We start from the raw sequence: 112104 nt of genomic DNA on the forward strand, positions 1-112104 counted from the left end.
CCATCCGCCCCTCTTCCACGGCGCGATCCGCCGCCCGACCCCGCGCATCGCGAGATCGGCGCGGCCGCCGGCAGCGCCACATGGCGCACGCTCCGCGCGAGACTGCCGCCGAGCGGATACGCGGCGTCGATCCGCTCGACCGTCGCCGCCCGCAGCCCGGCCGTCCTGCCCGGCGCCGGCAACCGGTCGCGACGCGTGGCGGCGCCGCGCGCTCGCCCTGCCCGATGCCTGCTTCGGGCCGGCGAATGGACCGATGCACGATTTCAGTCGTGTCCCAATTCGGTCATTCAATTTCGTAGATGTCTGATCGACGGCACTTTGGCCGCTCGGTATAGTCGCTCGCTCACACCCGGGTTGTCCGATTGAGACATGTCGCTCGCGGGTGCGGCACCGGGTCCGGCCCCTGTCGACGAAACCGCGCACGCGCCACTCGGACACGTCGCGCACGAGATCAATTAATCAGGACTACGACAAATATGACGATCCCATTCGCCGGTCGACCCGGCATTCCGTGTGCGCATTCACGCGCATCGGCGCAACAGCGACGCACGCACGCCACCCGCCTCTCGGCGCTTGCCTTCGCCATCGCGGCGCTCGCACCCTGCTACGGTCACGCCGATCTGGTCCAGGACAACGTGATCATCAAGGACGGCAGCGGCGGCAAGCCGTCCGCCACCGGCTTCGGATCGATCGCCATCGGGGCCGGCGCGAATGCAGCCGGCGTCTCCCACGGCGATTACTCGGCAATCGCGATCGGCGCCCGATCCGTGGCCGACGGTCAAGCGGTCGTGGCCGTCGGTGAGAATGCGAAGGTCCACGGCGACCGCTCGGGCGCGTTCGGCGTGTCGTCGAGCGTCAATGCGAACCGCGGCCTCGCGCTCGGCGCGGACACGAACGTCACGGCGCACGGCGCGGTCGCGCTCGGCCATGGCAGCGTCGCCGACCGCGCGAACACGGTGTCGATCGGCGACACGGGCGCCGAGCGCCAGCTGGTCAACGTGCGCGCCGGCTCGCGCGACACCGACGCACTCAACCTGTCGCAACTCAAGCCCGTCGTCGACGCGCTCGGCGGCAACGCCGCCGTCGGTGCGGACGGCACCGTCAGCGCGCCGAGCTACGAGATCGGCGACCATACCTTCGGCGACGTCGGCAGCGCGCTGACGAATCTCGACAGCCGGGTCGTCGCGAACGGCAAGGGACTCGACGACGCGAATGCGTCGCTCACCGTGCTCGACGAGCGTGTCACGACGATCGACGGCCGCGTCACGACGGTCGAGACCAACGTGACGTCGATCCGCGCCGATGTCGACGATCTCGGCACACGGATCGACAACGGCACGACCGGGCTTGTCCGGCAGGATCCGGACAGCCTCGCGATTTCGATCGGCGCGGACAAGGGCGGCACATCGGTCAGCGTCGCCGGCTCGAGCGGCACGCGTGTGCTGACGGGGTTGTCCAACGGCGTCGACGACACCGATGCCGTGACGATCGCGCAACTCAAGGCCACCGGCCTCGTCGACCCGTCCGGAAAGCCGCTCGGCGCAGTCGTCTACGACGACCTGACGCTTGCCCGCGCGACCCTCGGCGGCATCGGCGGCACCGTGCTCGACAACGTCGCGGCGGGCGCGATCGCCGAAGGCAGCCTGCAGGCCGTCAACGGCTCGCAACTGTTTTCAATGCAGCAGCAGTTCCAGAGCGGCATCGACGCGCTCGATTCGCGCCTGTCGAACGTCGAGCAGAGCGGCCCCGGCGGCAATCCGTCCGGCGAGACCGGCAACAAGCTGGAGCAGATCGGCGACGGCAGCGGCGCGACCGGGTCGAACACGATGGCGCTCGGACAAGGGTCGAGCGCCTCCGGCGACAGCAGCGTCTCGATCGGGACGAACGCCAATGCGTCGGGCCAGAACTCGGTCGCGCTCGGCGCGAATTCCGTTGCCGACCGCGACAACACGGTCTCCGTCGGCGCCCCCGGACAGGAACGGCAGATCACGAACGTCGCGGCCGGCACCGCACCGACCGACGCGGTCAACGTGCAGCAATTGAACAGCCAGATCGGCAGCGTTCGCGCCGACATCGATCACTACCGGCGCGACGCGAGCGGCGGCATTGCATCCGCGGTCGCCATCGCGAACCTGCCGCAGGCGTCGCTGGCCGGCGAAAGCATGGTTGCGGTTGCCGGCGGCACGTACGGCGGCCAGTCGGCTGTCGCATTCGGCCTGTCGACCGCCACGCGCAACGGACGCTGGGTGGTCAAGGCATCCGGCTCGACCAATACGCGCGGCACGGTCGCGGTCGGCGCCGGTGCGGGCTATCGCTGGTAAGCGTCCGGACGCGACGAGTCGTCGGCCGAACGGCGTCACGTCGCAACGAGGACCGGCAGTGAAGCGCTCCCGCAAGCCAGTGGGCGCACGCAAGCGCAATAAGCCGAGGGCCGGATTCCGCATCGTGCGGAATCCGGCCCTTTCACCTGCCTGAGCGATACGGACGGCGTGCGTTCACGCCCGCCCCTTCCACGGCACGATCCGCCGCTCGACCCAGCGCATCGCGAGATCGAACAGCCATGCGATCGCGCCGATGATCAGGATCCCCATCACGACGATGTCCGTGCGCAGGAAGCTCGATGCGTTGAGCACCATCTGCCCGAGCCCGGCCGTCGCGGCGACCATCTCGGCCGCGACGAGCGTCGTCCAGCCGAACCCGATCGCGATCCGCAGCCCGGTCAGGATCTCCGGCAGCGCGGCCGGCAGCACCACGTGGCGCACGATCTGCGCGAAACTGCCGCCGAGCGAATACGCGGCGTTGATCTGCTCGACCGTCGCCGCGCGCACGCCGGCGCGTGCCGCCATCGCGATCGGCGCGAAGCAGGCGAGGAAGATCACGACGAGCTTGGCCGTTTCGTCGATGCCGAACCAGATCACGACGAGCGGCAGGTACGCGAGCGGCGGCAGCGGCCGATAGAATTCCAGCAGCGGATCGAGCACGCCGCGCGCGATGCGGCTCACGCCCATCAGGATGCCGGCCGGCACGCCGAACGCGGTGGCCAGCAGGAACGCGCCGAACACGCGCGCCGCGCTCCACAGCAGATGCTCGGACAACGGCAGGCCGCCCTGGATGCGGCCGTGCCATGCATCGACGAAGGCCGCCCACACGGCTTCCGGCGCGGGCAGGAACAGCGGCGGCAGCCACTGGCGATGCGTGGCGACCCACCACAGCACGGCCAGCGCCGCGACCGTCGCCGCGCTCAGCCCTGCCGTCCTGCCCTGCCCCGGCAACCGGTAGCGGCGCGACGGCGACGATCGATGCGCGTGGCGTGCGGCGCGCGGCGGTGCCGCGCGATCGCCCTGCCCGGCACCCGCGGCCGTTCCGTCGGCCGTCCACGATTCCTGCGTGCTCATGCTGTCCCGCCTGTGCAAAGTACTGATCCGACCGCGCCCGACAGACGCGCCCTGTCGCGCGAGTGCGCGCGTCACGCCGCCGCCTCGGTCGCCTCGTCGCGATGCAGGTACGCGATCAGCCGTTCGCGCCATGCGATGAAATCCGGCGAAGACTTCACCGCGCGCGCATCGCGCGATTCGACGTAGCGACGCGCGAACGGCAATTCGAAGGTTTCCGCGATCCGGCCGGGGCCCGGCGTCATGACGACGAGACGCGTCGCCAGGAACAGCGCCTCCTCGACGTCGTGCGTGATGAAGAACACCGTCTTGCCGGTGCGCGCCCAGACGTCGAGCACGAGCGCCTGCATCGTGCCGCGCGTCATCGCATCGAGCGCGCCCATCGGCTCGTCCATCAGCAGCACGCGCGGGTCGCTCGCGAGCGCGCGCGCGATGCCTACCCGCTGCTGCATCCCGCCCGACAGCTCGTACACGCGCGCATGCGCATGCCGTTCGAGCCCGACGAGCGCGAGCATCTCCCGCGCGCGCGCTTCGCGCTCGGCCTTCGACACGCGGGCGAACCGCAGCCCGAGCGCGACGTTGTCGAGCACGTCGAGCCACGGCAGCAGCGCGTATTTCTGGAACACGACGCCGCGATCGGCGCCGGGGCCCGTGACCGGCACGCCGTCGACGCGCACGTCGCCGGTCGTCGGCGCAACGAAGCCGGCCATGCAGTTCAGGAGCGTCGTCTTTCCGCACCCGGACGCGCCGAGCGCGACGACGAACTCGCCGGCATCGATGCGCAGATCGACGCGCGCGAGCGCCTGCGTCGTCGGCCGGCCGCGCTCGCCCGGATAGTCGACCGATACCTGACGAACTTCCAGCGTGCTCATGGTCGGGCCTCCGCTACGATCGCCGCGCTCAGCGCGCGGCCTTCTGCACGAACTGCGGATCGACGCCGGCCGAATAGTCGGACAGCACCGTCTGGATCGTGCCCTGCGACTTGAGGAACGTCGCGGTGGCCGCGAGCGACTTCGCGGCACCCGATTGCGCGCCGCCGCCGAGCCACGTCGGCGACGCCTGCTCGGCCGGCGTCGGGAACGCGTAGAGCGCGAGGCTGGCCGGCACGTCCTGCGCGTTCGCCCCCGATTCCTTCGCGACCGCCGCGACCTGCGGCGAACCGACCTTCCAGGCGGCGGTATGCGCGCGATAGTCGGCATCCGCGGCCGCGAGCACCTTCACGAAGCGCGTGACGAACTCCGGATTCTCGCGCGCGAACTTGCGGCTCACGACGAAGCCGTCGAAGGTCGCCTTGCCGCTTTCCTTCGCGACCTGGCCCGACGTCGTCAGCACGGTGCCCGACTGCTTGACCTTCGCGAGCACCGGATCCCAGATGTAGGTCGCGTCGATGTCGCCGCGCGCCCAGGCGGCCGCGACCTCGGGCGGACGCAGGTTGACGATCTTCACGTCGTTCGGGTTCACGCCCGCGGCCTGCAGCGCGACGAGCGTGTGGAAATGCGACGTCGACACGAACGGCACGCCGATCTTCTTGCCCTTCAGCGCCGCGACGCTGGTCACGCCCGAGCCGTTGCGCGCGACGAGCGCTTCCGCGTCGTTGATGTTGTCGAGCACCCAGAACAGCGAGATGTCGAGCCCTTGCGACAGGCCGGCGGCGATCGGGCTCGACCCGGCTTCGCCGAGCTGCACGGAGCCCGACGCGAGCGCGCGGATCACGTCCGCGCCGCTGTCGAGCTTGCGGAACGTGACCTTGTAGCCGGTCGCCTTTTCGACTTCACCGCTCGCCTGCGCGTAGCGCCACGGCACCACCATGTCCTGGTACGCGATCACGACCTCGCGCGATTCGGCGTGCGCCGCGCCGAGCGCGGCAAAGGCGGTCAGCGCGACGACGGCGCGGCGGATGAAGCTGAAACGGGACATGCGGCTCTCCTTCGGAATGCGGGCATTGCTGCGGGAGAGCCGACTATAGGAGCTTTGCGTACGGCGGGAGCCAACTTATCCTGCGAAGCTATCGATGCCGTTTCAGCTTTGCTTTCCACGTTCGATTGAATGGCGGCGACGATGGAGCGGCAATCAGCATACGAAAACATGCCGTCACCGATCGCCCCTGACCGCCGACGGAAATCTCGCGCGCTCCGCCACGCATGCAAGCTTTCATACGAGTCCCATATCCATTCGTCGAAGCGAACGTTAGTTTTTCATCTCGAACCCGGAGGGCCGGCCCGTCAATTCCTGTCTGACAGAATTCCATGAAAACCCGATACGGCTTGCTGGAAATGAGGGATGTGTGGATCGACGCCTATATGAACGGCGACATCGATCAGCTGAAATTCGTAGAGAGCCCGCATTTCTTCGTCAAGCGGGGAGACCGTATCCTGACCAGGCTCCAGCAGATATCCGCCATGCAGCGGCATCTGTCCGAAAAGACCTGGCGTGGCTTTTCCCTGCAGGTTCGCGACGAGATCACGGCAATCGAGGAAAGCCCGCTCTGGGCATCGATTTCCGGCACCGGCTCGATGCAACGCGGCGAAGGAATACTTACCCGGTTCGATTTTCTGGAGCTATGGCTGGTCAACGACGATCGGTGGCAGATTGCCGCGCTTTGTTACGAAGAGAAAGAATATCAAGGCGGGGGGACGACAGATCATCCGTAGACCGGATACGCGTGGGGGAACGCCTGCTTCGATCGCCCGACTCGAAAACCGTTGCTTCGCCGGATCCATGGACGAAAAAAAGCCCGCATCGCTGCGGGCTCTTTCGACTGCACGGGGCTGCTGCCGCGCGAACGCGGCGCTCAGACCACCCCGGCCCCATGGGCCTGCAGATCGGCGTGATAGCTCGAGCGCACCATCGCGCCGACGGCCGCGTGCGTGAAGCCCATCTTGTACGCCTCGTCCTCGTACATCCTGAACGTATCCGGATGCACGTACGCCCGCACCGGCAGGTGGTGCTCCGACGGCTGCAGGTACTGGCCGATCGTCAGCATGTCGACGTCGTGCGCGCGCAGGTCGCGCATCACCTGCAGGATCTCCTCTTCCGTCTCGCCGAGGCCGACCATCAGGCCCGACTTCGTCGCGACGTCCGGATGCAGCGCCTTGAAATCCTTCAGCAGCTTCAGCGAGTGCGCGTAGTCCGAACCCGGGCGCGCTTCCTTGTACAGGCGCGGCACCGTTTCGAGGTTGTGGTTCATCACGTCCGGCGGCGCGGCGTTCAGGATCGAGATCGCGCGATCGAGACGGCCGCGGAAGTCCGGCGTCAGGATTTCGATGCGCGTTTCCGGCGACTGTTCGCGCACTTCGCGAATGCACTCGACGAAGTGGGCGGCGCCGCCGTCGCGCAGGTCGTCGCGGTCGACGCTCGTGATCACCACGTACTTGAGCTTCAGTGCGGCGATCGTGCGCGCGAGGTTCTTCGGTTCGTCGGCGTCGAGCGGATCCGGGCGGCCGTGGCCGACGTCGCAGAACGGGCAGCGGCGCGTGCACTTGTCGCCCATGATCATGAACGTCGCCGTGCCCTTGCCGAAGCATTCGCCGATGTTCGGGCAGCTCGCTTCCTCGCACACCGTATGCAGGTTGTGCTCGCGCAGGATCGTCTTGATCTCGTTGAAGCGCGAACTGCCGGTGGCCGCCTTCACGCGGATCCACTCGGGTTTCTTCAGCTTCTCGATCGGAATGACCTTGATCGGGATGCGTGCCGTCTTCGCCTGCGCCTTCTGCTTGGCGGTCGGATCGTAGGCAGCGGTCGCGGCCGAATCGGCCGGTGCGGGGGAAGCGGTAACGTCAGTCATTCGAATGTGGTTCCAGTGCCTGCGGCTTGTCGGCGGCCGCGGATACGCCGCCGAGGTTGGCGATCAGACGGCGCACCAGCGTGCGGGCGACGTCGTTCCAGTCGGCGGCAACCTCGAGGCTCGCCATGTCGACGGTTTCCAGTCCGGCGTAGCCGCACGGGTTGATCGCGAGAAACGGGCGCAAATCCATCTTCACGTTCAGGCTCAGCCCGTGATAGCTGCAGCCGTTGCGGATCTTCAGGCCGAGGGCCGCGATTTTCGCGCCTTCGTGCGCGCCTGATGCCACGTAGATCCCGGGTGCGCCGGCCTTGCGGACCGATGCGAGATTATACGCCGCGAGGGTTTCGATCACGGCCTCCTCGATCTTCGTCACGAGCGCGCGCACCATCAGCTTGCGCCGCCGCAAGTCGAGCAGCAGGTAGACGACGATCTGGCCGGGGCCGTGATAGGTGATTTGCCCGCCGCGGTCGACCTTCACGAGCGGCACGCCGCTGTCGGCCACCAGCAGGTGGGCCGGGTCGCCCGCCTGGCCGAGCGTGTAGACGGGCGGGTGCTCGACCACCCAGATTTCGTCGCCGGTGTCGGCCGTGCGCGCGTCGGTGAACGCGCGCATCGCGTCGAAGCTCGCCGCGTAGGCCTCGACGCCCCGCCACTGCACGGTGACCGGCGGGGCCGGCAGTTCGGCGGACGATGCGGAAACGGCGACAGGCGTGGACACGATGGAAACCGGCGAAACGGACATGGGCGGTAGTTTACCGAAAACCCGTGGGTCTCGCCGGCCTGGGCGCGGGGACGGATCGCCGGTATCCGTCGGAGGAAATAATGGTCAGACGGTGCGCCAGCCGTCATGGAGCAGCGCGGCCACGCGTTCGCGCAGCCGTGCCAGCCCGCTTAGCGCGACTTCCTGCGGCGGCCTCGCCACCGAGAACGCGACGCGCGCGCCTTCCCGGCTTTCCGCGCTGAGCCACAGCCGCTCGCCGCGGCGCAGCTTCAGCGTCTCGCCGTCGACCAGGAAGTAATCGTCGACGTCGTTGCTGCGCGTGGCCCACACCGGACCGCACTGGACCGTCAGCCTCGTGCTGCGCTGTACCTTCAGCGGCACCGTTTCGCCCACCGGGATTTCGAATGTGACGCTTGAAGAAATTTCTTGCATGATCGACTCCGCCAATAAATGCTTCGATGGCTACAATCGTAGTCATTTCAAGGCACCCGACCAAACGACCAATTTTCACGTCGATGTGAGGAAAATTAGCAAATGGACCTCCGCCAGCTGCCTGCGCTGAACGCGATTCGCGCGTTCGAAGCCGCCGCCCGTCACGAGAATTTCTCGCGCGCCGCTGACGAGCTGTACGTCACGCACGGCGCGGTAAGCCACCAGGTGCGCGCGCTCGAGGAGGAACTCGGTGTGCAGCTGTTCACCCGCAACGGCAAGCGGCTGTGCCTGACCGACGCCGGCATGCGCTACGCGCAGCAGATCCGCACCGCGCTGATGGTGATCGCCGACGCGACGCGCGACGTGCGCGCGAGCGACCGCGACCGGCGGCTCGTGGTGTCGATGCTGTCATCGTTCGCCGCGCGCTTCATCACGCCGCGCATCGGGACGTTCATCGAGCGGCATCCGGAAATCGACGTCGAGCTGCAGTCGACCAACTCGCTCACCGATTTCTCGCGCGACGACGTCGATCTCGCGATCCGCTTCGGCCACGGCAGCTACCCGGGGCTGCACGTCGAGCCGCTGTTCGACGAGGTGTTCTTTCCGGCGTGCTCGCCGACGCTGAACGGCGGCAAGCTGCCGCAGACGCCCGCCGATCTCGCGCGCTACAACCTGCTGCGTTCGGACGACGAGCTGTGGCGGCCGTGGTTCGACGCGGCCGGGCTCGATACGCTGACCGAGCCGAAACGGGGGATTCTGTATCAGGATTCGTCGAACCTGCTGCTGGCCGCGATCGACGGCCAGGGCATCGCGCTCGTGCGGCGCTCGCTCGCGGTGCACGACCTGCTGGACGGGCGCCTCGTGCGCCTGTTCGACATCGACGGGCCGAGCCCGTGGCACTATTTTTTCGTGTGTCCGCCGCCGCTCCTGAACACGCCGCGCGTGCAGGCGTTCAGGACCTGGCTGCTTCAGGAAGTCGCCGAATACAGGCGGCTGTGCGACGAACTGGACGCGCGGCGCGCGGCGGGGAAGACCCCCGCCGAGTGCGCGCAGGAAGGCGGATGGAGGGCGCTCAGAGTACGACCTTGACCATCGGATGGCCGGTCAGCGCGCGGTAGATGTTGTCGAGCTGCTCCTGGCTCGTCGCGCGCACGGTGATCGTGAGCCCCGTGTAATTGCCGCCGCTCGACGCACGCTCCTCGATCTTCTCGACGTCGATCTCGTTGTCGTGAACCGCCACGACCTTGAAGATCGTGTCCTTGAACTCGGGGTGCGCCTTGCCCATGATCTTGATCGGGAAATCGCACGGAAACTCCAGCAGCGACTCCTTCCGGGTATCGATCGCGCCGGTCACCTCGATGGTTTTGGTCGGTTCGCTCATCATTTTCTCCGGGTTAGGTCAAACTGTTCAAACTCGCGCGCCTTCGCGCGCTGGTACGCGTCGTACAACGCCGCGAACACGGGGCCCGGCTTGCCGCCCTGTACGGGCAGACCGTCGAGCAACGTGACGGGCAGCACTTCCTTCGTGGCCGAGGTGATCATGATCTCGTCGGCCGCGCGCAACTCCACTTCGCTGATCTCGCGCGCGACGAACGGAATCCCGCACTCGTCGGCCAGTTCCTCGATCAGCCCGTAGCGGATCCCCTCGAGGATCTTGTTGCTGCGCGGCGGCGCGAGCAGCTCGCCGTTCTTCACGATCCACACGTTCGACGACGAGCCTTCGGTCAGGTTGCCGTCGCGCAACTGCAGCGTCTCGAACGCATCGTGCTCCGCCGCATGTTGCGCCATCAGCACGTTGCCGAGCAGCGAGATCGACTTGATGTCGCAATGCAGCCAGCGGCGATCCTCCGCCGTCACGCAGCGAATGCCGTTCGCGCGCTCCTGCTCCGGCGGCAGGCGCAGCGGGCTCGCCATCGCGAACACCGTCGGCACCGCGTCCGCCGGGAACGCATGGCCGCGCTTCGCGACGCCGCGCGTCACCTGCAGGTAGACGAGCGCGTCGCCCGCGCCGAGGCCTTCCGCATTCGCCGCGACGATGCGCTCGATCAGCGCGCGCCAGCCGGCCTCGTCGTGCGGATTGTCGATGCCGATCTTCTTCAGGCTGCGCGCGAGCCGCTCCAGATGCTGCCCGATCCGGAACGGCACGTGCGCGCCGTCGTGCGCATAGACGGGGACGACTTCATACACGCCGTCGCCGAAGATGAACCCGCGGTCGAGCACCGGGACGCGGGCTTCGGACAGCGGTACCAGTTCCTCCCGCGACGAGACGCTGAGGTAGACGATCGGTTCGAATTCGGCTTGGCTCATGGCTATGACAGATGGGGATGAAGTCGTGAAAACAAAGGCCCGTTGCGATGCGCTTACTTCTTCTTGCTGAACATCAGCAGGATCGAGTCCCAGATACGCCCGAAGATACCGGCTTCCGGCACCGCCTGCAGCGCGACGACCGGGAATTCCGACAGCGTCTTGCCGTCGGCGACGATCTTCACGGTGCCGACCTGCTGCCCTTCGGCGAGCGGCGCGATCAGCGGCGCATTGACGTCGACTTCCGTCTTGACCTTGTCGCCGAGGCCGCGCGGCACGGTCGCCCACTGGTCGCCCTTCACGCCGACCTGCACGGTGTTTGTCTTGCCCTTGTAGATGCGCGGCGTCGAGATCGCCTGGCCGCCCTTGAACAGGCGCACCGAATCGAACGCGCTGTAGCCGTAGTTCAGCATCTTCATGCTGTCCTGCGTGCGCTCGCCTTCCTTCTGCTCGCCCATCATCACCGACACCAGGCGACGCTGGCCGTCCACGCCCGGGATCGCCCGCTTCGCCGATGCGATCAGGCAGTAGCCGGCCGCCTGCGTATGGCCCGTCTTCAGGCCGTCGACCGTCGGGTCGAGCCACAGCAGACGGTTGCGGTTGCCCTGGCGGATGTTGTTGTACTTGAATTCCTTCTCCGAGAAGATGCTGTAGTACTGCGGAAAATCGCGGATCAGGTGGGCGGACAGCTTCGCGAGGTCGCCGGCCGTCGTGTAGTGGTTCGGGTCGGGCATGCCGTTCACGTCGGCGAAGTGCGTGCCCTTCATGCCGAGGCGCTGCACCTCGTCGTTCATCATCGTGACGAACTGCCCTTCGCTGCCGCCGACGAGTTCGGCCAGCGCGATCGCGGCATCGTTGCCCGACTGGATGATCATCCCGTACACGAGGTCGTGCACGGACACCGGCTTGTTCGCCTCGATGAACATGCGCGACTCGTCGCGGCCGACGCGGCGCACCGCTTCGCTCGGCGTGACGATCTGCTCCATCGAGATCTTCTTCTTGTCGAGCGCCTCGAACACGAGGTAGGCCGTCATCAGCTTGGTCAGCGATGCGGGCTCGACACGCTCGTCCGCATTGCCCGACGCGAGCACCGTGTTGCTGGTCGCATCGACGAGCACCCACGAGCGCGCGTTCACGCCCGGCGGCGGCACCGCGCCCGGCATGTAGGTCGCGGGCGCGCCGGTGAACTGCTCGGCGGCGGCCGGCGCGGCATGCGCGGCCTTGGCCTTGGCGGCCGGCTTCGCCTCGGCGACGACGATCGTCGACGCAAGCGCGACGGGCAGCATCACGCCGAGCGCGACGTTGCGCGCGGCGGTGCCGAAGGCGATGGAGGAAGCGAGGGACTTGAGGCCTTGGGGAGACAGACGCATGATCGATTCAGGCTGATGGCAGAAAGTGCGGTGCGAAACGCGCAGGGTTGAACGGCAAGGCGGCGGGCGTTTCGGGCACTCGCCCGACATCGTCGGACGACGCGAAACGCGCCGGTTGGACTCGTGCGGACGCGTTCGGTTCGCGGCCGTCGCGAGCGGGCGGACAGGCGGGCGAATCGAGCGCCGCATGGGCCCAGCCGGGCCGCGGGCGACGCGGAATGCGGCCATTATACGTGCCCGCGCAGGGCGTTTTCGCTAACCGGGCGCCCGACGGCCGCTCACCGGCGCCGGGCGCACGGTGACGGCGTGTCGCGCGGGGTCGCGCGCGACGGTGTGCGACAGGCGCGCGCGGGACGACAGAAAGCCGGAAGGTGCCGCGCGCCGTGGCGCGATATCGCGCGCAGGATCGTGCGACCGTCGCAGGCCGCCGCCCGGGTGCGCCCGGGTGCGTCAGGTGGCGCGGGCCGCGGGCGCCGGGGCCCGCCCGTGCCGGCATCGTGCCGGCGAGAGGCCCGCCGCGGCTAGCGCCACGCGTCGACGATGATGCGCTTCAGCACATGCAGCTTGCGATGCAGGAAATGCTCGGCGCCCGGGATCACGACGACCGGCAGCTCCTGCGGCCGCGCCCAGTCGTACACCGAGGCGATCGGCACGGTGTCGTCGGTTTCGCCGTGGATCACGAGCGTGTTCTCGGGCACGTCGGCAACCTGCCAGCGGCTCGCGGCCGTGCCGACGAACACCATCCGCTCGATCGTCTCGCCCGCGTCGCGCAGCCGCTTCGCGACGTGCGACAGCACGAAGGTGCCGAACGAGAAGCCGGCCAGCACGAGCGGCAGGTCGGCGTACGCGGGCTGCGCGCGCATGTGCGCGAGCACCGCGAGCAGGTCGTCGGCCTCGCCGGTGCCGTTGTCGTGCACGCCCTCGGTCGCGCCGACGCCGCGGAAGTTCGACCGGAACACGACGTAGTTCAGCTGCACCAGCGTACGCGCCAGCGTTTGCGCGACCTTGTTGTCCATCGTGCCGCCGAACAGCGGATGCGGATGCGCGACGAGCGCGATGCCGCGCGGCGCGGCGCCGCTTTCGCGCACGGCGTCGGGAAGATCGACCGCGATTTCGATCTGCCCCACCGGGCCGGCGATCAGCGACTTCTGCGTATGAACGTTCATTCGGCCGGCCCGCTCAGATCTTCAGGCGCTCGACGACCTGGCCGTCGCGCAGGTGCGACTCGACGATCTCGTCGATGTCGGCCTGGTCGACGTACGTGTACCACGTGCCCTCCGGGTACACGACCATCACGGGCCCTTCCTCGCAGCGGTCGAGGCAGCCGGCCTTGTTGATGCGAACCTTGCCTGGCCCTGCCAGGCCGAGCTCCTTCACGCGCTTTTTCGCGTATTCCTGCATGGTCTGCGCGTCGCATTGCGCGCAGCTCGGGCGTTCGGCGCCCGGTTCGCGCTGGTTCAGGCAGAAGAAGACGTGGTGCTGGTAGTAGGAATCCATGATGGTGGCGAGCGGCCCGGCGCGAGGCCGTGCGGAAAGAGGGGGCGATTGCCGTTGCACGCGGCAACGGATGGTGCGGAAGATTATAGCGACCGGCGCGCGCGGCTGCCCGCGATACGGCGGCAGCCGCACGGCCTGCCCGGCCCCGCGCCGCCGTGTCAGCGCCGCTGCGCGGCCGGCAGCCACGCATGCTCGACGCGCTGGCCGAGCCAGATCAGCGCCGCGTAGGGCCAGATCCACGCGAGCCAGCGCGCGAGGCTGTTGAAGTGTACGTAGCGGCCTTGCCGCCAGCCCGACAGCGTGAAATCGAAGAACGGATTGACGGGCAGCAGGTTCACGAGCGTCACGCCGGCCAGCAGCGCGAGGCCCGCGAGCGTCGCGCGCCATGTCGGCGGCACGCGCAGCGCGACGAGCGCGGCCGCGAAACCGAGCTCGATCCCGAGCCGCGCGCCGGGCGTCGCCCACACGACCACGAGGCCGGTGGCCGACTGCATGAACGTCGCGGCCGCCTTCAGCACGAGCGTCGCGGCGACGAGCGCGATCAGCAGCCGGACGCGCGGCGCGCCCGGCCGCATCGCGAGCGACGCGATCGTCAGCGCGGCGAACAGCATCAACCCGCCGAGCACGGCCTCCCATCCCGAGTCGGACAGCCAGCCGTCGACGCGCTCGGGCCATTCGCCCACGCGCCACGCGGCCGGCAGCCACGCGAGCAGCGCGTCCTGCATCGACGCGTCGGCACGCTCCCACAGCACGGCCGGCCAGTCGCCGATGCCGAACAGGAACGGCGACGGAAACAGGATCGCGAACGGCCACAGCCCGGCAAGCAGCAGCGGCGTCGCGCCGTCGGCCTCGAACCACGCGAAGCGCAGCCGGCGCAGCGCACCGCGGTCGAGCAGCGCACCGGTGGCCGGTGCGGCGAGCGCCGCGCCCAGCAGCGCGCCGAGCGCGTTGGCCGCGAGATCGAGATTCGACGCGACGCGCGTCGGCAGGTAGGTTTGCAGCGCTTCCATCGAGCCCGACAGCAGCACGCCGAGCCCGCCCGCGATCAGCGTCGCGGCCACGCCGCGCCAGCGCGGGTGCAGCGCGAGCACGCCGAGCGCGCCGAACGGCAGGTAGCCGAGCACGTTCGTGACCACGTCGAACGCGGTCACGTAGCGCTGCATCGGCGCGAACAGGTAGTCGAACGGCCCGATGCCGAGCGACGTCCAGCCTTCGAACGGATACAGCGACGCGTAGACGATCAGCGCCGTGTAAGCGGCAAAGGCCTGCCGCGCGAGCGGCGATGCGCGAGCCGCGCCGGTCTCGCTCATCGCGGCTGCGCGGCCCGCGTCACGGCGTCCCCGCGTACGCCTGCATGCCGGCCCACGCGGCGATCTGCGACACGAGCTCGTCGCTCGCCGCCGCGAGCGCGCGCGCGCCGCCCGCCGCGTCGGGCGTGCTCGACGGCGCACGGGCGACGAACGTGCGCTGGGCGAGCACCTTGCCGTCCAGCGTCAGCGTCGCCCGCGCGGCGACGGCGCCGTGGCTCTGCGACTGGCCGTCGAACACCTGCTCGAATTCGTTCAGGTCGACCTTGAGGGTCGGCGCGCGCACGCCGTCGGACCCTTCGAGCACCGTGCCGCGCGACGACAGCGCGCCGCGCAGCCGCTGCGTGAGCAGTTGCGCGGGCGGCGCGGTCCAGCGGCTGTCGCGATAGACGGCCACCTGCTGCACATCCGCATACGCGAGGCGGTACGCGAACTTGTCCGAGTCGAGCGCGTCGGGCGCGGCGACGTCGAGCACCTTCAGCGCGGGGCCCGGGCCGGCCGTCGCGACCGGCGCGGCCGGCCCGAGGTCGTAGCGGAGGTTCGACAACGCCGCGCCGTTGCCGGCGCAGCCGGCCGCCAGCGAGAGGGTCAGCGCGGCGAGCGCGGCAGCGGCCGGGCGCAGCGCGCGGTCAAGGATTCGTGGCATGGCGTGTTCCTGCATCAGATTTCCGGTTTCGATGAACGTCGCGGTCCGGCCGTTTCCGGCCGGACGATCGACGGGCGGCCGCCGCGCTTCACTTTCCGGCCGTCGCCCCCGGCCAGACGAAGCCCGGCTCGCCGGGGCCCGGCGCCGCGCCGGGCGAGCCGAACAACAGACTGCTCGGGTTGCGGCCGAGTTCGCCGGCCACGTCCTTCAATTGCCGCGACGCGTCGCCGACGCTGCCGGCCAGCGCGTTGAAACGCGGCAGCGTGTCGTACTGCACGCGCGCGTTGAGATCGTTCAGCGCGACGCCGATCTGCTGCGCCGCCGTGCCGGCCTTGTTCAGGTTCGACACGAGCGGCCCGTTCGGCTGCAGCAGCGTGTTCGCCGACGACATGGTGCGCGTCACCTCGTGCATCGCCCCCGGCAGCGCGGTGACCGTCGGGCCGAGCTGCTTCGACAGCGTCGTCACGCCGTCGGCCGCGTGCTGCAGGCTTTCGGCGGTCGCGAGCAACTGTTCGCGCATCTCGGGCGACATCAGCGCGTTCGCGCTTTTCGCGGCCAGTTCGAGCTGCCGCAGCAGCACGTCGCCGCGCTCCTGGATCTGGTCGAACAGGCTCGGGCGCATCGGGATCTGCGCGATCACCTTCGGCGACGACGGCAGCGGCGCCAGGTCGCGGCCGGTATCCTCGAGCTGCACGAACGCGATGCCCGTCACGCCCTGGAAGCCGAGGCTGCCGTAGGTCGACTGCGTGATCGGCGCGTCCTGGTCGACGAGGATCCGGATCCGGATCTGGCCCGGGTGCGAGCGATCGAAACCGATCGACTGCACCTTGCCGACGTCGAGACCGCGAAAGCGCACGGCCGCATCGGGGAACAGCCCCGTCACGTTGGTGCGCGCCAGCAGGTCGTACGGCACGCGCACGGTGCGGTCGACGTTGAACCAGAACACGGTGCCGGCGATCGCGAGCGTCAGCGCGATCGTGAACAGGCCGGCCCAGAACGCATGTGATTTGTTTTCCATTCGCGGATTCCTTCGTTCCTACAGCTCGACGCTCGACAGCGCCGGTTCGAGGGCCGCCTTCGGCAGCTTCGCGCGCCGCTCGGGCGGCAGCGCCTGCAACGCGCGGCGCCCGCGCAGCCCCAGGAAATATTCGTGGATGAACGGATGATCGACGTTCGCGGCCTCCTCGACCGGCGCGGCGACCAGCACCTTGCGGTCGGCCAGCACCGCGACGCGCGTCGACAGCGCGACCATCGTGTCGAGATCGTGCGTCACCATCACGACGGTCAGGCCGAGCGTGCGGTGGAGCGTCGCGATCAGCTCGACGAATTCGTCCGATGCCTGCGGGTCGAGCCCGGCCGTCGGCTCGTCGAGGAACAGCAGCTCGGGTTCGAGCGCGATCGCGCGCGCGATGCCGACCCGCTTCACCATCCCGCCCGACAGCGCCGCCGGCATCTTCGACGCGTGCTTGCACGGCAGCCCGACCATCTCCAGCTTCAGCATCACGATGTCGTGGAGCAGATCCGGCGGCACGCGGCCGAGCTCGCGCAGCGGCTGCGCGACGTTGTCGAACACCGTCATCGACGAGAACAGCGCGCCCTGCTGGAACAGCATGCCCGAGCGCGTGCGCATCATCCGCGCGCTCGCGTCGTCGATCGTCGCCGTATCCTCGCCGAACACCTTGATCGTGCCCGACGTCGGCCGCTCGAGACCGAGAATCTGCCGCACCAGCGTGGTCTTGCCGGAGCCCGAGCCGCCGACGATCGACACGATCTCGCCGCGCCGCACGTCGAAGTCGAGCTTCTGGTGAACGATGTTGCGCCCGTAGCGCTTGGTCAGGTTGCGCACCTCGATCACGAGCTCGCCGGGCTGCACCGCCGCCGCCGGCGGCGTGCCGGCAGCGGCGGCGCCGGTTGCCGCGACGCTGGCGGCCGTTTCGTTCGATGCGTTCATCCGAGCCCCACGTTCTGGAACAGGATCGCGAACACGGCGTCGGCGAGGATCACGACCGTGATCGACGTGACGACCGAGGTCGTCGTGCCTTCGCCGAGGCTCTGCGAGTTCGCCTTGATCCGGAAGCCGAAATGGCACGCCACCAGCGCGATCAGCATGCCGAACACGATGCCCTTGCCGACGCCGATGTACAGGTTCGCGATCGGCACGACGCCCGGCAGCGAGCGCACGAAATAGTTGACGTCGATCCCGAGCACGAACTTCGCGGCGAGCGCGCCGCCGGTCAACGCGATGATGTTGGTCCACATCACGAGCAGCGGCATCGCGACGCCGAGCGCGAGCACCCGCGGCAGGATCAGCCGCAGCCCGTGCGGGATGCCCATCACGCGCATCGCGTCGAGTTCCTCGGTCACGCGCATCACGCCGATCTGCGCGGTGATCGCCGAGCCCGAGCGGCCGGCGACGAGGATGGCCGACAGCACGGGGCCGAGCTCGCGGATCACCGACAGCCCGAGGATGTTCACGATGTAGCGGTTCGCGCCGAACATCTGCAACTGCTGCGCGGACAGGTAGCTGAGCACGATGCCGATCAGGAACGCGACGAGCGCCGTGATCGGCAGCGCCTGCGCGCCCGCGCTGTAGATGTTCGCCGAGGTTTCCTTCCACGGCATCGTCTGCGGCCGGCGCAGCACCGACAGCGCGTCGAGGATCACGAGGCCGAACATCGCGATGCCGCCCTGCAGGTGCTCGCCGAATCTGAAGATCGCCTGGCCGAGCCGCGTGACGGGATCGACGCGCACGACGCGCTCCGGTGCCTCGCGCTCGCTGTCGAGCCGCTCGATGCGCTCGAAGATCGTGCGCTGCGTGACGCTGAGCGCGACGCCGGCCGGCAGCTTGCGGCCCCACACGCGCCACAGCGCCTGGCCGCCGACGTGGTCGAGCCGCTCGATGCCGGACAGGTCCCACTCGCTTACGCGGCCGGACGCGATGCTCGCGACGCGACGCGCGACCGCGCCGCGATTGCGCGCGAGCGCGAGCGCGGTCCACTGGCCGTACAGGCGCACCGTCTGGCCCTGGCCGCCGGCGTCGACCGACAGGCCTGGAGGAGTCTCGAAGTCCAAGGGGCGGGTTGTTTGCAAAAAGGTGACAGCGGCCATTGTAGCGAACCGCCCGAAGGCGCGACGGGAGGATTTCGACGGGCGGCCGGCGGCGCCGGGCCCCGGGGCCGCGCCGATCCGGCCGGGAAGCCGCGCGCGCCCGGCGCGATCGGCATCGTCACCTTTCATTCTTCCGTCACGTTTCCTTTCGATACTCTCACGCGCCGCATATCAGGCCGTCGGCGCCCCGCGCCGCCATGCGTTGCATACCTCGCGTTTCATCCGATTCATAAAACAGAACACCGAACAGGACAACCGATGCGTCTCCCCTTGCCTTCCCGTCGCCGCGTGCCGGCCATCGCCGCGCTCGCCAGCCTCGCCTTCGTTCTCGCCGCCTGCGGCGGCGACGACGTCACCTCGCCGCCGGTCACGCCGCCGGCGGCCCAGGCGCCGGTCGGCACGACGGCCACGCTCGCGCTGCTCGAGACCACCGACCTGCACACCAACGTGCTGTCGTACGACTACTTCAAGCTCGCCGCCGACAATTCGCTCGGCTTCGAGCGCGTGTCGACGCTGATCGCGCAGGCGCGCGCGCAGTTCCCGAACACGCTGCTGCTCGACAACGGCGACACGATCCAGGGCACCGCGCTGTCGGACTACCAGGCGCTCGTGAAGCCGGTCGGCTGCGACCAGACGCTCGCGATCTACAAGGTGATGAACGCCGCGAAGTTTGACGGCGGCGGGATCGGCAACCATGAATTCAACTACGGGCTGCCGTACCTGTCGCAGGTGACCGGCAACACGTTCGAGGTCGACGGCCTGCCGGCTCCGGCCCAGCAGAAGAAATGCGCGGGCCCGAACTTCCCGCAGGTGCTCGCGAACGTGATCAGCGCGAAGACCAACGCGCCGCTGTTCACGCCGTACACGATCCTGACCCGCACCGTGACGGCGACCACGCCGGACGGCAAGACGGTCAGCGCGCCCGTGAAGATCGGCATCATCGGCTTCACGCCGCCCGCGATCATGAACTGGGACAAGCGCTGGCTCGACGGCAAGGTCTATACGACCGGCCTGAAGGAAGCCGCCGAGAAGTACATTCCGGAGATGCGCGCGAAGGGCGCCGACCTCGTCGTCGCGATCTCGCACGGCGGCCTCGACAATTCCGCGTACTCCCCGACGATGGAGAACGGCAGCTGGTGGCTGTCGAAGGTGCCGGGCATCGACGCGATGCTGATCGGCCACTCGCACCAGGTGTTCCCGGACGCGAACAGCACCGTGTCGCAGTTCAACCTGCCGGGCGTCGACAAGGTCAAGGGCACCGTCAACGGCGTGCCGACCGTGATGGCCAACTACTGGGGCAAGCACCTCGGCGTGATCAAGCTCGGCCTGAAATTCGACGGCAAGGCGTGGAGCGTCGACAAGTCGCAGACGACCGTCGAGGCGCGGCCGATCCAGAACGCCGACAAGAGCTACGTCGCGGCCGATCCGTCCGTGTCCGCCGCGATCGCCGCCGAGCACCAGGCGACGATCGACTACGTGAAGACGCCGATCGGCTCGACCGACTACCGGATGAACTCGTACTTCGCGGACGTCGGCGACCCGGGCGCGATCCAGATCGTCAACGAGGCGCAGGCCGACTACGTGAAGACCTACGTGCAGGCGAACCTGCCGCAGTACGCGTCGCTGCCGGTGCTGTCGGTCAGCGCGCCGTTCAAGAGCGGCTTCGGCGGCGGCAGCGACTACACCGACGTCGCGCCGGGCGCGCTCGCGATCAACAACGCGGCCGACCTGTACCTGTACCCGAACACCGTGTACGCGGTGAAGGTGAGCGGCGCGGACGTGAAGAACTGGCTCGAGACGGCCGCCAAGCGCTTCAACCGGATCGACCCGACCAAGGCGACCGTGCAGCCGCTCGTCAGCACCTTCCCCGGCTACAACTTCGACATGTTCACGTCGGCCGATCTCGCGTACGAGATCGACGTCACGCAAGCCGTCGGCAGCCGCATCAGGAACCTGACGTACAAGGGCGCGCCGATCGACCCGAACGCGCAGTTCATCGTCGCGACCAATAACTACCGCGCGAGCGGCGGCGGCAACTTCCCGGGCCTCGACGGCAGCAAGACGATCTTTGCTTCGCCCGATGCGAACCGCGACGTGCTGATCGCGTTCGTGAAGCAGCGCGGCAAGATCACGCGCACGGCCGACGGCGCGCAACGCAGCTGGCGCTTCACGAAGGTCGCGAGCTCGATCGCGCACGTGCAGTTCACGTCCGCGCCGAACCGGCTCGGCGACGCGGCGGCGGCCGGGCTGGCCGGCATCACGCAGGTCGCGGCCGACGACGGCTCGGGCAAGAACCTCGCGATCTACGAGATCGACCTCACCCGATGAGAGACGCGATGCAACCGATCAGGACGATGCGGCCGGCCGAAACCGGCCTCGCCGCCGCCGCGCGGCGCCTGCTGCGCGCGAAACTCCCGCCCGCCGCGCTGCTCGCGGCGGCGGCCGCGACCGTCGCGGCCGTCGTCGCGGCGGCCGGCCTGCGCGGCACCGGCCCCGCGCCGAGCGCCGCGCAGCTCGACGAGTGGCAGGCGATGGTCACGCAGGCCACCGAGCCGCACGCGCTCGCGCAGTTGCGCACGCTGGCGCGCCGCGGCTCGGGCGACGCGCAGGCGGCGCTCGGCATCGCGCTCGTCGACGCGCACGAAGCGGGGCTGCGCGACGAAGGGCGCGGCTGGCTGGAAACCGCCGCGCAGGCGGACGGCAAGGCCGGCGCGCCGGCCGCCCGGCGCGCGCAGCTCGCGCTCGGCAAGGCGCTGCTGCTCGGCAGCAGCGACCTGCCGAAGGACTACGCACGCGCCCGCGCGCTGCTCGGCGAAGCCGCCGCGCAGGGCGACCCGGCCGCCGCGTATTACCTCGGGCTGATCTACCGTAGCGGCTACGGCGTCGCCGCCGATCCGGTGCAGGCCGCGCACTGGTTCGACATCGCGTCGCGCGCGGACATCCCGGCCGCGGATTTCATGCTCGCGAACGCGTACCGCGACGGCAGCGGGGTGCCGCGCGACGACGCGCGTGCCCTGGCGCTGTATCGCCGGGCCGCCGAGCACGAGTTGCCGGAAGCCGTGCAGACGCTCGCGATGGCCTATCGCAACGGCGAGCTGGGGCTGCGGCCCGATGCGGACGAGTTCCACGCGCAGTGGATCGAGACCGCGCATGCGCTGAAGCATCCGGTCGTCGCGCCGTGATGGTCGCCCGGCACGCGCCACTGCCGGCGCGAACCGGCGGGACACCTGCGGCCTGACACGCATGGCCCGACGCCCCGCGCATCGACCGCCCCGGCGGAATCGATCGCGCGGCGTCGGCATTTCAGCGCGCGGGCCAGGCGCCGTGCCGTCATCCGGCCGGGGCGCAGCGGTCGCTCCGCTCGCGGCGGTGCCTTACTGTGCGGCCTCACAACACGGCCTGAGAAAACCGCATCCAGATCCGATAGCCTGTCCTCGCTTCGCGCCACCGTCAGTGCCATCGCCGTCGCCTCGTTCGCCGCCCCACCCGCCCATCTCGGCATCTACAACGCCGTGATCTGCAAGCCGCCGCGCACATCGGACCTGATTGACTCGATCTACAACATCGCGCGGGAAACCGATCCGAAGCCAGACGAGCCGATGCCGGGCGTCGCGGTCGCCCGCCTGCCGCAGCCGCTCCACCGCGACGTCTTCACATCGGCATCGGCGGCGGCGAAGTCGCCAGCCAGTTCGCGCAACGCTATAAGCTCCCTGCCGAGAAGGGCTACCTGCCGGGAGCCTCGTCCGCCGGCTATTTGCGCCAGTTGACCGCGCGCGGCCCGGAGCGGCACGCTGATTCTCGTGCCGGCCCACCTGGGCCCGGCGCTGGAGGATAAGACGCTGCTCGCGTGCGAAATGACGTCGGAGAAAGGGCATCAAGGCGCCGGAGCAGATGGAAAGGCACAGAGTCGACGCATACCGACACCTGCGTGCTCGTACTGACCGGTCCGAAAACCAATCAATGCACGGAGCGCACCAAGCATCATCGCTCGCGCCTCTATTTATCGAAAACAGAATTTATTTATATAAACTCCCAGATAAATTCTGTCGATTATTTAATCTCGCCCTTCTTCCCGAGTTGCCTCCCTCTGCTTCGCCTCCATACATATCCACGCCAACTGCCAATTGACGCAAATACAACCACAGACACAAACCAACCGGCAAAAAACAGGTTGGCGATCTGCGGGTGCGTATCGAACAGGCTGCCTCTCCCCCCAAGGATCAACACGCCGAACGAATATAACCCGCCCCAACAAAAAAGCGTGGCGATGATAGCGCCCGCAACTGCACCAACGGTGGGTTCCAATAATTTCATTTGACCGGGAAGAACAAGATTTTTCTCGACATACGAAAATCAGACCAAAACCCTGGAATCACTACATTCCAGCGAGTCCGAAGTCCAGTACCGAATCCCGTGAGTTTTTCACCGTTCCATAGATCGATGTGCCCACCGCTTGCATTCCCCTCTGCTTCTCCGTCGCGAGCCCAGTAACCGTCAAACATAATAATGCCGGTTCGCCCCTTGACTCTGTCCCTCCAGTCCTTTCCGGTCACGTTTTCCGGCTTCCCCAGACCCGCAAACGGTTGCAGCATCAACCATTCCCCGAGTTCGTTGGCGCGCGTGGCTGTCGCCTTTCCGTTCAGCAGGATTCGCCCGATGCTCGACTGACCACCGAGTGGCTTGACCAGCTTCGACGAAAAAGATTTCATTTCAATGCCAACGCGGTGAAAGGTAACGCTTATGCGAATGGCACATTGATTGGTATAGGCCGGATTGTCATAGGGATTGCCTGACGGGTAAGCATCCCAGAGTTCCTTGAACGTAACCGCCGTCAGTTGCACGCCCTTGACGGAATCCGGCGTCGCGTTCGTTCTTACGGTTGTCGGGCGGTTTGGCATGACGTCCAGTCCTTGTGCACAAGGGCGTCTTCGCCCCAATAGATCGTGTAGCTGTCAGCGGTCTCGGAATAGATACGTGGCAACAGGCCCTCGCCGTTCACGTGCCCTGCGAACGAGCGTCCGTTACTCGTTTCGATCAGATATGGGTAGTTCTGCGGTAACGTGGTGCCTATGACAGCGCGCACCTGTTCGTCGTGCCCCCCGGACATTTCAGCCGATACCGCTGTCGCCGCCCCGGTCTTCGCAACGAGTCCGGCCGGGATGCTTCCTGCCTCCGCCAGCGTCGCAACCTCTTGCGATTCGAAGGTCATCATCATGTTGCGTTCGGCATGGAAAGTCGGCTGCAGATTGCATCCACACACATTGACATCGCCGCTCAACGCCCACGGTTGACCGTTCGATCCTGTGCCTGGCCAGCGCGGACCTTTCGGCGAGATAAACCCTTCCTGCTTACAGGCCTCGCAGTAGGTCTTCATATAAAGGGTGGCGATATTCACGTTCCCCTGCGGGCCTGAACAGGTCACATCATCGAGCCCCTCGGTAATTACCGCGCTGCCACCCCGATCGCCTTTGGCGAGAAAGTAGCGAATCATTCTGCGTCACCTCGGCGAGTCACTGCCGAACGCTTCACTATCGTGAACATGCCGGCAGATACACGACCGTCACGTTCTCGACTGTCCGTCACGGTGTCGCCGTTATCCAATTCGCTACCAACGAAAGCCAGCGGTTCGAAACTGTCGACGTCCGTCAGCCCGAGGCCGCTGACGATTCGTGCAGTCGAGCCATCTGCATAGTGGACAAGATCGCCCATGATTCCGACCTTGCCGAGCCGCATGCCTACACTCCACGCGCCGGTTGCTTCGCGCAGCACGCCACCTCGCGCAGTCGTCGCTCCGCGTACCGCCAGCCGATAACGCCGCGGCGCCGGTGGCGGTACATAGCTGGAATCGAACAGTCCGTCGATGGTTTCGCCTGCGGGTACACGGATTCCCCACGAACGCTGAAGTGTTTCGACGATACGGTCGCCGTTGCTCAATCGGCTACCCACGAGCGCATAGGGCTTGTCGCGGTCGACCGCGTACTTGCCTGCGCCGTCCGTAATGACGGCCTCGCTGCCGTCTTCGTAGGTCACGATATCCCCGACACGGGCAACGACGAGCCCGATGACCGTCAATCCACTGCTGGCCCTGGTGATACGCCCTCCCCGTTCCGTGAGTGCGCCGATGGTGGCGAAAAGATGTGTCGGGACCTTCAGTTCGCTACTCATCGGTATCTCCTTTCTCGGCAGTCGAGTGACGATTTCGCCCTCAATTTGCGCAATTGAGAAAGAAAATTCCATCATACAAATTCGAATTCCTTATTATTCAAGCTAGTTTGAGTATGTTTATCCGGTAAATGAAGGACCAGCTCAAGCCCCAACCCGCTCGACTAGAATCCAGCGCTAAATTTTGCGCCTGATCGGACCCGACACTTGTGCAATCGGAACGAGGCGCGCTGCACGCCGTTCCGGGACACCCGGCGGCGTCGCTCCCGACTTTGCAGCACGCCCCGTTCGCAGCATGGCCCCGCCCCCTGTCGCTACAATAGGCGGCATGAACGCCCCCACTTCCCCCGACACGCCCGATTCCGGCGACGCGCACATCGCGCGCAACCGGCTCGAGGCGCACCTGGACGCCGCGCCGCGTGCGTGGCCGCTCGACATCGTCGCCGCCACCGGCTCGACCAATGCCGACGTCGCAACCCGGCTCAAGGCGCTGCCGCGCAGCGCGAACGCGCTACCCGCGCCGCTCGTGCGCGTCGCGTTCGAGCAGACGGCCGGGCGCGGCCGGCAGGGCCGCCCGTGGTTCGCGCAGCCCGGCAACGCGCTGCTGTGCTCGGTCGGCTGCATCGTGCCGCGCCCGGTCGACGCGCTTGGCGGCCTCAGCATCGCGATCGGCGTCGCGCTCGCCGAAGGGCTGGCCGCGCTGCCGCTCGACGCCCGCACGCGCGTCGCGCTCAAATGGCCGAACGACCTGCTGCTGACGGCCACCGACGACGGCACGCCGCACATCGTCGGCAAGCTCGCCGGGATCCTGATCGAAACCGCCTGGGCCACCGCCGACGCCACCGCCGTCGTGATCGGCTTCGGCGTCAACGTGCGCGGCGCGGAAGCCGTCGCCGCGCAGGTCGACGCGCTGCGCGCGCGCGAAGCGACGCTCGCGAGCGGGCTGCCGCCCGCCGCGCTGTCGATCGCGTGCCCGTCGGCCAACCTCACCGATACGCTCGCGGCTTCGCTGAACGCGCTCACGCCGGCGCTCGCGCAATTCGGCGCCGACGGGCTCGCGCCGTTCCTGCCGCGCTGGCACGCGTTGCACGCGTATGCGGGGCGCGAAGTCGTCCTGCTCGAACAGGGCGTCGAACGCGTGCGCGGTATCGCGACCGGCATCGACGCGACCGGCCAGTTGCTGCTCGACACGCCGGACGGCGTCCAGGCGATCGCGGCCGGCGACGTGTCGCTGCGCGAAGCGCGATGAGCGAGCCGCACCTGCTGATCGACGCCGGCAACAGCCGGATCAAGTGGGCGCTCGCGGATGCCCGGCGCACGCTCGTCGCGACCGGCGCATTCGGCCACGCGCGCGACGGCGGCGCCGATCCCGACTGGTCGGGCCTGCCGCGCCCGCTCGGCGCCTGGATCTCGAACGTCGCGGGCGCCGACGCGGCCGCCCGGCTCGATGCGCTGCTCGACGCGCGCTGGCCGGGCCTGCCCCGCACGACGATACGCGCGCGGGACGCGCAAGGCGGCGTGACGAACGGCTATACGACGCCCGAGCAGCTCGGCAGCGACCGCTGGGCGGGCCTGATCGGCGCGCGCGCGGCATTTCCCGGCGAACACCTGCTGATCGCGACGTTCGGCACCGCGACGACGCTCGAGGCGCTGCGCGCGGACGGCCGCTTCACGGGCGGGCTGATCGCGCCGGGATGGGCGTTGATGATGCGCGCGCTCGGCACGCATACCGCGCAGTTGCCGACGCTGACCACCGACATCGCGAGCGGGCTGCTCGCGGATCCGCAGGCCGAACCGTTCCAGGTCGATACGCCGCGCTCGCTGTCGGCCGGCTGCCTGTATGCGCAGGCCGGGCTGATCGAACGCGCGTGGCGCGATCTCGCCGCCGCGTGGCAGGCGCCGGTGCGGCTCGTGCTGGCCGGCGGCGCGGCGGACGACGTCGCGCGGGCGCTGACCGTCCCGCATACGCGGCACGACGCGCTGATCCTGTCGGGGCTGGCGCTGATCGCCGCGGAAGCGGCGCGGGATTGACCGGAGCCGGAACGCGCCGGCTGCGCGGTCGAGCCGGCCGTATCGGCAGACGGCCGTACACGGCTGCGTCGCGGCAGCGGTAACGAAACGCGCACCGTCGTCGCGATCCCCGCGTGGGGCCGACATGCAGCAACGGCGGCGCCTGCGTTGCCGAGCCGTTAAGCGCGGTCACGGAAACGGCGAACAGGCCGGCGCTCGCGCGGGCCCGGCCAAACGATGGAAGAATGAACGACTGAACGACTGAATGACGATGAGGAGTGTCGACGATGCTGCGCTGGCTGATCGCTGTTCTCTTTCTCGCCAACCTGCTCGCGTTCGCGGTAGCGTGCGGCGTGTTCGGGCCGCTGCCGGCGGCCGGCCCGCGTGAACCCGGCATGCTGTCGCGGCAGGTGCGACCCGAATCGCTGCGCGTGACGCCGCTGGCGCAGGCAAGCGACCAGCCCGTCATCGGCGGCCCGATCGCGCCGCCGGCCGTCGCGGCCGAGCCGCTCGCGGCGTCCGCGCCCTGACGGCGCCGGACCGCGCTCAGGACTGCTGGGTGCGCACCTTCTTCAGCAACGCCGTGGTCGAGCGGTCGTGCTCGAACGGAATCGCCAGCGCACGGCCGCCCCAGCCGCGTACCAGCGCCGATTCCGGCAACGCATCCATGTCGTAGTCGCCGCCCTTCACGAGAATGTCCGGCCGGACGGCCTCGATCAGCGACACCGGCGTCTTTTCCTCGAACTTCACGACCCAGTCGACGCTTTCCAGCGCCGCGAGCAGCGCCGCGCGATCGTCCTCGCGGTTGATCGGCCGGTCGTCGCCCTTGCCGAGCATGCGCACCGACGCGTCGCTGTTCACGCCGACGATCAGGCACGCGCCGAGCGCCTTCGCGTCGGCGAGATACGTGACGTGACCGCGGTGCAGGATGTCGAATACGCCGTTGGTGAACACGACGGGCGACGGCAGCGATGCGCGCAGCGCGACGAGGGCATCACGGGTGATCAGCTTGCGTTCGAAGGTGGCGGGCATGATGAGGGAGGACGAAATGGGCAACGGCGCGGCAGCGCCCGACGTCAGGGCACCGCACCAGATAAAAAGCCCGCCGGACCGGCCGGGCGGGCTTATTGCAACGGACTGCGCGGAACGGCGCACGCGGCGGCCGGCGCGACACGCACCGGCTGCGGCGCCTGCCGGCCTCAGGCCGGCTGCGCGGCCGACGACGGGCCGCTTTCGGCCTGCAGGCGGCCGGTGACTTCCTTGCGGTAGCGGTTCAGTTCCTGCGCGGTCGCGAACGTACGCTCGAACAGGATCGACAGGTTGTGCAGGATGCGCTCGACGACCTTCTTTTCCCACTCGCCGTCGAACCGGATCTGCTCGTCGAGCCAGCGCTCGAGCCATTCCGGATCGGGCAGGCGCGACTGCACGGTGTCGCGCGGGAACAGCGCCTGGTTCACGTGCAGGTTGGTCGGGTGCAGCGGCTTCTCGGTGCGGCGCGCCGACGCCATCAGCACGCCGATCTTCGCGAACGCCGCCCGCGCGACGTCGCCGCAGTTGTTCAGCGCCTTCTTCATGTAGCGCAGGTACGCGCCGCCGTGACGCGCCTCGTCGCGCGAGATCGTTTCGTAGATCTGCTTGATGACCGGCTCGGTGTGCCAGTCGGCCGCGCAACGGTACCAGTGGTTCAGGCGGATCTCACCGCAGAAGTGCAGCATCAGCGTCTCGAGCGGCGGCGCCGGATCGAACTCGAAGCGCACCGCGTGCAGTTCCTCTTCGGTCGGCACCATCTCCGGCTTGAAGCGGCGCAGGTATTCCATCAGTACCAGCGAGTGCTTCTGCTCCTCGAAGAACCACACGCTCATGAACGCGGAAAAATCGCTGTCGTGCTGGTTGTCGCGCAGGAACATTTCCGTCGCGGGCAGCGCCGACCATTCGGTGATCGCGTTCATCTTGATCGTCTTTGCCTGCTCGTCGGTGAGCAGCGAAGCGTCGAACTTGTCCCACGGAATGTCCTTCTCCATGTCCCAGCGGACAGCTTCGAGCGACCTGTAAAGTTCCGGATAAAGCATGGTGTTCATGATGGTCCCACCCCTGTTCTGCGCAATGCGACTTCTCTAAACGTGACTGTTGCCGCGTAGGCGCGCCGGGCGCGCTTTTTTGCAGCCAAGACTGTAATTTTACGCGTGAAACCGACCGGCCGGACGCGCATTGCTTGTCCGGCAGCCGGGCGGCCGCGCCGCCGTTGCGGCAAGCCGCAGCCGCGCTCCGCCCGAACGGAACCGACCGCGCTTGCCTGTGTGGGGGCCGGCGCTGGCCGGCTCGTTGACGAGCCCGTCCCCTGCCCCAGGCGGGTTCCCCGAAGGGTCCCGTGCGGATGCCGGATCGGCGGGCTGTTCGATATGGTATATACGGCGGCGGCCATGATAGCACGCGTGCAAGACGGTTCTGCGACACCCGCCCGGTCATGCCCCGCCAGCCCCGGTGCGGCGATCGGTCGCGGCAGACCGTCGCGAAAACGCAACCTCGCGCCATGCGCGCGCGTCAGACCCGTATTTCGCCGGCCGCGAGACCGTCCTCCGGCGGCATGCCGGCGGCCGGCACGCCGCCGCCGTCCGCCCGCGCGATCCAGCCGGCGAGCGTATCGCGCTGCGCGCGCCCGTCGCGATAGCCGAGCTCGATCAGCTCGCGCGTAAACGCCTCCTCGAACAGCAGATAGCTCGCGAACGACGCGCCGGCCGGCTGGCTGCCGCCGATCGCGCCGAGCAGCCCGCGCATCGTCGCCGGCATCTGCTTCAGATGCTTCGCGGCGATCAGCTCGATGCGCTCGGACGGCGCGATCGCGAGCACGTCGACGTGCCGCCAGCCGCTGTCCACCTCGACCTGGTGCGGCAGGTGCTCGATCATCCGGTTGATGTGCTCGATGCGTTCGATGTCCGAGCCGATCGAGTCGAGGAACACGCTCGCGAGCACCTGCTGGCCGATCTGCGCGAGCGTCGGGTAGCCGCGCACCCGGCCCGCGCCGTTCGCGGCCGGAATCTCGGGCCGCGGATCGGCCGCGCCGACGACGACGATCCGGTCCGCGCCGAAGTGGATCGCCGGCGACAGCGGCGCGATCTGCCGGATCGAGCCGTCGCCGAAGTACTCGATCTGCCCGTCGAGCACGAGCGGCACGGCCGGGAACACGAACGGAATCGCCGACGACGCGAGCAGGTGCGACGCCGACAGGTCGACGAGCCGCGCGGTGCGCTGCGCGCGGCGCCACGTCTGGATCGGCTCGGCCGCCTGGTAGAACGTGAGATGCCGCCCGCTCGAATAGCTGAGGGCGGTGATCGAGAGCGCGTGCAGCAGGCGCGCCTCGAGCATCTGCTCGATCCGGTGGAAACTCAGCTCGCGCTGCAGCAGGTGCGCCAGCGGCGTGTTGTCGAGCAGGCCGCGCGGCGAGCGGCGGGCCGCCCAGCCGAAGGTCATCGTCGCGAGCCAGCGCGCGCCGGCGGCCGCGATGCCGAGCCAGTCGGTGCGGTACACGTAGTCGGCGCGCAGCGGCTCCCAGAACTCGAGCAGACGCCGCACGCCGTGGGAAAAATCGTCCGCGTGGCTCGCGATCGACGTCGCGTTGATCGCACCTGCCGACGAGCCGCACACCACCGCGAACGGCAGCGTGTGGCGGTGCGGGTCGGCCTCGCGCGCGATCTCGGCCAGCGCCTTCAGCACGCCGACCTGGTAGGCGGCGCGCGCGCCGCCTCCCATCAGAACGAGCGCGAGCCGCATGGTCGACCTGCTAGCTGCGCCGCGTCACGTCGAGCGCTTCGGCGGACGGGTCTCGGGCGACGATGCGGCCGCCGCGCGCGCCGCGGCCGAACCGGCCGGCTTCGCGCGCTTCGCGGCGGGCTTGCGCGGCGCGGCCGCGGCCGGTGCCGGCTTGGCGGCCTGCTGCGGCGCGGCGGCCGCGTCAGGCGGCGCGTCGCCCGGCGCCGCGGGCGCGACGCCCGGCTGCGCCATCGCAAGGCTCGCGAGCTGGTTGAACTGCGACTGCAGCAGGTTCCACCAGCCGGCCGGGTCGAAGGCCTGCTGCGCGGCGTCGCCCGCCGGTGCGCCCTCCGCGGCGTCCTGCGCCGCCGGCGCATCGCCCGGCGCCGCTTTCGCCGCCTGCGCGGCCGCAACGGCTGCCTCCTCGGCCGCCGACATCGAGCTTTGCGCGAACGCGCCGAACGCGCGCAGCGTCGCGAGCGTCGCGCGCTGCACCTCGAGCGCCTGGATCGCGGACTGCAGCATCCCGAGATTGAGCTTCAGCCACTGCTCGACCGCGCGCAGATCGGTGATCCGCTTGTCGAGCTCCTCGACGCTCGTGAGCGGCGCCATCATGTCGGACATGCTCGACAGCGACGGCGGCAGCCCTTGCGTGGCGCCCGGAAACGGCGTCATCCCGCCGAACGGCGACATCCGGATCATGTCCCACATCCGGTCCATCATGTCGGCGGGCTTGAAGCCGGAAAAACCGGCGAAGGGGTTGGCGCCAGAGGCATCGGTCGTCATACGGGCATCCTGGTTGACTGGAAGGGAGCGAGGCCGCCACGGTGCGTCGCGAAAGCCGCGCGTGGTTCGATCATAGCGCTCGTCAGAACGGCGCGTCGCCGGGGAAGTCGGGCGGCCGCCGCTCGCGCAGCGAGCGGATGCCTTCCTGCACGTCGGGCCCCGCAAAACCCATGAATTCGAGCGCGAGCGACGCATCGAAGGTCGGCCCCGCCGTACGCAGCCAGTTGTTCAGCGCGTACTTGGTCCAGCGGATCGCCGACTGCGAGCCGTGCGCGAGCCGCTCGGCCACTTCATAGGCCCGGGGCAGCAGGTCGGCCGGCTCGACCGCGAGCGACACCAGGCCGATCCGCTCCGCCTCCTCGCCGCTCACCGGCTCGCACAGCAGCAGGTAGTACTTCGCCTTCGCCATCCCGCACAGCAGCGGCCATACGATCGCCGCGTGGTCTCCCGCCGCGACGCCGAGCCGCGTGTGGCCGTCGATGATGCGCGCATCCTTCGCGGCGATCGAGACGTCGGCGAGCAGCCCGGCGACGAGCCCCGCGCCGACGGCCGGACCATGCATCGCCGACACGATCGGCTTGCTGCAGTTGATGACGTTGTAGACGAGGTCGCGCGCCTCGCGCCACACGCGGGCGCGCACGTCGAAGTCGCTCGCCATGTCCTCGACGAGCGCGAGATCGCCGCCCGCCGAGAAACCCTTGCCTTCGCCGCGGATCACCGCGACGCGCGTGTCGGGATCGCGATCGACGTCGCGCCAGATCTCGGCGAGCTCGCGATGCATGCGCGCGTCCGCGGTCGCGAGGCCGCTGCGGTTCGCGCCCGCGCCGCTCATCACGATGTCGAGCACGCCGTGGTCGCGGCGCGTCACCTTCAGTGCTTCGTAACCGCCGTATGCGGCGAGATCGGCCATGTGCCGCTCCTTGCTCGAGGCTGTTGAATCGAGTGTAACCAAGCCCGCGCGGTCAAACATCAGGCGAAACCCGGCGCGCGGGCCGCAGCCGGGTGTTCACGGGCGCGCGGCGCCCCGCGCGGCTCACGCCGCGCCGTCGGGCGGCGCGACCGATTGCTCGATCGCACCGAAGATCGACTTGCCGGCCGCGTCGAACATCTCGATGCGCACGGTATCGCCGTAGCGCATGAATTCGGTCTGCGGCGCGCCTTGCTCGATCGTCTCGAGGCAGCGCTTCTCGGCGATGCAGCAGTAGCCGCGCTTCGCGTCCTTGTTCGACACCGTGCCCGAGCCGACGATCGAGCCGGCGCGCAGGTTGCGGGTCTTCGCCGCGTGCGCGACCAGCTGGCCGAAGTGGAACACCATGTCGGTGCCCGCATCGGGCTGGCCGACCTTCCGGCCGTTCCAGTGGACGATCATCGGACGGTGCACGCGGCCTTCGCGCCATTCTTCGCCGAGCTCGTCGGGCGTCACGGCGACCGGCGCGAACGCGGTGGCCGGCTTGCTCTGGAAGAAGCCGAAACCCTTGGCGAGCTCGGCCGGAATCAGGTTGCGCAGCGACACGTCGTTCACGAGCGTGACGAGCCGCACGGCCTTCAGCGCGTCGTCGGGCGTGGCGCCCATCCGCACGTCGCCGGTGATCACCGCGACTTCCGCCTCGAAATCGATGCCCCAGTCTTCGGACGCGCACACGACGTCGTCGCGCGGCCCGAGGAAATCGTCGCTGCCGCCCTGATACATCAGCGGATCGGTCCAGAACTCGGGCGGCATCTCGGCGCCGCGCGCGCGCCGCACGAGTTCGACGTGGTTCACGTAGGCGGAGCCGTCGGCCCACTGGAACGCGCGCGGCAGCGGCGCCATGCAGTTGGCCGGATCGAACGCGAACGCGTTGCGCGCGCGGCCTTGGTTCAGCGCGTCGTACAGGTCGCGCAGCTGCGGCGCGTAGAACGCCCAGTCGTCGAGGACGCGCTGCAGCGTCGGCGCGATCGCGTCGGCGATCGCCGCGGTGTGCAGGTCGCGCGACACGACGATCAGCTGGCCGTCGCGCGTGCCGTCCTTCAGCGAAGCAAGTTTCATAGGGGGAATCTGCCGTTGTAGTGACGATGGAGGGAATCTATTTTACGATGGTGAATCCCTGCGGCGCGCCGCGATCGCGCACGCCGTTTTCGCCCCGATTCCTGCCGCCTTCGCGCGCCTCGTTGCCCATGCCCGCCAGCCCGCTCCCCGACGACGATCTCGTCGATTCCGACACCGACACCGACGACGCCGTCTCCGGCGAGCACGGCGAGAAGGTCCGCTCCGGCATCCAGTCGATCGAGGTCGGCTTCCGGCTGCTCGACGTGCTGACGAGCGAGCCGCGCGCGATGATGCTGCGCGACCTCGCGCAGCGCGCGGGCATGAGCCCCGCGAAGGCGCACCGCTATCTGGTCAGCTTCTCGCGTCTCGGCGTGGTGTCGCAGGATCCGGTGTCCGGCCGCTACGAGCTCGGCGGCTTCGCGCTGCAGATGGGGCTCGCGCGGCTCGCGCGCGTCGACGGCGTGAAGCTCGCGCGGATCGCGCTGACCGAATTCCGCGACCGCCTCGACCAGACGGTCGGCATCGCGGTATGGGGCAACCAGGGGCCGACGATCGTGCACTGGATGGAATCGAGCCATCCGGCGAAGGCGTCGCTGAAGCTCGGCGACGTGATGCCGCTGCTCGGTTCCGCGACGGGGCTGCTGTTCGCCGCGTACCTGCCGCGCAGCAAGACCGCCGCGATGCTCGAGCGCGAGCTCGCCGATACGCGCCGTTCGCCGCATCACGGCGGCCCGCGCACGCTCGCCGAGATCGAAGCGGTGCTGGCCGACGTGCGCGGGCACGAGGCCGCGCGGGTCGAGGGGATGCTGCTGCCGACGATCCACGCGTTCTGCATGCCCGTGTTCGATGCGGTCGGCGAACTCGCGCTCGCGATCGTCGCGCTCGGCCAGGAAGGCTCGTTCGACATTGCCTGGGGCGGCGAGATCGATACCGCGCTGCGCGCATGCGCGCAGAAACTGTCCTACGAACTCGGCTATAGTCCCGACGCACGCGACGCCTGACGCACGCAAGCCCCCGCGACACCCGCGCCGCGAACCTGCGGCGCATCCGGCGGTCCGATAGCCGTGGCGCATGTGACGCGCCCGCCCTGACTCCGCCCCGATACCCATGCAGCCTGCCGACCTCCGCCCGCATCACGCCCCGCCCCGCCGCTGGCTGCGGGTGAGCGTCGCGCTCGTCGTCGTGCTGGCGCTGCATACGCTCGCCGGGTTCTGGCTGATGCGCAACCGCGACGCGTTCACGCCGCCCGCGCCCGCCGCGATCCCCGTGCAGATCGAGCTGCTCAAGCCGCAACCGATCGAGCGCCAGCCGGCGCCGCCCGCCCCGCGCCCGGTCGAGCAGCCGGCCGCGCCCGCTCCGGCCGCGCCGAAGGCCGCCGCGCCGCAACCCGCGCCGGCGCCGGAGCCGGTGCTCACGTCGACGCAAACGGCCGAACACGGCGAACCGCCGGCCGCCGCGCCCGCCTCCACGGCGAGCGGCGTACCGGGCGCCCCGGGCGCACACGCCGCGCCGGCGGCCGGCGCAAGCGGCGCCGCGACGCCCGGCCCCGCGACGGCGGGCGTGAAGTTCGACGCGCCGCCATCCGGCGACCTGCAGTACGACACGTTCTACAACGGGATGCAGAACATGATCGGCACGATCCACTGGCGCACCGACAAGCATACCTACGACCTGTCGGTGTCGATGCCCGTGCCGTTCGTCGGCCCGTACACCTATCGCAGCGAGGGCCGTATCGACGCGTTCGGCATCGCGCCCGACCGTTACGTCGAGAAGCGCGGCAAGCGGCCGGAAGACATCGCGATCTTCAACCGCGAGATCCGGCAGGTCGTGTTTACGCGCACGCCGAACAACGCGCCGCTGCCCGACGCCGTGCAGGACCGCTTCAGCATGCTGATGCAGTTGTCGGGGCTCGTGCGCGGCAATCCGGCCGCGTACAAGCCGGGCGTCACGCAGCAGTTCTTCGTGATCGACAACAACAGCGGCGAGACCTGGCCGATTACCGTGATCGGCGACGAGCAGGTGCAGACGCTCGCCGGCAACATCGGCGCGCGACACTTCATGCGGCTGCCGCGCCGCGACGGCGACACGCGCCGCATCGACATGTGGCTCGCGCCGTCGCTCGGCTGGCTGCCCGCGCGGCTCGTGCAGACCGAGCCGAACGGCGCGCAGATCGAGCTGCTGTGGCATGGCCGGCTCGCGGCGCCGGACGCGCCGTCCGGCGCGCAACCGGCAGGTGCCGCCACGCAGGCGCCTGCCGCACCGGTCGCACCGGCCGGGGACCAGGCACAACCCGCGCCGCCGGCCGGCGCGCAACCGCCGACACAACCGGACGCACAACCGGCCGCACCGTCGACGTCATCGCCTGTCACACAGTGAACGCGCGAGCGGTCGCGCACGACCCGGCAATTTCGACCGATTACAGATTTTCGAAAAATGGCCGATGACACTCTTTAACAACTATTTCAGTCCACCGGCGGACAATGGGAAACGTTTCATAGACATCGGCTTCTAACCGATACACCCCACGCAAACGGGACCGGGGTGTGCAGCGCAAGCCCCTTGAAACCGGCAAGGCTCGCCCCACCTAGGGAACAACAAGGCCAGATGCCACTGCGAAGAGGAGTGCCGCCATGCAAATGATCTACAACAGCCCCAACTACTGCGTCGTCGAATTCGCGCCGCAGGCCGGCCATCACCTGATGAATGCCGGCGGATACGAGATCGTCGACAAGAACGCGCAGCGCGAGATCTTCATCGACGGCGAACTTGCCGAGCGATTCCGCGCACACGTGAAGCAGCTGATCGAGGATGAACCGTCGCTCGACGAAGTCGACGAATTCCTCGGACAATTCGACAGCCTGATGATGATGCCCGTCGTGCTGCACTGACGACCGCGGCCCGGCGCATCGCGCGGCCGGGCCATTCGCCGCGCACGACGCGGCGCCGCGAGCACTCCGATCATGCCCCCGCCCGGTTCGCCGCGCGGGGGTTTTCATTTGGCGGGCCGGCCCGCGCCGCGCCCGGCGACGCCCGGTCGCACCGGCTACAATGACGGCTTTCCCGTCTTCGCCGGTCTTCCCCCATGTCTGCGACTCCTCTCGCCGCCTCCGTCCCGCTCGACGCGCCGTACACGCGCGGCGCCGCACTGCCTGCGCTGCTGAAGTCGCGCATCCTGATCCTCGACGGCGCGATGGGCACGATGATCCAGCGCTACAAGCTCGACGAAGCCGCGTATCGCGGCGAGCGCTTCAAGGATTTCCCGCGCGACATCAAGGGCAACAACGAGCTGCTGTCGATCACGCAGCCGCAGATCATCCGCGAGATCCACGACCAGTACTTCGCGGCCGGCGCCGACATCGTCGAGACCAACACGTTCGGCGCGACGACCGTCGCGCAATCCGACTACGAGATGGAAGACCTCGTCGTCGAGATGAACATCGAATCGGCGAAGCTCGCGCGCGAGGCGGCCGGGAAATACGCGACGCCCGACAGGCCGCGCTTCGTCGCCGGCGCGATCGGGCCGACGCCGAAGACGGCCAGCATCTCGCCGGACGTCAACGACCCGGGCGCGCGCAACGTTACGTTCGACGAGCTGCGCACGTCGTACTACCAGCAGGCGAAAGCGCTGCTCGACGGCGGCGTCGACCTGTTCCTCGTCGAAACGATCTTCGACACGCTGAACGCGAAGGCCGCCCTCTTCGCGCTCGACGAGCTGTTCGAGGACACCGGCGAGCGCCTGCCGATCATGATTTCCGGCACCGTCACCGACGCATCGGGCCGGATCCTGTCGGGCCAGACCGTCGAGGCATTCTGGAATTCGCTGCGCCACGCGAAGCCGCTCACGTTCGGCCTGAACTGCGCGCTCGGCGCGGCGCTGATGCGCCCGTACATCGCCGAGCTCGCGAAGCTGTGCGACACCTACGTGTCGTGCTACCCGAACGCGGGCCTGCCGAACCCGATGGCCGAGACCGGCTTCGACGAAACGCCCGACGTCACGTCGGGCCTGCTGAAGGAATTCGCGCAAGCCGGGCTCGTGAACCTCGCGGGCGGCTGCTGCGGCACGACGCCCGAGCACATCGCCGAGATCGCGAAGGCGCTCGCCGGCGTGAAGCCGCGCCGCTGGCCGAGCCAGTACGGCGACAACGCCTGACCCGACCGCCCCACGCTCCCCATCACCAGACTTCGCACCGCCATGACCGATCACACGATGCGCCTTGCCGGCCTCGAGCCGTTCAACGTTACGTCCGGAACGCTCTTCATCAACGTCGGCGAACGCACCAACGTCACCGGCTCGAAGGCGTTCGCGCGGATGATCCTCAACGGCCAGTTCGACGAGGCGCTCGCCGTCGCGCGCCAGCAGGTCGAGAACGGCGCGCAGGTGATCGACATCAACATGGACGAGGCGATGCTCGATTCGCAGGCGGCGATGGTGCGCTTCCTGAACCTGATCGCGTCGGAACCGGACATCGCGCGCGTGCCGATCATGATCGACTCGTCGAAGTGGGACGTGATCGAGGCCGGCCTGAAGTGCGTGCAGGGCAAGGCGATCGTGAACTCGATCTCGCTGAAGGAAGGCGAGGAGGCGTTCCGCCACCACGCGCACCTGATCCGCCGCTACGGCGCGGCGGCCGTCGTGATGGCGTTCGACGAAACCGGCCAGGCCGACACGTACGCGCGCAAGACCGAGATCTGCAAGCGCTCGTACGACTTCCTCGTGAACCAGGTCGGCTTCCCGCCGGAAGACATCATCTTCGACCCGAACATCTTCGCGGTCGCGACCGGCATCGAGGAGCACAACAACTACGCGGTCGACTTCATCGAGGCGACCCGCTGGATCAAGCAGAACCTGCCATACGCGAAGGTGAGCGGCGGCGTGTCGAACGTGTCGTTCTCGTTCCGCGGCAACGACCCGGTGCGCGAGGCGATCCACACCGTGTTCCTGTACCACGCGATCCAGGCGGGGATGGACATGGGCATCGTCAACGCGGGCCAGCTCGGCGTGTACGCCGATCTCGACGCGGAGCTGCGCGAGCGCGTCGAGGACGTGATCCTGAACCGCCGCGCCGATTCGACCGACCGCCTGCTCGAGATCGCCGACAAGTTCAAGGCGGGCGGCGCGAAGAAGGAAGAAAACCTCGAGTGGCGCAACCAGCCGGTCGAGAAGCGGCTTTCGCACGCGCTCGTGCACGGCATCACGACCTTCATCGTCGAGGATACCGAGGAAGTGCGCGCGAAGATCGACGCGGCCGGCGGCCGCCCGATCAACGTGATCGAAGGCCCGCTGATGGACGGGATGAACATCGTCGGCGACCTGTTCGGCCAGGGCAAGATGTTCCTGCCGCAGGTCGTGAAATCGGCGCGCGTGATGAAGCAGGCCGTCGCCCACCTGATCCCGTTCATCGAGGAAGAAAAGCGCCTGCTCGCGGAAGCGGGCGGCGACGTGCGCGCGAAGGGCAAGATCGTCATCGCGACCGTGAAGGGCGACGTGCACGACATCGGCAAGAACATCGTGTCGGTCGTGCTCCAGTGCAACAACTTCGAAGTCGTCAACATGGGCGTGATGGTCCCGTGCAACGAGATCCTCGCGAAGGCGAAGGTCGAGGGCGCGGACATCATCGGGCTGTCGGGCCTGATCACGCCGAGCCTCGAGGAAATGGCGTACGTCGCGTCGGAAATGCAGCGCGACGACTACTTCCGCGTGAAGAAGATCCCGCTGCTGATCGGCGGCGCGACGACGTCGCGCGTGCACACGGCCGTGAAGATCGCGCCGCACTACGAAGGCCCGGTGGTCTACGTGCCGGATGCGTCGCGCTCGGTGTCGGTCGCGTCGAGCCTGCTGTCGGACGAAGGCGCGGCGAAGTATCTCGACGAGCTGAAGTCCGACTACGAACGCATCCGCGACCAGCACGCGAACCGCAAGGCGCAGCCGATGGTCACGCTCGCCGAGGCGCGCGCGAACCGGACGAAGATCGACTGGGCCGGCTACACGCCGGTGAAGCCGAAGTTCATCGGCCGCCGCGTGTTCAGGAACTACGACCTGAGCGAGCTCGCGCACTACATCGACTGGGGCCCGTTCTTCCAGACCTGGGATCTCGCGGGCCCGTACCCGGCGATCCTGAACGACGAAATCGTCGGCGAATCGGCGCGCCGCGTGTTCTCCGACGCGAAGTCGATGCTGTCGCGACTGATCCAGGGCCGCTGGCTGACCGCGAGCGGCGTGCTCTCGCTGCTGCCGGCGAACACCGTCAACGACGACGACATCGAAATCTACAGCGACGAATCGCGTTCGGAAGTGCTGCTCACGTGGCGCAACCTGCGCCAGCAGAGCGTGCGTCCGGTGGTCGACGGCGTGATGCGGCCGAACCGCTCGCTCGCCGACTTCATCGCGCCGAAGGCGTCGGGCGTCGCCGACTACATCGGGATGTTCGCGGTGACCGCCGGCCTCGGCGTCGACGCGAAGGAAAAGCAGTTCGAAGCCGACCACGACGACTACAGCGCGATCATGCTGAAGGCGCTCGCCGACCGCTTCGCGGAAGCGTTCGCGGAAGCGATGCATGCGCGCGTGCGCCGCGAACTGTGGGGCTACGCGAGCGGCGAGGCGCTCGACAACGACGCGCTGATCGCCGAGAAATACACGGGCATCCGCCCGGCGCCCGGCTACCCGGCCTGCCCCGACCACCTCGTGAAACGCGACATGTTCGACGTGCTGCGCGCGGACGAGATCGGCATGAGCGTGACCGACTCGCTGGCGATGCTGCCGGCCGCGAGCGTATCGGGCTTCTACCTCGCGCATCCGGACAGCACGTACTTCTCGGTCGGAAAAATCGGGCAGGATCAGCTGGAGGACTACGCGCAACGCATGGCGCTGTCGCTCGACGACGCACGCCGCGCACTCGCGCCGCAGCTGTAACCGGAAGGGGGCGCGGCGCCCGCCGCGTCACGCCGTCACGCGCGCCGGCCGCGGAGCGCGTTGCAAGGCGCGCCGCCGGTCGATCCGGATACCGGACCGATGCGCGGCGATCGAGGCCGCGAAAGCGTGCGCTTTCAGGCAAGGAGGCCCGGAAGATTGCGCTGCGCAGGTCGCCGCGCGCCAGCCCGGGCGGCCGCAAGATTCGGGTGCGGAACGCCTGATTTCATCAGACAAAATAAAAAGCCCGCTCGACGCGGGCTTTTTACTGACGAATGCTCGTCCTGCCGGGCAATGACGCTCAGAAGCCCCAGTGCACGTCGGCTTCGCCGGCTTTCGCCTCGCGCAACATCGTGAGGAACGGTGCGACGCGCTGCGCCAGGCTCGGCGGCACTTCGTGGTGCGCGTGGTCGGCTTCGTCCTCATGGAAATGGCCGGCGTGCTCGGCCCGCTCCTGCTTCGCCTGCGCAACCGCGCCTTCCAGCTTGGCGATCGCGTGGTCCAGTTCGTCGTGCGTAATCACGCCGCGCTCGCCCAGCTGCTTGCCGACGAGACCCAGCACATATACGGCGAAATCCTTCAGCACGTCGAGATCCTGTGCTGCCTTGCTCTTGAACGTAATCATGACAATTCCCTTTTCATCTTGTTGTGCCTGCGCGGCGCGATTGGGGAACGCCGGCAGACCGGCGTCCGGCCTCGCGGACGCGGGCCGCCTGAGCGGCATATTAGCACCTGTTAAAATTCTGCGATCCCTGAAACGCGCGCTCGAAAAGCGCGCCGGCGGGCCGGCGTTTCCGGCCGCCACCAACGAAGCCTTCTACCAGCATGCTGCCAGCACACAAACAGACCCTCGAAGCCCTGCTCGCGGATAGCGTCAAGCAGGTCGCACACGCGCTGAAAGGCGCCGACGCGGCGTTCATCGCCCCCGCCATCACGCTCGAGCGCCCGAAGGTCGCGGCGCACGGCGACGTCGCGTGCAACGTCGCGATGCAGCTCGCCAAGCCGCTCGGCGCGAACCCGCGCCAGCTCGCCGAACAGATCGTCGCCGCGCTCACCGCGCAGCCGGCCGCCCAGGGCCTCGTCGAAGCCGCCGAGATCGCCGGCCCCGGCTTCATCAACCTGCGCCTGTCGGCCGCCGCGAAGCAGGCGGTGATCGCCGCCGTGTTCGCGCAGGGCCGCGCGTTCGGCACGTCGGATCGCGAGAAAGGCAAGCAAGTGTTGCTCGAATTCGTGTCGGCGAACCCGACCGGCCCGCTGCACGTCGGCCACGGCCGCCAGGCCGCACTCGGCGACGTGCTCGCGAACGTGATCGCGAGCCAGGGCTACGCGGTGCACCGCGAGTTCTACTACAACGACGCCGGCGTGCAGATCGGCAACCTCGCGATCTCGACGCAGGCGCGCGCACGCGGCCTGAAGCCGGGCGACGCGGGCTGGCCGGAAGCCGCGTACAACGGCGAGTACATCGCCGACATCGCGCGCGACTACCTGAACGGCGAAACGGTCGCCGCATCCGACGGCGAGCCGGTCAAGGGCACGGGCGACGTCGAGGATCTCGACGCGATCCGCAAATTCGCGGTCACCTACCTGCGCCGCGAGCAGGACATGGACCTGCAGGCGTTCGGCGTGAAGTTCGACCAGTACTACCTCGAGTCGTCGCTGTACAGCGAGGGCCGCGTCGAGAAGACGGTCGACGCGCTGATCAAGGCCGGCATGACCTACGAGCAGGACGGCGCGCTGTGGCTGCGCACGACCGACGAAGGCGACGACAAGGATCGCGTGATGCGCAAGTCGGACGGCACGTACACGTATTTCGTGCCGGACGTCGCGTACCACGTGACGAAGTGGGAGCGCGGCTTTACGAAGGTGATCAACATCCAGGGCTCGGACCACCACGGCACGATCGCGCGCGTGCGCGCCGGCCTGCAGGGGCTGCACATCGGGATCCCGAAGGGCTACCCCGACTACGTGCTGCACAAGATGGTCACCGTGATGCGCGACGGCCAGGAAGTGAAGATCTCGAAGCGCGCGGGCAGCTACGTGACGGTGCGCGACCTGATCGAATGGTCGGGCGGCGCGGCGGCGGGCCAGGAAGCGGCTCCCGACCTGATCGACGAAGCGACCATCACGCGCGGCCGCGACGCGGTGCGCTTCTTCCTGATCTCGCGCAAGGCCGATACCGAGTTCGTGTTCGACATCGACCTCGCGCTGAAACAGAACGACGAAAACCCGGTCTACTACGTCCAGTACGCGCATGCGCGGATCTGCTCGGTGCTCAACGAACTGAAGTCGCGCTACAGCGTCGAGGTAGCGCAACTGCCGGGGGCCGACCTGTCGCAGCTCACGAGCGCGCAGGCCGCATCGCTGATGCAGAAGCTCGCCGAGTACCCGGACATGCTCACGCACGCGGCGAACGAGCTGGCGCCGCACGCGGTCGCGTTCTACCTGCGCGACCTCGCTGGCGAATTCCACTCGTTCTACAATGCGGAGCGCGTGCTGGTCGACGACGAAGCGCCGCGCAATGCGCGCGCCGCGCTCCTCGCCGCAACCCGGCAGGTGCTCGAAAACGGTCTGGCGGTGCTCGGCGTGTCCGCGCCAGCCAAGATGTAAGCGGCCCGAACCGGGCAGCGAACGGCCGCGACAGCACGCGCCGCAGGAGCGCCTGCCGCGGCACTTTCACGATTCTTTTTGCAGGTGACTCAAGCAATGGCACAACCACGCCGAACTTCGAAGCAATCGAAACAAGCCGGAGGGACATTTCTTGGAATCGTGCTGGGCCTGATCGTCGGCCTCGCGATCGCGGTGGTGGTGGCGCTCTACATCACGCGTTCGCCGTCGCCGTTCGTGTCGAAGGTCGCACCGCCGCCGGCCGACGCCGGCGCCAGCCAGCCGCAGCAGTTCGACCCGAACCGCGCGCTGCAGGGCAAGACGCCCGGCCAGCCGGTGCCGCAGGCCGCGCAGCCCGCGCCGCCGAACACCGCGCCCGGCCAGGCCGCGAACCAGACCCAGGGCGGCCTGCTGCCCGAGCCGCAGATCGTCGAAGTGCCGCCGTCGTCCAGCGGGTCGAGCGGCTCGAACAGCACCGGCAGCTCGAACGGCACCACCGCATCGAACACGCCGTCGTCGGGCAACGGCGTCGCCGTCGCGCCGAAGCCGGCCGATACCACGCCGCCGCCGAAGAAGACGCCGCCGCCCCAGCAGCAGCAGCAAGCCGGCGAGGACGACCTCGGGCGCTTTGCCGCGCAGAAGCAGGCGCAGCAGGCCGCCGCGCAAAAGCAGCAGCAACAGGCGGCGAACGCGGCCAAGCCGACGTCGTCGGCCACGGCCGCCGCCGCGGCAGCGAAGCCGCCGGCCGCGAACGACGCGAACACCGGCTACTTCCTGCAGGTCGGCGCATACAAGACGGAAGGCGACGCCGAGCAGCAGCGTGCGCGCCTGGGCTTCCAGGGCTTCGAGTCGAAGGTGTCGAAGCGCGACGTCAGCGGCGTGACCTATTTCCGCGTGCGCGTCGGCCCGTTCTCCAGGTTCGAGGATATGAACTCGGCTCGCCAGCGCCTGTCCGATGCAGGTGTCGACACGGCAGTGATCCGCTTCACGAAGCAATGAGCGGCCGGTCGGGCCTACTCTCAACCCGCGACGTTTCGCAACCCGAGCAACTGATTCGACTTTCACAACATGAAAAAACTGCTTAGCACGCTCCTTCTGTCCCTGGGCCTGGCCGCCGGCCTCGCGCAGGCTTCGCCCGCCGCGCCGGTTTCCGGCAAGGACTTCGAGGTGATGAAGTCGCCGCAGCCGGTGTCCGCGCCGGCCGGCAAGGTCGAGGTGATCGAGTTCTTCTGGTACGGTTGCCCGCACTGCTACGAATTCGAGCCGACGATCGAGGCCTGGGTGAAGAAGCAGGGCAACAACATCGACTTCAAGCGTGTGCCGGTCGCATTCCGTGACGATTTCGTCCCGCACTCGAAGCTGTTCTACGCGGTGTCCGCGCTCGGCATCTCCGAGAAGGTCACGCCGGCCATCTTCAACGCGATCCACAAGCAGAAGAACTACCTGCTGACGCCGGAAGCCCAGGCCGACTTCCTCTTCACGCAGGGCGTCGACAAGAAGAAGTTCCTCGACGCGTACAACTCGTTCAGCGTGCAGGGCGAGGTGAACCAGTCGGCCAAGCTGCTGAAGGACTACGCGATCGACGGCGTGCCGACGGTCGTCGTCCAGGGCAAGTACAAGACGGGTCCCGCTTACACGAACAGCATCCCGGGTACCTCCCAGGTGCTCGACTTCCTCGTGAAGCAGGTTCAGGACAAGAAGCTCTGATCCCCGTCCGCGCGCCGGCATGACTACTCCGCTGAAGGTCTTCATCACCGGCGCATCGAGCGGCCTCGGCCTCGCGATGGCCGAGGAATACGCCCGCCAGGGCGCCACGCTCGCACTCGTCGCGCGCCGCACCGATGCACTCGATGCGTTCGCGCGGCGCTTCCCGAAGCATTCCATCACCGTCTATTCCGCCGACGTGCGCGACGCCAGCGCGCTCGCGACGGCCGCCGCGTCGTTCATCGCGACGCACGGCTGCCCCGACGTCGTGATCGCGAACGCGGGCATCAGCCAGGGCGCCGTCACGGGCCAGGGCGATCTCGCGACTTTTCGCGACGTGATGGACATCAACTACTACGGGATGGTCGCGACGTTCGAGCCGTTCGTCGGCCCGATGACGGCCGCGCGGCACGGCACGCTGGTCGGCGTCGCGAGCGTCGCCGGCGTACGCGGGCTGCCCGGCTCCGGCGCGTACAGCGCGTCGAAATCGGCTGCGATCAAGTACCTCGAATCGCTGCGCGTCGAACTGCGGCCGGCCGGCGTCGGCGTCGTGACGATCGCGCCCGGCTATATCCGCACGCCGATGACCGCGCACAATCCGTACCGGATGCCGTTCCTGATGGACGCCGACCGCTTCGCCGCCCGCGCGTCGCGCGCGATCGCGCGGCAGCACGCGTTCCGCGTGATTCCGTGGCAGATGGGCGTCGTCGCGAAGGTGCTGCACGTGCTGCCGCGCTGGCTCTACGATCGCCTGTTCGAGAAGGCGCCGCGCAAGCCGAAGGCCGGCGCGCACTGACGCAACGCCAACGGCCCGCGCGACCTGCGCCGGGCCGTCCGTCGCCGCTTCGACGCAACCGCGCTCGAAGCGGCGATTTCTCCGTACTTCGCGCGGCAATCGCGCCGCTCCCGTCGCACGCACCGCCCGGCGCACCCGCCCTCCGCACCCTCCGCCGCCGCGACGGCATCCGCCGCCCCAACATCCATTCCGTCGCGAACGCAGTCGTTTTTCGCTCAAGTTGCCGCGTTCAGGCGCCTTTTTTCACGCGCCGCACGCTTTAACGGTATGCTATTCGCCAGCCGCGCCGGCCCCGCCCGCTTCCGGGCCGCGCCCGCATCCGTCATCAAGCAAAAAGCACACGCCACGTGGGAGATCCTATGCAGGTCAAGCTGTTCGCCGCGGCCGCGCTCGCCGCCGCCCTCGCCACCCCCGGCCTCGCCGCCGCCAAGCCGCTCACCGTCTGCACGGAATCGAGCCCGGACGGCTTCGACGTCGTGCAGTACAACTCGCTCGTCACGACCAACGCATCGGCCGACGTGATCTTCAACACGCTCGTGTCGTACGACGAAGCCACGAAGAAGGTCGTGCCCGCGCTCGCCGACAAATGGGAAGCGAGCGCCGACGGCCTCACGTACACGTTCCACCTGCGCCCGAACGTCGCGTTCCAGACCACCGACACGTTCAAGCCGGGCCGCACGCTCAATGCGGACGACGTCGTGTTCACGTTCTCGCGGATGCTCGACGATTCGAATCCGTGGCACAAGGTGGCCGGCGCGAGCGGCTTCCCGCATGCGCAGTCGATGGGCCTCGTGAAGCTCGTGAAGTCGGTCTCGAAGGTCGACGACAGCACGGTGAAGTTCGTGCTGAACGAGCCGAACGCGACCTTCGTGCCGATCCTGACGATGGGCTTCGCGTCGATCTACTCGGCCGAATACGCGGACCAGTTGCTGAAGGCCGGCAAGCAGGCCGACCTGAACGCGAAGCCGGTCGGCACGGGCCCGTTCGTGCTGAAGAGCTACACGAAGGACGCGCTGATCCGCTACGACGCGAACCCGACGTACTGGGGGGCGAAGCCGAAGGTCGACCGGCTGATCTATGCGATCACGCCCGACCCGTCGGTGCGCCTGCAGAAAGTGAAGGCCGGCGAATGCCAGATCGCGCTGTCGCCGAAGCCGCAGGACGTGCTGGCCGCGAAGGGCGAGAGCGCGCTGAAGGTCGTGCAGACGCCCGCGTTCATGACCGCGTTCGTCGCGCTGAACACGCAGAAGAAGCCGCTCGACAACGACAAGGTGCGCGAGGCGCTGAACCTCGCGTTCGATCGCGCGACCTACCTGAAGGTCGTGTTCGACAACACCGCGACGGCCGCGAACAACCCGTACCCGCCGAACACGTGGAGCTACGCGAAGGACGTGGCGCCGTATGCGTACGATCCCGCGAAGGCCAAGCAACTGCTCGCGCAGGCCGGCTTCCCCAACGGCTTCTCGACGACGATCTGGACGCGCCCGACCGGCAGCGTGCTGAACCCGAACCCGAAGGTGGGCGCGGAGCTGCTGCAGGCCGACCTCGCGAAGGTCGGCGTGAAGGCCGAGGTCAAGGTGATCGAATGGGGCGAGCTGATCAAGCAGGCGAAGCTCGGCCAGCATGACATCCTGTTCATGGGCTGGGCCGGCGACAACGGCGATCCGGACAACTATCTGTCGCCGCTGTTCAGCTGCAACGCGGTGAAGTCGGGCATCAACTTCGCGCGCTTCTGCGACGCGCAGCTCGACAAGCTGATCGCCGACGGCAAGTCGACCGCCGACCAGGGCAAGCGCGCGAAGCTGTACGAAGCGGCGCAGAAGATCATCCACGACCAGGCGCTGTGGATCCCGCTCGGCTATCCGACCGCCGCCGCGCTCACGCGCACGAACGTGAGCGGCTATCACGTGAGTCCGTTCGGACGGCAGAACTTTACGACGGTGGCCGTGCAGTAATCCGGCGCGCCCGCTTCATGCGGCAATCGGGCCCGGCGCATCGTGCGCCGGGCTTTTTTTTGGCGCAAAGGCCCGGATCGCGACGCTCGAACGGGGCGAACCGGCCGGGCGTGCGGAGTCCGGCCCGGCACGACGGGCCGATCGCGCGCCGGGCCGGCGACCACGGCGACCCGGACCACGGCGGTCGCCGCTGCCCCGCTCGCCACCCGATGAAGCCGGGCAGCAACTGCAAGGCGGTCGCCGTGCGGCCACGCGTACGCCGCGAGCGCGCCCGACGTCGCCTGCGTCAGGCATCACCCGCGGCGCCCGTGACGCGTTACGCGCTGGTGTCGAGCAGGCTGCCGAGCGCGGCGCCGTCGAGCGAGTAGGTCGACGGCGTACCGTTCGCGGCGTTCGTGCTGCTGGTCGACGACGTCGTGCTGTCGGTCGAGCTCGACGACGCGGACGCGGAACCGGCCCCATGATGATGGCCGTGTGCGTGCCTCGTCCGCTCCGGGGACGAGGTGGGCGTGCTGTTGCCGGTGGGCTGGGCGGTGTTGCCCTGCAGGGCCGGAGTCGTGACGGCACCGGTCGAGATGCTGGAAATGGACATGGTTTTCCTCTGGGTTGAGTGAACGGACGCCCGCTGCGATGCGTTGCGTGCGAGCGCCTTCGCAGCGTGCCGCACGCGCGCCGGGTTCAATCGGTCGATTAACGGCGAAAACGATGCTGTCGGGCGATATCGCGTTACGTCGCATTACGTCGACCGCATACCGTAATCGCCGGTAAATTTCCGGATTGAGGGGGCGATCGGAACGGATCGTCGCACTGCTATCTTTCGGGCGTTCGTTCCATCCGGCCGGGATCTCCCCGACCTCCGCCCAACAGCACCGTACGCGCCGCGTCATCCGGCCGCGCGCGGCGTGCCGCCGCCATGTCCATCGATCACGCCCTTTCACTCGCATCCTCATGCCGGCAGGCCGGCCACCTCGACCTGGCCCAACGCCACTACCGCGACGCGCTCGCGCTCGAGCCCGGCTGCTGGGATGCGTGTTTCGGGCTCGCGCAAGTGCTGATCCGGCAGGACCGCTTCGACGAGGCCATCGGCTGGCTGACGCCGCTGCTGGAACGCCCCGGCGACCACGCCGCGGTCAGTCGCCAGCTCGGGCTCGCCGAGACCTGCGCAGGCCGCCACGCACGCGGGCTCGCCCATTTCCAGCGCGCGCTCGAACACGATCCCGACGACGCCGCGCTCGCGCATACCGTCGCGAATCTCCAGCAGGCGCTGGGGCTCGCTCACGAAGCGGACGCGAGCTTCCGCCGCGCATTGAGACTGAAGCCGTTGGTCACCATCCCGGCCGCCGTCGAGCCGGCGGCGTTCCGCGCGCTGTTCGTGTTCGCGCCGGGCGCCGGCAATACACCGTTCGAATTCCTGATCGAACGGGCGCACTTCGAAAGCAACATCATCACGCTGCTGCCCGACATGGCGTACGACGTCGACCGGCTGCGCATCCATGCGGACGTGGTCGTCAACCTGGTGTCCGACGTCGATCGCGGCCGGGCGCTGCTCGCGCCGGCGCAGGCGCTCGTCGCGGGCGTCGGCCGCCCCGTCGTGAATGCGCCCGCCGTGATCGCGCAGACGAGCCGCGATGCAGTGGCGCGGCAACTGGCGCAGATGCCGGGCTGCCATGTGCCGCAAACGTCGCTGCACGACAAAGCCGGGCTGCACGCGATGCTGTCGGGCACGTCGCCGGCGACGCTGCCGTTTCCGCTGCTGGCGAGGCCGGCCGGCACGCACGGCGGCGACGATTTCGAACGGATGGAGCACGCGGCGCAACTGCTGGCATTCGTCGACCGGTTCGACGCGGAACATTTCTACCTGACGCCGTACGCCGATTATCAATCCGCCGACGGCTACTTCCGCAAGTACCGTTTCGTCTATGCCGACGACGAGATCCTGCCGTATCACCTCGCGATCGGCAGCCAGTGGAAGGTCCACCACGCGACGACCGACATGGCGCACCACGCGTGGATGCAGGACGAGGAGCGCGCGTTCCTCGACGATCCGTGGCAGGTGTTCGGCACCGCGCAGCGCGACGGCTTGCAGGCGATCCGCGACGCGATCGGGCTGGATTATTTCGGCATCGACTGCGGGCTCGACCGCGACGGTGCGGTCGTCGTGTTCGAGGTAAATGCGAGCATGCTGGTACACGGCAACAACGCGAGCTTCCCGTACAAGACGGTCGCCGTCGAGCGCATCCGGCAGGCGTTCCATGCGTTGCTCGCGCGGCGGGCCGCGGCGGTGCCTCGCGACGCGAGCTGACGCCGCCCGCCCCGGGCCATGCTCACGCGCCCGCGCGTGAGCGGCCGTCGCACGAGCGCGTCCCCGCCGTGCAACGTCGCGGCGCATCACCGGACAGTCGCACACCTGTCGCGCGTGGCGTGCAGGCGACGACGCGTCGGGCCGCCGCTTGCATGGCGCGCGCCGCGCTTGCTACACTGCGCGCTCATTCCTCATACCGGACGTCAGCCGAAGTGAACAACTAAGCCTTCCCGAAATGTTTTCGCCGCCGTGCCACGCACGCCGCGCGCGAAGGTCTTCACGCATTTTCGGAGGTGCTTATGGCTGCAGCCACGCCCACCGGCGCGCTCGTCGCGCTTCATCACGTTTCCTTCCGCTTCGACGACGGCATCACGCTGTTCGATTCGCTCGACCTGTCGATCGACCGCACGCCGACGGGCATCGTCGGCCGCAACGGCATCGGCAAAAGCCTGCTCGCGCAACTGATCGCGGGCCGCCGCGCACCGAGCGCGGGGACGATCGACCGGCATGCGCCGGCCGTCTACGTCGCGCAGCAGCACGGCGACACGTCGACCGAATCGCGAACCGTCGCGCAGGTCGCCGCGCTCGACGCGCCGCTCGGCGCACTGGCGCGTCTCGCCGACGGCTGCGCGGAACCGCACGACTTCGACCTGATCGGCGATCGCTGGGATCTCGCCGAACGGCTGCGCACCGCGCTCGACACGGCCGGCCTGCACGACGTGCACGCCGCCACGCCCGCGCAGGCGCTGAGCGGCGGGCAACTCGCGCGCGTCGCACTGATCGGCGCGCTGCTGTCCGGCGCCGGCCTGCTGGTGCTCGACGAACCGACCAACCATCTCGACGCGCCGGGCCGTGCATGGCTGCGCACGGCGCTCGACGGCTGGCGCGGCGGCCTCGTCGTCGTGAGCCACGACCGCGCGCTGCTCGCCGGCGTGCAGCGCATCGTCGAGCTGACGCCGCACGGCGCGCGCTCGTATGGCGGCAACTACGCGCACTATCGCGCGCTGCGCGACGCGGAGCAGGAGGCCGCGCAAGCGGCGCTCGAACACGCACGCACCGAACGCGGACGCGTGAGACGCAGGCTCGAACAGGAGCACGACACGATCCAGCGCCACGCGGCCGCGTCGCTGCGCGAAGCGAAGACGGCCAACCTGTCGTCGGGGGCGAAACAGAGCCGCAAGGGCGCGGCCCGCAACATCATGGGGCAGGTGCGACGCCATCAGAACGAATTCAAGGCGACGCTCGACGAGCGCGTGCACGACGCGGCCGCGCGCGTCGAAGTCGACGCGCCGGTGCTCGTGTCGCTGCCGGGCACCGAGGTCAGCGCGCGTCGCCAGTTGTTCACGCTCGAACGCGCGCAACTGCCGTGGCGCGTCGCCGGCGCGGCCGAGGCGATCACCTGGTCGGCGAGCGGCGCCGTGCGCATCGCGCTGACCGGCCCGAACGGCTGCGGCAAATCGACGTTGCTACGCATGCTCGCGGGCGAACTCGCGCCGCGCTCGGGCACCTGCACGACGCACGTGAGCGCCGCCTATCTCGACCAGCGGCTCGCCCTGCTCGATCCCGAACGCTCGATCGTCGAGCAACTGGGGCTGCTCCACACGCCGCTCGCCGAAGGCGACCTGCGCAGCCGCCTCGCATTGCTGCAGCTCGACGCGGCGCGTGCGACCCAGCCCGCACGGCAACTGAGCGGCGGCGAACGCCTGAAGGCCGCGCTCGCATGCGCGCTGTGGCGCGGCACGCCCGCGCAACTGCTGCTGCTCGACGAGCCGACCAATCACCTCGATCTCGAATCGGTGCGCGCGATCGAAGCCGCGCTCGCCGGCTTTCCCGGCGCAATCGTGGTCGCGTCGCACGACACCGCGTTTCTCGCGGCGCTCGACCCGACCCACACGATGCAGTGGCATCGCGACGGGTGGCGTTACGAACCCGTCGCGTGACTGAAAATCATCGCGGGTCGCCTGCTGGCGTGGCACCGGAATCGACGAACAATTGCATGAAAAGTCGCTCGGACTCCCGCAAGCCCTCATCGGTCAGCACGACAGATTTCGTCTTGTTGACAGGATCGCCAATCAGGCCACGCTCATGCAACCGATTCAGCACGTTCCAATCGAGGGATTTCCATGCGCGATCGCCGTCATGCAAGGTCAGATAAAGGAGCGCAAGAACGGCGTCATCGATGGCGCCGAGATCTATATTCATCGCCATTTCCTCCGGCCCGGTCACCCTGTCACGCGCCAAGCGTCACGAGCAGCTTGATGAAGTTGCGCTTCGCTCGGTAGGTCTTGCGGATCTCTTCAAGTTCCCCGTCGAATGCCGCGTGCTGCCGATGCGCGACCCGCAACGCACGAATCTTGCGTACGGTGTCGAACGCCTCGTCATACCGCGCACTGCCCGAGCCATGGTCGACCGCGAGCGGCAGGTACCGGTGCAGCAGTGCGATTGCCTGTTCCGGATGCGTCTTCGCACGCGCTGCCGCCAGCGTCAGCCAGACGTCGGCCTCGACAGGTCCGCCCAGAAACGCATCCCACGCGGCGTCGTGGTTCTGCTCGGCAAGCAGCAGCTTCACCAGTTCGGTACGCGGCGACGGTTCCCAGCGCCGTACGGCCGGAGTCGCCCGCCCCGGCGTTTCCCGCGTCCGGGCGAGCGACAGCAGATGAGAAATCGCCCGCTCCCGCACGGCGTCGCATCGCTTCGCCGCCTTCGCAACCTTCATCAGCGCCCTGAATGCGTCTGCGGTTGGATGGTACGCAAAGCGTTGCCACGCGAGTTCGTCCGCCCGATCGAACGCGCGCCGACGCACATGATCGTCGATACAAAAGCCCAGCAGACGATCGTCGTGCCGGTCCTTCATTTCGCGCATCCCGCGTTCGGCCCACGCCAATCCTTCGTCGAAACGGCCATGTTCCGCGCACAATTCCGCGATTTGCGCGAATCGGCCGGATGCCGACAGATCCTTCGACCAGATGCGAATCAGCGCGTCGACGTCGCCGTCGCGCCTCGCCAGCGACTCCATCGCATGCTCGAGATTCAAGCGCACCGAATCGTACGAGCGCCGATCGTCCCGCCCGGCCGGCAGCGAGGGCAGCGTGGTCCATTGACGCTCGACCAGTTCCCGATAGTGGCTCAATCCCGCCTCGCCCAGCGGTTCGGCATAGGCCGGCAGCACGGCGCGGAACGTATCCCACTGCCCACCGATCTGCAGGCGAAACAGGCGTTCGGCCAGTTTCACCGGATCCGGCCGAGTGCTGATGCACGCGTCGAGGTGCACGCCGACCAGTTCGCCGATTCCGGGCGCCACACTGCCGTCCGAGTCGTCGATCTGTTCGAGGCTCGCTTCAGCGTCGGCAATCGCCAGTTCCGCCAGTTCGACCACCTGCGCGGCATGAACGCCCGCCAACTGCCGCCGCAGCATGGCGGCCACTTCGAACAGCGCCTCTCCGTACGTGTGCGCTTCATCCCAGCCGAGCGGCCGCGACACACGCGTCAATTGCCGGACGGCGGCGCGCAGACTTGCCGCATCGCCGGCATTCGCGGCACGTGCATCGAACAGCAGCCTGTCGCGCAATGTTCGATCGCGCTCGGCCGCGTCGAGCAGCCAGCTCCGCAACGCATCCTCGTCGAGCGTAGTCAGATAATCGCGAATCAGTTCCGCATGGGTCTTGCGCTTGCGTCGCGAACGCGCGGGTTGTTCGAGCGCCTCATCGTGGAAGACCTCTTCGCCGCTGTTTTCAAGCCACGACAATGCGACCGCAACCGCGTGCTTGCAGAACACCCCTTCGTCGCCTACCGGGCAATTGCACGCGTAGTCCAGCCCGCCGTCACTGCTCACCGCGAACTCGACGTGATAGCGATACGTACCACGCACGGTCGCCGACAGCACGCCGCCGCGCTCGGTCAGCCGCGAGACGGCGCCGTCGTGGAAATAGGCCTTGCCGCGCACGAAGGATTGCGGGTCGGCCAGCGCGCGGATTTGCGCGAGCGTGATGACATCGGCGAGGGAAAGATTACCTGCCATGGGTTGCGACATCGATGCGGTTCGAGACCCGAATTATACGAAGGAAGGCGCGACGCGAATCGAGGCAGGCTCGCCCGCTCAACGCCCCACGAAACGGATCACGCCATCCGCGTCTTCGCTACGCTTCAGTTCGCCCGCGAGCCACAGCAGGTTCAGGTGCGCGAGCGCCTCGCCCAGCGCGAACGTCATCTGGTGGATGTCCAGCTCGCGGCGGCGGAACATGATCGGCACGATGTCGGCCGCGCTCGTCGGCCGTTCCGCGCATGCGACACGCACTTCGGCCAGGCGCGCGTCGTGGTGCTCGCGCAGTTGCGCGATGCGCGTGCGCACGCCGCGGAACGGCTTGCCGTGCGACGGCAGCACGAGCGTATCGGGCGCCATCGTCTCGTAGCGGCCGAGCGACTGCAGGTACAGCGCGAGCGGGTTCGCTTCCGGCTCGAGATCGAATACGGACACGTTCGTCGAGATGCGCGGCAGCACCATGTCGCCGGAGATCAGCACGCCGTCCGCCTCGCTGTGCAGCGCGCAATGTTCAGGCGAATGACCGAAGCCGGTGACGACGCGCCACGTGCGCGCGCCGATCGTCACCGCGTCGCCCTCGCGCAGGCGCCGGTAGCGCGGCGGCACGGCCGGCACGAGGTCCGAGTAGTAGTGGCGGCGGTTGCGCAGCTTGTCGAGCGCGGCCGGATCGGTCAGCCCGTGGCGCGCGAAGTGATCGGCGGCGGCCGCGCCGCCCGCGTTCGAGCCGTTGCCGGCCGCCATCAGGCAGCCGAACATGTACTCGCCGAGCGTCATCCACAGGCGCACGTTCCAGCGGCCCTTGTCGCCGCCTTCGCACAGCCAGTTCGCCAGCCCGAAGTGATCGGGATGGCAGTGCGTGACGAGCACGCGCAGCACGGGCAGGCCGTCGAGATGCGCGTCGAAGATCCGCTCCCAGTGCGCGCGGATCGCCTCCGACGCGATCCCGCAATCGACGATCGTCCAGCCGGCCTGCCCGTCGATCTCGTCGCGCAGCAGCCAGAGGTTGATGTGGTCGAGCGAGAACGGCAGCGGCATGCGCAACCAGCGCACGCCGGGCGCGACCTCGAACGTGTCGCCCGCGGCGGGCAGCGTGTCGGCGAAGGGATAGTCGAGTTGGTGTTCCAGTGCGTTCATCGGTGGGGCGTCTCGTCGTTATCTGTGCGAATGCGCGCCGGCGGCAGGCCGCGGCGGGCGTTGCGTCGATTCTATCGCCGTCGTGCGCAACGCGTGTCCGCCGGCCGCCGGCCCGTCAAAAAAAGTTCGTGCCAGAATCGGTTCCGTACCCGTATCTTTACGCGAAGATGCGCCGAACGGCCCCCAACGGCGGATAAACCGCCGCTTGCCGGCCGGCCCCGCATTGCCGCATAGTCGTTGAACCGCCCGCTTGGGCGCTAAAATGGCGAGTGCTTACAGCCCCTCCCGAACGAGCCTGCACGCGATGAATCACTTCCCCAAACTGCTGTCCTCGCAGATCGGTTTCGACGTCGCACAGACGATCCTCGAAAACTTCGATCGCCACTACCGGATCTTCCGCGAGGCGGCCGTCGAGGCGAAGACGCTGTACGAACGCGGCGACTGGCACGGGCTGCAGCGGCTCGCGCGCGAACGGATCACGTCGTACGACGATCGCGTGGCGGAATGCGTCGAGGTGCTGGAGGACGAATACGACGCGGAGAACATCGACGACGAGGTCTGGCAGCAGATCAAGCTGCACTTCATCGGCCTGCTCACGTCGCACCGCCAGCCCGAGTGCGCGGAGACCTTCTTCAATTCGGTGTGCTGCAAGATCCTGCACCGCTCGTATTTCAGCAACGATTTCATCTTCGTGCGCCCGGCGATCTCGACCGAGTACCTGGAGAACGACGAGCCGGCCGCGAAGCCGACCTACCGCGCGTACTATCCGGCCACCGACGGGCTCGCGGCCACGCTCGAGCGCATCGTCACGAACTTCCAGCTCGAGCCGGCGTTCGACGATCTCACGCGCGACATCGGGTGCGTGATGCAGGCGATCCACGACGAATTCGGCCGCTTCGAGGAAGCGCCGAATTTCCAGATCCACGTGCTGTCGTCGCTGTTCTTCCGCAACAAGAGCGCGTACATCGTCGGCCGCATCATCAATGCCGATCACGTGCTGCCGTTCGCGGTGCCGATCCGCCACGTGCGCCCCGGCGTGCTCGCGCTCGACACCGTGCTGCTGCGCCGCGACCAGCTGCAGATCATCTTCGGCTTCTCCCACTCGTACTTCCTCGTCGACATGGGCGTGCCGTCCGCGTACGTCGACTTCCTGTGCACGATCATGCCCGGCAAGCCGAAGGCGGAAATCTACACGTCGGTCGGGCTGCAGAAGCAGGGCAAGAACCTGTTCTACCGCGACCTGCTGCACCACCTGTCGCATTCGAGCGACCGCTTCATCATCGCGCCCGGGATCAAGGGCCTCGTGATGCTCGTGTTCACGCTGCCGTCGTTCCCGTACGTGTTCAAGATCATCAAGGACCACTTCCCGCCGCCGAAGGAAACGACCCGCGCGCAGATCATGGAGAAGTACCAGCTCGTGAAGCGCCACGACCGTCTCGGGCGGATGGCCGACACGCTCGAGTATTCGAGCGTCGCGCTGCCGCTCGCGCGGCTCGACCACGCGCTCGTGCGCGAACTGGAAAAGGAAGTCCCGTCACTGCTCGAGTACGAGGACGGCAACCTCGTGATCCGCCACCTGTACATCGAGCGCCGCATGACGCCGCTCAACCTGTACCTGCAGAACGGCTCGGAGGCCGACATCGAGCACGGCGTGAAGGAATACGGCAACGCGGTGAAGGAGCTGATGAAGGCGAACATCTTCCCCGGCGACATGCTGTACAAGAACTTCGGCGTCACGCGCCACGGCCGCGTCGTGTTCTACGACTACGACGAGATCGAGTACCTGACCGACTGCAACGTGCGCCGCGTGCCGCCGCCGCGCAACGAGGAGGACGAGCTGTCCGGCGAACCGTGGTATACCGTCGGCCCGCACGACATCTTCCCGGAAACCTACGGGCCGTTCCTGCTCGGCGACCCGCGGGTGCGCGACGTCTTCATGAGGCATCACGCGGACTTTTTCGATCCCGCGCTGTGGCAGGCGAGCAAGGACAAGCTGATGCAGGGCGAACTGCCCGATTTTTACCCGTACGACACCGCGCTGCGCTTTTGCGCGCGCTACCCCGCGCGCTTCGGCGCGACGGATCAGAACGACGGCGCAGGCGACGCGCAGCGCGCCGCCTGAGCCCGGTTACCCCGAATCGACAGCGAACCGATTTCCGCCAACGGAATCCACACCGATGAACACCCAAGACAATCCGCTTTCACACCTGTTCGACAACAACGACGCCTGGGTCAAACGCAAGCTCGAGGACGACCCGCAATTCTTCGCGCGTCTCGCCGACCAGCAGGCGCCGGAGTATCTGTGGATCGGCTGCTCGGATTCGCGCGTGCCCGCGAACCAGATCATCGGCCTGCCGCCGGGCGAGGTGTTCGTCCACCGCAACATCGCGAACGTGGTCGTGCACAGCGACCTGAACTGCCTGTCCGTGATCCAGTTCGCGGTCGACATCCTGCGCGTGAAGCACATCATGGTCGTCGGCCACTACGGCTGCTCGGGCGTGAACGCGGCGCTGCTCAACCGGCGCGTCGGCCTCGCGGACAACTGGCTGCATCACGTGCAGGACGTGCGTGAACGCCACGCGGCACTGCTCGACGAATGGCCGGTGGGCGAGGCGCGCTACCGCCGCCTGATCGAGCTGAACGCGATCGAGCAAGTAGTCAACGTGTGCCGCACGACGATCGTCAACGACGCGTGGGCGCGCGGCCAGTCGCTCACCGTGCACGGGCTCGTGTACGGCGTGCACGACGGCCGGATGCGCAACCTCGGGATGGCCGTGTCGAACTTCGAAGCGCTCGACGCCACCTACAAGCGCTGCGTCGCCGCGCTCACCACGGGCGGCCAGCATGCGCCGGACAACGACATGGTCGCGGCGGACGCCGCGCGGCTCGAAGGCGTCGCGCAATCCGTCGTCGACACGCTGAAACCCTGCGACGACGCGCAGTAACGCCGCGGCGTCCGGGGCGGCCGCCGCGCCGGGCGCGCGGCCGCGCGACGCACCGCATGAATCCGACACCGGCATGGCCGCCCCGGCGGCATCAGGACAAGGAGCGACGGGCATGAAAACCGTATTGATCGTCGGCGCATCGCGCGGCCTCGGCCGCGAATTCGTCAGGCAATACCGGCGCGACGGCTGGAACGTGATCGCCACCGCGCGCGACGACGCATCGCTCGACGCGCTGCGCGCGCTCGGCGCACAGGCGCATGCGCTCGACATCACGCAGCCCGAGCAGATCGCGGCGCTCGGCTGGAAGCTCGACGGCGAGCGGCTCGATGCGGCCGTGCTGGTGTCGGGCGTCTACGGGCCGCGCACCGAGGGCGTGGAGACGATCACCGCCGAGGATTTCGACGCGGTGATGCATACGAACGTGCGCGGGCCGATGCAGTTGCTGCCGATCCTGCTGCCGCTCGTCGAGGACGCGTGCGGCGTGCTGGCCGTCGTGTCGAGCCGGATGGGCAGCATCGCCGAAGCGACCGGCACGACCGGCTGGCTGTACCGCGCCAGCAAGGCCGCGCTGAACGACGCGCTGCGCATCGCGTCGCTGCAGACGCGCCACGCCGCGTGCATCTCGCTCCATCCCGGCTGGGTGCGCACCGACATGGGCGGCGCGCAGGCCGCGATCGATCCGGAAACCAGCGTGACCGGCATGCGCCGCGTGATCGCCGAATCCGGCGCGGACGTGTCGCAGGCAAACGGCCGCTTCTTCCAGTACGACGGTGTCGAGCTGAGCTGGTAGGCAGCCGACAACCTGGCGTCGTTAATTCCCGTTTCGCATGATTTCGAACCGACCTGACGCGTGCCCGTGCGGCGGCGCGTCCCCCGCTCCCGCCGGCAACGCGCCGGCGCCCCGCTATGCGGCCTGCTGCGGCCGCTTCATCGACGGCGGCGAAGCCGCGCCCACCGCGCTCGAGTTGATGCGTTCGCGGTACAGCGCATACGTGCTCGGCGCGACCGGCTACCTGCGCGCGACGTGGGCCGCGCGCACCTGCCCGCCCGATCTCGACACCGACCCCGACGCCCCCGACGCGCCGCGCTGGCTCGGCCTCGCGGTCAAACGCCATGCGCCGCTCGACGAACGGCACGCGGAGGTCGAATTCGTGGCCCGCTACAAGGTCGGCGGACGCGCTTACCGGCTTCACGAGACGAGCCGTTTCGAGCGCGACGAACACGGTTTCTGGCGCTATGTCGACGGCGAAGTAAGCGAACGCTGACAAAAGGTTGCTGTGTCAGACGCCGGGTAATTCCCGCATTGCACAACCCGATTTTGTCGGGCTACGATGGCCTCGAATTGGTCATGTTGCATGGCGGGCTTACGAATGGCGTTCAGCAAGGTATTGGTGGGATGGATGGCGGCCTGTGCGCTGTCGGCCGCTCAGGCCGGTACGCTGACGAATGCCGATACGGGGTCGGGCGCCACCGGGTCGCTCGCCCATGCCGAGCGATTCGACTACGGCGATTCGAACCTGCCGCAGGTCGCGTCCGACCTCAACGAACAGGTCCTGCGCATTCCGGCCGACGCGTCGGGCAGCGTCACGCTCGAGGCCACGCTCTTCAAGCCGGACGGCCCCGGCCCCTTCCCGCTCGTCGTCTTCAATCACGGCAAGAACACCGGCGATCTCCATCTGCAGCCGCGCAGCCGGCCGCTCGCGTTCGCGCGTGAATTCGTGCGCCGCGGCTACGCGGTGATCGCGCCGAACCGCCAGGGCTTCGCCGGCTCGGGCGGCACGTACCAGCAGGAAGGCTGCAACGTCGAGAAGAACGGTCTCGCGCAGGCGGCCGACGTCGACGCCACCATTCGCTACATGTCGCGCCAGTCGTACGTCGATGCGTCGCGCATCGTCGTCGCGGGCACGTCGCACGGCGGCCTCGTATCGGTCGCGTACGGCACCGAAGCCGCGCCGGGCGTGCGCGGCATCATCAACTTCTCCGGCGGGCTGCGCCAGGACCTGTGCGACGGCTGGCAACGCAATCTCGTCGACGCGTTCGACCGGTACGGCGCGCACACGGCCGTGCGCTCGCTCTGGCTGTACGGCGACAACGATTCGGTGTGGACGCCCGGGCTCGTCGCGCAAATGCACGACGCGTACGTGTCGCACGGCACGCAGGCCCGGTTCATCGATTTCGGCCGCTACAAGGACGACGCACACCGGCTGATCGTCGATCGCGACGGCGTGCCCGTGTGGTGGCCGGCCGTCAACGCCTTCCTCGCCCAGCTGAACCTGCCGACCTCGGTGCGCTATGCGGTCGCGAACCCGCACGAGCCGAAGGCGAGCGGCTATGCGTCCATCGACGCGGTCAACGCGGTGCCGTATCTCGACGACGCCGGCCGCGAAGGCTATCGCCGCTTCCTGAACCAGCATCCGAGCCGCGCGTTCGCGGTGTCGTCGGAAGGCGCCTGGTCGTGGGCCGAAGGCGGCGACGACCCGATGGCGCTCGCGCTCGACAACTGCGCGAAGCAGGACGCCGGCGCGTGCCGGCTGTATGCGGTCAACGACCACGTCGTGTGGAACACGACCCAGACGGCCGACAACGGCGGCGACGACACGCGCGACATCCATACGCGCGCGCTGGCCTCGCGCTGACAGGGCGGCGGCCTGCGCCGCCCCGTTTCCGGTTTGCCCTTCCCCTCTTTTTCGTCGCGCCGCGCACGCGGTACGCATCGCACGCCGGCGTAACCGGCCGTCGCGCGACTTCGCGCGGGTTCCGCTGCGCCTTTTTTGCTGTCGTTCCTGCCGACCGTTCACGAATCGCATCGGCCGCCTCGTCCCGCGCCGGCGATCTTCCGTCGCTCGATCCCCGATTTTTTCACCCCGCGCACCCGCCTCGCCTCCGATTTTTTTCGGTTGGGGGGTGTCGCTCGACCGTCGTCATCTGCGGTCATTTCGGGGCATCTGGCGAGTACCGTCCCGAGCCGCCCCGATCTGCGCCGAACTCCCGCCCGGCAAGGCTTTGCGGCGTTTGTAACCACTAGTGCAACGGGCCGCGGAACACGCTAATCTCAGCGCGTTTCGTGTCCCGGCCGCCTGGCATCCCGTCGATGCCGCGAAGCCGTTTTATCCCCCGGAGCCACCTTGAGTACGCCAGCCACCGACGACTGGGTCGCGCGCAGCCTGCGCGCGGTCTGGCATCCCTGCACCCAGATGAAGCATCACGAGCGCCTGCCGCTCATTCCGATCGCACGCGGCTCGGGCCTGTGGCTGTACGACCGCGACGGCCGCCGCTACTTCGACGCGATCAGCTCGTGGTGGGTCAACCTGTTCGGCCATGCAAACCCCGACATCAACGCGGCGCTGAAGGATCAGCTCGACACGCTCGAGCACGCGATGCTCGCCGGCTGCACGCACGCGCCCGCGATCGAGCTCGCCGAGCGGCTGCACGCGCTCACCGCGCGCACGCTCGGCCATGCGTTCTTCGCGTCGGACGGCGCGTCGGCCGTCGAGATCGCGCTGAAGATGAGCTTCCACGCGTGGCGCAACCGCGGCCGCGCGAACAAGCAGGAATTCGTGTGCGTGGCGAACAGCTACCACGGCGAGACGATCGGCGCGCTCGCCGTGACCGACGTCGCGCTGTTCAAGGACGCGTACGACCCGCTGATCCGCCACGCGCACGTGGTCGCGTCGCCCGATGCGCGCGGCGCGCAGCCGGGCGAGACAGCCGCCGACGTCGCGGGCCGCGCGCTCGCGGACGTGCGGCGCCTGTTCGTCGAGCGCGGCGACCGGATCGCCGCGCTGATCGTCGAGCCGCTGGTGCAGTGCGCGGCCGGCATGGCCATGCACGACCCGTCGTACGTACGCGGGCTGCGCGCACTGTGCGACGAATTCGGCGTGCACCTGATCGCCGACGAGATCGCGGTGGGCTGCGGCCGCACCGGCACCTTCTTCGCGTGCGAGCAGGCCGGCGTCTGGCCCGATTTCCTGTGCCTGTCGAAAGGCATCAGCGGCGGCTACCTGCCGCTGTCGCTCGTGCTCACGCGCGACGACGTGTTCGCGGCGTTCTACGACGACGACACGACGCGCGGCTTCCTGCACTCGCATTCGTACACGGGCAACCCGCTCGCGTGCCGCGCGGCGGTCGCGACGCTCGACCTGTTCGCGCGCGACGACGTGCTCGCGCAAAACGCCCGCAAGTCGGCCGCGCTGCGCGCCGCGCTCGCGCCGCTCGACGCGCATCCGCAAGTGCGCCACCTGCGCGAACGCGGCACGCTGTTCGCGTTCGACGTCGCGCTCGACGGCGACGCGGCGCGCGACTTCTCGCGGCGCTTCTTCGAACTCGCGCTCGAGCGCGAGCTGCTGCTGCGCCCGATCGGCACGACCGTGTACCTGATGCCGCCGTACGTGATGAGCGACGACGACATCGCATGGCTCGCGCAGCGCACGCGCGACACGCTCGAAGCCACACTGGCGGAGCGTGCGCAATGAGCCTGCTCGACACCCTGCAACGCGGCCTCGCCGACCTCGACGCCCAAGGGCTGCGCCGCGTGCGCCGCATCGCCGACACCGCGTGCGACGCGCGCATGACCGTCGACGGCCGCGAGATCGTCGGCTTCGCGAGCAACGACTATCTCGGCCTTGCCGCACACCCGGCGCTCGTCGCCGCGTTCGCCGAAGGCGCGCGGCGCTACGGCTCCGGCAGCGGCGGCTCGCACCTGCTCGGCGGCCATTCGCGCGCGCACGCGACGCTCGAGGACGAGCTCGCGGGCTTCGCGGGCGGCTTCTCCGACGCGCCGCGCGCGCTGTACTTCAGCACCGGCTACATGGCGAACCTCGCCGCGATGACGGCGCTCGCCGGCAAGGGCGCGACGATCTTCTCCGACGCGCTGAACCACGCGTCGCTGATCGACGGCACGCGGCTGTCGCGCGCGAACGTGCAGATCTACCCGCATGCGGACACAGCCGCGCTCGCCGCGCTGCTCGACGCATCGGATGCCGAAACGAAGCTGATCGTCAGCGACACCGTATTCAGCATGGACGGCGACCTCGCGCCGCTCGTCGAACTCGTCGCGCTGGCCGAGCGCCACGGCGCGTGGCTCGTCGTCGACGACGCGCACGGCTTCGGCGTGCTCGGCCCGCAGGGTCGCGGCGCGCTGGCCGCCGCCGCACTGCGCTCGCCGCATCTCGTGTACGTCGGCACGCTCGGCAAGGCGGCCGGCGTCGCGGGTGCGTTCGTGATCGCGCACGAGACCGTGATCGAATGGATGATCCAGCGCGCGCGCAGCTACATCTTCACGACGGCCGCGCCGCCCGCCGTCGCGCATGCGGTATCGGCCAGCCTGAAGGTGATCGCGGGCGACGAAGGCGACACGCGCCGCGCGCATCTCGCCGCGCTGATCGCGCAGACGCGCGCGCTGCTGCGCAAGACGCGCTGGCAGCCGGTCGACTCGCACACCGCCGTACAGCCGCTCGTGATCGGCGGCAACGACGCGACGCTCGCGGCAATGCGCGCGCTCGACGCGCACGGCCTGTGGGTGCCCGCGATCCGGCCGCCGACGGTGCCCGCGGGCACGTCGCGGCTGCGCGTGTCGCTGTCGGCCGCGCATTCCTTCGACGATCTCGCGCGGCTCGAAGCCGCGCTGGTCCAGGCCAGCGAGGACGCCGCATGAACGCCCCGCTCTCGGTTTTCGTCACCGGCACCGACACCGAAATCGGCAAGACCTTCGTGTCGGCCGCGATGCTGCACGGTTTCGCGCGGCACGGCCTGCGCGCGGCCGCGCTGAAGCCCGTCGCGGCCGGCGCGTACGAACGCGACGGCGTGTGGCACAACGAGGACGCCGACCAGCTCGACGCGGCCGCGAACGTCGTGCTGCCGCCCGGGCTGCGCACGCCGTTCCTGTTGAAGGCCCCGGCCGCGCCGCATATCGTCGCCGCGCAGGAAGGCGTGACGCTCGACCTCGACACGATCGTCGCGTGCCATCGCGAGGCGCTGACGCGCGCGGACGTCGTCGTCGTCGAAGGCGCCGGCGGCTTTCGCGTACCGCTGAACGACACCCAGGACATGGCCGATCTCGCGGTCGCGCTCGGCGTGCCCGTCGTGCTCGTCGTCGGCGTGCGGCTCGGCTGCATCAGCCACGCGCTGCTGACGGCCGACGCGATCGCCGCGCGCGGCCTCACGCTCGCGGGCTGGGTCGCGAACCACGTCGACCCGGCCATGTCGTTCCCGGACGAGAACGTCGCGACGATCCGCGACTGGCTCGCGCGCGAGCATCGCGCGCCGCTGCTCGGCCGCATCGCGCACATGAATCCGGCCGCCCCCGAATCCGCCGCGCCGATGCTCGACATCGCCGCGCTGGTCGAGACGCTGCGCGCCGCGCAACATTGACCCTACCGATCCCCCAATCCCGCCCAGGACAGGAACACAACATGACCCAAGCCCAGAGCTCCACCGTGCAACCCGACGCGATTCCCGTAGCCGCTCCGGCCTCGCAGCGCTGGCGCGTCGCCGACGTCGTCGCGCTGTTCGCGCTGCCGTTCAACGACCTGCTGTTCCGCGCGCAGCAGGTCCACCGCGAGCATTTCGACGCGAACGCGGTGCAGCTGTCGACGCTGCTGTCGATCAAGACCGGCGGCTGCGAGGAAGACTGCGGCTACTGCTCGCAATCGTCGCATCACGACACGGGCCTGAAGGCCGAGAAGCTGATGGACGTCGACGCGGTGCTCGACGCCGCGCGCACGGCGAAGGCGAACGGCGCGAGCCGCTTCTGCATGGGCGCCGCATGGCGCAACCCGAAGGAGCGCCACATGCCGGCGCTGACCGAGATGGTGCGCGGCGTGAAGGAACTCGGCCTCGAGACCTGCATGACGCTCGGCATGCTCGAGGACGAACAGGCGCAGCAGCTCGCCAGCGCGGGCCTCGACTACTACAACCACAACCTCGATACGTCGCCGGAGTTCTACGGCCAGGTGATCTCGACGCGCACCTACCAGGACCGGCTCGACACGCTCGATCGCGTGCGCGACGCGGGCATCAACGTGTGCTGCGGCGGCATCATCGGGATGGGCGAATCGCGCCGCGAGCGCGCGGGCCTGATCTCGCAGCTCGCGAACCTGAACCCGTACCCGGATTCGGTGCCGATCAACAACCTCGTCGCGATCGAGGGCACGCCGCTCGAAGGCACCGCGCCGCTCGACCCGCTCGAATTCGTGCGCACGATCGCGGTCGCGCGGATCACGATGCCGAAGGCCGTCGTGCGTCTGTCGGCCGGCCGCGAACAGCTCGACGACGGGCTGCAGGCGCTGTGCTTCCTCGCCGGCGCGAACTCGATGTTCTACGGCGACCAGCTGCTGACGACCAGCAACCCGCAATCGCAGAAGGACCGCGCGCTGTTCGAGCGCCTCGGCATCCGCGCGAGCGACGCGGACGCGATGTCGGCGAACGCGTAAGCGGCGCCGGCGGACGCGCCGCGCCCGCCGACGAACCAGCCGGGACCTGTCCCGGCTTTTTTACGCCCCCATGGCCGGCGCGCGCGCTCAGCCCGCGCCGCCCAGCGCCCGCGGCTCCATGAACGTATGCCGGAAGTAATCGCGCACCGCGTGCATCGCGGGGCTCGGCTCGATGTTCTTGCGCCACGCGAGGCCAACGCTCATCGGCGGCACCACGTCGCGCAGCACGATCGTCTCGATGCGCCGCCCTTCGAGCGACCACGGGCGATACACCATGTCGGACAGGATCGCGACACCGCTGCCGTTCGCAACCATGCTGCGCACGGCCTCGACCGACGACGTGCGCAGGATCACGTTGGGCCGGTACGGCGTCTCGTTCCAGTAACGCAGCGCCGTCTGCCCCGCTTCGTCGACCGTCAGCATCACGAACGGCTCGCGCGCGACCTCGGCGAACGTGACGCTCTCGCGCTTGAGCAGCGGATGATGCGCGCCGACCCACAGCCGGCGCACCGAATGGATCACGGGCTCCAGCACCAGCTCCGGATTCGATACGTTCGACGTGAGCAGCACCGCCATGTCGTAGCGGCCCGCGATCAGCCCCTCCTCGATCGACTCGCGGTTCAGTTCGTGCAGGTGAATCGTCAGTCGCGGATAGAGCGTGTTCAGCCGCAGCACGTGATGCGGCAGGAAGTAGCCGAGCACCGTGTAGCTCGCGGCGATCGCGAGCGTGCCGGTCAGCGTGCTTTCGAGGTTCGGAATCCGCATCGCCTCGTCGACCGACGACAGGATCGTATACGCGTGATTGAGAAAACGCCGCCCGGTATCGGTGAGCGTCACGCCCGCCGGCGTGCGCAGAAAGAGCTGCGTGCCGAGGCTGTCCTCGAGTTCCCGGATCGCACTCGTCACGGCCGACTGCGAGATCGTGAGCTGGATCGCGGCCTGCGAGATCTGGCCGAGCTCGGCGGTCGCGACGAAGTACTTGAGCTGTCTGAGGGTCAGGGCCATGGTCGAATGGAAAACTGATGAGCACGCGATGAACATCATATCAATCACGCAACGCCCCTGAACCGGACCGCGTGAAAACCCTGCCACGCCTGCCCTGGCGGCCTTGGACAGCCGCTTTCGGCGGTATCGATAAAATCGATACGGTCGCATATAAAAATAGAACTATTTTGACGTCCCCCACACGGCTAACCTGCGTTCAACACGGTTTCGGCGTGCGCCACGGCACACGCGAACCGGAGAACCAGGAGGAGCACACCGTATGAGGAAGCACAGCGTCGACCTGAACTCCGACATGGGCGAAGGCTTCGGCCCGTGGACGATCGGCGACGGCGTCGACGAGCAGATCATGCCGCTGATCAGCTCGGCGAACATCGCCACCGGCTTTCATGCCGGCGACCCGAACATCATGGCCCGCACCGTGCAGCTCGCGCGCGACGCCGGCATCGGCATCGGTGCGCATCCGGGCTTTCGCGATCTGGTCGGCTTCGGCCGCCGCACGATCGCCGAAGCGCCGCAGGCACTCGTCAACGACATCCTGTACCAGCTCGGCGCGCTGCGCGAGTTCGCGCGGCTGCACGGCGTGAGCCTGCAGCACGTGAAACCGCACGGCGCGCTCTACATGCATGCGGCGGCCAGCGAGGCGTTCTCGCGCCTGCTGATCGAGACGCTGCAGCGCGTCGATCCCGGCCTGTGGCTGTACTGCATGGAGGCGTCGGTCACATACCGCGTCGCCGCCGAATACGGGCAGCCGGTGATCCGCGAGTTCTACGCGGATCGCGACTACGACCGCAGCGGCTCGATCGTGTTCACGCGCCGCGTCGGGCGCCTCGACCCGCGCCAGGTTGCAGACAAGGTGCTGCGCGCGTGCATCGACGGCAAGGTCCGCACGGTCGAAGGCGACGACATCGACATCGACTTCGATTCGGTCTGCATCCACAGCGACACGCCGGGGGCGCTCGAGCTCGTGCGCGAGACGCGCGATGCGCTGACGCACGAAGGCATCCGCACCGCCGGCCCGCAGCCGCGTACCGCGCAACACTGATTCAAGGAGACACACGATGGCATTGCACGATATCGTCAGCCCGCTGCCGGGCACCTTCTACCGGCGCCCGTCGCCCGATGCGGACTACTACGCCGCGCTCGACGCGACGGTGGCCGCCGGCGCGGTGGTCGGCCTCGTCGAAGTGATGAAGCAGTTCACGGAAATCGAAGCCGAGGTGGCAGGCCGCGTCGTCGAACTGCTCGTCGAGGACGGCGAGCCGGTCGACGCGGGCCAGGTGCTGATGCGGATCGAGGGGTGACGCGATGAATCCGGCAACCTCCTCCGGCGCGTTCTATCGTCCGTCGCGCATCAAGACCCTGCTGGTGGCGAATCGCGGCGAGATCGCGGTGCGCGTGATCCGCGCGGCGCGCGAGCTGGGCATGCGCGCGGTCGCCGTGGTCAGCGACGCGGATCGCGACAGCCTCGCCGCGCGCATGGCCGACGAAGCGATCCACATCGGCTCGTCGCATGCGGCCAGGAGCTACCTGAACCCCGCCGCGATCCTCGACGCCGCACGGCAGTGCGGCGCGGACGCGATCCATCCCGGCTACGGCTTCCTGTCCGAGAACGCCGCGTTCGCCGCGCAGGTCGAGGCGGCCGGGCTGATCTTCGTCGGCCCCGACTCGCGGATGATCGCGACGATGGGCGACAAGGCGCGCGCCCGCGACACCGCTCGACGCGCGAACGTGCCGACGGTGCCCGGCAGCGACGGCGTCGTGCAGTCGCTCGACGACGCTCGGGCGGTTGCCGCGCGCATCGGCTATCCGATCATGATCAAGGCGGCCGCGGGCGGCGGCGGGCGCGGCATCCGCGTCGCACACGACGCCGCGCAGCTCGACGCCGAACTGCCGCTCGCACAGCGCGAGGCGCAGGCCGCGTTCGGCGACGGCGGCGTCTATCTCGAACGCTTCATCGCGCACGCCCGGCACATCGAGGTGCAGGTGCTCGGCGACGGCCGCGACGCCGTCCACCTGTTCGAGCGCGAATGCTCGCTGCAGCGGCGCCGCCAGAAGATCCTCGAGGAAGCGCCGTCGCCGTCGCTCACGGGCGAGCAACGCGACGCGCTGTGTGCGTCGGCCACGCGCCTCGCGCGCGAAGTCGGCTATTCCAGCGCGGGCACGCTCGAATACCTGTTCGACGACGCGCGCGGCGAGTTCTACTTCATCGAGATGAACACGCGTATCCAGGTCGAGCATCCGGTGACGGAGGCGATCACCGGCATCGATCTCGTGCGCGAGACGCTGCGCATCGCCGACGGCGAGCCGCTGCGCTTCACGCAGCGGGACATCGCGATGCGCGGCGCGGCGCTCGAATGCCGGATCAACGCGGAGGACCCGCTGCAGGATTTCCGCCCGAACCCCGGCCGGATCGACACGCTCGTCTGGCCGACCGGCCCCGGCGTGCGGATCGATTCGCTGCTGTACCCGGGTTACGTCGTGCCGCCGTTCTACGATTCGCTGCTCGCGAAGCTGATCGTGCACGACGAGAGCCGCGCGGCCGCGCTGCAGCGGCTCGCGCGCGCGCTCGGCGAACTGCACGTCGGCGGCGTGAAGACCACCGCGCCGCTGCACGTCGCGCTGCTCGCGGACGACGACGTGCGCGCCGGGCGCTACCACACGAATTTTCTCGAAGCGTGGATGCCGCAGTGGCGCGAAGCCGCGGCGGCCGCCGCGTGCGAGCCCGCTGCCGAGGACGCCGCGCGCGTCGGGGAGGCCCTGTGACGATCCGTTATACATTCGGCGGCGACGAGTTCGTGTTCGTCGAAATCAGCGAGGCAATGTCGCTCGACGCATTCTTCAAGGGCACCGCGATCACGCGCGAACTGCAGCGGCGCGCGGTGCCGGGCGTCACCGAGATCTGTCCGGCGAATGCGTCGTACCAGGTGCGCTACGACCCGGACGTGATCGCCCCCGACGCGCTCGTCGCGCTGCTGAAGACGATCGAGGCCGACGTCGGCGAAGCACCGCTCGAGCTCGACACCCGCATCGTCGAGATCCCGGTGCTCTACAACGACCCGTGGACGCATGAAACGCTGATGCGGTTTCGCGAGCGCCACCAGGACCCGTCGTCGACCGATCTCGAATACGCGGCGCGCATCAACGGCAAGACGAGCGTCGACGACTTCATCGCCGCGCACTCGGGCTCGCCCTGGTTCGTGTCGATGGTCGGCTTCGTCGCGGGCCTGCCGTTCATGTACCAGATGGTCGAGCGCGCGCGCCAGCTAGAGGTGCCGAAATACCTGCGGCCGCGCACCGACACGCCGAAGCTCACCGTCGGCCACGGCGGCTGCTTCGGCTGCATCTACTCGGTGCGCGGCGCGGGCGGCTACCAGATGTTCGGCGTGACGCCCGCGCCGATCTTCGATCCCGCGCAGCGGCTCGACTACCTGCGCGACTTCATGGTGTTCTTCCGACCCGGCGACATCGTGAAGTTCACGCCGATCGACCGCGATGCGTACGACGCCGCCGTGGCGGCCGTCGAGGCCGGCACCTTCTCCCTGCGCGTGCGACCCGTGAAATTCTCGCTCGACGCGTTCCTGCGCGATCCCGACGCGTACAACCGCTCTCTCGTCGAGGTACTGCATGCAAGCTGACGCGCACAACGTGATCGAGGTCGTGAAACCCGGCCTCGCGACGTCGGTCCAGGACACCGGCCGGCAAGGCTGCTACCACGTCGGCATTCCGCCGTCGGGCTCGCTCGACCAGTACGCATCGCGGGCGGCGAACCTGCTGGTCGGCAATCCGGAAGAGGCGGCGGTGCTCGAATGCACGCTGCTCGGCCCCGAGCTGATGTTCCATGTCGACGCGCTGATCGCCGTCACGGGCGCCGAGATGACGCCGAAGATCGACGGCGTGGGGCAGCGCTGCAACGTCGCGCTGCGGATCCGCGCCGGCAGCGTGCTGTCGTTCAGCTACGTGAAGGGCGGCGCACGCGCGTATCTGGCCGTCGCGGGCGGCATCGACGTGCCGGTCGTGCTCGGCAGCCGCTCGACGTACGCGCTCGGCGCGATCGGCGGACATGCGGGCCGGCGTCTGCAGAAAGGCGATCGGCTGCCGATCGGCGCCGCCTCCGGCACGCGCCGCGAAGGGCGCGAACTGCCGGCATCGGTGAGCCGGCCGCTCGACAGCCAGGTCGAACTGCGCGTGCTGACGGGCCTGTATCACCACCGGCTCACCGACGCCTCGGCGCAGAGCTTCTTCGACGACGAATGGACGGTCGCGCCCGAGGCGGACCGCATCGGCTACCGCTACAAGAACGGCCGCCCGCTGCAGTTCCAGCCGCGCGAGCAGCCGTTCGGCGCAGGCGCCGATCCGTCGAACATCGTCGACGCGTGCTATCCGATCGGCTCGATCCAGGTGCCGGCCGGGCTCGAGCCGATCGTCCTGCTTCGCGACGCGGTGTCGGGCGGCGGCTACGCGACGATCGGCACGGTCATCAGCGCCGACATGGACCTGATCGGCCAGATGCAGCCGAACCACCGCGCGCGCTTCGTGCGCGTGACGATGGCCGACGCGCTCGCGGCGCGCCGCGAGTACCAGCGGCGCCTGGCGCTGCTGCGCGCCATGCTGCGGGACTGAGCGCCGCCCGCGTTTCACGCCTTCCGCTCTTCGCTGTCCGTTACCTGCCCGCGCGGCCGCCCGCCGCGCGGCGGGGACGCTTGTGCCTCGTTCTTGCCGAACCGGCTGCCCGCCCGACGTCGGGGCAGCCCCGCGGATCGCACATGCCGCGGCCGAGACGTCGTTCGCAGTTTTGCTCACCAAGGAGCACGATCATGGCCAACCCGGCTCAGGCACGCGCCGACGAGAATCTCGACCTGTCGACGCTCGCCCTTCCCGAACACGCGCGCATGCCGCCCTTTTCATTGACGATGGCGTGGTGGGCCGTGTGCAGCGCGGTGTTCTACATCGTGGTCGGCGCGACGCTCGCGCTCACCTACGGCGCACGCAACGCACTGATCGGCATGGCGCTGTCGGTGGTGTCGTACGGCGTCGTCAACGCGATCATCAGCCGCTACGCGATCCGCACCGGCCTGTCGGTCGCGCTGTTCTCGCGCGTGCTGTTCGGCAGCGCTGGCGCGGCGCTCGCGACGCTGATCTTCTTCGCGACGGCGATCTACTACGCGGTGTTCGAAGGTTCGGTGATCGCGGTCGCCGCGCATCACCAGTTTCCGGCGCTCGACTACCGGTGGGCCGCGCTGATCGTCGTCTGCTACAGCGTGCCGCTCGTGTTCGGCAGCGTGCAGCACTGGCTCGACAAGTTCAACGGCGTGCTGCTGCCGTTCTACCTGCTCGGGCTGCTCGCCGCCGTCGCGCTCGCAACGGCCGAGTACGGCTATCACCCGGCCTGGCTCGATTTCGGCCCGGCGGGCGTACCGCCCGCCGGCGGGTGGTGGCACTGCTTCGTCAGCTACATGGGCGTGTGGGTGCTGATGATGTTCACGTTCGACTACGCGCGTTTCGGGCGCAAGGAAGACGCCGGCTATCACGGCCGCTTCAACTTCGGGATGCCGTTCTATCTCGTCACCTTCCTCGTCAACGGCGCGGCCGGCATCTACCTCGTCAGCACGATTCCGGGGCTCGGTACGTTATCCGAAGTGTCGGTCGTGCTCGCGCTGCTGAAGCTGATGGGCGTCTGGGGGCTGCTGTTCGTGTGGGTCACGCAATCGCGCATCAACACCGCGAACTACTATCTCGCGACCGTCAACATGCAGGCGTTCTTCCTGAAAGCGGCCGGCCTGCGCGCGCCGAAATTCGTGTGGGCGCTGGTGGTCGGCGCGGTCGTCTATGCGCTGATGATGGCCGACATCTTCTCGCGGATCCTGCAGGCGCTCGCGTACCAGGGCATCTTCGTCGTCGCGTGGGTCGGCGTCGCGCTCGCGCACATCCTGTCGGCGCGTTACGGGCAACTGGTGGGCGACGACGTCGAATGCCGCGACGCGCACGTGCCGGCCTTCAACCCCGGCGGGTTGACCGCATGGTTCGCCGGCGCGTTCGCGGGGCTGCTGCTGAACCAGGCGACCGGGTTCGTCGCGTCGCTGTCCGCACCGGCGACCTTCGTCGTGTCGTGGGCGGTCTACCACACGTTGCTGGGCACCGCGAAGCGGTCGTGGTTCGTCCGCAATACGTGACGGTGCGCGCGGCAGCGGCGCGCCGCGCAAGTCACACGTGCGACGCCGCACCGTCGAGCGCGGCGCGCACGCCCGAGCCGAAGACCAGCAACCCGCAGTCGCGTTAAGGCCGCGCGCGGTTCGAGCGCCTCGGCATCCGCGCGAGCGACGCGGACGCGATGTCGGCGAACGCGTAAGCGGTAGCGCCGCCGGACAACCAAAGGGCCGGGGCATGCCCCGGCCCGCTTTCACCCGATCGTCTGCACCGCGTTGCCCTGCGCGTCGCGGATCACGGTCTTCTCGACACGCCAGCGCACCCCGTCGAGCCCGTCGACCGCATACTCGCCGGCCCGCGGCTTCAGCGTGCCCGCCAGCGCGTGCACCGTCGCATCGGCGAGCCGCAGCGTCAGCGCGCCATCCTCTTCCGTGACGCCGTTCGCGTCGCCGCGCACGAATCGGACCGCGCCGTCGTGACCGACAAGGCGAAGCGGCCGGTCGAACGGCAAGCGCAACGGCAGCAGCGTGACGAGTTCGTCGACCTGCCGCGCGCCGACGGTGATCTCGACGACGGGCGCGCGCAGCAGCCGCTTGCGCGTTTCCCATCCGAGCACGTCGGTGAACAGGTAGCCGCTCGACGAGCCGTCGCGCTGAGTGCCGGCGTCGACCTGCGCACGCACGTCCGCGCGCTCGAGCAGCGACGCGCGGCCGAGATCGGTCACCCACATCGGCATGTGCGGCAGCAGCGTGTCGAGCAGCGCGCGCGTGCGCCAGCGCTTTGCGGCGCGCTCCTCGTCGAGCGTCAGCCCGACGACCTGCAGGAACGCGAGACGGCCGTGCGGCGTGTCGATCGCGGGCAGCGCCGGATCGAACGCGAAACCCATCGACCAGAGCTGCGTGTCCGTGTCGAGCGCAATCGGGCCGTTGGCCGCCATCCAGTGGCCGTCGTCGAACGCGTTGCCGCTCTCGAACACGTAGCGCGCGAGATTCTGCAGGAAGCTGAACACCCAGCGCGGCGGTTCGGGGTCGGCGGCGGCGCACGCGACGCGCATCGTCAGCTCGAATCCGAAGCCGCTGACGGCCGGATCGTCCGACTCCTTCGCATACAGCTCGCTCAGCCCATACGTGACGAAATGCCAGTGCGGCACGGGATCGGCGCGCTTCCATACGCTGATCCCGTCGAGCGGATCGGGGCCGCCGAGCCGCCACTTGATCGCCGTGCCGTAGTGCTTCGGTTCCTCGCCCGGATAGAGGCGCGCGAGCGCGCCGTCGATCGCGTCCCAGCCGGGTGCGGCGGCGTCATCCGCGCCACCCTGTTCGCCGTGTGTCGTGTCGGTCATGCGACCCTCTCTCTCGTTGGTATCCGATGTCATGCCGCCGCGCGCGTCACACGTGCGACGCCGCGCCGTCGAGCGCCGCGCGCACGCGCCCGACGCGCTGCTCGTCGACCGGCGCCAGCACCTCGCCGCGCGGCCGCACGCCCGAGCCGAAATGCACCGCGCGCACGCCGGTGGCGCGGACGAAATCGCCGACCGCGTCGATCGTGAGCCCGGAGCCGGCCAGCACCGTGCAGGTCGAGCCCGCCGCGTGCCGCACCAGCCGCGCGATCGTCGCGACCGCGTCGAGCACCGACGGATGGCCGCCCGACGTCAGCACCGACGTGACGGCCGGCACGCGCAGCAGCGTGTCGAATGCGGCGTTGAGGTCGCGCGAGACGTCGAACGCGCGGTGGAACGTCAGCGCGCGGCCGTCCGCCGCGGCCGCGATGCGGGACAGCGCGTCGAGATCGACGTCGCCGTGCGCGTCGAGCGCGCCGAACACCACGCCGTTCGCGCCCGCCGCGACGGCCGCGCGCACGTCGCGTTCGATCACGCGCAGATCGTCGGCGTCGTAGACGAAGGACCGGCTGTGCGGACGCACGATCACGTTGACGGGAATAGGCACGGCGGCCACGACGGCTTCGATCAGGCCGACGCTCGGCGTCAGCCCGCCCTCGGTGATCGCGGTCACGAGTTCGAGACGGTCGGCGCCCGCGCGGGCGGCGGCCTTCGCATCGCCGACGGTCGTGGCGATCACTTCGAGGAGGACGGCAGAGGCGGCGTTTCGGTTCATGGTGAGCCCGCGAATCGTCAGGACAATGCGGGCATCCTAGCCGAGCCGCGCGACGGGCGCCACCGTGCCGGGCACGGTGCGCGTCAGCCGCGCCGTACGAGCCACACGCCGGCGAGCGCGGACAGGCCGGTCACGACGGCGCCGGGCGCGAACCGGAACATCCGCACGCTCACGTCCACGCCCTGCTGCCGCATCACGTCGAGGATCCCCGGCGCCATCAGGAGCGTCGCCCAGCCGATCATTCCGAGCGCGGTGGTCGCGGTCGCGATCAGCAGCGCGATGCCCGCGCCGCGTGCGCGCGGCCGGAACGCACCGGCGAACGCGCCAAGGGCGAGCAGCACGGCCGAGACCACAAGGAGCACGGCGCCGAACACCCACATCACGCCTGCATGGCCCAACCGCATGAACGCCGTCATCTGCGCGGCGATTACGCACAGGCCCGCGACCGTATACAGCAGGATCGCCACCGCGTTGCGGACCGCGCTCAAGCGAACGACTGGCGGAAGTAGGCGGTCGCGGGGCGGCGGAACAGCAGGTAGACGAACAGCGCGAACAGCAGGACGCCCGGAATCAGCACCGCGAACATCGACATGGGCATGTTGACGAGCGAGAACGCGAAGCCGAACACGGTCGCCGCGATGTAGGCCTTGCGCGACCATTCGCGGCCCTTGAGGATCGCGATGCCGATCACGACGTTCGCGGCCTCGAGCAGCATGCTGATGGCAAACGTCGCCCAGACGGGCAGCAGGTAGTGCGCCAGCAGCGCCTGGGTGGTCGGCATGCCGATCGAGAACGGCGTATAGACGCACGTGATCGCGTTGGTCACGATCACGATCCACGCGAGAATGGTCAGCGAAATCGGTCTTTTCATGGTGTTTTCCTTGTATTCGCCGCCATGGTGGCCCCCGGGGCGGCGCTCGCGGGCACGAAGGCCGCGAACGCGCATTGTCTGGGAAGCCTGCGACGAACGCAACGACCGACCCGCGCCGCCGCGCGGAACGCCACCGCCGCCCGCGGTGCGCGCGGCGCTAGCCGGCGGCGTCCGCCGCGTCGTCGCCCCAGTCGATGTCGCCGCACAGCACGCGCTGCGCGTCGCCCACGCGCACCGCCACCGACAAGGTCACGCACGGCTGCGCCTCGTTGATCGACAGGTACGGCCGCGTGACCTGCACGCGCCCCGGCTCGGCGATCGCCGAACGGAAATACGGCCGGCGCAGCCAGTTCGCGCCCTGCGCGTCCGCCAGCGGCGAGAAACGCGCCTCGGCAAGCGCGCGGTCGGCGCGCAGCACGACGTTGCGGCCCGACTGCCGGCCCTGCGCGTCGAGCAGGAAGCAGCGCGCGGCCGCGTCGAGCGCGAGGAAATTCCAGCACACCTCGTCGAGCGGCTCGCCGGCCGCGAGACGCTCGGCCGCGCGTTCGAACGCACGCACGTACGGCGCGAGCCGCTGCGCGTCGCGCCGCTCGCGCGCTTCGGTCTGCTGGCGAAAGCGCTCGGTCAGCTCGCCGATGCAGCCGGTCGCGGCGGCGCTGTCGGGCAGCCCCGGCGCCGGGCGGCCGAAGTAGTAGCCCTGGACGAAATCGGCCTCGCACGACAGCGCGATCTGCGCCTCGTGCTCGGTCTCGATCCCCTCGACGAGCACGAGCTTGCCGGCCTCGTGCAGCAGCGTCACGAGCCCGTGCAGGATCGCGGTGAGCCCCGTGCGGTGCGCGGCATGCGACAGCATGATGCGGTCGAGCTTCACGATGTCCGGGTTCAGTTGCCAGATCCGCTCGAGGTTCGAGTGGCCCGCGCCGAAATCGTCGAGCGCGATCAGGAAGCCATGCGTGCGGAATTCGCGCACGGCCTCGGCGAGCCGCTCGACGTCGTCCGCCCGCTGTTCGAGCACTTCGAGCACGATGCGGCGCGGCGGCATGCCGAGCCGCTTCAGGTTCGCGAGCAGCGCGGCCGCCTGGAACGGGTCGGTCAGCACCCCCGGATGGACATTGAGGAACAGCCACTCGCGCTCGGCGCCGAGCAGCGCGAAGTTCTCGAGATGCAGCGCCTGCGCGAGCCGGTCGAGCTGCAGCAGTTCGCCATGGCGCGCGGCCTCGCCGAACACGTCGAGCGGCGACACAGCGCGGTCGAGCCCGTCATGCGCGCGCAACAGCGCCTCGTAGCCCACCGCACGCTGGTGCGACAGGCTGAATATCGGCTGGAATACGGTCGTGAGCGTCAGGTCGTGATGCTGCGTCGCAAGACGTTCGAAGCCGGAGCTCACCTCCCGCTCGAACCGGTACGGCGACGCGGCGGCCGGACGCTCCTGTTGCACGATCGTCATACCCTCTTCCTCCTGGTGATGCGCTCGGACGCGGCGGCCGGCGAAACGGGCGGCGCGCGCGATGTCATGGTTGGACCCTCGGTTGCCCGGCTCGTGCCGGACGGCTGCCCAGCATCAAGCAAGCTCCGTGCAAGGCGACGAACGGCCATGCGCCGCGCGGGTCCGCCGTGCCGCCGCACCACCGCGGCGCACGTCCGGCGCACCATTTCAGTGCGCACGCACCGGCCGCTTGAACGCGTCCGTCGCGCCGACACGCTACACTCCGTACGACCGTTTCATTCCATGTAGCTGCCGTATCGATGGAAATCGTCTTCACAGTCCTCATCCTGCTGCTGACCGTCGCGCTGTCCGGCGCCGTCACGCGTCTCCTGCCGTTCCAACTGCCGTTGCCGCTGATGCAGATCGCGTTCGGCGCGATGCTCGCGTGGCCGCAACTCGGCCTGCATGTCACGTTCGATCCCGAAATCTTCATGCTGCTGTTCATTCCGCCGCTGCTGTTCGCGGACGGCTGGCGGATTCCGAAACGCGAGCTGTACCTGCAGCGCCGCGCGATCCTGATGCTCGCTTTCGGGCTCGTATTCATGACGGTACTCGCAGTGGGCTATTTCGCGCACTGGCTGATATCCGAGTTGCCGCTGCCGATCGCGTTCGCGCTCGCGGCCGTGCTGTCGCCGACCGACGCGGTCGCGCTGTCGGGCATCGCCGGCCGCGGCCGGATCCCGCCGCAACTGATGCACATCCTCGAAGGCGAGGCGCTGATGAACGACGCGTCGGGCCTCGTCGCGCTGAAGTTCGCGATCGCGGCCGCGCTGACCGGCATGTTTTCGCTGCGCGCCGCCTCGGTCACGTTCGTGATCGTCGCCGCCGGCGGGCTCGCGACCGGCGCGATCGTGTCCTGGCTGTTCAGTGCGCTGTCGACGCGCTTCCTGAACGCCGAGCAGGAAGGCGATCCGGCCCCCGGCATCGTGATGACGCTGCTCGTGCCGTTCGCGGCCTACCTGTTCGCCGAGCACCTCGACCTGTCGGGCGTGCTGGCGGCCGTGTCGGCCGGGATGATGATGAACTACACGAGCTTCTCGCGCAAAAGCACCGTCGCATCGCGCGTGCGCGCCGAAAGCACGTGGGCGATGATCGAGTTCGTGTTCAACGGCATGGTGTTCATCATGCTCGGGCTGCAGTTGCCGCACATCATCGGCCGCACGCTGGTCGATGCGCACCACACGAGCGACGCGCTGGTCGGGCGGATGATCTTCAACGTCTGCGCGATGATGCTCGCGCTGTACGCGATCCGCTTCCTGTGGGTGTGGCTGCTGCGCTGGTTCGCGAGCCGCCGCGCCGCGCGCCAGGGCCTCGCGGGCACGATGGCCGGCGTGCGCACGATCGCCGTGATGACGGTGGGCGGCGTGCGCGGCGCGGTCACGCTCGCCGGCGTGCTGTCGATCCCGGTCGCGCTGTCCGACGGCGCGCCGCTGCCGGGCCGCGACACGGCGATCTTCGTCGCGTCGGCCGTGATCCTCGGCTCGCTCGTCGTCGCGGTGATCGGCCTGCCGCTGCTGCTGCGCGGCGTACGGTCGTCGCGCAACCCGCTCGGCGACGAGGAACGCGCCGCGCGCGCGGCCGCCGCGCAGGCCGCGATCCGCGCGATCGATTCGTCGCACGACGCAATCTCGGCCGATCTCGACGAATCGGGCGCCGCGCGCTGCGCGGACATCTCCGCGCGCGTAATGGACCAGTACCGCCGCCGCCTCGCCACGCTCGCCGAGGACAGCCCGACGCCGCGCGCGGAAGCCAAGCAATCCGAAGCGATGGAGCTGCAGATGCGGATCGCGGCCGTGCGCGCGGAACGTGCCGCGCTCTACCGGCTGCGCAGCAACAGCAAGATCTCCGACGAGACGCTCACGAAGCTGCTCCGCGAGATCGACCTGTCGGAGACCGCGCTGTCGACCCGCAAGAAAGGCATTCTGTGACGTACCGGCGGCCGCCGGTGCGCAACCGCCGCCCATGAAAAAACGGCGACGCTTGCGCGTCGCCGTTGCCGTTGCTGCTTCCGCATGCGGTCGCGTTACTTCGCGACCACGACCGGAATCCCCTTCAGCGTACCCGCGCCCTTCATCTCGTCGAGCGCATGCTGCACGGCCGCGCTCGTCGCCGCATCGATGCCGAGCTGCAGCGCGAGCTCGCGCTCCGCGCGCTTCACGCCGGCCAGGTTGCGCACCTTCACGTGGCCGAAGCCGCGCACGCGGGCGTGCAGGTCGGCCAGTTGCGCGACCTGCGCCGCATTGCCGGCCGTCGTCGCGGCGAGCGCACGCGCGAGCGTCGTCTCGTAGTCGTCGGCGAGCGCGCGCTCCATCCTGCGCTCGACGGTGCGGCCGAACGGATCGAGCCACGTGCCGCGCAGGCTGCGCACCCGCGCCAGCATGCCGAGCACCGGCCACATCCACTGGCCGAACACCCGCTTCTTCGGCGCGCCGCCGTCGCTGCCGGCCTTCGCGACCGTCGGCGGCGCAAGGTTGAACTTCACGCGATAGGCCTGCCCCGGCACGCCCTCGAACTGCGCCTCGAGCGCGCTGCGGAATGCGTCGTCCGTGTACAGGCGCGCGACCTCGTATTCGTCCTTGACCGCGAGCAGCCGGTAGAACGTCGTCGCGACCGCACGCGTCAACGCGTCGTCGCCCTTCGCGCGCGCCGCGCCCACCAGCGCACGGTAGCGCTCGACGTAACGCACGCCGCCGTATGCATCCAGGCGCGCCTCGCGATCGGCGATCAGCTCGGCGAGCGTCTCCGGCGCGACGTGCGCGGCCACCGCGTGACGTGCGTTCCACAACGCGTCGAGGCCCGCCGCGTCGCCGGCCGCCATCCGGCCGATCGCGAACGCGAGCTTGTTCATCGGCACCGCGACGTTGTTCAGCTCGATCGCGCGCATCATCGCGGCGAGCGACACCGGCACGAGGCCCAGCTGCCATGCATAGCCGAGCATCAGGATGTTCGCGCCGATCGAATCGCCGAGGAACTTCGCGGCGAGCGCCTGCGCATCGCAGCTCGACAGGTAGCCGTCGCCGGCCGCGTGATGCATCTTCTCCAGCAGCGCGTCCGCGTGCAGGTTCGCGTCGGGGTTCTGCACGAACGACGCGTTCGGGATCCGGTGCGTGTTGACGACGATCCGCGTGCGCTCGTGGCGCACCGTCTGCAGCGCCTCCGCGCTCGCGCCGACCACCATGTCGCACGCGAGGAGCACGTCGGCCTGCTGCGTGTCGATGCGCACCTGGTTCAGCCAGCGGTCGTTCGACGCGATCCGCACGAACGACAGCACCGAGCCGCCCTTCTGCGCGAAGCCCATGAAATCGAGCACCGACGCGCTCTTGCCCTCGAGGTGCGCGGCCATGCTGATCAGCGCGCCGACCGTCACGACGCCCGTGCCGCCGACGCCCGTCACGAGCATGTCGAACGGCGCCGCATCCAGATGCGTCGCCGGCACCGGCAGCGCATCCACGCGCGAAGCCAGCGCCGCCTCGTCGAACGCCGCGCCCGCGGCCTTCTTCAGCGCCGCGCCTTCGAGCGTCACGAAGCTCGGGCAGAAGCCGTTCACGCACGAATAGTCCTTGTTGCACGACGACTGGTCGATGCGGCGCTTGCGGCCGAGCGGCGTTTCGAGCGGCTCGACCGACAGGCAGTTCGATTGCACGCCGCAATCGCCGCAGCCTTCGCACACCGCGTCGTTGATGAACAGGCGCTTGTCCGGGTCGGGGAATTCGCCCTTCTTGCGCCGGCGGCGCTTCTCGGCCGCGCAGGTCTGGTCGTAGATCAGCACGGTGACGCCCGGCGTCTCGCGCAGCTCGCGCTGCACCGCGTCGAGCTCGCTGCGGTGATGGAAGGTGGTGCCGGTCGGGAACAGCCCGTGATGGCCGTCGTACTTCTGCGGCTCGTCCGACACGACGACGAAGCGCGACACGCCTTCCGCCTCGACCTGCCGCGCGATCTGCGGCACCGAGATGCTGCCGTCGACCGGCTGGCCGCCCGTCATCGCGACCGCGTCGTTGTAGAGGATCTTGTACGTGATGTTGGCCTTCGCGGCGACCGCCTGGCGGATCGCGAGGATGCCGGAGTGGAAGTAGGTGCCGTCGCCGAGGTTCTGGAACACGTGCTTCGTGTTGGTGAACATCGCGTGCGCGGCCCAGTCGACGCCCTCGCCGCCCATCTGGATCAGCCCGGTCGTGTCGCGCTCCATCCACGACGCCATGAAGTGGCAGCCGATGCCGGCCTGCGCGATCGAGCCTTCCGGCACCTTCGTCGACGTGTTGTGCGGGCAGCCCGAGCAGAAGTAAGGCGTGCGCTTCACCGCGTCGGCCTCGTTCGACAGGATCTGCGGCGCGACGAGATCGACGACGCGTTCGCGGCGGTCGAGCGCCGGCTTGTGCCGCGCGAGCCATTCGGCGAACACCGGCAGGATGCGCGACGGACGCAGCTCGCCGAGCTCGGACAGCAGGCAGGCGCCCGCGGCGTCGTGCTTGCCGAGCACGCGCGGGCGCGCGCCTTCCGTGCGGTTGTACAGGTAGTCCTTGATCTGCTGCTCGATGACCGGGCCCTTCTCCTCGATCACGAGCACTTCGGCCAGCCCGTCGACGAAGGTCTCGACGCGCGTCATTTCGAGCGGATACGACAGGCCGACCTTGTAGATCCGCACGCCGGCCGCGTCGAGGTCGGCCACCGTCAGGTCGAGACGGCGCAGCGCCTCCATCAGGTCGAGGTGCGCCTTGCCGCAGGTGACGATGCCGACGTTCGCCTGCGCGCTCGGCGCGATCCACTTGTCGATGCTGTGGGTGCGCGCGAAATGGCGCACCGCGTCGAGCTTCGCGGCGAGGCGCGCCTCGATCGTGAGGCTCGGCAGGTCGGGCCAGCGGTTGTGCAGGCCGCCCGCCGGCGGCGTGAAGCCTTCCGGCGCGGGCCAGTGCGTCTGCAACGCGTCGAGGTCGACGGTCGAGCCCGATTCCACCGTTTCCGAGATCGCCTTGAAACCGACCCACGCGCCCGAGTAGCGCGACAGCGCCCAGCCGTACAGGCCGAATTCGAGCATGTCGGCGATGTTCGCCGGGTTCACGACCGGCATGTGCCACGCGATCATCGCGAAATCGCTCTGGTGCGGCATCGACGACGACACGCAGCCGTGGTCGTCGCCCGCGACGACGAGCACGCCGCCATGCGGCGACGAACCGTACGCGTTGCCGTGCTTCAGCGCGTCGCCGGCGCGGTCGACACCCGGCCCCTTGCCGTACCACATCGCATACACGCCCTCGACCGTGCGCTCGGGATCGGCTTCGACGCGCTGCGTGCCGAGCACCGCCGTCCCGCCGAGTTCCTCGTTGATCGCGGGCAGGAAGCGCACGCCGCCCGCGTCGAGCAGTTTCTTCGCCTTCCACAATTGCTGATCGACCATGCCGAGCGGCGAGCCGCGGTAGCCGCTCACGAAGCCGGCCGTGTTGAGCCCCTGTTCGGTGTCGACCGCGCGCTGCATCAGCAGCAGGCGGATCAGCGCCTGCGTGCCGGTCAGGAAGATCCGGCCGCGCGTCGCGGTCAGGTTGTCGGTCAGGCGGTAGTCGGACAGGGCAGGCGTGCCGTCGACGGGCAGGCGGGCGGTCATTGGGGGGTGTCTCCTGATTGTGATGTACTGGCTGCGCGGCGGGGCGTCGGCGACGTGTGGGGGCCGGCAGCGGATGGCTCTATTTTTTCGCGCGCAGCCGAGAATGTTTTTTCTCATCTTGCTCGGACAGCCCCGCGGCGAGAAAAACTGCCCAGCTTTTTGCGTGAATTTGAGTGAGTTTTCGCGCGAGGCGGCGGGAGCAGGATGGATGGGGCGTAGCGGCGGGCGGGCCGTGCGGCGGGGAAAGGGGCGCCTGCCGGCTGGCGTTGCAGAAGCCCCCTCGAGGGTGCTCGAGCCCCGTGCACCAAGGGTTTCGGGGGGGCCGGGCCTCGCCTCTCACCGTTGCGACGCACAGTGTTCAGATTGGTCTGATGCGCCGGATGTCCACAACGCCGCTCCCCCTCGGCCGACCGGGAAGGTATGCTCACCGTTCGGTTGCACAGCGTTTCGAGTGGCATGCGGGCCGGGATATCCACATCCGGATCGCCATGCGGCTCGCTCGAACATCGACGCTCACCTTTGAGTTTCACAGTCCGGCGAGTGGGTTCCGGCGGTGGATATCCACATCGGCGGCGCCGCTTTTTTTCGATCCGCCGGTCACCCTCTCCGTTCGAAAACACAGGGGCGAGCGGGGTTCCACTGGACGGATACCCACGCCGGAACATGCCTGCCGGGCGATCGCGGGCACACGCTCACCGTTGAAATGCACAGGGCTTCGAGTGGGTCCGGCAGCCGTTATCCACGCCCCCGCCGGATACCGCCTTCCCGTGTCGCGCACGCCCTCACCGTCGCCAGTCACAGGGCTTCGAGTCGCTTGGGGCGCGGGATATCCACATGGCCGCGAATGCGCCGATCGCCAGCGCGGCGGCGGCGCGACGAGCGCCGAAGGCCCGTAACCCGCACCGGGAGCGGCTCGCCACCCGATCGGGCGCCACCGCTCACCATCGAAATACACAGGGCCACGAGTCGTTTCGGCAGCCGGATATCCACACCGGGCCCGCGTTGCGCACCTGACCGGCATGACGCGCCAGGCAGTATTCGCGGCAGAATCGGCGCGCCTCGGTGGGCGGCCAGCCGATTGCATGCCTGCACTGGCGATTGAATGACACCGTGCGCCGAGCCGCTTCAAGGAGAAGCAGCGTGCCGAAACGCTCAATGCTCGGCGGGTTGCCCACCAATCGCATACCCGCACTCGCGCTTGAACGACACCGCGCATCGAACCACTTCAAGGAATGTAGCGACGTGCCGAAATACTCGATGCTCGGCGGACGGCCCACCAATCGCAACCTCGCACTCGCGATTGAATGACACCGTGCGTCGAGCCGCATGAAGGAGTAGCGACGTGCCGAAATGCTCAATGCTCGGCGGGTTGCCCACCGATCGCATACCCGCACTCGCGATTGAATGACACCGTGCGTCGAGCCGCTTCAGGGAATGTAGCGGCGCGCCAAAACGCTCAATGCTTGGCGAACTGCCTGCCGATCGCATGCCCGCACTCGCCCTTGAACGACACCGCACGTCAAGTTGCTTCAAGGAATATAGCGGCGCAGCGAAAAACTCAATGCTCGGCGGGTTGCCCACCAATCGCATACCCGCACTCGCGCTTGAACGACACCGCGCATCGAGCCGCGTCAAGGAATGTAGCAGCGTGCCGAAATGCTCGATTGAAGGACCACGCACGCGCGCGCGCCGTTAGAATGCACGACCCTCCGGTCCGGATCTGGAACCGGATATCGGCATCGCCTCATGCACGCGGTCAGGTATCTCCCGCGCACATTCAGCTAGAATGCGCGGCGCCTCGTGCTTCGGCAAAAGCCCGAAACCCCGGCCGGAGCAGGCTCGGCGCGGGATCGCGCGCCTCCGCTCACCATCGGATTTCACAGCATTTCGCTTCGTCTCGCGGCGAGTTGTCCACACCCTTCTTCACGCATTGCGCGGTATCCGGCCATCCTCACCGGTGAAATCCACAGGGCGGCGAGTCGTTTCGACGCAAGGATATCCACAACCGGGCGAACGCAACGATCCTCTTCCGCCTGTCGCGCGCCCATCCGCGCGGCATGGCCGGGGAAAGCCGGAAAGGCTTGTCCGATGGGCCTCGGCGGCACACTCACCGTTCGGATGCACAGCGTTTCGAGTGGCTGCTGCGCGAGTTGTCCACATCGGCCAGACGCTGGCCCATCGCATCGCCTTGTGCTCCCGGATGACGTTACCCGACGATCGCCCGGACAGCCGCTGCCGGATTGCCGCCGACCAGCGTATTCGCGGGAACGCCGCGGGTAACGACGGCGCCGGCCGCGACGATCGAATTCTCGCCGACCGTCACGCCGCCGATGACCGTCGCGCCTGAACCGGTCCACACGTTCCGTTCGATCTCGATCGGCTTCGCAACGACGAAGCCGCGCCGATGGTTCGACGGGATGCCCGGACCTGATCAGGCACACATTCGGGCCGATCATCGCGTCATCGCCGATCTCGGGCACGCCCAGATCGTAAAGCGTGCAGTTCTGGTTGATGAACACGTTGTTCCCGATCCTCGTGCCGGTGCCGCCCGTTGCCTGGAACGGCGGGATTGGCAGGCCGCCGTCGTCCACCTGCATGCCGGCCCGTTCGCAGAACAACGCGCGGACTTCGGCTGCATCGCCGAATGCCAGACGGTTGACGCGCGCGGTGATCGCCATCGCCCGCTTGATCTCCGCCGGCATGGCCGCCGATCCGGGCGTTCCGCGCGGAATGATCGTGGTGCGATCGTCGGTTGCGATACGCGACTTGCCTCCGGAGATTCCGTCGTGTCGCGACAGGTCCGCGGTCCTCGCTGAATGCGCGAGTGGCCGTATGCGCGAATGCCGCGGGTCGCAACAGTCATTGCCTGGATGCCTGCTTGCATCCTGTCCGCCATTTTTTATGACTAGTTAAATAATAACTAGTTATATATTTACCCTCTTGCCGCATCAGGCTTCGCCCGGTTTTCCGCCCGCTTCATGCCGTACCGAAGGGGCATCCCGGAAGACGCGCGCAGCCGGGCGCCCCTCGCCGGGCGCCCCTGTCCGAACCGCTCGTGCTCGGGTACGCTTGGACATCCACCGAACCGACACGGCACTCAAACGCGGAGGCGCGATGAAGCTCTACTACTGGCCGAAGACCCGGGCATTCCGGGCGCTGTGGATGCTAGAGGAAACCGGCGTGGTGTACGAACTCGTGCCGATCGACCTGCGCTCGCACGAGCAGGGCAGCGACGCGTTCGTACAGGTCAACCCGATGGCCAAGCTGCCAGCCCTCGACGACGGCAGCGCGCCGTTCGCCGAATCGGGCGCCGTGCTGCTCTATCTCGCCGACCGCTGCCCGGGCGCCGGGCTCGGCGTCGCACCCGACGATCCGCTGCGCGGCCGCTTCCTCCAGTGGATGTTCTTCACGCCGACCTGCCTCGAACCGGCGATGGCCGAAAAATTCACCGGCGCATCGGGCAATCCGGTCGCATTCGGCTGGGGCAACATCACGCGCGTGCAGCGCGCGCTCGCGCAGGCGCTCGCCCACAGCCCGTGGCTCGTCGGCGACCGCTTCACCGCGGCCGACCTGCTGCTCGCCAGCACGCTGAAAATCGCGTTCGACGCGCATCTGCTGCCGCACGAAGGCGTGCTCGGCGACTATGTCGCGCGCGCGGAGGACCGCGATGCATTCCGCCGCGCTGTCGCGATCGAACACCGCGAAGCGGCGCGCCTGCTGCACGCGTGACCCGGCCGGAGCGGCGCGCGCCGCCGCCCGATCACGCCCGATCACGCCTGGGTGGCCGGGCCCCGTGCGGCGGCCCGCACGCCGGCGGACACGCCCGGCGAACCGTGCTCGCCGGGCTCGACGTCGACCGGCACGACTTCGTGAAAATGCGTGTAGTCGATGTGCGTGATGCCGTCCTCGTCGTGCATCAGGTCGACATAGCGGTGACGCCAGCGGATCTCGCCATGCACCCACGAATGACGCGCCTGCATGACCTGCGCGGTCGTCTCGTCCGAGCCTTCGATCGTGATCAGCAACGACGCGTCGCTCGCGGCAAGCGATTCGGGCGTCTCGCCGAAGAGCACGCTCGATTCGTCGATCACGTGCATCAGGTTCCAGCCGAGCAGGAAAATCGGATGCTCGCTGCGCACGAGCGGCAGGTCGTGAATCTTGCGCAGCATATAGCCCTCGCGCGAGCCCTCGACACGCATCAGCCGCAATTTCGCCTGCGCCTCGGCGATCACGTTCTGGCGAGCATTCGCGGCGCGCACCATCAGCGTCATCCGGCCGTCGAGCGGCCGCACGACCGCATAGCGCGCGAACAGGATCTTCGCCCGCGGCCGCGAAAACCGCGCGAACACGAGCCCCGTGGCCAGCGCGATGCTCGACATCCCGACGAAGATCTCGAACGTCGCGACGAGATGCGCATAGAGGGTCTGCGGATGCATGTCGCCGTAGCCGACGGTTGCAAGCGTCTCGACGCTGAAGAAGAACGCGCCGCCGAACCCGGCCGGCGACTGGTTCGCGATCGGCGCCCGGCCGAGCAGGTAGAGCGTCGCGAAACCGCCGTTGAGCAGCAGGAACAGCACGGCAAGCGACAGGAAGAACACGGGCCAGCTCACCGTCAGCGCACGGTGATAGAAGTCGCGCCAGCCGAGCGACGGCATGCCGTATGCGATCACCGGGCGGGTGCCCGACCAGATCTTGCGGCCACGGCCGCGGGAGGCTGGGGAGGACGAATCGACGTTCATCGCGCGGCGCCGGTTGCAGGGAGGCGATGAGCGTAGCATGCGCGGCCGGCGGCCGGGAATGCGGGCCGGCTCGGAACGGAAATCCGCCGGCGCCGCAACGCAAACCGGCCGCGGAAGCGGCCGGTTGCGTCGTTAGCGTGACGACCCGCGCGTGGCGGGCGCGGCGCTCACTTGCGGTCGACGATCACCTGGTCGAACGTGCCGCCGTCGGCGAAGTGGGTCTTTTGCGCATGCGCCCAGCTGCCGAAGACCTGCTCGACGCTGAACGTCTTCAGCGCCTTGAACTCGGCCGCGTGCTTCTTCAGCACGTTCGCGTCGCGCGGGCGCAGATGGTGCTGCGCGATGATCTCCTGCGCTTCCGGCGTGTACAGGTAGTCGAGATACGCCTGCGCGACCTTGCGCGTGCCCTTCTTGTCGACGACCTTGTCGACGACGGCGACGGGCGGCTCCGCGAGGATGCTCGCCGACGGATACACGGCGTCGAACTGCGCGCCCGATGCGCCGGTATCCATCAGCGCGACTTCGTTCTCGAACGTGACGAGCACGTCGCCGATGCCGCGCTGCGTAAACGTCGTGGTTGCCCCGCGGCCGCCGGAGTCGAGCACCGGTACGTTGCGGAAGATCGCCTTCTCGAAGTCGAGCGCCTGCTGGTCGGTCGCGCCCTTCTGCTTCTGGAAACCCCACGCGGCGAGATACGCGTAGCGGCCGTTGCCCGACGTCTTCGGGTTCGCGATGATCACCTGGACGCCCGGCTTCGCCAGATCGCTCCAGTCCTTGATCGCCTTCGGGTTGCCCTTGCGCACGAGAAACACCATCGTCGTCGAGTACGGCGAACTGCTGTCGGGGAAGCGTGCGCGCCAGTCCTTCGGCAGCAACTGGCCGCGCTCGGCGAGCAGGTCGATGTCGTTCGGCTGGTTCATCGTCACGACGTCGGCCTGCAGCCCCTGCAGCACCGACAGCGCCTGCGCGCTCGACGCGCCGTGCGACTGCTTGATCGTGACCGTCTCGCCCGTTTTCTGCTTGTACGCGGCGGCGAAGCTCGTGTTGATGTCCTTGTACAGCTCGCGCGTCACGTCGTACGACACGTTCAGGATCGACGTGTCCGCATGCGCGGCCGTCGCCGCCACGACCAGCGCGGCCGCCGCGCCCGTGTGCAGCCAGCGGCCGATCCCCTTGATGCTTGCCATCGTGATATGCCCCGCTTCCAGTGGTGGTGAATGTGCGTGACGGCACGCGTACGCGCTGTCATCGAAACGTAAGCGGGCATTCTAGCGGCCGGGCGCGGCGCGCCTTCCAATCAGTCGTGGAAAGCAAATCTCGAATTCTGCTAAACGGCAACGGGCGCTCGCGTACGCCGCCGATCCGGTGTTAAGATCGCCGCTCAGCCCACTCACGGTCCATCCATGTCCGCTGCCCTGCGTTCGCTCCCGATCCTTGCCGCCGTCGCGGCAGGTACGCGCGCGGCCGGGCTGAAACTGAAAAAACGACTCCTCGACTGACGGGGACGTCGCGTCCCGTCAGGCGAATGCCGGACGGGATGCCCGCAGGTCGTTTCTTTCTCCTTGCACGCACGCCTCGCTCCGGCTCTCCGCCGGCGGAACGGTTCCTTCCCACTCCGTTTCCACCATGAGGCTTTGCATGAACACACGTTTCGAAGGTATCTGGCTGCCGATCATCACGCCGTTCCACCACGGCGAAGTCGATCATGCGGCACTCGCGCGGCTGGCGCGCCACTATGCGGGCGCGGGCATCGCCGGCTTCGTCGCGGGCGCGACGACCGGTGAAGGCGTGCTGCTCGACGCGCGCGAACAGGACGCGGTGTACGCGACGCTGCGCGACGCGGCGCCCGCACTGCCGATCGTCGTCGGGCTGACCGCGAGCGCGACGCATTTCGCGGCCGCCCGCGCACGCGAACTCGCGGCGCTGCGGCCCGACGGGCTGCTCGTCACGCCGCCCGTGTACGTGCGGCCGACGCAGGACGGCATCCGCCGCCATGTCGAGGCGATCGTCGACGCCGCCGACCTGCCCGTGCTCGTCTACAACATCCCGTACCGTACCGGCGTGAACGTCGAACTGGAGACGCTGCAGGCGCTCGCGCGCGACCCGCGCGTCGCCGGCGTCAAGGAATGCGGCGGCACGCTCGACCGGATGAGCCGGCTCGTGCACGACACGCCGCTCGCGATCCTGTCCGGCGACGACAGCCAGAATTTCGTGGCGATGTGCGTCGGCGCACACGGGGCGATCGCAAGCAGCGCGCACGTGCTGCCCGAATGGCATGTGCGCATCCATGCGCTGCTGCGCGACGGCCGGCTCGCCGAGGCGCGGCGCCTGTCGGTCGCGTTGCAGCCGCTCGTCGCGGCGCTGTTCGCGGAGCCGAACCCGGCGCCGGTGAAGGCCGTGCTCGCCGCGCAAGGCTGGTGCGAAGACGGGTTACGGCTGCCGTTCGTGCCGGCGAGCGACGGGGTGCGGGCGCGGCTGGCCGCCTGCCTTGCCGCACTCGACGAAAGCGAGCCGGCTATCGCGGCGGCATGAGCCGTTCCGCCGCGAGGCAGGGGCGAGCGATGAATTCGGACCCGGCAGACTATTTCAGACTGTCAACACCAGAGACAGGCCATATCGCGCAAGATGCGCATCGGCCGTTACGAGCTGAAGCGGCTCATGCCGGGCCTGCGCGACCAGCAGGCGGTCGAACGGATCGCGATGATGGTGCGGCAAATCACGGACTGCCGCACCATGTACGGTCCGAACCGGCAGTTCGCGAATCCCGCTTGCGCCGATGGCGCGGATCAGCCTGTTCACGCCGATGTCGAGCTTGCCCAGGCCGGACTTGATGGCGACCTCCCAGATACTCGCGCTGCTGACGAAGCGTTCGTCGGCAGCCGAGATCAGCTTGCGCGCTCGTGCGCTGAGCTTCGGGTCGTTGGTCACGATCCACAGAAAGACGTGCGTATCGAGCAACAGCCGCATCAGCGTCCTTCGAACGCATCCAGCAGTTCATCGGGCAGCGGTGCGTCGAAGTCGTCGGCGATCCAGGCCTGACCTTGCAGGACTCCGAACCGAACCGGCAGCCTCGCGACCGTGTGCCGATCGGCGGATACCCCATCTCCATCGGCGGAAACCGCGACGTCGGCCCGCTGCGACGGATCGATCGGCTTGGCGCCGGTGGTGTTCGCGTTTTGCATGATGACCTCCGTTTCAGGTACCCCACTGTAGTCAGATTCTCCGGATCGATCCATTCGGCCGATCGGGAGAGGGGCGGTCGTGCCGCAGCCTGCGACGGCCATCGAACGGCGCATCAGGCCGCCAGCACCGCCCCCTCCCGCGCCGTCGCATCCCGCACCGCCTGCGTGACGATCCGCGCGAGCCGGTCGACCGTCGGCGTCGCCGACGACGCGCGCCGCAGCAGGATCAGCGGCAGGCCCGGCAGTGCCGGCAGCCCGCACGACGCGGCGTCGAGCGCCCGCACCGACGCCGGCAGCCCGTAATGCGAGCGCACCGTCAGCCCGAGGCCGGCGGCCGCCGCGGCCCAGAGCCCGGCGAGACTCGGCGTCGTGAATGCAATGCGCCACGGCATGCCCGCACGGTCGAGCGCATCGGTCGCCGCGCCGAAGAACCGGCACGGCCGGTCGAACACGACGAGCGGCAGCGGCTCGTCCGGCGAGTACACGGCACGGCCGCCTGTACCGCCCGTCCCCCCCGCACCGTGTGCCGCTCCCGCCTCGCCGCCGTCCGGCATGCCGAACCCGCCAGCGCCCACCGCACCGATCCATTGCATCGGCACCTGCGCGATCGTCTCGCTGTCGACGCCCGCCCGCGCCACCCGCGCCGCCGACGCCGGATCGCCCCACACCAGCGCCAGATCGAGCTGATTCGCATCGAGCCGGTCGAGCAGGTCGGCATTGCGCGCCACGCGCGCCTCGATCCTCACCTTCGGATGCGCGCGCGCGAAGCGCCCGAGCACGTCGGGCAGGATCGCCTCGCCGAAATCCTCCTGCAGCCCGACGCGCACCCAGCCGTCGAGATTCACGCCGCGCACGGCCGCCGCCGCTTCGTCGTTCAGCTCGACCATCCGCCGCGCATAGCGCAGCATCGCGTCGCCGGCATCGGTCAGCGCGAGCCCGCGCCCGGCCTTCACGAACAACGGCGTGCCCGCCTGCTCCTCGAGCTTGCGGATCTGCGCGCTCACCGCCGACGACGAGCGCGCGACGCGGTCGGCCGCCTTCGCGAAACTGCCGAGATCCACGCCCGCGACGAGGCTGCGCAGCGCCGCCACGTCGAAGTTGGGCCGCGCCAGCGCAGCCTCGGCCAGCGCCAGCGGCTCGCCACCGCGCGCGAGATCGTGTCCGGACATATCAATCATCCTGTTTTATCGAACGATTTATACGAAACTTTCCAATTTTCAGGATGAATGTAGGCCGCCAGACTGTGCCTGTCAATTTCCAACCGGGCCTGCCGTCATGGATACCTCCTGCATCGCTTCCCCCTCCCCGTCTGCCCGCGACGTGCGCGGCCCGGCTCATCGCTGGCGCGTGCTGGCGGCCGGCGTCGCCGCGAACATGAGCTTCTCCGCCGCCGCGGCGGGCATTCCGACCACGGCCGTGTGGATGCGCACGGCCTATCGCCTCGATAACGGCGCGCTCGGCCTCGTGCTCGGCGCACTCGGCTTCGGCGTCGCGCTGTCCGAGTTGCCGTGGGGAATCGCCGCCGATCGCTTCGGCGATCGGCGCGTGCTGCTGACCGGGCTCGTCGCGACGGCCGCGATGCTCGCGCTGATGGTATGCACGATCGTCCCGACCTCGCACACGGTGCCGCCGTTGATGCACGTCGTCGCGGCAATGTGCTGTGTCGGCCTGCTCGGCGGCAGCGTGAACGGATCGAGCGGACGCGCGGTGATGCGCTGGTTCGGCGAACGCGAGCGCGGGCTCGCGATGAGCATCCGCCAGACGGCCGTGCCGCTCGGCGGCGGCGTCGGCGCGGCGCTGCTGCCGTCGCTCGCGTCGCATTCCGGTTTCGCCGCGGTGTTCGGTGCGCTGATGCTGATGTGCGCGGGATCGGCCGTGCTCACCTGGCGCTGGCTGCGCGAACCGCCCGCCGAGCCTGCCGACGCGCCGCTCGCCACGCATCGCCCCGCCGCGTCGCCGCCCGCCCGGCACGCCCGCAACCCGCTCGCGAGCGGCCCCGTATGGCGCATCGTGTTCGGCATCGGCCTGCTGTGCGCGCCGCAGTTCGCGGTACTCACGTTCGCGACGGTGTTCCTGCACGACTTCGGCCGGCTCGGGCTCGCCGGCATCAGCACGGCGATGGTCGTGCTGCAGCTCGGCGCGATGGCGATGCGCGTCTGGAGCGGCCGCCATACCGACCGGCACGGCAACCGGCGCGCGTACCTGCGGGGTTCCGTCTACGTCGCGACGGGCTCGTTCGCGCTGCTCGCCGCCGCGACGGCCGGCAGCCCGCACGTGCCGCTCGCCGCGATCGTCGCGATTCTCGTATTCGCGGGCATCTGCGTATCGGCGTGGCACGGCGTCGCGTACACGGAACTCGCGACGCTCGCGGGCGCGAACCACGCGGGCACCGCGCTCGGGATGGCGAACACGATCGTCTACCTCGGGCTGTTCGCGACGCCGCTCGCGATTCCGCTGCTGCTGGCGCATGCGTCATGGAGCATCGTGTGGCTCGCCGCGGCCGCCTGCGCGGGCGCGACGCTGCCGCTGTTCCCGAGGTCGCGCTAGGGTCTGCTCAGAACCGGTAGACGGCGGACAGCATCGCCGAGCGCCCGTCGCCCAGCTCGACCGCCGACGAGCGCGATGCGCTGCCCGCCTGCTGCCGCACGCGCTCGACATACGCGCGGTCGAACAGGTTGTCGACGTTGAGCTGGAACCGCAGCCGCCGGCTCACCTCGTAGCTGGCCATCAGGTTGTGCACCCAGTACGCGCCGAGCGTGCCGTTGCCCTCCGAGGTCACGTTGCGCCGGCCGACGAAATGCGAGCCATAGCCGATCGTCCAGCCGGCCGGCAACCGGTAGGTCGTCCACAGGTTGAACGCATGGCGCGGCGTGTTGCCGAGCGCCTGCCCGTCGCGGCGCGGCGACGACGGCGAACGCAGCGTGACGCTCGCCAGGTACGTGTAGTTCGCGAAGACGTCCCAACCCGGCGTGACCTTGCCCGCCGCGCCGAGCTCGAACCCGCGCACGCGCTGCTTGCCGGCCATCTGGTAGCTGCCGTCCGCCATCCGCTCGCGCGCGTTGTTCTTTTGCGTCTGGAACAGCGCGGCATTCAGCGCGAGGCCCGCGAGGCCCTCCCACTTCGCGCCGAGTTCGACGCTCTCGTTCTTCTCCGGCGCGAGACCGCCCGTCTCCGCGCTCACGCCGGACCCCGTCGTCACCAGAAACTCGGCCGACGGATTGAACGACGTGCCGTACGCGACGTACACGCGGTCGTTCGCGGTCGGCTTGAACACCAGCCCCGCGCGCGTGCTGAAATGCCGGTCGGTGCTGTCCGCGCGCTCGGTCGGCTTGCCGGCCGGCGTGCTCCGCGACCAGCCGTCGATCCAGTCGTGGCGCAGCCCGACGTCGAGATCCCAGTGCTCGCCGAACGAGATCGTGTCGAACGCGTAGAGCGCCTTCACGTCGAGCGCCGTGTCGTTGCGCCCGCTGTCCTGCCGCTGCGCGGGGCCGGCCCAGTAACCGGGCGGCGCGGACAACGCATAGCCGTCCGCCGGGAAATAGCGCGCCAGCCCGTACGAATAGGTCGTGCGCCCGTACGTCTCGCGCGACAGCTCGAAGCCCGCGACGAGCGTGTGACCGACGCCGAACGTACCGAACTCGCTCGTCACGTTCGTCTGGTTCGCCCACATCGAGGTGGACGAATCGCGCCCGTAGCCCTGCGGCCCGGCCGGCTTGTAGCGCCCGGGCGGCAAGCCGTCGAGATTCACGTGCGATGCGGAAATCACGGTGTCGCGATGCAGGTGCGCATAGCGGCTCAGGTTCTGCAGCTTCAGGCCCGGCGAAACATCGTGCTCGGCCTTCACGGTGAACGTGTCGGATTCGATGCGCTCGCGATCCAGGTTGCGCCAGCCGAAATAACTGTCGCGCGCCACGCCGCCCAGCACCTGGCCGTCCCGTGCGGGAAGCCCGTAGTCGGGCAGGTTGTTGTCGTACTGGTGGAAATAGCCGAGCGTCACGCGCGTGGGCGTGCCGAGGCCGAACGCGACCGACGGCGCGACGCCCCAGCGCCGCTTGCGGATGTCGTCGCGCCCGGGCACGTCGTTCACGTGCGCCATCGCGTTCAGCCGGAATACGGCCTTGCCGTCGCTGCCCGGCAGCGGCCGGTTCGCGTCGAGCGTCACGCGCCGGTAGCCGGACGTGCCGAGCACCGTCCCGGCCTCGACGAACGCCCCGGCCTTCGGCGTCTTGCTGATCAGGTTCACCGACCCGCCCGTCGTACCCGCGCCGCCGAACACCGAATTCGGCCCCTTGATCACCTCGACCGCCTCGAGATTGAACAGGTCGCTGCGGTTGTTCTGCGCGCTGTCGCGCAAGCCGTCGAGCTGCAGGTTCGCGTTCGCGCCGAAACCGCGAATGTTGAACAGGTCGCCGGACCCGCCGCCGCCCTCGCCCGCGTTGAACGTGATGCCGGCCACGTTGGCCAGCGCTTCGCGCAGGCTCGTGGCCTGCTGCTCGTCGAGCACCGTGCGCGGCACGACGGTGATCGTCTGCGGCACGTCGAGCAGCGGAATCGCGTATTTCGCGGAGCCCGAGCTGTCGACGCGCGAACCGGCGTCGCGATCGCCCTGCACGACGATCGGATTCAGGTGCGGCGCCTGCCGGGACGGCTCGGCCTCTTCCGCGCCCGCAGGCACGGACGCACAGGTCATCATCGCGAATGCGACGGAGGTCGTCGCGCGACGCGGCGGCGTCGCGCTCGACAGGATCGAACGGGTCATGTCCATTTCACCTCACCAATGAGAACGACTCTCATTCAAGCGAAAGCGGCATGACATGACAATTGGACGTGTATGAAATACGTTATCCGAACGAATCCGGACACGGCGCGCCCCGCCGCGCGTCGCATCGCGCGTCCGCGTAAAAGTGCCCGGCCCGCATCGCATGCCGGGAAATATTGCCGCCCCGCGATCACGCGGCAGTCGCAAACGATTCACCGAAACGTCGCATCGCGTCGGCATACTCGAAAACGTTTCCCGATCAGCCTGCCAGGAGAGAAGTCATGCGTCGCGTTTCCGCCGTCGCCGTTCTTTGTGCCGCCGCGTTGGTCGCCGCCTGCAGCGACGACGCGCCGCACGACGCCAACGCGACCGGCGCCTCGCAGCAGGCCGGCGCATCGGCCGGCTCCGCCAGCGCATTCAACAGCGATGCGGCCGCGAACGCCGCCGCATCCGATGCCGCGCCGCTCGCGCCGCCCGTCGTGCACTACCCGCCCGACGACGACGACGCGAAGTCCGCGGTGAACCCGGCCGCATCGAGTACCGCCGCGTCGTCGCCAGGCTGATCCCGCCGCTTTCGTCCCCCCGACCGCAGAACCGAGGTGAAATAACATGACGTCATCCAGCCGCCGCCGCTTCCTGCATACCGTCGCACAATCCGCGGGCGCCGCCGTCGCGCTCAACGCGTTTCCCGAATCGATCCGCCGCGCACTCGCGATTCCCGCCGCGCGCGGCACCGGCACGATTCGCGATGTCGAGCACATCGTCGTGTTCATGCAGGAAAACCGCTCGTTCGATCATTATTTCGGACACCTGCGCGGCGTGCGCGGCTACAACGACCGCTTCCCGATCCCGCTGCCGAACGGCCAGCCGGTGTGGTACCAGCCGTCGAAGGCCAACCCGGGCAAGCCGGTGCTGCCGTTCCGGCTCAACACGCTGACGACGAGCGCGCAGTGCGTCGGCGACCTCGACCACTCGTGGTACAAGACGCAGGCGGCGATCGACGGCGGCCGCTACGACCAGTGGCCCGCGAACAAGACCGACATGACGATGGGCTACCACGTGCGCGAGGACATCCCGTTCCACTACGCGCTCGCCGACGCGTTCACCGTGTGCGACAACTACTTCTGCTCGCTGCCGGGGCCGACGCACCCGAACCGCGCATATCTGATGACGGGCACGGTCGACCCGACCGGCAAGTTCGGCGGCCCGCTGCTCGACAACAACGACTACGTCGACGGCGACGGCCCGCCCACCTACCAGCTGCTGTCGTGGACGACCTTCCCCGAGCGTCTCGAAGCGCACGGCGTGTCGTGGCAGATCTACCAGCAGGGCACGACGGGCAGCGATCCGTACAACGGCAACTACGGCACGAACGTGCTGCAGAACTTCGCGAACTTCATCAACGCGCAGCCCGGCTCGTCGCTGTACCAGCGCGCGCAGACGGTGCGCACGCTCGACAACCTGAAGGACGACGTGATCAACGACCGGCTGCCGCAGGTGTCGTGGCTGTGTCCGCCCGCCGCGTTCTCCGAGCACCCGAAGTACACGCCCGCGTACGGCGCGAACTACACGTCGCAGATCCTCGATGCGCTCACGTCGAACCCGGACGTGTGGCGCAAGACCGTGCTGTTCATCATGTACGACGAGAACGACGGCTTCTTCGACCACATCGTGCCGCCGCAGCCGCCGACGTCGGCCGCGCAGGGTGCGTCGACCGTGACGACCGACGGCGAACTGCATACGGTCGTGAACCCCGGCCGCGGCGGCAGCTACACGGCCGACGGCCTGCCGTACGGCCTCGGGCCGCGCGTACCGATGACGGTCGTATCGCCGTGGACGAAGGGCGGCTTCGTCTGCTCGCAGGTGTTCGACCACACGTCGGTGATCCGCTTCATCGGCGAGCGTTTCGGCGTCGCCGAGCCGAACATCACGCCGTGGCGCCGCACGGTCTGCGGCGACCTCACCGCCGCGTTCGACTTCCGCTCGTCGGATGCGTCGTTCCCGCCGCTGCCCGACACGAGCCAGTACCGCTCGATCGCCGACCAGCAGTGCACGTCGCAGCCCGCGCCGACCGTGCCCGCGTCGCCGTCGCCGATCGACCCGCAGGAGCCCGGCGTGCGGCCGGCGCGCGCGCTGCCGTACGAACTGCACGTGAACGCAAGCATCGACGGCGGGACCCGGCTGCGCATCGAGTTCGCGAACCGCGGCAACCAGGGCGCGCACTTCCACGTGTACGCGACGAACCGCACCGACGGCCCGTGGCGCTATACGGTCGGCGCGCGCCGCCTGCTGCACGCGGACTTCGACCTGACGGTGACGAACGGCGTGTATGCCTTCTCGGTGTACGGGCCGAACGGCTTCGTGCGTGTGTTCTCGGGCAACGTGTCGGCCGCGGCCGCGCCGAACCGCAACCCGGCACTGCCGGAAGCGAAGGCCGGCTACGACATCGCGAACGGGAACCTGTACCTGAAGCTGCGCAACCACGGCGGCGCGCACGTCACGCTGACCCTGACCGACAACGCGTACGGTGCGCCGGCGCGGCACGTGACACTGCACGGCGGCGAGGAGCGCGTCGAGCAATGGGCGCTCGCGTCGAGCCATCACTGGTATGACGTAACGGTGAGCGACGGCGCCGCCGGCACGTTCTCGCGCCGTTTCGCGGGCCACGTCGAAAACGGCCGGCCGAGCTATTCGGATCCGGCCGCGGTGCAGCCCGTCTCAGCGTCGTAGTCGCGGCGGCGCGGCGTGGCGCGGCACCCGGCGTGCCGCACGCGTCGCCCGCCCGGCCCGTCAGACCGCGTGCGCGAGCGCGCGGTCGACGAGTTCGGCCTCGAAGCCGTCGTCCGCGTCGCGAAAGCGCAGCGGCGCCGCGCAGTGGACGAGCGTGTCGACGAAGTATTTCGCGCGCGGCCACGGCCCGAAGCCGGCCGCGGTATTGATGTGCCCGGCATCGCCGAGATTCACGAACGCGCTGCCCAGGCGCTGCGCGAGCGTGCGCGCATCGTCCAGCGGCATCCACGGATCGGTCTCGCTGCCGATCACGATCGACGGCACGGCAAGCCGGCGCGCGTCGAACGCCCCGGCGAACGTGAATTTCTTCGGACTGGCGGGCGCGACCAGCAGCACGCCCGCGACGTCGCCCGCCTCGTGTAGTTGCGCGAGCGCATGGGCGGCCGCAAGGCAGCCGAAGCTGTGCGCGGCCAGCACGAACGGGCCGCGCTCGCGATCGAGCAACGCGCGCACGGATTGCGCCCAGCGCACGAGATCGGGCGCGTCCCAGTCGTCCTGTTCGACGCGCAGCGAGCGCGGGAACTGCCGCTCGAGCCAGGTCTGCCAGTGAGCGCCTTCGCTGCCGTGCAGGCCCGGAACGGTGACGAGCCGAGGCGGCCACGCCGATTTGCTGCATGCGCGCATGATTGCCCTCGCTTGCTTGAAGACGGGATTCGATTGTGGCGCGGCGCACCCGGCGGCCGAACCAATATTTTGTGCTTTGCTTTCGCGCGGGCCGTCCGGCCGGCCTGCCTGCGTGCCGGCGCGCGATGCGCCGCGAAACCGTAGAATGTGGGCTTCCCGTCAGCTTCACACCGAACCGGGCCGGGCGCCGACGCGCCGGGCCCCGCCGTCAGGAGACGCCCGATGTCCGTTACGCCCGCCGGCGCACCGCGCCCGGCCCCTCCCGCCGCTCCCGTGACACACACTGCCGGTGCGCGCGCTGCCGGTGCGCGCGCCATCGCACCATGAAGCTCCTGTTCCATTCGCCGCACCAGGAAGCCGGCGCATGGCGCGACGAGATCGCCCGCGCGCTGCCGGAAGCCGAATTGCGCACATGGCGGCCGGGCGATACGGCCGCCGCCGACTACGCACTCGTCTGGCGCGCGCCGCGCGAATTCTTCACGCCGCGCGACGGCCTGCGGGCGATCTTCAACCTCGGCGCCGGCGTCGACGCACTGCTCGCGCTCGACCGCGCGCATCCGGGCACGCTGCCCGCGCACGTGCCGCTGGTGCGGCTGGAAGATACGGGCATGACGCGGCAAATGGTCGAATACGTGACGCACGCGGTGCTGCGCTACCTGCGCCGCTTCGACGAATACGACGCGCAGCAGCGCGAGCGCCGCTGGCAGCCGCTCGAACCGCATGCGCACGCGCGCTTCACCGTCGCGGTGCTCGGCCTCGGCGTGCTCGGCGCGCAGGTCGCGCGCGCGCTCGCCGCGCTCGGCCTGCCCGTGCGCGGCTACAGCCGCGGCGCGAAGCAGCTCGACGGCATCGCCACCTTCGCCGGCGACGGCGCGCTCGACGCGTGCCTCGACGGCGCGAAAGTGCTCGTCAACCTGCTGCCGAGCACGCCCGACACCGACGGCATCCTGTCGTCGCGCACGTTCGCGCGGCTCGCGCCCGGCGCCTACCTCGTCAACGTCGCGCGCGGCGCGCACCTCGTCGAGGCCGACCTGCTCGACGCGCTCGCGAGCGGCCGGATCGCCGCGGCCACGCTCGACGTGTTCCAGCACGAACCGCTGCCGGCGGACCATCCGTTCTGGCAAGCGCCGCGCATCACGATCACGCCGCACAGCTCGGCCGAGACGCTGCACGTGGAAGCCGTCGAGCAGATTGCCGGCAAGATCCGCGCGCTCGAGCGCGGCGAGCGCGTCGGCGGCATCGTCGACTACGCGCGCGGCTACTGAACCCCGCCCTACGAACAATCAGGAGACAACCATGACGTTCCCCACCGCCGTCAAGATCGTCGAAGTCGGCCCGCGCGACGGCCTGCAGAACGAGAAGACCTTCGTGCCGACCGACGTGAAGGTCGCGCTCGTCGACCGGCTGTCGCGCGCCGGCTTCCGCAACATCGAGGCCGCGTCGTTCGTGTCGCCGAAATGGGTGCCGCAGATGGCCGACGGCGCCGACGTGATGGCCGGCATCGAGCGCCGCGCGGGGACCGTGTACTCGGTGCTCACGCCGAACCTGAAGGGCTTCGAGAATGCGCTCGCCGCGCGCGCCGACGAAGTCGTGATCTTCGGCGCGGCGAGCGAAGCGTTCTCGCAGCGCAACATCAACTGCAGCATCGCCGAGAGCATCGCGCGCTTCGAGCCGGTGGCGAAGGCGGCGAAGAACGCAGGCCTGCGGCTGCGCGGCAGCGTGTCGTGCACGCTCGGCTGCCCGTACCAGGGCGAGGTGCCCGTCGCGTCGGTCGTCGACGTCGTCGAACGCTTCGCCGCGCTCGGCTGCGACGAGATCGACATCGCCGACACGATCGGCGTCGGCACGCCGAAGCGCACGCGCGAAGTGCTCTCGGCCGTCACGCGCGTGTTCCCGCGCGAACGCCTGTCGGGCCACTTCCACGACACCTACGGCCAGGCGCTCGCGAACATCTACGCGGCGCTGTTCGAGGGCATCGAGATCTTCCATGCATCGGTCGCGGGCCTCGGCGGCTGCCCGTATGCGAAGGGGGCGACCGGCAACGTCGCGACCGAGGACGTGCTGTACCTGATGCAGGGCCTCGGCATCGACACCGGCGTCGATCTCGCGCAGGTCGTCGCCGCCGGCGACTTCATCTCCACCGCGATCGGCCGCGCGAACGTGTCGCGCGCCGGTCGCGCGCTGCTTGCCAAGGCGCAAGGCGCGGCCGACGCCGCGAACTGCGCGTGATCCCGCTTTTCGATGGAATGTTCCACATGACCTCACCCGCTTCATTCGACACCCTCCCCGATTCAGCGCGACGCGTCGCGCTGCTGCTGCGCGAGCGCGGCCATGCGAAAGACATCGTGATGCTCGCCGAGACCGGCAAGACCTCCGCCGAAGCCGCGGCCGGGCTCGGCTGCTCGGTCGCGCAGATCGCGAAGTCGATCCTGTTTCGCCGCCAGTCGGACGGCGCGCCCGTGCTCGTGGTGGCGAGCGGCGTCAACCGCGTCGACGAGAGCAAGGTCGCCGCGCAGGTCGGCGCGGTCGGCCGCGCGGACGCGAAGTTCGTGCGCGACAACACCGGCTATGCGATCGGCGGCGTCTGCCCGATCGGCCATCTGGTCGAACCCGTCACGCTGATCGACGCCGACTTGCTCGAGCTCGACAGCCTGTGGGCGGCCGCCGGCCATCCGCACGCGGTGTTCAACCTGTCGCCGCACGAACTCGTGTCGCTGACCGGCGCGCCGGTCGCGGACGTCGCATTGCGGGAGTCCGCATGAGCGACGTGACGGTGCCGGCCGGCACGGTCGCCTCGCCGTGCACGGACGTATGCCGGATCGATCCGCGCACCGACTGGTGCGCGGGCTGCCTGCGCACGCGCGACGAGATCAAGCACTGGCGCGCGTCGGACGACGACGCGAGGCGCGCGCTGCTCGCGCGGCTCGATGCGCGCCGGCGCCTGCTCGCGGGGAGCGAAACATAAAAAAAAAGCCGTTCGGCCTCAAGGGCGAACGGCGTCGAGATCGGAATCCTGTGAACGTGATCAACGTCACAGCCCGCATCATACGAGCGACGCGGCCGCATCGCATCGGGTGTTTCCCTACAGCTTCTTACAGCATTTTTCCTGCGCGTACGCGGGCCGCTTTCGTGCACCGTTCAAGCGCCATTCGCGCGCCATCCGCCTGCCGTATCCGCGCCCCACGTTCGCCATCCGGCGCTGCGCGGCGGCACCGAATCGCACGACCGTTTCAGTTGCCGACCGCCGCGCGACGGGCGGGCACGATACGCCAGCCGAGATTCACGCCGGCCGCCGCGAGCAGGATCAGCAGCGCGCCGAACACCTGCGTCCACGCCAGCGTCTGCCCGAACGCGACATGGTCGACGACGATCGCGACGACCGGATAGACGAACGAAAGCGCGCCGGTCATCGCGGTCGGCAGCTTCTGGATCGCCCCGTACAGCAGCACGTACATCAGACCCGTGTTGACGACGCCGAGCACGACGAGATCGAGCCACTGCGCGGCCGTCGCGGGCAACGTGCCGAAGTGCGCGAACGGCGCGAGCAGCACGACGCCGAGGCCGGCCTGCAGCAGCGCGAGCAGATGCGGCGGCGTGCCCTTCAGGTGTTTCGTCACGATCGACGAGATCGCATACAGGAACGCCGCGCCGAGCGACAGCGCGACGCCTTCCAGATATTCGCCCGGCACCGCGAGCACGGCCGGCTCGACGCGCACCACGGCCACGAGCCCGGCGAATGCGAGCACGAGCCACGCGAGCGTCGACGCGGTGATCCGCTCGCGGAACACGATCGCGCCGAGCGCGACGAGCATGAACGGCTGCGTGTTGTAGACGGCGGTCGCCATCGAGATCGACGCGCGCGAATAGGCGGCGAACAGCAGCAGCCAGTTCGCGACGATCGCGACGCTGCCGAGCGTCGCGAGCGCGAGCATCCGCGGCGAGAACCGGGCGCGGCGCAGGAAGCCGTACGCCGCGCAGACGATCGCGAGCGTCGCGGCGCCGAACAGGCAGCGGAAGAACACGACATTCGTGAGCGGCTGCCGCGACGACATCACGAGCCAGCCGATCGTGCCGGACATCACCATCGCGACGACCATCTCGGCGGCGCCGCGGCGAATTTCATTCGAAGCCATCGGAAACTCCGTAAAAGAGCGGGGATGACTTCGATTCTAGAAACTTGCCTTCGCGACAACCATGGCTAAACTGAAGCCAGACGCCCCATTTACCTTCGAAAGCAAAGCGATCATGCCGAAACGCCTTTCCCCGCCCGCCGTCGCGTCGCTGGACGCGACCGACCGCGCCATCGTCGCGGCGCTGGCCGACGATGCGCGCATCGCGACCAGCGAGCTCGCACGGCAGATCGGGCTGTCGGCGCCCGCGACCGCCGACCGCGTGCGGCGGCTCGAGGCGCAAGGCGTGATCGCCGCGTTCACGGTCGAGCTCGACCCGCGCGCGCTCGGCTACACGCTGCAGGCGATCGTCCGCGTGAAGCCGCTGCCGGGCCAGTTGCACCTGGTCGAGGATTTGCTGCGGCGGATTCCCGAATTCGTCGAATGCGACAAGGTGACCGGCGACGACTGCTTCGTCTGCCGGCTCTACCTGCGCACGATCGGGCACCTCGACGACATCCTGTCGAAGGTGACGGAGCGCGCGGAGACGAGCACCGCGATCGTGAAATCGACGCCCGTGCCGCGCCGGCTGCCGCCGCTCGTCGAGGACGACGACGCGCACCGCTGAGCGGCCGCCTGACGCGCCGCCCGCGCGCCGCGTCAGGCGGCCGGGTCGCGCGCCTCGAAGAATGCGAGCAGCTCGTCGATCAGCGCGACGGGCGCTTCTTCCGGAATGTAGTGCCCGCACGCGAGCGCGCGGCCGCTGACGTCGCGCGCGACGCGACGCCATTCGTCGAGCGGATCGAAGCAGCGGCCGACGACGCCGTCCTCGCCCCACAGCACGCGCAGCGGGCACGCAACCTTGTTGCCGCGCTCGAGATCCGCCCGGTCGTGCTCGAGATCGATCGTCGCCGACGCGCGATAGTCCTCGCACATCGCATGCACGGCGCCCGGCTGCGCGAGCGCGGCGCGGTACGCGTCGAGCGCCTCGGGCGCGAACGGCGCGAGCCCGGCCGACCGGTTGCCCATCACGCGCTCGATGTACGCATCGGTATGCCCGCCGATCAGCGTCTCGGGCAGCGGCTCGGGCTGGATCAGGAAGAACCAGTGGAAGTACGCGGTCGCGAACGCGCGATCGGTCTTCTCGTACATCGCGAGCGTCGGCGCGATGTCGAGCAGCATCATCCGCTCGACGGCGTCCGCGTGATCGAGCGCGAGCCGGTGCGCGACCCGGGCGCCGCGATCGTGCGCGCAGACATGGAAGTGCTCGAAACCGAAATGCCGCATCACGGCGACCTGGTCGGCCGCCATCGCGCGTTTCGAATACGGCGCGTGCCGCGCGTCGCTCGGCGGCTTGCCCGACGCGCCGTAGCCGCGCAGGTCGGTGGCGATCACCGTGAAGTGATTCGCGAGCGTCGCCGCGACGCGATGCCAGATCATGTGGGTTTGCGGATGCCCGTGCAGCAACAGAAGCGGCGGACCCGCGCCTCCCTTGACACCGAAGATGTCGGTGTCCTGCACCGTCACGCGAAACGGTGCAAACGCCTCAAACGACATGGTTTGTTTCTCGTTGGTTTGTTATGGCGTTTATTTTAGGAGCGCCCGCGCATCTCCACAGCGCGACAACACCCGGAAACCGTAGAAAGAGAACACTCACTCGATTGCCGCCCCACCGCGCATTTTGTTAAGCTCGCGTAGAATCGCACGACCGTTCGTATTAATATGAACGGCCGCGTTTCGCGACTACACTCGAATCACCGTTCGTACGCATAGCAGGCTGTCGGCATCGGCGCGAGCGCGCGGCTGCCGGCCGCCCCTGGAGACTGGAGACATCACATGGCATTGCCCGCTGTCCTGCAGAACCTGACGCTGCCCGTCATCGCGTCGCCGATGTTCATCGTCAGCTACCCCGAACTCGTGCTCGCACAATGCAAGGCGGGCATCGTCGGTTCGTTCCCCGCGCTCAACGCGCGCCCGGCCGAGCTGCTCGACGAGTGGCTCACGCAGATCCAGGCGGAGCTGGCCGACCACCGGGCGAAACACCCCGATGCGACGATCGGCCCGATCGCGGTCAACCAGATCGTCCACCAGTCGAATGCGCGGCTCGAGCACGACGTGCGCGTGTGCGTCGAGCACAAGGTGCCGATCTTCATCACGAGCCTGCGCGCGCCGGCGCGCGAGATCGTCGACGCGGTGCACAGCTACGGCGGCATCGTGCTGCACGACGTGATCAACCTGCGCCACGCGCAGAAGGCGCTCGAAGCCGGCGTCGACGGGCTGATCCTCGTCGCGGCCGGCGCGGGCGGCCACGCGGGCACGACGTCGCCGTTCGCGCTGGTCGGCGAAGTCCGCCAGATCTTCGACGGCCCGATCGTGCTGTCCGGCTCGATCGCGAACGGCGGCTCGATCCTCGCCGCGCAGGCGATGGGCGCCGATTTCGCCTACATGGGCACGCGCTTCATCGCGACGCAGGAAGCGCACGCGATCGACGACTACAAGCACGCGATCCTCAACGCGAAATCGTCGGACATCATCTACACGAACCTGTTCACGGGCGTGCACGGCAACTACATCCGCGAGAGCATCGAGAAGGCCGGCCTCGATCCGGACGCGCTGCCGGAATCGGACAAGACGAAGATGAACTTCGGCGGCGACAAGACGAAGGCGTGGAAGGACATCTGGGGCGCGGGCCAGGGCGTCGGCCTGATGGACGACCTGCCGAGCGTCGGCGCGCTGGTCGAGCGGCTGAAGCGCGAGTACGACGACGCGAAGGCGCGGCTCGGCATCCCGCGCTGACGGAGGCGGCGGCCGTCGCGGCCGCCATCGGCGCGCACGCGCCGGCCCCAAGCAAAAAAAGCGCGAACCGCAGCGGTTCGCGCTTTTTCATTGCCCTGCCGCAGCGCGGCCAACGGCTCAGACCACGCGCTTCATCCGCGTGATCGGCAGCACGCGCAGGCGCGATTCGATCGACGGGCACAGCGACTGCCCCTCGAAACGCGCGGCCAGGAAATCGACGAACGACCGCACCTTCGCGGACACGTGACGACGGCTTGCATACACCGCATAGATCGGCGCCTCGTGCGGCGGCACCGAATCGAGCAGCACCGGCACGAGGCGGCCGGACTCGATGTCGTCGCCGACCACCTCGGTGCCGAGCAGCGCGATGCCCGCGCCCGAGAGCACGGCCGCACGCAGCCCTTCGAGATGATTCACGATCAGGTTGCCGTTCAGGCTCACGCGAGACGCGGCGGCCGCATCGATCACCAGCGAGTCGAGCATCGTCGAATTCGAATCGCGCCGCAGGTAGTTGTGGTGCGCGAGGTCCGCAATCGTATCGGGCGTGCCGTGCTTCTCGAGATACTCGGGCGACGCGACCAGCAGGATGTGCGCGGTCGCGATCTGCCGCGCGACCAGCGACGACGATTTCAGTCCGTTCGGCGCCGCACGCACCGCGACGTCGTAGCCTTCCTCGATCAGGTCGACCACGCGATCGGACAGCGTCATGTCGACGGTCACGTCCGGGAACCGGCCCGCGTAATCGGTGACGGCCTGCATCACGTGCCGTAGCCCGAACGCGGATAGCGACGTCACGCGCAGCCTGCCTTGCGGCACCACGCTCGCGGCGCCGACAGCCTGCCCGGCTTCGTCGAGTTCAGACAGCGCCTGCACGAGACGCTCGTAGTATTCGCGTCCGGCCTCGGTAGGCGCGACGCGTCGGGTCGTGCGATGCAGCAGTCGCGCACCGAGCTGTTGCTCGAGATGCATCACGTGCTTGCTCGCCATCGCAGCCGACATCTGCATGCGTTCGGCCGCGCCGACGAAGCTGCCCACTTCGACGACGTAGCGAAACACATTCATGCTGACGAGGGTATCCATCGAACTAGCTCGTAATGACGGGGGAATGGTCCAATTACGAGATAGGGTAACAAAGGCGAGGAAACAGAAAGGTCAAGAAAGGCAAAACGGCGCCGTGGTCAACGGCGCCGTTTTTGGCGGGAAAACATGCAGTCTGGACGCGATTTTCGCGCGCGCCCCGCGCAGCGGTCGCGCGCGTCAGAACTTCGCGCGGATGCCGGCGCCGAACGTGTTGCCGGTCGACAGGCTGCTGATGTGATCGTTCATGTACGCGGCGTAGACGTCGGTGCGCTTCGACAGCGGATAGTCGTAGCCCACCGCCCAGGTCTGGCGCGTCTGGTCGAGGCCGCCCGCATCGCGCGAATACGCGTACGACGCCATCGCGCTGCCCACGCCGAGCGGCACCGACACGCCGCCCTGCGCGGTGTTCACGTGCCAGCTGCCCGCGACCTGGTCATTCTTCGTATACATGTACTGGCCGAACAGCTTCACGTACTTCAGGTCGTAGGTCGCGCCGACTTGCGCGATGCCCTGGCTCTTCATGCCGGCCACCAGCGCGCTCAGGTCGCTCGGGCCGTTGTTGAAGTTCACGTACTGGTAGACCGCGGTCGCCGCGAACGGGCCGTTCGCGTAGTTGAACTGCGCACTCCACTTCTTCGAGCCATTGTCGCCGGCCTGGTTGCCGAGCGCGTACATCGCGCCGAAATTCAGGCCACCGAACGACGGCGACGTGTACGACACCGCGTTGTTCCAGCCCGAATCGCCGACCGCGCCCTGATCGCTCGGGTAGGTCGGGTACGTGCCGAGGCCGAGAAACACGTGATACACCATCGGCGAGAAGGTGTACGAATCGTAGAACGGGTTGAACAGGATCGTCGACAGGAACAGGTGCGTCGTCAGGCGCCCGGCCGTCACCGTGCCGTACGGCGAATCGATCCCGACGTACGCGTTGCGCGCGAAGAACGTGTCGCCCTGGAAGCGGCCGTACTGGCCGTTCTGCGCGCGGAAGAAGCTTTCCAGCGTGAAGATCGCCTTGTAGCCATTGCCGAGATCCTCGGCGCCGTGCATGCCCCAGTACGACGTCGACATCCCGCCGCCGCCCACGTTCCACGCGCGATCGCCGCCCGGGAACTTGGTTGCACCGACCCATTCGTCGACCTGACCGTAGAGCGACACGCTCGACTGGGCATGGACGGGCGCGGTGGCGGCCACGCAGGCGGCCGCGGCGATCAGCTTGACGGACGTGCGCGATGCACGGCGAGCGAATGCATTCATTGGATCTCCAGATTTTGTCGAGTTGTCGATAAGTGGCGCGAGCGTTGTTTTTTGGAGCCGAGTGCTTGCGTCGTATGGGGCGCAGCCATCTTTACGGATCATTCGTCCGGTCAAAATTGCGCACACTTATTGCGGGTATAGCGGCGGCATTAACTTCGCGGAATGGATACGTGGCCGGGTGCCCGTCGGCAGCCCGGCGCGAGCGCGGTCACGCGGCGGCTCGGCGGCGCGGCACGCGCCAGCCGGGCGCGAAAGATAGCGCAATGCGGCGGGAAAATCAGCGGAAATCTGTACGCGACTGTGGCGAATTCGCATCAGCCGGCGCAGGGACGCGCGCGCGGGCGCTCAGTTTCGGTAGAACGGGGAGAAGAACGGCGAGCGCGCAGGCTCTTCCTGCGAACGGGGCGGCGGCATCGGACGGCCGCCGCGTTCCTCGTTGTAGCGCGCGACGTCGGCGCGGATCGAGCCGGCGCGCAACGGCGCGTTGCCGCCGCCCGGCGGGTGCGGCACCTGGCGCGCGTCGGCGCTGATCGGGCGATACGGGCTCGGCGCGGCGGCGTAACGGCCGTACGACGGCGACGGCCGCAGCCCCCAGCGGGACCCCTCGCCGCTCATGCCGGGCGGGCGCGCACCGCCGGAAGAAGGCACGCGGTGCCAGACGGGCAAGCCGCCGGACGGCTGGCCGTACGCGCGCGCGCCGCCGCCGAAGCCGTGGCCGCCGAACCCATGACCGTCGTGCGGCGGCTGTGCGAGCGCGAGCGGCATCAGCAGCGTGCCGAGCACACCTGCCACCCATCGTCCGATCTTCCGTTTCACGCGTTCCGTCATCGTCCAGTGCCTGTCCACGCCCGCCGCCGGCTCCTTTCGGCCGGCCCAAGGCTTTCAGCAGTAATTTATGAGCGGGCCGAAAGCGTGTCGAGCCAAAAAGTGTTATGCCGCGGGCATCGGTGTAACGCCATGTTACTGCTAGGTTTTTTCACTTCCGGACGCGGCCGGGACAGAACATTCTTCTGCCGTTTTGCGGGGGCCGGGCCGACATCGCGCACACGGCTTCATGCAAACGATTCATCAATCGATTCCCACAATGAATTTGTGTAGTGAATCGTCAACCGGGACAATGACGCCTTGCGCGCGCGCGATGCGCGCCCCCTCGTCGTTTCCGAATCGAGTTCCCGATGGCCCGTCCCCGTTTTCTCCCCGACAACTTCACGCTCGCGCTCGTCGGCACCGTCGTGCTCGCGAGCCTCCTGCCGTGTCGCGGCCCGGCCGCCCACGCCTTCAACTGGGCGACCAACATCGCCGTCGGCCTGCTGTTCTTCCTGCACGGCGCGAAGCTGTCGCGCGAGGCGGTCGTCGCGGGCGCGACCCACTGGCGGCTGCACGCGGTCGTGCTGCTCAGCACCTTCGCGCTGTTCCCGTTGCTCGGCCTCGCGCTGAAACCCGTGCTGCAGCCGCTCGTCACGCCGGCGCTGTATGCGGGCGTGCTGTTCCTGTGCACGCTGCCGTCGACGGTCCAGTCGTCGATCGCGTTCACGTCGATCGCGAAGGGCAACGTGCCCGCCGCCGTGTGCGCGGCATCCGCGTCGAGCCTGCTCGGGATCTTCGTCACGCCGGCGCTCGTCGGGCTGATGATCACGTCGCAATCGTCGGCCGCCGCGTCGCCGTGGAGCACCGTCGGCAGCATCGTGATGCAGCTGCTCGTGCCGTTCGTCGCCGGCCAGTTGCTGCGGCCCGTGATCGGCGGCTGGATCGAACGCAACCGCGGCGTGCTGCGCTTCGTCGACCAGGGCTCGATCCTGCTGGTCGTCTACGTCGCGTTCAGCGAGGCCGTCAACCAGGGCCTGTGGCACCAGATCCCGGCGCGCGCGCTCGGCGGCCTGCTCGTCGTCAACCTCGTGCTGCTCGCGATCGCGCTGCTGCTGACCGCGTTCGTCAGCAAGCGGCTCGGCTTCAACCGGCCCGACCAGATCACGATCATCTTCTGCGGCTCGAAGAAGAGCCTCGCGGCAGGCGTGCCGATGGCGAAGGTGATCTTTTCGGCGAACGCGGTCGGCGCCATCGTGCTGCCGCTGATGCTGTTCCACCAGATCCAGCTGATGGCATGCGCGGCGCTCGCGCAGCGCTGGGGCGCACGCGACACGAGCGGCGAGCGCGACGAGGGCGCGGCATCGGCGCCCGGCGCGCTGAGCGCCGGCAAGCGCTGACCGACCGCCCGGCGCGGCGGCGGGCGGTTCGCGGCCGGGCGCCTCCCTGCCGCCCCCGGCTCTCCCGGGGGCGCACCGATACGCGTCCGGCGCGCCGCACCAGCATCGCGCATCGCGTCACAAAATCTTCATTCAATTCTCCGCGAGCGGTGCCGTTAAGTCGGACGTCCCGTCGATTCGGCTGCCCTCGCCCATGTCCGCGCCCCACCCCGACCCCGCTGCCGCCAGCACCACACGCCTGATCGCGGATCGCGCGCTCGCCGCCGTTTTCCAGCCGATCGTCAATCTCGCGTCGGGGACGGTCGTCGGTTACGAGGGCCTGATCCGCGGCCCGCGCGGCACCGACCTCGAGCAGCCCGCCGCGCTGTTCGCGCAGGCCGCGCGCGAAGGCGAGACCCTTGCGCTCGAACAGGCCGCCGCGCTCACCTGCCTCGACGCGTTCGCGGCGCTCGGCTGCGACGGCAAGCTGTTCCTCAACTTCAGCGCAGGCACGATCCTGGCGCTCGCGCGCGAACGCGAGCGCGCGCGCCTGCGGCTCGAACGCGCGCAGGTCGCCGCCGAACGCATCGTGATCGAGCTGACCGAACAGAACGCCTCGACGGACATCGCGCACATCGGGCCGGCGGTCGCGTCGCTGCGCGACGCCGGCATCCAGTTCGCGCTCGACGACTACGGCACCGCGAACGCGAGCATGAACCTGTGGCTGCGCCTGCATCCGGACGTCGTGAAGATCGACCGCTTCTTCATCCACGACATCGCGCGCGATCCGCTCAAGTTCGAGGCGGTAAGGGCGATGCAGCACTTCGCGCAGGCGAGCGGCGCGCAGCTGATCGCCGAAGGCATCGAGAACGAATGCGACCTGATCGTCGTGCGCGACATGGGCATCTGCTGCGTGCAGGGCTTCCTGCTCGGCCGGCCGGACGCGCGGCCGTCGCGGGTCGTCGCGCCGGCCGCGCGCGACGCGATCCGCGCGCCGCACATCGCGGTGTTCCCCGGCGCGACCCGCACCGTGCGACCGGCCGGCACGATCGCCGCGAAGATGCTGGTGCCCGCGCCGGCGCTGCCGCGCGACGCGACCAGCAACGACGTGCTCGACCTGTTCAACCGGATGCCCGACCTGCACGCGGTCGCGCTCGTCGAGCGCGGGCGGCCCGTCGCACTCGTGAATCGCCGCGGCTTCATCGACCGCTTCGCGCTGCCGTACCACCGCGAGGTGTTCGGCAAGAAGCCATGCCTGCAGTTCGCGAACGACGCGCCGCTGATGATCGACAACGCGACGACGTTCGAGCAGCTTGCGGCGCTGCTCGCGCGCCACGATCAGCGCTATCTCGCGGACGGCTTCGTGATCACGGAGCACGGCCGCTACCTCGGGCTCGGCACCGGCGAGAGCCTCGTGCGCGCGGTGACCGAAATGCGCATCGAGGCCGCGCGCTACGCGAATCCGCTGACGTTCCTGCCCGGCAACATTCCGATCAGCGCGCACATCGACCGCCTGCTCCAGCGCGACGCCGGCTTTCATGCGTGCTACGTCGACCTGAACCAGTTCAAGCCGTTCAACGACCAGTACGGCTACTGGCAGGGCGACGAGGTGCTGAAATTCGCCGCGACGGTGCTCGCCGGCGTGTGCGATCCGCAGCGCGACTTCCTCGGACACGTCGGCGGCGACGATTTCCTCGTGCTGTTCCAGCGCGACGACTGGCGCGATCGCGCCGCCGACGCGATCGCGCGCTTCAACGACGGCGCGCGGCTCTTCTACACGCAGGCCGACCGGCAGGCGGGCGGGCTGCACGGCGAGGACCGCCACGGCAACCCGGCGTTCTTCGGTTTCGTGACGATGGCGATCGGCGCGGTCGGCGTGCCGGCCGGCGCGCACGGCGCGAAGCGCTACGGCAGCGACGAGATCGCCTCGGTCGCGGCGCTCGCGAAGCGGCGCGCGAAACAGCAGCCGGACGGGCTCGCGGTCGTCGATCTCGACGCGGGCCGCGCCGCGCTGCGCCATCGCGGCGAACCGCCGGCCGCGGCCGTGCACTGAACGGCCGACGGACGGCAGGCGGCAGGCGCGGAACGCGCGCTCGCCGCGCGATGACGGCGCACCGCGCTCCGCCACGCGGCTTGGTCGGCTGGTCGGCTGGTCGGCTGGTCGGCTGGTCGGCTGCTCGGCTTCTCGGCTTCTCGGCTTCTCGGCTTCTCGGCTTCTCGGCTTCTCGGCTGCTCGGCTTCTCGGCTTCTCGGCTGCTCGGCCG

The 112104-nt window shown here is 68.8% G+C and carries 99 protein-coding genes and 3 pseudogenes; 52 read left to right on the top strand and 50 right to left on the bottom strand.

The genetic code is table 11. The annotated features are described in order from the left end of the window. Both GQ57_RS43810 and GQ57_RS21345 read left to right on the top strand, forming a co-directional pair. A pseudogene (locus tag GQ57_RS43810) lies at window positions 1-366 on the top strand (hypothetical protein); the annotation flags it as partial. 110 nt (window positions 367-476) lie between these two features. Beyond that, entirely contained in the window at window positions 477-2321 is a 1845-nt protein-coding gene (locus GQ57_RS21345) for a YadA family autotransporter adhesin (protein ID WP_031400435.1), read from the top strand. A gap of 174 nt (window positions 2322-2495) precedes the next feature. Here the strand turns inward: GQ57_RS21345 and GQ57_RS21350 are convergent, their stop codons facing one another. From GQ57_RS21350 to tauA, 3 genes are read right to left on the bottom strand one after another with little or no spacing between them, the layout of a single operon-like run. Next, a complete protein-coding gene (locus GQ57_RS21350) occupies window positions 2496-3527 on the bottom strand; it encodes an ABC transporter permease subunit (RefSeq protein ID WP_321029199.1) in 1032 nt (343 codons plus the stop codon). Next, window positions 3467-4264, bottom strand: a complete 798-nt coding sequence (locus GQ57_RS21355) for a taurine ABC transporter ATP-binding protein (RefSeq protein WP_031400433.1) — start codon at window positions 4262-4264, stop codon at window positions 3467-3469. Before GQ57_RS21355 ends, GQ57_RS21350 begins: the two co-directional genes overlap by 61 nt. Before the next feature lie 28 nt (window positions 4265-4292). Next, window positions 4293-5309: a taurine ABC transporter substrate-binding protein gene (tauA, locus tag GQ57_RS21360; protein WP_031400432.1), complete on the bottom strand. Its 1017-nt coding sequence runs from the start codon at window positions 5307-5309 to the stop codon at window positions 4293-4295. Window positions 5310-5638: 329 nt separating this feature from the next. Here tauA and GQ57_RS21365 point away from each other — a divergent pair, with 329 nt between their 5' ends. After that, complete coding sequence (locus GQ57_RS21365; RefSeq protein WP_031400431.1) at window positions 5639-6043, top strand: hypothetical protein; 405 nt, start codon at window positions 5639-5641, stop codon at window positions 6041-6043. A gap of 140 nt (window positions 6044-6183) precedes the next feature. Here the strand turns inward: GQ57_RS21365 and lipA are convergent, their stop codons facing one another. The 3 genes from lipA to GQ57_RS21380 form a co-directional block, all read right to left on the bottom strand. Beyond that, on the bottom strand, window positions 6184-7176 hold the full coding sequence (gene lipA / locus GQ57_RS21370) for a lipoyl synthase (RefSeq protein WP_031400430.1): 993 nt from the start codon (window positions 7174-7176) through the stop codon (window positions 6184-6186). Continuing rightward, the gene (lipB, locus tag GQ57_RS21375; protein ID WP_031400429.1) at window positions 7169-7918 is read right to left on the bottom strand and encodes a lipoyl(octanoyl) transferase LipB; all 750 of its coding nucleotides are present in this window, start codon (window positions 7916-7918) and stop codon (window positions 7169-7171) included. Before lipB ends, lipA begins: the two co-directional genes overlap by 8 nt. Before the next feature lie 84 nt (window positions 7919-8002). Next, window positions 8003-8329: a DUF2917 domain-containing protein gene (locus GQ57_RS21380; RefSeq protein WP_031400428.1), complete on the bottom strand. Its 327-nt coding sequence runs from the start codon at window positions 8327-8329 to the stop codon at window positions 8003-8005. A gap of 102 nt (window positions 8330-8431) precedes the next feature. On the opposite strand from GQ57_RS21380, the gene GQ57_RS21385 reads away from it, so the two are divergent. Then, window positions 8432-9418: a transcriptional regulator GcvA gene (locus tag GQ57_RS21385; RefSeq protein WP_031400427.1), complete on the top strand. Its 987-nt coding sequence runs from the start codon at window positions 8432-8434 to the stop codon at window positions 9416-9418. On the opposite strand, the gene GQ57_RS21390 is transcribed toward GQ57_RS21385, so the two are convergent. The 10 genes from GQ57_RS21390 to GQ57_RS21435 form a co-directional block, all read right to left on the bottom strand. Further along, the gene (locus tag GQ57_RS21390) at window positions 9402-9710 is read right to left on the bottom strand and encodes an HP0495 family protein (protein ID WP_011353335.1); all 309 of its coding nucleotides are present in this window, start codon (window positions 9708-9710) and stop codon (window positions 9402-9404) included. The two genes, GQ57_RS21385 and GQ57_RS21390, sit on opposite strands and share 17 nt — an antisense overlap. Then, the gene (locus GQ57_RS21395; RefSeq protein ID WP_031400426.1) at window positions 9710-10636 is read right to left on the bottom strand and encodes a D-amino acid aminotransferase; all 927 of its coding nucleotides are present in this window, start codon (window positions 10634-10636) and stop codon (window positions 9710-9712) included. The genes GQ57_RS21390 and GQ57_RS21395 overlap by 1 nt, the downstream gene beginning before the upstream one ends. A gap of 53 nt (window positions 10637-10689) precedes the next feature. Beyond that, window positions 10690-12003, bottom strand: a complete 1314-nt coding sequence (locus GQ57_RS21400; RefSeq protein WP_031400425.1) for a D-alanyl-D-alanine carboxypeptidase family protein — start codon at window positions 12001-12003, stop codon at window positions 10690-10692. A 521-nt stretch (window positions 12004-12524) separates the two neighbouring features. Continuing rightward, the gene (locus GQ57_RS21405) at window positions 12525-13169 is read right to left on the bottom strand and encodes an alpha/beta hydrolase (RefSeq protein WP_034198940.1); all 645 of its coding nucleotides are present in this window, start codon (window positions 13167-13169) and stop codon (window positions 12525-12527) included. Window positions 13170-13182: 13 nt separating this feature from the next. Next, window positions 13183-13500, bottom strand: coding sequence for a (2Fe-2S) ferredoxin domain-containing protein (locus GQ57_RS21410; protein ID WP_031400423.1), 318 nt, complete (start codon window positions 13498-13500; stop codon window positions 13183-13185). A gap of 158 nt (window positions 13501-13658) precedes the next feature. Beyond that, the gene (locus GQ57_RS21415; protein ID WP_031400422.1) at window positions 13659-14810 is read right to left on the bottom strand and encodes a VanZ family protein; all 1152 of its coding nucleotides are present in this window, start codon (window positions 14808-14810) and stop codon (window positions 13659-13661) included. 19 nt (window positions 14811-14829) lie between these two features. Then, the gene (locus GQ57_RS21420; RefSeq protein ID WP_031400421.1) at window positions 14830-15453 is read right to left on the bottom strand and encodes an ABC-type transport auxiliary lipoprotein family protein; all 624 of its coding nucleotides are present in this window, start codon (window positions 15451-15453) and stop codon (window positions 14830-14832) included. A gap of 88 nt (window positions 15454-15541) precedes the next feature. Then, on the bottom strand, window positions 15542-16471 hold the full coding sequence (locus GQ57_RS21425; RefSeq protein WP_031400420.1) for an MlaD family protein: 930 nt from the start codon (window positions 16469-16471) through the stop codon (window positions 15542-15544). An 18-nt stretch (window positions 16472-16489) separates the two neighbouring features. Continuing rightward, complete coding sequence (locus tag GQ57_RS21430; protein ID WP_031400419.1) at window positions 16490-17404, bottom strand: ABC transporter ATP-binding protein; 915 nt, start codon at window positions 17402-17404, stop codon at window positions 16490-16492. Further along, window positions 17401-18525, bottom strand: coding sequence for an MlaE family ABC transporter permease (locus GQ57_RS21435; RefSeq protein WP_031400418.1), 1125 nt, complete (start codon window positions 18523-18525; stop codon window positions 17401-17403). The genes GQ57_RS21430 and GQ57_RS21435 overlap by 4 nt, the downstream gene beginning before the upstream one ends. Window positions 18526-18819: 294 nt before the next feature. On the opposite strand from GQ57_RS21435, the gene GQ57_RS21440 reads away from it, so the two are divergent. Both GQ57_RS21440 and GQ57_RS21445 read left to right on the top strand, forming a co-directional pair. Beyond that, a complete protein-coding gene (locus GQ57_RS21440; protein WP_034198941.1) occupies window positions 18820-20889 on the top strand; it encodes a bifunctional 2',3'-cyclic-nucleotide 2'-phosphodiesterase/3'-nucleotidase in 2070 nt (689 codons plus the stop codon). Between the two features lie 8 nt (window positions 20890-20897). Then, the gene (locus GQ57_RS21445; protein ID WP_034198942.1) at window positions 20898-21743 is read left to right on the top strand and encodes a tetratricopeptide repeat protein; all 846 of its coding nucleotides are present in this window, start codon (window positions 20898-20900) and stop codon (window positions 21741-21743) included. 1128 nt (window positions 21744-22871) lie between these two features. Here GQ57_RS21445 and GQ57_RS39905 read toward each other — a convergent pair. Genes GQ57_RS39905 through GQ57_RS21455 form a run of 3 tightly spaced genes read right to left on the bottom strand, consistent with a single transcriptional unit; the run spans window position 22872 to window position 24801 of the window. Continuing rightward, on the bottom strand, window positions 22872-23459 hold the full coding sequence (locus GQ57_RS39905; protein ID WP_081896732.1) for a type VI secretion system amidase effector protein Tae4: 588 nt from the start codon (window positions 23457-23459) through the stop codon (window positions 22872-22874). Beyond that, window positions 23435-24052, bottom strand: coding sequence for a hypothetical protein (locus tag GQ57_RS43815; RefSeq protein WP_235215104.1), 618 nt, complete (start codon window positions 24050-24052; stop codon window positions 23435-23437). Before GQ57_RS43815 ends, GQ57_RS39905 begins: the two co-directional genes overlap by 25 nt. Next, window positions 24049-24801 (bottom strand): PAAR domain-containing protein, encoded by a 753-nt coding sequence (locus tag GQ57_RS21455; RefSeq protein ID WP_235215105.1) that lies wholly within the window; start codon window positions 24799-24801, stop codon window positions 24049-24051. The genes GQ57_RS43815 and GQ57_RS21455 overlap by 4 nt, the downstream gene beginning before the upstream one ends. A 250-nt stretch (window positions 24802-25051) precedes the next feature. Between GQ57_RS21455 and GQ57_RS21460 the strand changes: the two genes are divergently transcribed. The 3 genes from GQ57_RS21460 (at window position 25052) to GQ57_RS21470 (ending at window position 27263) form a co-directional block, all read left to right on the top strand. Beyond that, window positions 25052-25972, top strand: a complete 921-nt coding sequence (locus GQ57_RS21460) for a biotin--[acetyl-CoA-carboxylase] ligase (RefSeq protein WP_031400415.1) — start codon at window positions 25052-25054, stop codon at window positions 25970-25972. Further along, window positions 25969-26754: a type III pantothenate kinase gene (locus GQ57_RS21465; RefSeq protein ID WP_034198943.1), complete on the top strand. Its 786-nt coding sequence runs from the start codon at window positions 25969-25971 to the stop codon at window positions 26752-26754. Before GQ57_RS21460 ends, GQ57_RS21465 begins: the two co-directional genes overlap by 4 nt. 266 nt (window positions 26755-27020) lie before the next feature. Further along, window positions 27021-27263, top strand: a complete 243-nt coding sequence (locus tag GQ57_RS21470) for a hypothetical protein (RefSeq protein ID WP_031400413.1) — start codon at window positions 27021-27023, stop codon at window positions 27261-27263. 16 nt (window positions 27264-27279) lie between these two features. Here GQ57_RS21470 and rfaE2 read toward each other — a convergent pair whose 3' ends face one another. The 6 genes from rfaE2 to GQ57_RS21500 form a co-directional block, all read right to left on the bottom strand. Continuing rightward, window positions 27280-27765: a D-glycero-beta-D-manno-heptose 1-phosphate adenylyltransferase gene (gene rfaE2, locus GQ57_RS21475; RefSeq protein WP_034198944.1), complete on the bottom strand. Its 486-nt coding sequence runs from the start codon at window positions 27763-27765 to the stop codon at window positions 27280-27282. Window positions 27766-27932: 167 nt separating this feature from the next. Then, entirely contained in the window at window positions 27933-28811 is an 879-nt protein-coding gene (locus GQ57_RS21480) for a ferritin (protein WP_034198945.1), read from the bottom strand. A gap of 463 nt (window positions 28812-29274) precedes the next feature. After that, window positions 29275-30501, bottom strand: coding sequence for a patatin-like phospholipase family protein (locus GQ57_RS21485; protein WP_031400410.1), 1227 nt, complete (start codon window positions 30499-30501; stop codon window positions 29275-29277). Between the two features lie 24 nt (window positions 30502-30525). Next, entirely contained in the window at window positions 30526-31266 is a 741-nt protein-coding gene (locus GQ57_RS21490; RefSeq protein ID WP_034198946.1) for a PhaM family polyhydroxyalkanoate granule multifunctional regulatory protein, read from the bottom strand. A gap of 82 nt (window positions 31267-31348) precedes the next feature. Further along, entirely contained in the window at window positions 31349-32176 is an 828-nt protein-coding gene (locus GQ57_RS21495; protein ID WP_031400408.1) for an enoyl-CoA hydratase/isomerase family protein, read from the bottom strand. Between the two features lie 123 nt (window positions 32177-32299). Then, entirely contained in the window at window positions 32300-33292 is a 993-nt protein-coding gene (locus tag GQ57_RS21500) for a fumarylacetoacetate hydrolase family protein (RefSeq protein WP_034198947.1), read from the bottom strand. Between the two features lie 128 nt (window positions 33293-33420). On the opposite strand from GQ57_RS21500, the gene GQ57_RS21505 reads away from it, so the two are divergent. The 5 genes from GQ57_RS21505 to metH all read left to right on the top strand — a co-directional run bounded on the left by GQ57_RS21505 (window position 33421) and on the right by metH (window position 40202). After that, a complete protein-coding gene (locus tag GQ57_RS21505; RefSeq protein ID WP_034198948.1) occupies window positions 33421-34293 on the top strand; it encodes an IclR family transcriptional regulator in 873 nt (290 codons plus the stop codon). A 106-nt stretch (window positions 34294-34399) separates the two neighbouring features. Continuing rightward, window positions 34400-35668, top strand: a complete 1269-nt coding sequence (locus tag GQ57_RS21510; protein WP_174923171.1) for a DUF3108 domain-containing protein — start codon at window positions 34400-34402, stop codon at window positions 35666-35668. 254 nt (window positions 35669-35922) lie between these two features. Next, window positions 35923-36180 carry a BTH_I0359 family protein gene (locus GQ57_RS21515; RefSeq protein WP_006477667.1) on the top strand — a complete coding sequence of 86 codons (258 nt, stop codon included), beginning with the start codon at window positions 35923-35925 and terminating at the stop codon, window positions 36178-36180. Window positions 36181-36374: 194 nt separating this feature from the next. Beyond that, a complete protein-coding gene (locus tag GQ57_RS21520) occupies window positions 36375-37442 on the top strand; it encodes a homocysteine S-methyltransferase family protein (protein ID WP_031400404.1) in 1068 nt (355 codons plus the stop codon). Between the two features lie 42 nt (window positions 37443-37484). Then, on the top strand, window positions 37485-40202 hold the full coding sequence (gene metH / locus GQ57_RS21525) for a methionine synthase (RefSeq protein ID WP_031400403.1): 2718 nt from the start codon (window positions 37485-37487) through the stop codon (window positions 40200-40202). 298 nt (window positions 40203-40500) lie between these two features. Here the strand turns inward: metH and GQ57_RS21530 are convergent, their stop codons facing one another. Then, window positions 40501-40824 carry a DUF1840 domain-containing protein gene (locus GQ57_RS21530; protein ID WP_011353361.1) on the bottom strand — a complete coding sequence of 108 codons (324 nt, stop codon included), beginning with the start codon at window positions 40822-40824 and terminating at the stop codon, window positions 40501-40503. 200 nt (window positions 40825-41024) lie between these two features. Between GQ57_RS21530 and argS the strand changes: the two genes are divergently transcribed. The 5 genes from argS (at window position 41025) to GQ57_RS21555 (ending at window position 47258) form a co-directional block, all read left to right on the top strand. Then, window positions 41025-42806 carry an arginine--tRNA ligase gene (gene argS, locus GQ57_RS21535; RefSeq protein ID WP_031400402.1) on the top strand — a complete coding sequence of 594 codons (1782 nt, stop codon included), beginning with the start codon at window positions 41025-41027 and terminating at the stop codon, window positions 42804-42806. A gap of 96 nt (window positions 42807-42902) precedes the next feature. Next, window positions 42903-43802: an SPOR domain-containing protein gene (locus tag GQ57_RS21540; RefSeq protein WP_034198950.1), complete on the top strand. Its 900-nt coding sequence runs from the start codon at window positions 42903-42905 to the stop codon at window positions 43800-43802. A 69-nt stretch (window positions 43803-43871) separates the two neighbouring features. Continuing rightward, the gene (locus tag GQ57_RS21545) at window positions 43872-44510 is read left to right on the top strand and encodes a thiol:disulfide interchange protein DsbA/DsbL (RefSeq protein ID WP_031400400.1); all 639 of its coding nucleotides are present in this window, start codon (window positions 43872-43874) and stop codon (window positions 44508-44510) included. 19 nt (window positions 44511-44529) lie between these two features. Continuing rightward, entirely contained in the window at window positions 44530-45303 is a 774-nt protein-coding gene (locus GQ57_RS21550) for an SDR family oxidoreductase (protein WP_031400399.1), read from the top strand. Between the two features lie 359 nt (window positions 45304-45662). After that, window positions 45663-47258, top strand: coding sequence for an ABC transporter substrate-binding protein (locus tag GQ57_RS21555; protein ID WP_031400398.1), 1596 nt, complete (start codon window positions 45663-45665; stop codon window positions 47256-47258). Between the two features lie 316 nt (window positions 47259-47574). Here GQ57_RS21555 and GQ57_RS21560 read toward each other — a convergent pair whose 3' ends face one another. Further along, window positions 47575-47850: a hypothetical protein gene (locus GQ57_RS21560; RefSeq protein ID WP_031400397.1), complete on the bottom strand. Its 276-nt coding sequence runs from the start codon at window positions 47848-47850 to the stop codon at window positions 47575-47577. A gap of 321 nt (window positions 47851-48171) precedes the next feature. Here GQ57_RS21560 and GQ57_RS21565 point away from each other — a divergent pair, with 321 nt between their 5' ends. Both GQ57_RS21565 and GQ57_RS21570 read left to right on the top strand, forming a co-directional pair. Further along, window positions 48172-49560 (top strand): tetratricopeptide repeat protein, encoded by a 1389-nt coding sequence (locus tag GQ57_RS21565; RefSeq protein ID WP_034198951.1) that lies wholly within the window; start codon window positions 48172-48174, stop codon window positions 49558-49560. A 299-nt stretch (window positions 49561-49859) separates the two neighbouring features. Further along, window positions 49860-51500 carry an ABC-F family ATP-binding cassette domain-containing protein gene (locus tag GQ57_RS21570; protein ID WP_034198952.1) on the top strand — a complete coding sequence of 547 codons (1641 nt, stop codon included), beginning with the start codon at window positions 49860-49862 and terminating at the stop codon, window positions 51498-51500. Window positions 51501-51507: 7 nt separating this feature from the next. On the opposite strand, the gene GQ57_RS21575 is transcribed toward GQ57_RS21570, so the two are convergent. The 3 genes from GQ57_RS21575 to GQ57_RS21585 form a co-directional block, all read right to left on the bottom strand. Beyond that, window positions 51508-51762 carry a DUF6429 family protein gene (locus GQ57_RS21575; protein WP_034198978.1) on the bottom strand — a complete coding sequence of 85 codons (255 nt, stop codon included), beginning with the start codon at window positions 51760-51762 and terminating at the stop codon, window positions 51508-51510. 28 nt (window positions 51763-51790) lie between these two features. Continuing rightward, window positions 51791-53578 (bottom strand): SWIM zinc finger family protein, encoded by a 1788-nt coding sequence (locus GQ57_RS21580; RefSeq protein WP_034198953.1) that lies wholly within the window; start codon window positions 53576-53578, stop codon window positions 51791-51793. Window positions 53579-53656: 78 nt separating this feature from the next. Continuing rightward, window positions 53657-54733: an MBL fold metallo-hydrolase gene (locus GQ57_RS21585; RefSeq protein WP_031400392.1), complete on the bottom strand. Its 1077-nt coding sequence runs from the start codon at window positions 54731-54733 to the stop codon at window positions 53657-53659. Window positions 54734-55037: 304 nt separating this feature from the next. Here GQ57_RS21585 and aceK point away from each other — a divergent pair, with 304 nt between their 5' ends. The 9 genes from aceK (at window position 55038) to bioB (ending at window position 65108) form a co-directional block, all read left to right on the top strand. Beyond that, entirely contained in the window at window positions 55038-56855 is a 1818-nt protein-coding gene (gene aceK, locus GQ57_RS21590) for a bifunctional isocitrate dehydrogenase kinase/phosphatase (protein ID WP_031400391.1), read from the top strand. Between the two features lie 55 nt (window positions 56856-56910). Continuing rightward, a complete protein-coding gene (can, locus tag GQ57_RS21595) occupies window positions 56911-57678 on the top strand; it encodes a carbonate dehydratase (RefSeq protein WP_031400390.1) in 768 nt (255 codons plus the stop codon). A gap of 112 nt (window positions 57679-57790) precedes the next feature. Further along, window positions 57791-58468 (top strand): SDR family oxidoreductase, encoded by a 678-nt coding sequence (locus GQ57_RS21600; protein ID WP_034198954.1) that lies wholly within the window; start codon window positions 57791-57793, stop codon window positions 58466-58468. Between the two features lie 37 nt (window positions 58469-58505). After that, window positions 58506-58943 (top strand): YchJ family protein, encoded by a 438-nt coding sequence (locus GQ57_RS21605; protein ID WP_031400388.1) that lies wholly within the window; start codon window positions 58506-58508, stop codon window positions 58941-58943. 105 nt (window positions 58944-59048) lie between these two features. Beyond that, the gene (locus GQ57_RS21610) at window positions 59049-60314 is read left to right on the top strand and encodes a dienelactone hydrolase family protein (protein ID WP_031400387.1); all 1266 of its coding nucleotides are present in this window, start codon (window positions 59049-59051) and stop codon (window positions 60312-60314) included. A gap of 489 nt (window positions 60315-60803) precedes the next feature. Then, a complete protein-coding gene (gene bioA, locus GQ57_RS21615) occupies window positions 60804-62150 on the top strand; it encodes an adenosylmethionine--8-amino-7-oxononanoate transaminase (RefSeq protein ID WP_034198955.1) in 1347 nt (448 codons plus the stop codon). After that, the gene (gene bioF, locus GQ57_RS21620; RefSeq protein WP_034198956.1) at window positions 62147-63331 is read left to right on the top strand and encodes an 8-amino-7-oxononanoate synthase; all 1185 of its coding nucleotides are present in this window, start codon (window positions 62147-62149) and stop codon (window positions 63329-63331) included. The genes bioA and bioF overlap by 4 nt, the downstream gene beginning before the upstream one ends. Continuing rightward, window positions 63328-64047, top strand: coding sequence for a dethiobiotin synthase (bioD, locus tag GQ57_RS21625; RefSeq protein WP_034198957.1), 720 nt, complete (start codon window positions 63328-63330; stop codon window positions 64045-64047). Before bioF ends, bioD begins: the two co-directional genes overlap by 4 nt. A gap of 41 nt (window positions 64048-64088) precedes the next feature. After that, window positions 64089-65108, top strand: coding sequence for a biotin synthase BioB (gene bioB, locus GQ57_RS21630; RefSeq protein WP_031400383.1), 1020 nt, complete (start codon window positions 64089-64091; stop codon window positions 65106-65108). Window positions 65109-65195: 87 nt separating this feature from the next. Here bioB and GQ57_RS21635 read toward each other — a convergent pair whose 3' ends face one another. Next, the gene (locus GQ57_RS21635; protein WP_034198958.1) at window positions 65196-66113 is read right to left on the bottom strand and encodes a LysR family transcriptional regulator; all 918 of its coding nucleotides are present in this window, start codon (window positions 66111-66113) and stop codon (window positions 65196-65198) included. A gap of 259 nt (window positions 66114-66372) precedes the next feature. Between GQ57_RS21635 and GQ57_RS21640 the strand changes: the two genes are divergently transcribed. From GQ57_RS21640 to GQ57_RS44410, 7 genes and pseudogenes are all read left to right on the top strand, one after another. After that, window positions 66373-67155 carry a 5-oxoprolinase subunit PxpA gene (locus GQ57_RS21640; protein WP_034198959.1) on the top strand — a complete coding sequence of 261 codons (783 nt, stop codon included), beginning with the start codon at window positions 66373-66375 and terminating at the stop codon, window positions 67153-67155. A gap of 16 nt (window positions 67156-67171) precedes the next feature. Continuing rightward, window positions 67172-67414 carry an acetyl-CoA carboxylase gene (locus tag GQ57_RS21645; RefSeq protein ID WP_031400380.1) on the top strand — a complete coding sequence of 81 codons (243 nt, stop codon included), beginning with the start codon at window positions 67172-67174 and terminating at the stop codon, window positions 67412-67414. Between the two features lie 4 nt (window positions 67415-67418). Further along, a complete protein-coding gene (locus GQ57_RS21650) occupies window positions 67419-68876 on the top strand; it encodes an acetyl-CoA carboxylase biotin carboxylase subunit (RefSeq protein WP_034198960.1) in 1458 nt (485 codons plus the stop codon). Next, on the top strand, window positions 68873-69748 hold the full coding sequence (locus tag GQ57_RS21655; protein ID WP_034198961.1) for a 5-oxoprolinase subunit B family protein: 876 nt from the start codon (window positions 68873-68875) through the stop codon (window positions 69746-69748). Before GQ57_RS21650 ends, GQ57_RS21655 begins: the two co-directional genes overlap by 4 nt. Next, window positions 69738-70733: a biotin-dependent carboxyltransferase family protein gene (locus GQ57_RS21660; protein ID WP_034198962.1), complete on the top strand. Its 996-nt coding sequence runs from the start codon at window positions 69738-69740 to the stop codon at window positions 70731-70733. The genes GQ57_RS21655 and GQ57_RS21660 overlap by 11 nt, the downstream gene beginning before the upstream one ends. A gap of 194 nt (window positions 70734-70927) precedes the next feature. Further along, a complete protein-coding gene (locus GQ57_RS21665) occupies window positions 70928-72283 on the top strand; it encodes a purine-cytosine permease family protein (protein ID WP_031400376.1) in 1356 nt (451 codons plus the stop codon). 83 nt (window positions 72284-72366) lie between these two features. Next, window positions 72367-72459: pseudogene (locus tag GQ57_RS44410) on the top strand (biofilm PGA synthesis protein PgaB); the annotation flags it as partial. Window positions 72460-72510: 51 nt separating this feature from the next. Here GQ57_RS44410 and GQ57_RS21670 read toward each other — a convergent pair. The 5 genes from GQ57_RS21670 to GQ57_RS21690 all read right to left on the bottom strand — a co-directional run bounded on the left by GQ57_RS21670 (window position 72511) and on the right by GQ57_RS21690 (window position 76689). Continuing rightward, window positions 72511-73599 carry a suppressor of fused domain protein gene (locus GQ57_RS21670; RefSeq protein WP_034198963.1) on the bottom strand — a complete coding sequence of 363 codons (1089 nt, stop codon included), beginning with the start codon at window positions 73597-73599 and terminating at the stop codon, window positions 72511-72513. A gap of 46 nt (window positions 73600-73645) precedes the next feature. Further along, complete coding sequence (locus tag GQ57_RS21675) at window positions 73646-74371, bottom strand: copper homeostasis protein CutC (RefSeq protein ID WP_031400374.1); 726 nt, start codon at window positions 74369-74371, stop codon at window positions 73646-73648. Between the two features lie 83 nt (window positions 74372-74454). Continuing rightward, complete coding sequence (locus GQ57_RS21680; protein WP_031400373.1) at window positions 74455-74859, bottom strand: hypothetical protein; 405 nt, start codon at window positions 74857-74859, stop codon at window positions 74455-74457. Beyond that, window positions 74856-75242 (bottom strand): hypothetical protein, encoded by a 387-nt coding sequence (locus tag GQ57_RS21685; RefSeq protein WP_031400372.1) that lies wholly within the window; start codon window positions 75240-75242, stop codon window positions 74856-74858. Before GQ57_RS21685 ends, GQ57_RS21680 begins: the two co-directional genes overlap by 4 nt. 157 nt (window positions 75243-75399) lie before the next feature. After that, the gene (locus tag GQ57_RS21690) at window positions 75400-76689 is read right to left on the bottom strand and encodes a sensor domain-containing phosphodiesterase (protein ID WP_031400371.1); all 1290 of its coding nucleotides are present in this window, start codon (window positions 76687-76689) and stop codon (window positions 75400-75402) included. Window positions 76690-76988: 299 nt separating this feature from the next. Here GQ57_RS21690 and GQ57_RS21695 point away from each other — a divergent pair, with 299 nt between their 5' ends. Next, window positions 76989-78656 (top strand): Na+/H+ antiporter, encoded by a 1668-nt coding sequence (locus GQ57_RS21695; protein ID WP_034198964.1) that lies wholly within the window; start codon window positions 76989-76991, stop codon window positions 78654-78656. Between the two features lie 95 nt (window positions 78657-78751). Here GQ57_RS21695 and GQ57_RS21700 read toward each other — a convergent pair whose 3' ends face one another. Further along, window positions 78752-82324, bottom strand: a complete 3573-nt coding sequence (locus GQ57_RS21700; RefSeq protein WP_031400369.1) for an indolepyruvate ferredoxin oxidoreductase family protein — start codon at window positions 82322-82324, stop codon at window positions 78752-78754. Between the two features lie 1140 nt (window positions 82325-83464). Between GQ57_RS21700 and GQ57_RS43090 the strand changes: the two genes are divergently transcribed. Continuing rightward, on the top strand, window positions 83465-83632 hold the full coding sequence (locus GQ57_RS43090) for a hypothetical protein (protein WP_160257544.1): 168 nt from the start codon (window positions 83465-83467) through the stop codon (window positions 83630-83632). 898 nt (window positions 83633-84530) lie between these two features. Here GQ57_RS43090 and GQ57_RS21705 read toward each other — a convergent pair. Further along, window positions 84531-85083 (bottom strand): annotated as a pseudogene (locus tag GQ57_RS21705) (DapH/DapD/GlmU-related protein). 355 nt (window positions 85084-85438) lie between these two features. Between GQ57_RS21705 and GQ57_RS21710 the strand changes: the two are divergent. Continuing rightward, window positions 85439-86053 carry a glutathione S-transferase family protein gene (locus GQ57_RS21710; RefSeq protein ID WP_031400368.1) on the top strand — a complete coding sequence of 205 codons (615 nt, stop codon included), beginning with the start codon at window positions 85439-85441 and terminating at the stop codon, window positions 86051-86053. Between the two features lie 41 nt (window positions 86054-86094). Here GQ57_RS21710 and GQ57_RS21715 read toward each other — a convergent pair whose 3' ends face one another. Further along, window positions 86095-87063, bottom strand: coding sequence for an ion channel (locus GQ57_RS21715; protein ID WP_034198965.1), 969 nt, complete (start codon window positions 87061-87063; stop codon window positions 86095-86097). Between the two features lie 167 nt (window positions 87064-87230). Continuing rightward, the gene (locus GQ57_RS21720; protein WP_031400366.1) at window positions 87231-88250 is read right to left on the bottom strand and encodes a sulfate ABC transporter substrate-binding protein; all 1020 of its coding nucleotides are present in this window, start codon (window positions 88248-88250) and stop codon (window positions 87231-87233) included. A 451-nt stretch (window positions 88251-88701) separates the two neighbouring features. Between GQ57_RS21720 and dapA the strand changes: the two genes are divergently transcribed. Beyond that, the gene (gene dapA, locus GQ57_RS21725; RefSeq protein WP_034198966.1) at window positions 88702-89595 is read left to right on the top strand and encodes a 4-hydroxy-tetrahydrodipicolinate synthase; all 894 of its coding nucleotides are present in this window, start codon (window positions 88702-88704) and stop codon (window positions 89593-89595) included. A 54-nt stretch (window positions 89596-89649) separates the two neighbouring features. Here dapA and GQ57_RS21730 read toward each other — a convergent pair whose 3' ends face one another. The 3 genes from GQ57_RS21730 to GQ57_RS21740 all read right to left on the bottom strand — a co-directional run bounded on the left by GQ57_RS21730 (window position 89650) and on the right by GQ57_RS21740 (window position 91414). Beyond that, window positions 89650-90030: a type II toxin-antitoxin system VapC family toxin gene (locus tag GQ57_RS21730; protein ID WP_034198967.1), complete on the bottom strand. Its 381-nt coding sequence runs from the start codon at window positions 90028-90030 to the stop codon at window positions 89650-89652. Continuing rightward, window positions 90030-90245 carry a hypothetical protein gene (locus GQ57_RS21735; RefSeq protein WP_034198968.1) on the bottom strand — a complete coding sequence of 72 codons (216 nt, stop codon included), beginning with the start codon at window positions 90243-90245 and terminating at the stop codon, window positions 90030-90032. The genes GQ57_RS21730 and GQ57_RS21735 overlap by 1 nt, the downstream gene beginning before the upstream one ends. 113 nt (window positions 90246-90358) lie before the next feature. After that, the gene (locus GQ57_RS21740) at window positions 90359-91414 is read right to left on the bottom strand and encodes a LysR substrate-binding domain-containing protein (protein ID WP_034198969.1); all 1056 of its coding nucleotides are present in this window, start codon (window positions 91412-91414) and stop codon (window positions 90359-90361) included. A gap of 106 nt (window positions 91415-91520) precedes the next feature. Here GQ57_RS21740 and GQ57_RS21745 point away from each other — a divergent pair, with 106 nt between their 5' ends. After that, on the top strand, window positions 91521-92792 hold the full coding sequence (locus GQ57_RS21745; protein ID WP_034198970.1) for an MFS transporter: 1272 nt from the start codon (window positions 91521-91523) through the stop codon (window positions 92790-92792). Window positions 92793-92799: 7 nt separating this feature from the next. Here GQ57_RS21745 and GQ57_RS21750 read toward each other — a convergent pair whose 3' ends face one another. Continuing rightward, entirely contained in the window at window positions 92800-95004 is a 2205-nt protein-coding gene (locus GQ57_RS21750; protein WP_034198979.1) for a TonB-dependent receptor, read from the bottom strand. 281 nt (window positions 95005-95285) lie between these two features. Here GQ57_RS21750 and GQ57_RS21755 point away from each other — a divergent pair, with 281 nt between their 5' ends. Both GQ57_RS21755 and GQ57_RS21760 read left to right on the top strand, forming a co-directional pair. Then, window positions 95286-95567: a hypothetical protein gene (locus GQ57_RS21755; protein WP_031400359.1), complete on the top strand. Its 282-nt coding sequence runs from the start codon at window positions 95286-95288 to the stop codon at window positions 95565-95567. Window positions 95568-95613: 46 nt separating this feature from the next. Next, window positions 95614-97734 carry a phosphocholine-specific phospholipase C gene (locus GQ57_RS21760; RefSeq protein ID WP_034198971.1) on the top strand — a complete coding sequence of 707 codons (2121 nt, stop codon included), beginning with the start codon at window positions 95614-95616 and terminating at the stop codon, window positions 97732-97734. 60 nt (window positions 97735-97794) lie between these two features. Here the strand turns inward: GQ57_RS21760 and GQ57_RS21765 are convergent, their stop codons facing one another. Next, a complete protein-coding gene (locus tag GQ57_RS21765) occupies window positions 97795-98418 on the bottom strand; it encodes an RBBP9/YdeN family alpha/beta hydrolase (RefSeq protein WP_031400357.1) in 624 nt (207 codons plus the stop codon). 323 nt (window positions 98419-98741) lie between these two features. Between GQ57_RS21765 and GQ57_RS21770 the strand changes: the two genes are divergently transcribed. The 4 genes from GQ57_RS21770 to GQ57_RS21785 are packed head-to-tail and all read left to right on the top strand — an operon-like array spanning window position 98742 to window position 101383. After that, entirely contained in the window at window positions 98742-99683 is a 942-nt protein-coding gene (locus GQ57_RS21770) for a 2-hydroxyacid dehydrogenase (RefSeq protein ID WP_034198972.1), read from the top strand. A 31-nt stretch (window positions 99684-99714) separates the two neighbouring features. Continuing rightward, a complete protein-coding gene (locus GQ57_RS21775; RefSeq protein WP_034198973.1) occupies window positions 99715-100647 on the top strand; it encodes a hydroxymethylglutaryl-CoA lyase in 933 nt (310 codons plus the stop codon). Window positions 100648-100673: 26 nt separating this feature from the next. After that, entirely contained in the window at window positions 100674-101180 is a 507-nt protein-coding gene (locus tag GQ57_RS21780; protein WP_031400354.1) for a YbaK/EbsC family protein, read from the top strand. Further along, the gene (locus GQ57_RS21785) at window positions 101177-101383 is read left to right on the top strand and encodes a DUF1289 domain-containing protein (protein ID WP_031400353.1); all 207 of its coding nucleotides are present in this window, start codon (window positions 101177-101179) and stop codon (window positions 101381-101383) included. The genes GQ57_RS21780 and GQ57_RS21785 overlap by 4 nt, the downstream gene beginning before the upstream one ends. 265 nt (window positions 101384-101648) lie before the next feature. Here GQ57_RS21785 and GQ57_RS21790 read toward each other — a convergent pair whose 3' ends face one another. After that, complete coding sequence (locus GQ57_RS21790) at window positions 101649-102551, bottom strand: DMT family transporter (RefSeq protein ID WP_034198974.1); 903 nt, start codon at window positions 102549-102551, stop codon at window positions 101649-101651. A 112-nt stretch (window positions 102552-102663) separates the two neighbouring features. Here GQ57_RS21790 and GQ57_RS21795 point away from each other — a divergent pair, with 112 nt between their 5' ends. Beyond that, entirely contained in the window at window positions 102664-103155 is a 492-nt protein-coding gene (locus GQ57_RS21795) for an Lrp/AsnC family transcriptional regulator (RefSeq protein ID WP_031400351.1), read from the top strand. Window positions 103156-103187: 32 nt separating this feature from the next. Here GQ57_RS21795 and GQ57_RS21800 read toward each other — a convergent pair whose 3' ends face one another. Continuing rightward, window positions 103188-104084 (bottom strand): alpha/beta fold hydrolase, encoded by an 897-nt coding sequence (locus tag GQ57_RS21800; protein ID WP_031400350.1) that lies wholly within the window; start codon window positions 104082-104084, stop codon window positions 103188-103190. Between the two features lie 279 nt (window positions 104085-104363). On the opposite strand from GQ57_RS21800, the gene GQ57_RS21805 reads away from it, so the two are divergent. Continuing rightward, window positions 104364-105323, top strand: coding sequence for an NAD(P)H-dependent flavin oxidoreductase (locus tag GQ57_RS21805; protein WP_031400349.1), 960 nt, complete (start codon window positions 104364-104366; stop codon window positions 105321-105323). Window positions 105324-105440: 117 nt separating this feature from the next. On the opposite strand, the gene GQ57_RS21810 is transcribed toward GQ57_RS21805, so the two are convergent. From GQ57_RS21810 to GQ57_RS21820, 3 genes are all read right to left on the bottom strand, one after another. Further along, window positions 105441-106403 (bottom strand): LysR family transcriptional regulator, encoded by a 963-nt coding sequence (locus tag GQ57_RS21810; RefSeq protein ID WP_031400348.1) that lies wholly within the window; start codon window positions 106401-106403, stop codon window positions 105441-105443. 177 nt (window positions 106404-106580) lie between these two features. Next, window positions 106581-107657 carry a porin gene (locus GQ57_RS21815; RefSeq protein ID WP_031400347.1) on the bottom strand — a complete coding sequence of 359 codons (1077 nt, stop codon included), beginning with the start codon at window positions 107655-107657 and terminating at the stop codon, window positions 106581-106583. A gap of 345 nt (window positions 107658-108002) precedes the next feature. Further along, the gene (locus GQ57_RS21820) at window positions 108003-108485 is read right to left on the bottom strand and encodes a hypothetical protein (RefSeq protein WP_031400346.1); all 483 of its coding nucleotides are present in this window, start codon (window positions 108483-108485) and stop codon (window positions 108003-108005) included. Between the two features lie 347 nt (window positions 108486-108832). Between GQ57_RS21820 and GQ57_RS21825 the strand changes: the two genes are divergently transcribed. Together GQ57_RS21825 and GQ57_RS21830 are read left to right on the top strand one after the other, a co-directional pair. After that, complete coding sequence (locus GQ57_RS21825) at window positions 108833-109861, top strand: bile acid:sodium symporter family protein (protein WP_031400345.1); 1029 nt, start codon at window positions 108833-108835, stop codon at window positions 109859-109861. A 193-nt stretch (window positions 109862-110054) separates the two neighbouring features. Then, the gene (locus tag GQ57_RS21830) at window positions 110055-111893 is read left to right on the top strand and encodes an EAL domain-containing protein (RefSeq protein WP_034198975.1); all 1839 of its coding nucleotides are present in this window, start codon (window positions 110055-110057) and stop codon (window positions 111891-111893) included. The last annotated feature ends 211 nt before the right edge of the window (window positions 111894-112104 follow it).

Origin of the sequence: Burkholderia sp. MSh2, assembly GCF_000731655.1 — a bacterium.
GTDB classification, from domain to species: domain Bacteria; phylum Pseudomonadota; class Gammaproteobacteria; order Burkholderiales; family Burkholderiaceae; genus Burkholderia; species Burkholderia paludis.

Bases quoted from the DNA above. Each gene is read 5' to 3' on its own strand.
- GQ57_RS21345 (WP_031400435.1), top strand. From the start codon at position 477: ATGACGATCCCATTCGCCGGTCGACCCGGCATTCCGTGTGCGCATTCA.
- GQ57_RS21350 (WP_321029199.1), bottom strand. From the start codon at position 3,527: ATGGCGCGAACGGCTGATCGCGTACCTGCATCGCGACGAGGCGACCGA.
- GQ57_RS21355 (WP_031400433.1), bottom strand. From the start codon at position 4,264: ATGAGCACGCTGGAAGTTCGTCAGGTATCGGTCGACTATCCGGGCGAG.
- tauA (WP_031400432.1), bottom strand. From the start codon at position 5,309: ATGTCCCGTTTCAGCTTCATCCGCCGCGCCGTCGTCGCGCTGACCGCC.
- GQ57_RS21365 (WP_031400431.1), top strand. From the start codon at position 5,639: ATGAAAACCCGATACGGCTTGCTGGAAATGAGGGATGTGTGGATCGAC.
- lipA (WP_031400430.1), bottom strand. From the start codon at position 7,176: ATGACTGACGTTACCGCTTCCCCCGCACCGGCCGATTCGGCCGCGACC.
- lipB (WP_031400429.1), bottom strand. From the start codon at position 7,918: ATGTCCGTTTCGCCGGTTTCCATCGTGTCCACGCCTGTCGCCGTTTCC.
- GQ57_RS21380 (WP_031400428.1), bottom strand. From the start codon at position 8,329: ATGCAAGAAATTTCTTCAAGCGTCACATTCGAAATCCCGGTGGGCGAA.
- GQ57_RS21385 (WP_031400427.1), top strand. From the start codon at position 8,432: ATGGACCTCCGCCAGCTGCCTGCGCTGAACGCGATTCGCGCGTTCGAA.
- GQ57_RS21390 (WP_011353335.1), bottom strand. From the start codon at position 9,710: ATGAGCGAACCGACCAAAACCATCGAGGTGACCGGCGCGATCGATACC.
- GQ57_RS21395 (WP_031400426.1), bottom strand. From the start codon at position 10,636: ATGAGCCAAGCCGAATTCGAACCGATCGTCTACCTCAGCGTCTCGTCG.
- GQ57_RS21400 (WP_031400425.1), bottom strand. From the start codon at position 12,003: ATGCGTCTGTCTCCCCAAGGCCTCAAGTCCCTCGCTTCCTCCATCGCC.
- GQ57_RS21405 (WP_034198940.1), bottom strand. From the start codon at position 13,169: ATGAACGTTCATACGCAGAAGTCGCTGATCGCCGGCCCGGTGGGGCAG.
- GQ57_RS21410 (WP_031400423.1), bottom strand. From the start codon at position 13,500: ATGGATTCCTACTACCAGCACCACGTCTTCTTCTGCCTGAACCAGCGC.
- GQ57_RS21415 (WP_031400422.1), bottom strand. From the start codon at position 14,810: ATGAGCGAGACCGGCGCGGCTCGCGCATCGCCGCTCGCGCGGCAGGCC.
- GQ57_RS21420 (WP_031400421.1), bottom strand. From the start codon at position 15,453: ATGCCACGAATCCTTGACCGCGCGCTGCGCCCGGCCGCTGCCGCGCTC.
- GQ57_RS21425 (WP_031400420.1), bottom strand. From the start codon at position 16,471: ATGGAAAACAAATCACATGCGTTCTGGGCCGGCCTGTTCACGATCGCG.
- GQ57_RS21430 (WP_031400419.1), bottom strand. From the start codon at position 17,404: ATGAACGCATCGAACGAAACGGCCGCCAGCGTCGCGGCAACCGGCGCC.
- GQ57_RS21440 (WP_034198941.1), top strand. From the start codon at position 18,820: ATGCGTCTCCCCTTGCCTTCCCGTCGCCGCGTGCCGGCCATCGCCGCG.
- GQ57_RS21445 (WP_034198942.1), top strand. From the start codon at position 20,898: ATGCAACCGATCAGGACGATGCGGCCGGCCGAAACCGGCCTCGCCGCC.
- GQ57_RS39905 (WP_081896732.1), bottom strand. From the start codon at position 23,459: ATGCCAAACCGCCCGACAACCGTAAGAACGAACGCGACGCCGGATTCC.
- GQ57_RS43815 (WP_235215104.1), bottom strand. From the start codon at position 24,052: ATGATTCGCTACTTTCTCGCCAAAGGCGATCGGGGTGGCAGCGCGGTA.
- GQ57_RS21455 (WP_235215105.1), bottom strand. From the start codon at position 24,801: ATGATGGAATTTTCTTTCTCAATTGCGCAAATTGAGGGCGAAATCGTC.
- GQ57_RS21460 (WP_031400415.1), top strand. From the start codon at position 25,052: ATGAACGCCCCCACTTCCCCCGACACGCCCGATTCCGGCGACGCGCAC.
- GQ57_RS21465 (WP_034198943.1), top strand. From the start codon at position 25,969: ATGAGCGAGCCGCACCTGCTGATCGACGCCGGCAACAGCCGGATCAAG.
- GQ57_RS21470 (WP_031400413.1), top strand. From the start codon at position 27,021: ATGCTGCGCTGGCTGATCGCTGTTCTCTTTCTCGCCAACCTGCTCGCG.
- rfaE2 (WP_034198944.1), bottom strand. From the start codon at position 27,765: ATGCCCGCCACCTTCGAACGCAAGCTGATCACCCGTGATGCCCTCGTC.
- GQ57_RS21480 (WP_034198945.1), bottom strand. From the start codon at position 28,811: ATGAACACCATGCTTTATCCGGAACTTTACAGGTCGCTCGAAGCTGTC.
- GQ57_RS21485 (WP_031400410.1), bottom strand. From the start codon at position 30,501: ATGCGGCTCGCGCTCGTTCTGATGGGAGGCGGCGCGCGCGCCGCCTAC.
- GQ57_RS21490 (WP_034198946.1), bottom strand. From the start codon at position 31,266: ATGACGACCGATGCCTCTGGCGCCAACCCCTTCGCCGGTTTTTCCGGC.
- GQ57_RS21495 (WP_031400408.1), bottom strand. From the start codon at position 32,176: ATGGCCGATCTCGCCGCATACGGCGGTTACGAAGCACTGAAGGTGACG.
- GQ57_RS21500 (WP_034198947.1), bottom strand. From the start codon at position 33,292: ATGAAACTTGCTTCGCTGAAGGACGGCACGCGCGACGGCCAGCTGATC.
- GQ57_RS21505 (WP_034198948.1), top strand. From the start codon at position 33,421: ATGCCCGCCAGCCCGCTCCCCGACGACGATCTCGTCGATTCCGACACC.
- GQ57_RS21510 (WP_174923171.1), top strand. From the start codon at position 34,400: ATGCAGCCTGCCGACCTCCGCCCGCATCACGCCCCGCCCCGCCGCTGG.
- GQ57_RS21515 (WP_006477667.1), top strand. From the start codon at position 35,923: ATGCAAATGATCTACAACAGCCCCAACTACTGCGTCGTCGAATTCGCG.
- GQ57_RS21520 (WP_031400404.1), top strand. From the start codon at position 36,375: ATGTCTGCGACTCCTCTCGCCGCCTCCGTCCCGCTCGACGCGCCGTAC.
- metH (WP_031400403.1), top strand. From the start codon at position 37,485: ATGACCGATCACACGATGCGCCTTGCCGGCCTCGAGCCGTTCAACGTT.
- GQ57_RS21530 (WP_011353361.1), bottom strand. From the start codon at position 40,824: ATGATTACGTTCAAGAGCAAGGCAGCACAGGATCTCGACGTGCTGAAG.
- argS (WP_031400402.1), top strand. From the start codon at position 41,025: ATGCTGCCAGCACACAAACAGACCCTCGAAGCCCTGCTCGCGGATAGC.
- GQ57_RS21540 (WP_034198950.1), top strand. From the start codon at position 42,903: ATGGCACAACCACGCCGAACTTCGAAGCAATCGAAACAAGCCGGAGGG.
- GQ57_RS21545 (WP_031400400.1), top strand. From the start codon at position 43,872: ATGAAAAAACTGCTTAGCACGCTCCTTCTGTCCCTGGGCCTGGCCGCC.
- GQ57_RS21550 (WP_031400399.1), top strand. From the start codon at position 44,530: ATGACTACTCCGCTGAAGGTCTTCATCACCGGCGCATCGAGCGGCCTC.
- GQ57_RS21555 (WP_031400398.1), top strand. From the start codon at position 45,663: ATGCAGGTCAAGCTGTTCGCCGCGGCCGCGCTCGCCGCCGCCCTCGCC.
- GQ57_RS21560 (WP_031400397.1), bottom strand. From the start codon at position 47,850: ATGTCCATTTCCAGCATCTCGACCGGTGCCGTCACGACTCCGGCCCTG.
- GQ57_RS21565 (WP_034198951.1), top strand. From the start codon at position 48,172: ATGTCCATCGATCACGCCCTTTCACTCGCATCCTCATGCCGGCAGGCC.
- GQ57_RS21570 (WP_034198952.1), top strand. From the start codon at position 49,860: ATGGCTGCAGCCACGCCCACCGGCGCGCTCGTCGCGCTTCATCACGTT.
- GQ57_RS21575 (WP_034198978.1), bottom strand. From the start codon at position 51,762: ATGAATATAGATCTCGGCGCCATCGATGACGCCGTTCTTGCGCTCCTT.
- GQ57_RS21580 (WP_034198953.1), bottom strand. From the start codon at position 53,578: ATGGCAGGTAATCTTTCCCTCGCCGATGTCATCACGCTCGCGCAAATC.
- GQ57_RS21585 (WP_031400392.1), bottom strand. From the start codon at position 54,733: ATGAACGCACTGGAACACCAACTCGACTATCCCTTCGCCGACACGCTG.
- aceK (WP_031400391.1), top strand. From the start codon at position 55,038: ATGAATCACTTCCCCAAACTGCTGTCCTCGCAGATCGGTTTCGACGTC.
- can (WP_031400390.1), top strand. From the start codon at position 56,911: ATGAACACCCAAGACAATCCGCTTTCACACCTGTTCGACAACAACGAC.
- GQ57_RS21600 (WP_034198954.1), top strand. From the start codon at position 57,791: ATGAAAACCGTATTGATCGTCGGCGCATCGCGCGGCCTCGGCCGCGAA.
- GQ57_RS21605 (WP_031400388.1), top strand. From the start codon at position 58,506: ATGATTTCGAACCGACCTGACGCGTGCCCGTGCGGCGGCGCGTCCCCC.
- GQ57_RS21610 (WP_031400387.1), top strand. From the start codon at position 59,049: ATGGCGTTCAGCAAGGTATTGGTGGGATGGATGGCGGCCTGTGCGCTG.
- bioF (WP_034198956.1), top strand. From the start codon at position 62,147: ATGAGCCTGCTCGACACCCTGCAACGCGGCCTCGCCGACCTCGACGCC.
- bioD (WP_034198957.1), top strand. From the start codon at position 63,328: ATGAACGCCCCGCTCTCGGTTTTCGTCACCGGCACCGACACCGAAATC.
- bioB (WP_031400383.1), top strand. From the start codon at position 64,089: ATGACCCAAGCCCAGAGCTCCACCGTGCAACCCGACGCGATTCCCGTA.
- GQ57_RS21635 (WP_034198958.1), bottom strand. From the start codon at position 66,113: ATGGCCCTGACCCTCAGACAGCTCAAGTACTTCGTCGCGACCGCCGAG.
- GQ57_RS21640 (WP_034198959.1), top strand. From the start codon at position 66,373: ATGAGGAAGCACAGCGTCGACCTGAACTCCGACATGGGCGAAGGCTTC.
- GQ57_RS21645 (WP_031400380.1), top strand. From the start codon at position 67,172: ATGGCATTGCACGATATCGTCAGCCCGCTGCCGGGCACCTTCTACCGG.
- GQ57_RS21650 (WP_034198960.1), top strand. From the start codon at position 67,419: ATGAATCCGGCAACCTCCTCCGGCGCGTTCTATCGTCCGTCGCGCATC.
- GQ57_RS21660 (WP_034198962.1), top strand. From the start codon at position 69,738: ATGCAAGCTGACGCGCACAACGTGATCGAGGTCGTGAAACCCGGCCTC.
- GQ57_RS21665 (WP_031400376.1), top strand. From the start codon at position 70,928: ATGGCCAACCCGGCTCAGGCACGCGCCGACGAGAATCTCGACCTGTCG.
- GQ57_RS21670 (WP_034198963.1), bottom strand. From the start codon at position 73,599: ATGACCGACACGACACACGGCGAACAGGGTGGCGCGGATGACGCCGCC.
- GQ57_RS21675 (WP_031400374.1), bottom strand. From the start codon at position 74,371: ATGAACCGAAACGCCGCCTCTGCCGTCCTCCTCGAAGTGATCGCCACG.
- GQ57_RS21685 (WP_031400372.1), bottom strand. From the start codon at position 75,242: ATGAAAAGACCGATTTCGCTGACCATTCTCGCGTGGATCGTGATCGTG.
- GQ57_RS21690 (WP_031400371.1), bottom strand. From the start codon at position 76,689: ATGACGATCGTGCAACAGGAGCGTCCGGCCGCCGCGTCGCCGTACCGG.
- GQ57_RS21695 (WP_034198964.1), top strand. From the start codon at position 76,989: ATGGAAATCGTCTTCACAGTCCTCATCCTGCTGCTGACCGTCGCGCTG.
- GQ57_RS21700 (WP_031400369.1), bottom strand. From the start codon at position 82,324: ATGACCGCCCGCCTGCCCGTCGACGGCACGCCTGCCCTGTCCGACTAC.
- GQ57_RS21710 (WP_031400368.1), top strand. From the start codon at position 85,439: ATGAAGCTCTACTACTGGCCGAAGACCCGGGCATTCCGGGCGCTGTGG.
- GQ57_RS21715 (WP_034198965.1), bottom strand. From the start codon at position 87,063: ATGAACGTCGATTCGTCCTCCCCAGCCTCCCGCGGCCGTGGCCGCAAG.
- GQ57_RS21720 (WP_031400366.1), bottom strand. From the start codon at position 88,250: ATGGCAAGCATCAAGGGGATCGGCCGCTGGCTGCACACGGGCGCGGCG.
- dapA (WP_034198966.1), top strand. From the start codon at position 88,702: ATGAACACACGTTTCGAAGGTATCTGGCTGCCGATCATCACGCCGTTC.
- GQ57_RS21730 (WP_034198967.1), bottom strand. From the start codon at position 90,030: ATGCGGCTGTTGCTCGATACGCACGTCTTTCTGTGGATCGTGACCAAC.
- GQ57_RS21735 (WP_034198968.1), bottom strand. From the start codon at position 90,245: ATGCAAAACGCGAACACCACCGGCGCCAAGCCGATCGATCCGTCGCAG.
- GQ57_RS21740 (WP_034198969.1), bottom strand. From the start codon at position 91,414: ATGTCCGGACACGATCTCGCGCGCGGTGGCGAGCCGCTGGCGCTGGCC.
- GQ57_RS21745 (WP_034198970.1), top strand. From the start codon at position 91,521: ATGGATACCTCCTGCATCGCTTCCCCCTCCCCGTCTGCCCGCGACGTG.
- GQ57_RS21750 (WP_034198979.1), bottom strand. From the start codon at position 95,004: ATGACCCGTTCGATCCTGTCGAGCGCGACGCCGCCGCGTCGCGCGACG.
- GQ57_RS21755 (WP_031400359.1), top strand. From the start codon at position 95,286: ATGCGTCGCGTTTCCGCCGTCGCCGTTCTTTGTGCCGCCGCGTTGGTC.
- GQ57_RS21760 (WP_034198971.1), top strand. From the start codon at position 95,614: ATGACGTCATCCAGCCGCCGCCGCTTCCTGCATACCGTCGCACAATCC.
- GQ57_RS21765 (WP_031400357.1), bottom strand. From the start codon at position 98,418: ATGCGCGCATGCAGCAAATCGGCGTGGCCGCCTCGGCTCGTCACCGTT.
- GQ57_RS21770 (WP_034198972.1), top strand. From the start codon at position 98,742: ATGAAGCTCCTGTTCCATTCGCCGCACCAGGAAGCCGGCGCATGGCGC.
- GQ57_RS21775 (WP_034198973.1), top strand. From the start codon at position 99,715: ATGACGTTCCCCACCGCCGTCAAGATCGTCGAAGTCGGCCCGCGCGAC.
- GQ57_RS21780 (WP_031400354.1), top strand. From the start codon at position 100,674: ATGACCTCACCCGCTTCATTCGACACCCTCCCCGATTCAGCGCGACGC.
- GQ57_RS21785 (WP_031400353.1), top strand. From the start codon at position 101,177: ATGAGCGACGTGACGGTGCCGGCCGGCACGGTCGCCTCGCCGTGCACG.
- GQ57_RS21790 (WP_034198974.1), bottom strand. From the start codon at position 102,551: ATGGCTTCGAATGAAATTCGCCGCGGCGCCGCCGAGATGGTCGTCGCG.
- GQ57_RS21795 (WP_031400351.1), top strand. From the start codon at position 102,664: ATGCCGAAACGCCTTTCCCCGCCCGCCGTCGCGTCGCTGGACGCGACC.
- GQ57_RS21800 (WP_031400350.1), bottom strand. From the start codon at position 104,084: ATGTCGTTTGAGGCGTTTGCACCGTTTCGCGTGACGGTGCAGGACACC.
- GQ57_RS21805 (WP_031400349.1), top strand. From the start codon at position 104,364: ATGGCATTGCCCGCTGTCCTGCAGAACCTGACGCTGCCCGTCATCGCG.
- GQ57_RS21810 (WP_031400348.1), bottom strand. From the start codon at position 106,403: ATGGATACCCTCGTCAGCATGAATGTGTTTCGCTACGTCGTCGAAGTG.
- GQ57_RS21815 (WP_031400347.1), bottom strand. From the start codon at position 107,657: ATGAATGCATTCGCTCGCCGTGCATCGCGCACGTCCGTCAAGCTGATC.
- GQ57_RS21820 (WP_031400346.1), bottom strand. From the start codon at position 108,485: ATGACGGAACGCGTGAAACGGAAGATCGGACGATGGGTGGCAGGTGTG.
- GQ57_RS21825 (WP_031400345.1), top strand. From the start codon at position 108,833: ATGGCCCGTCCCCGTTTTCTCCCCGACAACTTCACGCTCGCGCTCGTC.
- GQ57_RS21830 (WP_034198975.1), top strand. From the start codon at position 110,055: ATGTCCGCGCCCCACCCCGACCCCGCTGCCGCCAGCACCACACGCCTG.